This window comes from Mesorhizobium sp. CA8, from assembly GCF_020164955.1.
Taxonomy (GTDB): domain Bacteria; phylum Pseudomonadota; class Alphaproteobacteria; order Rhizobiales; family Rhizobiaceae; genus Mesorhizobium.
This window is the reverse complement of sequence record NZ_JAIUHG010000027.1, coordinates 1-98,023: the sequence shown is the minus strand read 5'-3', so window position 1 is coordinate 98,023 and position 98,023 is coordinate 1. Positions and strand designations below refer to the sequence as shown.

82 protein-coding genes, 1 tRNA gene and 4 pseudogenes are annotated in these 98,023 nt (G+C 64.6%); 46 read left to right on the top strand and 41 right to left on the bottom strand.

Annotated features, from left to right (window positions below; genetic code table 11):
• Positions 1-75: 75 nt before the first annotated feature.
• From LB553_RS24890 to uxaC, 8 genes are all read right to left on the bottom strand, one after another.
• Positions 76-408, bottom strand: coding sequence for a cupin domain-containing protein (locus LB553_RS24890; protein WP_224517070.1), 333 nt, complete (start codon positions 406-408; stop codon positions 76-78).
• A 64-nt stretch (positions 409-472) separates the two neighbouring features.
• A complete protein-coding gene (kduD, locus tag LB553_RS24885) occupies positions 473-1,240 on the bottom strand; it encodes a 2-dehydro-3-deoxy-D-gluconate 5-dehydrogenase KduD (protein ID WP_224517067.1) in 768 nt (255 codons plus the stop codon).
• The gene (gene kduI, locus LB553_RS24880; RefSeq protein ID WP_224517066.1) at positions 1,237-2,088 is read right to left on the bottom strand and encodes a 5-dehydro-4-deoxy-D-glucuronate isomerase; all 852 of its coding nucleotides are present in this window, start codon (positions 2,086-2,088) and stop codon (positions 1,237-1,239) included. The genes kduD and kduI overlap by 4 nt, the downstream gene beginning before the upstream one ends.
• A 20-nt stretch (positions 2,089-2,108) precedes the next feature.
• The gene (locus tag LB553_RS24875) at positions 2,109-2,882 is read right to left on the bottom strand and encodes a FadR/GntR family transcriptional regulator (protein ID WP_140723430.1); all 774 of its coding nucleotides are present in this window, start codon (positions 2,880-2,882) and stop codon (positions 2,109-2,111) included.
• An 11-nt stretch (positions 2,883-2,893) separates the two neighbouring features.
• The gene (locus tag LB553_RS24870) at positions 2,894-4,174 is read right to left on the bottom strand and encodes a TRAP transporter large permease (protein WP_140684173.1); all 1,281 of its coding nucleotides are present in this window, start codon (positions 4,172-4,174) and stop codon (positions 2,894-2,896) included.
• Between the two features lie 3 nt (positions 4,175-4,177).
• Entirely contained in the window at positions 4,178-4,768 is a 591-nt protein-coding gene (locus LB553_RS24865; protein WP_224517064.1) for a TRAP transporter small permease, read from the bottom strand.
• Positions 4,765-5,742 (bottom strand): TRAP transporter substrate-binding protein, encoded by a 978-nt coding sequence (locus tag LB553_RS24860; RefSeq protein ID WP_224517062.1) that lies wholly within the window; start codon positions 5,740-5,742, stop codon positions 4,765-4,767. Before LB553_RS24860 ends, LB553_RS24865 begins: the two co-directional genes overlap by 4 nt.
• Before the next feature lie 36 nt (positions 5,743-5,778).
• Positions 5,779-7,182, bottom strand: coding sequence for a glucuronate isomerase (uxaC, locus tag LB553_RS24855; protein WP_224517060.1), 1,404 nt, complete (start codon positions 7,180-7,182; stop codon positions 5,779-5,781).
• A 165-nt stretch (positions 7,183-7,347) separates the two neighbouring features.
• Between uxaC and LB553_RS24850 the strand changes: the two genes are divergently transcribed.
• On the top strand, positions 7,348-8,862 hold the full coding sequence (locus LB553_RS24850; RefSeq protein ID WP_224517058.1) for a mannitol dehydrogenase family protein: 1,515 nt from the start codon (positions 7,348-7,350) through the stop codon (positions 8,860-8,862).
• A 121-nt stretch (positions 8,863-8,983) separates the two neighbouring features.
• Here the strand turns inward: LB553_RS24850 and LB553_RS24845 are convergent, their stop codons facing one another.
• The 8 genes from LB553_RS24845 to LB553_RS24810 all read right to left on the bottom strand — a co-directional run bounded on the left by LB553_RS24845 (position 8,984) and on the right by LB553_RS24810 (position 17,795).
• Complete coding sequence (locus LB553_RS24845) at positions 8,984-9,391, bottom strand: F0F1 ATP synthase subunit epsilon (RefSeq protein WP_095769727.1); 408 nt, start codon at positions 9,389-9,391, stop codon at positions 8,984-8,986.
• Between the two features lie 100 nt (positions 9,392-9,491).
• Positions 9,492-11,069 carry a F0F1 ATP synthase subunit beta gene (atpD, locus tag LB553_RS24840; protein ID WP_224517056.1) on the bottom strand — a complete coding sequence of 526 codons (1,578 nt, stop codon included), beginning with the start codon at positions 11,067-11,069 and terminating at the stop codon, positions 9,492-9,494.
• Between the two features lie 68 nt (positions 11,070-11,137).
• Positions 11,138-12,025, bottom strand: a complete 888-nt coding sequence (locus tag LB553_RS24835) for a F0F1 ATP synthase subunit gamma (RefSeq protein WP_224517055.1) — start codon at positions 12,023-12,025, stop codon at positions 11,138-11,140.
• A 29-nt stretch (positions 12,026-12,054) separates the two neighbouring features.
• A complete protein-coding gene (gene atpA, locus LB553_RS24830; RefSeq protein ID WP_224517053.1) occupies positions 12,055-13,584 on the bottom strand; it encodes a F0F1 ATP synthase subunit alpha in 1,530 nt (509 codons plus the stop codon).
• Complete coding sequence (locus tag LB553_RS24825; RefSeq protein ID WP_224517051.1) at positions 13,584-14,144, bottom strand: F0F1 ATP synthase subunit delta; 561 nt, start codon at positions 14,142-14,144, stop codon at positions 13,584-13,586. Before LB553_RS24825 ends, atpA begins: the two co-directional genes overlap by 1 nt.
• Positions 14,145-14,391: 247 nt before the next feature.
• Positions 14,392-14,787, bottom strand: a complete 396-nt coding sequence (locus tag LB553_RS24820) for a DUF4345 family protein (RefSeq protein ID WP_224517049.1) — start codon at positions 14,785-14,787, stop codon at positions 14,392-14,394.
• A gap of 95 nt (positions 14,788-14,882) precedes the next feature.
• Entirely contained in the window at positions 14,883-15,578 is a 696-nt protein-coding gene (locus LB553_RS24815; protein WP_224517047.1) for an aspartate/glutamate racemase family protein, read from the bottom strand.
• 33 nt (positions 15,579-15,611) lie between these two features.
• Positions 15,612-17,795, bottom strand: a complete 2,184-nt coding sequence (locus tag LB553_RS24810) for a primosomal protein N' (RefSeq protein WP_224517045.1) — start codon at positions 17,793-17,795, stop codon at positions 15,612-15,614.
• A gap of 90 nt (positions 17,796-17,885) precedes the next feature.
• Between LB553_RS24810 and fsa the strand changes: the two genes are divergently transcribed.
• The gene (gene fsa, locus LB553_RS24805) at positions 17,886-18,542 is read left to right on the top strand and encodes a fructose-6-phosphate aldolase (RefSeq protein ID WP_224517043.1); all 657 of its coding nucleotides are present in this window, start codon (positions 17,886-17,888) and stop codon (positions 18,540-18,542) included.
• 389 nt (positions 18,543-18,931) lie between these two features.
• Here fsa and lptE read toward each other — a convergent pair whose 3' ends face one another.
• Both lptE and leuS read right to left on the bottom strand, forming a co-directional pair.
• Complete coding sequence (gene lptE, locus LB553_RS24800; RefSeq protein WP_224517041.1) at positions 18,932-19,513, bottom strand: LPS assembly lipoprotein LptE; 582 nt, start codon at positions 19,511-19,513, stop codon at positions 18,932-18,934.
• Positions 19,500-22,127 carry a leucine--tRNA ligase gene (leuS, locus tag LB553_RS24795; protein WP_224517039.1) on the bottom strand — a complete coding sequence of 876 codons (2,628 nt, stop codon included), beginning with the start codon at positions 22,125-22,127 and terminating at the stop codon, positions 19,500-19,502. The genes lptE and leuS overlap by 14 nt, the downstream gene beginning before the upstream one ends.
• A gap of 289 nt (positions 22,128-22,416) precedes the next feature.
• Between leuS and LB553_RS24790 the strand changes: the two genes are divergently transcribed.
• Both LB553_RS24790 and LB553_RS24785 read left to right on the top strand, forming a co-directional pair.
• Positions 22,417-23,079 (top strand): YggS family pyridoxal phosphate-dependent enzyme, encoded by a 663-nt coding sequence (locus LB553_RS24790; protein ID WP_224517036.1) that lies wholly within the window; start codon positions 22,417-22,419, stop codon positions 23,077-23,079.
• A gap of 136 nt (positions 23,080-23,215) precedes the next feature.
• Positions 23,216-24,265 (top strand): aldo/keto reductase, encoded by a 1,050-nt coding sequence (locus LB553_RS24785; protein WP_224517034.1) that lies wholly within the window; start codon positions 23,216-23,218, stop codon positions 24,263-24,265.
• Positions 24,266-24,323: 58 nt separating this feature from the next.
• On the opposite strand, the pseudogene LB553_RS24780 reads toward LB553_RS24785, so the two are convergent.
• Positions 24,324-25,227: pseudogene (locus tag LB553_RS24780) on the bottom strand (LysR family transcriptional regulator).
• Between the two features lie 120 nt (positions 25,228-25,347).
• Here LB553_RS24780 and LB553_RS24775 point away from each other — a divergent pair.
• On the top strand, positions 25,348-26,535 hold the full coding sequence (locus LB553_RS24775) for an MFS transporter (RefSeq protein WP_224517032.1): 1,188 nt from the start codon (positions 25,348-25,350) through the stop codon (positions 26,533-26,535).
• 37 nt (positions 26,536-26,572) lie between these two features.
• Entirely contained in the window at positions 26,573-27,607 is a 1,035-nt protein-coding gene (locus LB553_RS24770) for an aldo/keto reductase (protein ID WP_224517030.1), read from the top strand.
• 176 nt (positions 27,608-27,783) lie between these two features.
• Here the strand turns inward: LB553_RS24770 and LB553_RS24765 are convergent, their stop codons facing one another.
• The gene (locus LB553_RS24765; RefSeq protein WP_224517029.1) at positions 27,784-28,056 is read right to left on the bottom strand and encodes an usg protein; all 273 of its coding nucleotides are present in this window, start codon (positions 28,054-28,056) and stop codon (positions 27,784-27,786) included.
• 302 nt (positions 28,057-28,358) lie between these two features.
• Here LB553_RS24765 and acs point away from each other — a divergent pair, with 302 nt between their 5' ends.
• Positions 28,359-30,314 (top strand): acetate--CoA ligase, encoded by a 1,956-nt coding sequence (gene acs, locus LB553_RS24760; protein WP_224517027.1) that lies wholly within the window; start codon positions 28,359-28,361, stop codon positions 30,312-30,314.
• Positions 30,314-31,078: an MOSC domain-containing protein gene (locus LB553_RS24755; RefSeq protein WP_224517025.1), complete on the top strand. Its 765-nt coding sequence runs from the start codon at positions 30,314-30,316 to the stop codon at positions 31,076-31,078. Before acs ends, LB553_RS24755 begins: the two co-directional genes overlap by 1 nt.
• Positions 31,079-31,090: 12 nt before the next feature.
• Here LB553_RS24755 and LB553_RS24750 read toward each other — a convergent pair.
• From LB553_RS24750 to LB553_RS24740, 3 genes and pseudogenes are all read right to left on the bottom strand, one after another.
• Positions 31,091-32,358: pseudogene (locus tag LB553_RS24750) on the bottom strand (class I SAM-dependent methyltransferase).
• 664 nt (positions 32,359-33,022) lie between these two features.
• On the bottom strand, positions 33,023-34,132 hold the full coding sequence (locus LB553_RS24745; protein ID WP_318011526.1) for a TadE/TadG family type IV pilus assembly protein: 1,110 nt from the start codon (positions 34,130-34,132) through the stop codon (positions 33,023-33,025).
• A 371-nt stretch (positions 34,133-34,503) separates the two neighbouring features.
• Positions 34,504-35,373: a transglutaminase-like domain-containing protein gene (locus LB553_RS24740; protein WP_224517023.1), complete on the bottom strand. Its 870-nt coding sequence runs from the start codon at positions 35,371-35,373 to the stop codon at positions 34,504-34,506.
• 171 nt (positions 35,374-35,544) lie between these two features.
• Here LB553_RS24740 and LB553_RS24735 point away from each other — a divergent pair, with 171 nt between their 5' ends.
• Positions 35,545-36,210 (top strand): HAD-IA family hydrolase, encoded by a 666-nt coding sequence (locus LB553_RS24735; RefSeq protein ID WP_224517021.1) that lies wholly within the window; start codon positions 35,545-35,547, stop codon positions 36,208-36,210.
• Here the strand turns inward: LB553_RS24735 and LB553_RS24730 are convergent.
• Entirely contained in the window at positions 36,207-36,428 is a 222-nt protein-coding gene (locus LB553_RS24730; RefSeq protein ID WP_224517019.1) for a DUF1674 domain-containing protein, read from the bottom strand. The two genes, LB553_RS24735 and LB553_RS24730, sit on opposite strands and share 4 nt — an antisense overlap.
• A gap of 104 nt (positions 36,429-36,532) precedes the next feature.
• Here LB553_RS24730 and htpX point away from each other — a divergent pair, with 104 nt between their 5' ends.
• From htpX to purH, 4 genes are all read left to right on the top strand, one after another.
• Positions 36,533-37,567 (top strand): zinc metalloprotease HtpX, encoded by a 1,035-nt coding sequence (htpX, locus tag LB553_RS24725; protein WP_224517018.1) that lies wholly within the window; start codon positions 36,533-36,535, stop codon positions 37,565-37,567.
• Positions 37,558-38,937, top strand: a complete 1,380-nt coding sequence (locus tag LB553_RS24720; protein WP_263484215.1) for an RsmB/NOP family class I SAM-dependent RNA methyltransferase — start codon at positions 37,558-37,560, stop codon at positions 38,935-38,937. Before htpX ends, LB553_RS24720 begins: the two co-directional genes overlap by 10 nt.
• A gap of 125 nt (positions 38,938-39,062) precedes the next feature.
• Positions 39,063-40,808 carry a heparinase II/III family protein gene (locus tag LB553_RS24715; protein WP_412033377.1) on the top strand — a complete coding sequence of 582 codons (1,746 nt, stop codon included), beginning with the start codon at positions 39,063-39,065 and terminating at the stop codon, positions 40,806-40,808.
• A 113-nt stretch (positions 40,809-40,921) separates the two neighbouring features.
• A complete protein-coding gene (gene purH, locus LB553_RS24710; protein WP_224517012.1) occupies positions 40,922-42,538 on the top strand; it encodes a bifunctional phosphoribosylaminoimidazolecarboxamide formyltransferase/IMP cyclohydrolase in 1,617 nt (538 codons plus the stop codon).
• Positions 42,539-42,776: 238 nt separating this feature from the next.
• Here purH and LB553_RS24705 read toward each other — a convergent pair whose 3' ends face one another.
• Together LB553_RS24705 and LB553_RS24700 are read right to left on the bottom strand one after the other, a co-directional pair.
• Positions 42,777-44,165: an MFS transporter gene (locus tag LB553_RS24705; RefSeq protein ID WP_224517010.1), complete on the bottom strand. Its 1,389-nt coding sequence runs from the start codon at positions 44,163-44,165 to the stop codon at positions 42,777-42,779.
• A 417-nt stretch (positions 44,166-44,582) separates the two neighbouring features.
• Positions 44,583-49,349 carry an NAD-glutamate dehydrogenase gene (locus LB553_RS24700; RefSeq protein ID WP_224517009.1) on the bottom strand — a complete coding sequence of 1,589 codons (4,767 nt, stop codon included), beginning with the start codon at positions 49,347-49,349 and terminating at the stop codon, positions 44,583-44,585.
• A gap of 128 nt (positions 49,350-49,477) precedes the next feature.
• Between LB553_RS24700 and LB553_RS24695 the strand changes: the two genes are divergently transcribed.
• On the top strand, positions 49,478-50,041 hold the full coding sequence (locus tag LB553_RS24695; protein ID WP_224517007.1) for a peroxidase-related enzyme: 564 nt from the start codon (positions 49,478-49,480) through the stop codon (positions 50,039-50,041).
• A gap of 241 nt (positions 50,042-50,282) precedes the next feature.
• The gene (locus LB553_RS24690; RefSeq protein WP_224517005.1) at positions 50,283-50,606 is read left to right on the top strand and encodes a hypothetical protein; all 324 of its coding nucleotides are present in this window, start codon (positions 50,283-50,285) and stop codon (positions 50,604-50,606) included.
• A gap of 10 nt (positions 50,607-50,616) precedes the next feature.
• Here LB553_RS24690 and LB553_RS24685 read toward each other — a convergent pair whose 3' ends face one another.
• Complete coding sequence (locus LB553_RS24685) at positions 50,617-51,228, bottom strand: LysE family translocator (RefSeq protein WP_224517003.1); 612 nt, start codon at positions 51,226-51,228, stop codon at positions 50,617-50,619.
• Positions 51,229-51,876: 648 nt separating this feature from the next.
• Between LB553_RS24685 and LB553_RS24680 the strand changes: the two genes are divergently transcribed.
• Entirely contained in the window at positions 51,877-52,473 is a 597-nt protein-coding gene (locus tag LB553_RS24680) for a DUF1062 domain-containing protein (RefSeq protein WP_224517001.1), read from the top strand.
• A gap of 17 nt (positions 52,474-52,490) precedes the next feature.
• Here the strand turns inward: LB553_RS24680 and typA are convergent, their stop codons facing one another.
• The gene (gene typA / locus LB553_RS24675) at positions 52,491-54,320 is read right to left on the bottom strand and encodes a translational GTPase TypA (RefSeq protein ID WP_224516998.1); all 1,830 of its coding nucleotides are present in this window, start codon (positions 54,318-54,320) and stop codon (positions 52,491-52,493) included.
• Positions 54,321-54,515: 195 nt separating this feature from the next.
• Between typA and LB553_RS24670 the strand changes: the two genes are divergently transcribed.
• Entirely contained in the window at positions 54,516-54,803 is a 288-nt protein-coding gene (locus LB553_RS24670; RefSeq protein ID WP_224516996.1) for a hypothetical protein, read from the top strand.
• A 226-nt stretch (positions 54,804-55,029) separates the two neighbouring features.
• Here the strand turns inward: LB553_RS24670 and LB553_RS24665 are convergent, their stop codons facing one another.
• Positions 55,030-56,604 (bottom strand): alkaline phosphatase D family protein, encoded by a 1,575-nt coding sequence (locus LB553_RS24665; RefSeq protein WP_224516994.1) that lies wholly within the window; start codon positions 56,602-56,604, stop codon positions 55,030-55,032.
• A gap of 266 nt (positions 56,605-56,870) precedes the next feature.
• Positions 56,871-58,154, bottom strand: a complete 1,284-nt coding sequence (locus tag LB553_RS24660; RefSeq protein ID WP_224516993.1) for an MFS transporter — start codon at positions 58,152-58,154, stop codon at positions 56,871-56,873.
• 78 nt (positions 58,155-58,232) lie between these two features.
• Between LB553_RS24660 and LB553_RS24655 the strand changes: the two genes are divergently transcribed.
• The 7 genes and pseudogenes from LB553_RS24655 to LB553_RS24625 all read left to right on the top strand — a co-directional run bounded on the left by LB553_RS24655 (position 58,233) and on the right by LB553_RS24625 (position 66,681).
• Positions 58,233-58,841: a TetR/AcrR family transcriptional regulator gene (locus tag LB553_RS24655; protein WP_224516991.1), complete on the top strand. Its 609-nt coding sequence runs from the start codon at positions 58,233-58,235 to the stop codon at positions 58,839-58,841.
• A gap of 45 nt (positions 58,842-58,886) precedes the next feature.
• Positions 58,887-59,476: pseudogene (locus LB553_RS24650) on the top strand (hypothetical protein).
• 103 nt (positions 59,477-59,579) lie between these two features.
• Positions 59,580-61,655, top strand: a complete 2,076-nt coding sequence (locus LB553_RS24645; RefSeq protein WP_224516989.1) for a 3-hydroxyacyl-CoA dehydrogenase NAD-binding domain-containing protein — start codon at positions 59,580-59,582, stop codon at positions 61,653-61,655.
• A 320-nt stretch (positions 61,656-61,975) separates the two neighbouring features.
• Positions 61,976-63,001, top strand: a complete 1,026-nt coding sequence (locus tag LB553_RS24640; protein WP_224516987.1) for a BMP family protein — start codon at positions 61,976-61,978, stop codon at positions 62,999-63,001.
• A 193-nt stretch (positions 63,002-63,194) separates the two neighbouring features.
• Positions 63,195-64,445 (top strand): annotated as a pseudogene (locus tag LB553_RS24635) (ABC transporter ATP-binding protein); the annotation flags it as partial.
• Positions 64,446-64,684: 239 nt separating this feature from the next.
• The gene (locus LB553_RS24630) at positions 64,685-65,740 is read left to right on the top strand and encodes an ABC transporter permease (RefSeq protein ID WP_224516983.1); all 1,056 of its coding nucleotides are present in this window, start codon (positions 64,685-64,687) and stop codon (positions 65,738-65,740) included.
• Positions 65,737-66,681, top strand: coding sequence for an ABC transporter permease (locus LB553_RS24625; protein WP_224516981.1), 945 nt, complete (start codon positions 65,737-65,739; stop codon positions 66,679-66,681). Before LB553_RS24630 ends, LB553_RS24625 begins: the two co-directional genes overlap by 4 nt.
• Positions 66,682-66,739: 58 nt before the next feature.
• Here LB553_RS24625 and LB553_RS24620 read toward each other — a convergent pair whose 3' ends face one another.
• Positions 66,740-67,507, bottom strand: a complete 768-nt coding sequence (locus tag LB553_RS24620; RefSeq protein WP_224516979.1) for an SDR family NAD(P)-dependent oxidoreductase — start codon at positions 67,505-67,507, stop codon at positions 66,740-66,742.
• A 297-nt stretch (positions 67,508-67,804) separates the two neighbouring features.
• On the opposite strand from LB553_RS24620, the gene LB553_RS24615 reads away from it, so the two are divergent.
• Together LB553_RS24615 and LB553_RS24610 are read left to right on the top strand one after the other, a co-directional pair.
• Complete coding sequence (locus tag LB553_RS24615; RefSeq protein ID WP_224516977.1) at positions 67,805-67,954, top strand: hypothetical protein; 150 nt, start codon at positions 67,805-67,807, stop codon at positions 67,952-67,954.
• A gap of 364 nt (positions 67,955-68,318) precedes the next feature.
• On the top strand, positions 68,319-69,257 hold the full coding sequence (locus LB553_RS24610) for an LLM class flavin-dependent oxidoreductase (RefSeq protein WP_224516976.1): 939 nt from the start codon (positions 68,319-68,321) through the stop codon (positions 69,255-69,257).
• Between the two features lie 82 nt (positions 69,258-69,339).
• Here LB553_RS24610 and LB553_RS24605 read toward each other — a convergent pair whose 3' ends face one another.
• The 3 genes from LB553_RS24605 to LB553_RS24595 form a co-directional block, all read right to left on the bottom strand.
• Positions 69,340-70,254 (bottom strand): sigma-70 family RNA polymerase sigma factor, encoded by a 915-nt coding sequence (locus LB553_RS24605; RefSeq protein ID WP_224516974.1) that lies wholly within the window; start codon positions 70,252-70,254, stop codon positions 69,340-69,342.
• An 8-nt stretch (positions 70,255-70,262) separates the two neighbouring features.
• On the bottom strand, positions 70,263-70,577 hold the full coding sequence (locus LB553_RS24600) for an antibiotic biosynthesis monooxygenase family protein (protein WP_224516972.1): 315 nt from the start codon (positions 70,575-70,577) through the stop codon (positions 70,263-70,265).
• 124 nt (positions 70,578-70,701) lie between these two features.
• A complete protein-coding gene (locus tag LB553_RS24595; RefSeq protein ID WP_224516970.1) occupies positions 70,702-71,376 on the bottom strand; it encodes a cysteine hydrolase family protein in 675 nt (224 codons plus the stop codon).
• A 279-nt stretch (positions 71,377-71,655) separates the two neighbouring features.
• On the opposite strand from LB553_RS24595, the gene exbB reads away from it, so the two are divergent.
• From exbB to LB553_RS24535, 12 genes are all read left to right on the top strand, one after another.
• A complete protein-coding gene (exbB, locus tag LB553_RS24590) occupies positions 71,656-72,588 on the top strand; it encodes a tonB-system energizer ExbB (protein WP_224516968.1) in 933 nt (310 codons plus the stop codon).
• 5 nt (positions 72,589-72,593) lie between these two features.
• A complete protein-coding gene (gene exbD, locus LB553_RS24585; RefSeq protein ID WP_224516966.1) occupies positions 72,594-73,100 on the top strand; it encodes a TonB system transport protein ExbD in 507 nt (168 codons plus the stop codon).
• The gene (locus LB553_RS24580) at positions 73,097-74,083 is read left to right on the top strand and encodes an energy transducer TonB (protein WP_224516964.1); all 987 of its coding nucleotides are present in this window, start codon (positions 73,097-73,099) and stop codon (positions 74,081-74,083) included. Before exbD ends, LB553_RS24580 begins: the two co-directional genes overlap by 4 nt.
• A gap of 160 nt (positions 74,084-74,243) precedes the next feature.
• A complete protein-coding gene (locus LB553_RS24575; RefSeq protein ID WP_224516963.1) occupies positions 74,244-75,338 on the top strand; it encodes a transporter substrate-binding protein in 1,095 nt (364 codons plus the stop codon).
• Entirely contained in the window at positions 75,335-75,937 is a 603-nt protein-coding gene (locus tag LB553_RS24570) for an ANTAR domain-containing response regulator (protein WP_224516961.1), read from the top strand. Before LB553_RS24575 ends, LB553_RS24570 begins: the two co-directional genes overlap by 4 nt.
• Before the next feature lie 19 nt (positions 75,938-75,956).
• Complete coding sequence (locus LB553_RS24565) at positions 75,957-76,823, top strand: ABC transporter permease (RefSeq protein WP_224517074.1); 867 nt, start codon at positions 75,957-75,959, stop codon at positions 76,821-76,823.
• A gap of 13 nt (positions 76,824-76,836) precedes the next feature.
• A complete protein-coding gene (locus LB553_RS24560; protein ID WP_224516959.1) occupies positions 76,837-77,757 on the top strand; it encodes an ABC transporter permease in 921 nt (306 codons plus the stop codon).
• A 33-nt stretch (positions 77,758-77,790) separates the two neighbouring features.
• Positions 77,791-79,434: an ABC transporter substrate-binding protein gene (locus LB553_RS24555; RefSeq protein ID WP_224516957.1), complete on the top strand. Its 1,644-nt coding sequence runs from the start codon at positions 77,791-77,793 to the stop codon at positions 79,432-79,434.
• Positions 79,424-80,368, top strand: coding sequence for an acetamidase/formamidase family protein (locus tag LB553_RS24550; protein WP_224516955.1), 945 nt, complete (start codon positions 79,424-79,426; stop codon positions 80,366-80,368). Before LB553_RS24555 ends, LB553_RS24550 begins: the two co-directional genes overlap by 11 nt.
• Positions 80,365-82,185 (top strand): ABC transporter ATP-binding protein, encoded by a 1,821-nt coding sequence (locus tag LB553_RS24545; RefSeq protein WP_224516954.1) that lies wholly within the window; start codon positions 80,365-80,367, stop codon positions 82,183-82,185. The genes LB553_RS24550 and LB553_RS24545 overlap by 4 nt, the downstream gene beginning before the upstream one ends.
• Before the next feature lie 88 nt (positions 82,186-82,273).
• On the top strand, positions 82,274-83,668 hold the full coding sequence (locus tag LB553_RS24540; protein ID WP_224516952.1) for a multicopper oxidase family protein: 1,395 nt from the start codon (positions 82,274-82,276) through the stop codon (positions 83,666-83,668).
• Positions 83,669-83,774: 106 nt separating this feature from the next.
• Positions 83,775-84,269, top strand: a complete 495-nt coding sequence (locus tag LB553_RS24535) for a hypothetical protein (protein ID WP_224516950.1) — start codon at positions 83,775-83,777, stop codon at positions 84,267-84,269.
• A 124-nt stretch (positions 84,270-84,393) separates the two neighbouring features.
• Here the strand turns inward: LB553_RS24535 and LB553_RS24530 are convergent, their stop codons facing one another.
• Together LB553_RS24530 and LB553_RS24520 are read right to left on the bottom strand one after the other, a co-directional pair.
• The gene (locus LB553_RS24530; RefSeq protein WP_224516949.1) at positions 84,394-84,573 is read right to left on the bottom strand and encodes a hypothetical protein; all 180 of its coding nucleotides are present in this window, start codon (positions 84,571-84,573) and stop codon (positions 84,394-84,396) included.
• 762 nt (positions 84,574-85,335) lie between these two features.
• Positions 85,336-85,911, bottom strand: a complete 576-nt coding sequence (locus LB553_RS24520; protein WP_224517076.1) for a hypothetical protein — start codon at positions 85,909-85,911, stop codon at positions 85,336-85,338.
• On the opposite strand from LB553_RS24520, the gene LB553_RS24515 reads away from it, so the two are divergent.
• A complete protein-coding gene (locus tag LB553_RS24515; protein WP_224517072.1) occupies positions 85,849-87,903 on the top strand; it encodes an AsmA family protein in 2,055 nt (684 codons plus the stop codon). The two genes, LB553_RS24520 and LB553_RS24515, sit on opposite strands and share 63 nt — an antisense overlap.
• Before the next feature lie 211 nt (positions 87,904-88,114).
• Positions 88,115-88,450 (top strand): hypothetical protein, encoded by a 336-nt coding sequence (locus LB553_RS24510; RefSeq protein WP_224516947.1) that lies wholly within the window; start codon positions 88,115-88,117, stop codon positions 88,448-88,450.
• Positions 88,451-88,653: 203 nt separating this feature from the next.
• On the opposite strand, the gene LB553_RS24505 is transcribed toward LB553_RS24510, so the two are convergent.
• A complete protein-coding gene (locus LB553_RS24505) occupies positions 88,654-89,097 on the bottom strand; it encodes a hypothetical protein (RefSeq protein WP_224516945.1) in 444 nt (147 codons plus the stop codon).
• Between the two features lie 179 nt (positions 89,098-89,276).
• Positions 89,277-89,352, bottom strand: a tRNA-Ala gene (locus LB553_RS24500).
• Between the two features lie 171 nt (positions 89,353-89,523).
• Between LB553_RS24500 and LB553_RS24495 the strand changes: the two genes are divergently transcribed.
• Entirely contained in the window at positions 89,524-89,823 is a 300-nt protein-coding gene (locus tag LB553_RS24495) for a YggT family protein (protein ID WP_095770068.1), read from the top strand.
• On the top strand, positions 89,823-90,134 hold the full coding sequence (locus LB553_RS24490; RefSeq protein WP_224516943.1) for a DUF167 family protein: 312 nt from the start codon (positions 89,823-89,825) through the stop codon (positions 90,132-90,134). The genes LB553_RS24495 and LB553_RS24490 overlap by 1 nt, the downstream gene beginning before the upstream one ends.
• 3 nt (positions 90,135-90,137) lie before the next feature.
• Here LB553_RS24490 and LB553_RS24485 read toward each other — a convergent pair whose 3' ends face one another.
• From LB553_RS24485 to LB553_RS24475, 3 genes are read right to left on the bottom strand one after another with little or no spacing between them, the layout of a single operon-like run.
• Positions 90,138-91,019 (bottom strand): MurR/RpiR family transcriptional regulator, encoded by an 882-nt coding sequence (locus LB553_RS24485; protein ID WP_224516941.1) that lies wholly within the window; start codon positions 91,017-91,019, stop codon positions 90,138-90,140.
• 9 nt (positions 91,020-91,028) lie between these two features.
• Positions 91,029-92,096 (bottom strand): ABC transporter ATP-binding protein, encoded by a 1,068-nt coding sequence (locus tag LB553_RS24480; protein WP_224516939.1) that lies wholly within the window; start codon positions 92,094-92,096, stop codon positions 91,029-91,031.
• 2 nt (positions 92,097-92,098) lie between these two features.
• On the bottom strand, positions 92,099-92,869 hold the full coding sequence (locus LB553_RS24475) for an SDR family NAD(P)-dependent oxidoreductase (protein ID WP_224516938.1): 771 nt from the start codon (positions 92,867-92,869) through the stop codon (positions 92,099-92,101).
• Positions 92,870-93,042: 173 nt separating this feature from the next.
• Between LB553_RS24475 and LB553_RS24470 the strand changes: the two genes are divergently transcribed.
• From LB553_RS24470 to LB553_RS24455, 4 genes are all read left to right on the top strand, one after another.
• Positions 93,043-94,275, top strand: coding sequence for an ABC transporter substrate-binding protein (locus LB553_RS24470; protein ID WP_224516936.1), 1,233 nt, complete (start codon positions 93,043-93,045; stop codon positions 94,273-94,275).
• 415 nt (positions 94,276-94,690) lie between these two features.
• Complete coding sequence (locus LB553_RS24465; protein WP_224516934.1) at positions 94,691-95,560, top strand: carbohydrate ABC transporter permease; 870 nt, start codon at positions 94,691-94,693, stop codon at positions 95,558-95,560.
• Positions 95,557-96,381, top strand: a complete 825-nt coding sequence (locus tag LB553_RS24460; RefSeq protein ID WP_224516933.1) for a carbohydrate ABC transporter permease — start codon at positions 95,557-95,559, stop codon at positions 96,379-96,381. Before LB553_RS24465 ends, LB553_RS24460 begins: the two co-directional genes overlap by 4 nt.
• An 81-nt stretch (positions 96,382-96,462) precedes the next feature.
• Complete coding sequence (locus LB553_RS24455) at positions 96,463-97,938, top strand: M81 family metallopeptidase (RefSeq protein WP_224516930.1); 1,476 nt, start codon at positions 96,463-96,465, stop codon at positions 97,936-97,938.
• Positions 97,939-98,023: the final 85 nt, after the last annotated feature.

Here is a 98,023-nt window from a genome sequence, read left to right as displayed (position 1 = left end):
CCGATCCGACTGCATGGCAAACCTGCCAAGCAGGCGAGCCTTCTTGCCTTCAATCTTGACAGGGAACATGAGAGACTAGCCCAGGAAATCGGCCCGGCAAGGCGCAAAACTGTCGACCAGCCGCCCGGCCTCCAGCGCCTTGACGCCATGCACGAGATTGGACGGCACGATGAAGCTGCTTCCCGTTTCGAGGATCTCCGACCGGCCGTCGATGGTGACCTCGAAGCGACCCTCGGCGACATAGCTTGCCTGGACATGCGGATGCGAGTGCAGCGCCCCGACGCCGCCCTTGTCGAATGCGAACTCGACCATCATCAATTCATCGGTGTGCACCAGCACGCGCCGCCTGTTGCCGTCCGGCGTCGGCTCCCAGGCTTTTTCGCCCGCATGGGAAAAGATATCGGTCATCGCTCAGCTTCCGTTCGGCTTGTAAAGCAGGAAAGGCGCGGCGCGGTTTTCCGGCGGGAGACGGTCACCGCGCCAGCCAGCCGCCATCGACCGGCACCACCGCGCCATGCATATAATCCGACGCCCGCGCCAGCAGGAACACGGCCGCGTCGCCTATATCGTCGGGCCGGCCCCAGCGCGCTGCCGGGATGCGCCCGAGTATGGCGGCACTGCGGTCCGGGTCGGCGCGCAAGGCTTCGGTGTTGTTGGTCTCGACATAGCCCGGCGCGATGCCGTTGACGTTGATGCCTTTGGCCGCCCATTCGCAGGCGAGCAGCCTTGTGAGGCCGAGCACGCCATGCTTCGAGGCCGTATAGGAAGCGACGCGGATGCCGCCCTGGAAACTCAGCACCGAGGCGATGTTGACGATCTTGCCGCGCCGTCCGGGCTCCGCCAGCATGCGCCTGGCAAAGCTCTGGCAGAGCCGGAAGACCGTCTTCAGATTGACGTCCATCACCTCGTCCCAGTCGGCTTCGCTCAGGTCGACCGCATCGGCGCGCCGGATGATGCCGGCATTGTTGACGAGGCCGTCGAGCGGGCCGCTCTCGCTCCAGACCCGGTCGAGCATGGCGGCCGCCTCGGCAGGATCGCCAATATCCGCCTTCGCCGCTTCGAAGCTGCCGCCCGCGGCCGCGACTTTCCCGGCGGTGTCATCCATCGCCGAACGGCCGACGCCGACCACCAGCCCGCCGGCGCGCGCGATCGCCACGGCGATGCCTTGCCCGATGCCGGTGTTGGCGCCCGTTACCAGGATGCGCTTGCCCGTGAGGCTGAAGGCGGAAAGATCGCTCACCGTAATTGATCCATCGCCACCTGGTCGACATCGGTATAGTCGACATTGTCGCCGGCCATCGCCCAGATGAAGGCGTAGTTGGACGTGCCGGCGCCCGAATGGATCGACCAGCCCGGCGACAGCACCGCCTCCTCGCTGCGCATGACGATGTGGCGCGTCTCGTCCGGTTCGCCCATGAAGTGGAAGACGCGCTGCCCTTCCGGCAGATCGAAATAGAGATAGGCTTCCATGCGCCGGTCATGCACATGGCAGGGCATGGTGTTCCACACCGAGCCTGGCGCGAGTTGCGTGATGCCGACGACGAGTTGGCAGGTCTTGACGCCGTCGGCGTGGATGAACTGGAAGATCGAGCGTTCGTTGCTGGTCGCCTGGCTGCCGAGGTCGAGCCGCCTGGCGTCGCCGATGCGGATCGACTGGCTGGGACAGGTCCGATGCGCCGGTGCGCTAAGCAGGTAGAATTTTGCCGGCCTGTCGGGCTCCGCCGAGGCGAACGACACCTGCTCGGTGCCCATGCCGAGATAGACCATGTCGCGCGCCGCCAATTCGTAAGGGAGGCCGTCGGCTGTGACGGTGCCGGCACCGCCGATGTTGACGGCGATCAGTTCGCGGCGGTCGAGGAAAGCCTTGGTTCCGGTCGGCTTGATCGCCTCAAGCGGCAGGATCTTGTCGATAGGCATGGCGCCGCCGACGATCATGCGGTCGTAATGCGTGTATGTCAGGCTGACAAGGTCCGGCTGGAAAAGCCCCTCGACGTGGAAATGGTGGCGCAGCTCGTCGGTCCCCATGTGCGCGGCGGCGACAGGATCGATGGCGAAGCGCGAGGAAAATTCGGTCTGTTTCTGGTCCATTTCCAGGCCTTGTCTGACGGTCACTCGGTCGATGCGGCTTTTAGCGAATTGGCATAATAGGCCTGTCTGGCCTGCAGCCGCTCGCGGTAGCGCTGCTGGCTGCGGGTCAGATGCGTGCGCATCGCCTCGCGCGCCGCCTCGGCATCGCCCGCCGAGATCGCATTGAGGATGACGAGGTGCTCGCGCTGCAGGCCGCGCTGGTACTCGTCCGACTGGACGAGCTCTGTCGACCAGGGCGAGGTCACGTCGCAGGGAATGGCGCGGCGTCCCAGCACATCGAGCATCTCGACATAGAACGGGTTGTTGGTGGCGCTGGCGATCGCGCGGTGGAAGGCGAGGTCGGCCGGGCCGGTCGGCTGGCTGGCGAGCAGCAGCCGCTCGAACTCGAAGAAGGCCTCCTGGATCGCGGCCTCCTGGGCGGCGTTGCGGCGGATGGCGGCCAGGCCCGCCGATTCGATCTCGATTGCGAGGCGGACCTCGAGCACGTTGAGCGCGACCGAATCCTTGGCTCCCATGTCGGCGGCCAGAACGCCGAAGCTCGTCGAGATGTGCTCGCTGACGAAGACGCCGGCGCCTTGCCGCGCTTCGACCAGGCCATCGGCGGCAAGCTTGGCCAGCGCCTCGCGGATGACCGTGCGGCTGACGCCGAAAGTCTCCGTCAGCTGGCCTTCGGTTGGCAGCTTCTGTCCGGGCGGAATCTCGCCCGCCAAGAGCTGCTTGCGGATCGCCGCGACCACGGTCTCCGACAGTTTCGGCTTCCGTTCGACCCTGAGGTCGGCAACTGTTTGAGACACGTGGTGCCCTCCTAGTGAAACAGGCTCGGCAGCCACAATGAGATTTCCGGTATGTAGGTGACAAGCATCAGCACCATGAAGGCCGCTCCATAGAACGGCCAGATCGAGCGCATTGCCGTCCAGATGGGGATGCGGCCGATGGCGCAACTGACGAACAGCACCGCGCCGACCGGCGGCGTGCAGAGGCCGATGCCGAGATTGAGGATCAGGATGACGCCGAAATGCACGGGATCGACGCCATAGGCCATCACCACCGGCAGGAAGATGGGCGTGGTGATGATGATGAGCGGCGACATATCCATGAATGTGCCGAGGATGAGCAGGACGACATTGATCAGGAGCAGTATGACCAGCTTGTTGTCGGACACGGACTGCAAAAACGCGACAAGCGCTGCCGGAACCCGGAGATAGGCCAGCAGCCAGCCGAAGGCCGCGGCGCAGCCGATGATCATCAGCACCATCGCTGTCGTGCGCACCGCGGCCGTGGTCGCGGTGACGAAATCGTTCCAGCTCATCGACCGGTAGATGATCAACGTCACCAGGAAAGCATAGACGATGGCAATGCAGGAGCTTTCGGTGGCGGTGAAGATGCCGGAGCGGACGCCGCCAAAGATGATGCCGATCAGGATCAGCCCGGGAATGGCGGCGACAAGCAGCTGCAAGGCTCGGCCGAAACCCGCAAAAGGTTCCGTCGGATAGCCGCGCCGGCTTGCCACCAGATAGGCGGTGACCATCAGCGACAGGGCCAGCAGCAGCCCCGGCAGAACGCCGGCGGTGAAAAGATCCGCGATCGAGATGCGGCCGCCGGCCGAGATCGAATAGATGATCATGTTATGCGACGGCGGGATCAGCAGCGCGATGATGGCGCCGACGGAAGTGATGTTGACGGCATAGTCGACCCCGTAGCCGCGCGCCTTCATCTGCGGGATCATCAGCCCGCCGACCGCTGAGGCATCGGCCACCGCCGAACCGGAAATTCCGCCGAACATGGTCGACGCGGCAATGTTGACTTGTCCCAGACCGCCGCGCAGATGGCCGACCAGGGACCCGGCCAATGCCACCAGGCGGGCGGCGATGCCGCCGCGAACCATAAGGTCACCGGCGAAGATGAAGAAAGGGATGGCCATCAGCGAAAAGACGCTGACGCCGGAATTGAGCCGCTGGAACACGACGACGGGTGGCAGGCCGATCGTGAGGATCGTCGCGAAGCTGGCGACGCCGAGGCAGAACGCGATCGGCGTGCCGATAACCAGCAGGAAGACGAAAGTGCCGAAAAGCACGATCAGCGCCATGGTTCAGAGCTCCTCGCCGGTCGCGTAAATGTCGGCATCGACCGGCAGCCCGGCAAAGCGCCCCGCCAGCCGCTCGAGCGAAAACAGGCAGACCAGCCCGCCCCCCAAGATGACCGGCAGGAAGCTGACGCCGCCGGGCAAGGCGAGCGATGGCATCACGGTGTTCCAGGTCAGCCTGGCGAGCTGCACGCCATACACGATCATGCCGGCGCCGAAGGCCAGCACGACGAGATCGGAAATGCTGCGCAGCACCGCCTTGGCCGAGGCAGGCAAGACATAGAGCAGCACGTCGAAGCCGAGATGCGTGCGCTCGCGCACGCCGACGGCGGCGCCCAAGAAGATGAACCAGCCCATCAGCAGCACGGAGGAGGACTCGGTCCAGCTCGGCGAGCGGTTCAGCATGTAGCGCGAGAAGACCTGCCAGAAGATGATGACGGTCATCAGCGTCAGCCCGGTGCCGCTGACCCATAAGGCCAATCGCGCAAGCCCAGAAAGGGCCCGTTCCACCCGCAGCCAGAACCCTTTCGGACCTGCCCGGCTGGCTGGTAGCGCGGAAGCCTCCGTGCCACCGGGCCCGTTGCCCCTCCCGTTCATTTCGTCGCCTGGATACGGGCGGCGAGGTCCTTAAGCTCGGGCGTCGACAGATATTTGTCGTAGACCGGCTTCATGGCGTCGATCAGCGGCTGCTTGTCGATCTCGCTGATCTTGACGCCGGCCTTCTCGACGATGTCGCGCGACTTCTTCTCCTGCGCGTCCCACAGCTCGCGCATCTTGACGACGCTGTCCTTGGCCGCCTGGCGCACGATCGCCTGGTCTTCCGGCGCCAGCTCGTCCCAGCTTGCCTTCGACATCACCAGCACCTCCGGCACGATCTGGTGCTGGTCCAGCGTGTAATGCTTAGCGACCTCGTAATGCTTGGCGGATTCGAAGCTCGGCCAGTTATTCTCGGCGCCGTCGATGACGCCGGTCTGCAGCGCCGAATAGACCTCGCCATAGGCCATCGGCGTGGCGTTGGCGCCGAGCGCGTTCACCATGTCGACAAAGACGTCCGACTGGATGACGCGGAACTTCATGCCCTTCATGTCTGCCATCGAGGTGATGTCCTTCTTGGTATTGTAGAAGGAGCGCGCGCCCGAATCGTAGAAGGCGAGACCGACAAGGTCATGCGCCTCGAACGCCTTCAGGATCTGGTCGCCGATCGGCCCGTCCATGACATGGCGCATATGCTCGACCGAGCGGAAGATGTAGGGCAACGACGGCACAGCGGTTTCCGGCACGATGCCGTTGAACGGCCCCATGGAGACGCGATCGAGGTCGATGACGCCGGCTTGGGTTTGTTCGATCGTATCCTTTTCCTCGCCGAGCTGCGCCGAATGATAGACCTCGATCGAATAGCGCCCGTTGGTGCGCTGCTTGATCAGCTCGCCCATATATTTGACCGCCTCGACCGTCGGATAGCCGTCCGGATGGGTGTCCGAAGAGCGCAGGACGGTTTCGGCCTGCGCGGCGCCGATCATCAAGGACCCGATGGCGAATGTCGCCGCCAGCAATCTCGAAATACGCAACATGTTTTTCCTCCCTTCAAAAATCACGGATGCCCCGGCTCAGAGCCGGTAGGCCTTCTTGGCAAGCGAGTAGGCAAGCTCCCGCGCCAACTCATGCGCCTCCTCCTCCCGGAGGCGATGCTCGGCGACCAGCCGCGCCAGGAAGGCGCAGTCGACACGCCGCGCGACGTCGTGGCGCGCCGGGATCGACGGGAAGGCGCGCGTGTCGTCATTGAAGCCGACGGTGTTGTAGAAGCCCGCCGTCTCGGTGGTCATCTCGCGGAAGCGGCGCATCCCTTCCGGGCTGTCGTGGAACCACCAGGCCGGCCCGAGCTTGAGCGCCGGATAGACGCCGGCGAGCGGCGCCAACTCGCGCGCGTAGCTCGTCTCGTCCAGCGTGAACAGGATGATCGTGAGGTCGCGCTCCAGCCCGACGCAGTCGAGCAGCGGTTTCAGCGCCGTCACATAATCGGTCCGCGTCGGGATATCGAAGCCCTTGTCGCGGCCGAATTTCTGGAAAACGGAAGGCGAATGATTGCGCCATGATCCAGGATGGATCTGCATCGCCAGGCCGTCGTCGCGGCTCATCTTGGCCATCTCGGTCAGCATCTGGGCTCGGAACAGTTTTCGCTCGCGCTCATCCTCGGAGCCGCGCCGGATGCGGTTGAACAGCTCCTGCGCCGCCGCGTCGGAGAGATTGGCGGTCTCGGCCGTCGGATGGCCGTGATCGGACGAGGTCGCGCCGAATTCCTTGAAATAGGCGCGGCGCTTTCGATGCGCATCGAGATAGCCGGACCAGCTGCCGGTGTCGCATCCGGTGATCTCGCCGAGCCTATCCAGATTGCCCGCGAAGCCTTCGAAATCGGGATCGACCACGGCGTCCGGCCGATACGCGGTGACGACGCGGCCCTTCCAGCCGCAGTCGCGGATCGTCCGGTGCCATTTGAGGTCGTCGAGCGCGCCTTCGGTGGTCGCGATCACTTCGATGTTGAAGCGTTCGAACAGCGCGCGCGGCTGATAGTCGTCGCGTTGCAGCAGCGCGGCGATCGTGTCGTAGATGCGGTCGGCGCTGGCTGCGGTAAGCGGCTCCCCGATGCCGAACAGATGCTCGAACACATGGTCGAGCCAGAGCCGTGTGGGCGTGCCGCGGAAGAGATAATAATGCTCGGCGAAGCGCCGCCAGATGGCCCGGCCGTCGGTTTCGACGGGTGTGCCGTCGAGCGTCGGGACGCCGAGTTCCTCCACCCGCACGCCCTGGCTGAACAGCATGCGGAAAATGTAGTGGTCCGGCACGATCAAGAGCTGCGCCGGATCGGGAAACGGTTCGTCGAGCGCGTACCAGCGCGGGTCGGTGTGGCCGTGCGGACTGACGATCGGCAGGTCCTTCACACCGGCGTAAAGGGCGCGCGCCAATGATCGCGTTTCCGGCGCGAACAGCAGGTCCGGATCGGTCAATGCGGCCACGCGGCTCCTCCCAAGCTTCGCTATTGGTAGATCGGTCGGAGATAATGTCAACATACAAATACTAGGTAGTTGTATGATGACTTCCGAAAGGCACGCGGCCATTGTGCACGGTGACAGCGGGTGTTACGTCGCTGCCGTCGTTTTCCCGATCGGAGACCAGCTTCCATGAACGGCCGTCTGTCCAACGCCACCCTTGCGGAGCTGCCGGCCGAAGTTCTGTTGCCTCGCTATGACCGGCGCGCCGTCGCGCCCGGCATCGTCCACCTTGGCGTCGGCGCCTTTCATCGTGCCCACCAGGCCGCCTATGTCGATGCCTGCCTGGCGGACGGCGAGAGCGATTGGGGCATCATCGGCGTCTCGCTGCGCAGCCCTGACACGCGCGATGCGCTCAAGCCGCAGGACGGGCTCTACACGCTGGCAATCCGCGACAGCGCCGGCGAACAGCTGCAGGTCATCGGCTCAATCCAATCCTTGCTCGTCGCTCCGGAGGACCCGGGCGCGGTGCTCGCTGCGCTCACCGATCCGCGCATCCGCATCGTCACGCTCACCATCACCGAGAAGGCCTATCTGAGAGCAGCCGACGGCACGCTCGACAGCGCGCACCCCGATATTGTCCACGACCTCGCCAACCCCGGATCGCCGAAGACGGCGCATGGATTTCTCGCCGAGTCGCTCGCACGCCGACGCGCCGCCGGCACGCCTGCCTTCACCGTCCTCTGCTGCGACAACCTGCCGGCCAACGGCGCCACCCTGCATCGGCTGTTGATCGAGTTCGCGAAATTGCGCGACGCCCAAACAGGCTCTGGCGACCAGCCGTTAGCGGGCCATGTCGCCGACGAAGTGGCCTTCCCGTCTTCTATGGTCGATCGCATCGTGCCGGCGACGACGGATACCGATCGCGCCCGCATCGCCGACGAACTCGGCCTCGAGGACGCGTGGCCGGTGATGACGGAACCGTTCCAGCAATGGGTGATCGAGGACCGCTTTCCCGCTGGACGGCCGGCCTGGGAGAAATTCGGCGTCGCCATGGTCGAGGATGTCGGCCCCTTCGAGGACATGAAGCTGCGGCTGCTCAACGGAGCCCATTCGGGCATCGCCTATCTCGGCCTGCTCAGCGGCCACGCCACCGTGGATCGCGCCTTTGCCGATCCCTCGATCCGGCAATTCGTGGACTGGCTCTGGGCCGAGGCCATTCCAACGCTGCCGCAGGACGCCGGGCTCGACACAAGCGCCTACACGGCCGAGCTTGCCGCGCGCTTTTCCAACACCGCGCTTGCCCACCGCACCGCGCAGATCGCCAATGACGGCAGCCAGAAGCTGCCGCAGCGCATTGTCGCCTCCGCCCTTGCCAGGCTGGAAGCCGGGCTGCTTCCTGAATATCTGTCGCTGGTTGTCGCCGCCTGGATCGCCGCCTGCGCCGCGCGCGGCGGTACTTTGCCTGGGCGCCATTTCACCGATCCGCTCGATGCGGCGCTCAGCGACCTGTTCGACCGCAATTTGCCGACGGCAGATATTACGGCGGCCGTGTTCGACCTCGCAGGCTTTGCCAAAGGCCATCCAGAACGACAGAAATTGATCGAATTTGTCGCCACCCATCTTGTCCATTTCAAGCAGGGCGGTCCGAAGCTGGCTCTTGCCGCGCTCGGCATCGGCAAGGAGACGCCCAGGCTGGCCGAATAGCTATTCGCCCGCCTACCCGCCAGGGATTGCACCCATGCAGCGCGAAACTGTCTCGCAAACAGCAAAAAACTAAAAAAGCGGGGCTAGCCCCGCTTTGTAAAACGCTTATCAGCAGCTGAAATCAGGCCGGCAGCAGCGCGCCTTCGAGCGTGGTGAGTTGGCTGAGGAACTGCTCCGCCTTGCTGCGGCTCTCGTCATCCTTGGCGTCGGCCGCGTCTTCCTTGGCCTCCTGGATGCGGCGGGCGAGATCAGCGCGGTCGATGTCGTTCACATGCGTCGCCGATTCGGCAAGAAGCGTGCAGCCGGAAGGCAGGATGTCGGCGAAACCGCCGAACACGACGAAGCGCTCTTCCTTGCCGCCCGCGGTCTTTATCGTGACGACGCCGGGCTTGATGGTCGTCATGACCGGCGCGTGCTGCGCCATCACCGTCATCTCGCCTTCGGCGCCCGGGATGACGACCGACTCGACCTGCTCGGAAACGAGCAGCCGCTCCGGCGAGACCAGTTCGAACTTGAAAGCTTCAGCCATGTTCAATTTAGCGAGTAGGGAATAGCGAGTAGCGAGTAGTGAAGAAACTCGCCAAACCCGTTGCTCCCTATTCGCTACTCCCTATTCGCTATTCGCTTTCTTATGCCGCTTCAGCCGCCAGGCGCTGCGCCTTCTCGACCGCCTCGTCGATGCCGCCGACCATGTAGAAGGCGGCTTCCGGCAGGTGGTCGTAGTCGCCGGCGCAAAGGCCCTTGAAGCCCTTGATGGTGTCGGCGAGGTCGACCAGCTTGCCCGGCGATCCGGTGAACACTTCGGCGACGAAGAACGGCTGCGACAGGAAGCGCTCGATCTTGCGGGCGCGGGCAACCGTCTGCTTGTCCTCTTCCGAAAGCTCGTCCATGCCAAGAATCGCGATGATATCCTGCAGCGACTTGTAGCGCTGCAGGATCGACTGCACCTGGCGGGCAACCTGGTAGTGCTCTTCGCCGACGACCATCGGGTCGAGCATGCGCGAGGTTGAGTCCAGCGGATCGACGGCCGGATAGATGCCCTTTTCCGAGATCGCGCGGTTGAGCACGGTCGTGGCGTCGAGGTGGGCGAAGGACGTCGCCGGCGCCGGGTCGGTCAAGTCGTCGGCCGGAACGTAGATCGCCTGCACCGAGGTGATCGAGCCCTTGGTCGTGGTCGTGATGCGCTCCTGCAGCGCGCCCATGTCGGTCGCCAGCGTCGGCTGATAGCCCACGGCGGAAGGAATGCGGCCGAGCAGAGCCGACACTTCCGAGCCCGCCTGCGTGAAGCGGAAGATGTTGTCGACGAAGAACAGCACGTCCTGGCCCTGGTCGCGGAAATATTCGGCGACGGTGAGGCCGGTCAGGCCGACGCGGGCGCGCGCGCCCGGCGGTTCGTTCATCTGGCCGTAGACGAGCGCGGCCTTCGAACCTTGGCCGCCGCCCTTCTTGTTGACGCCCGATTCGATGAACTCGTGATAGAGGTCGTTGCCTTCGCGGGTGCGCTCGCCGACACCGGCGAACACCGAGAAGCCGCCATGCGCCTTGGCGACGTTGTTGATCAGCTCCTGAATCAGCACGGTCTTGCCGACGCCGGCGCCGCCGAACAGGCCGATCTTGCCGCCGCGGGCATAAGGCGCGAGCAGGTCGAGAACCTTGATGCCAGTGACCAGGATCTGGGCTTCCGTCGACTGGTCGACATAGGCCGGAGCGGGCTGGTGGATGGCGCGCATTTCGACGCCATCGACCGGGCCTTCCTCGTCGACCGGCTCGCCGATGACGTTGATGATGCGGCCGAGCATGCCAGGACCGACGGGAACCGAGATCGGCGCGCCGGTGTCAAAGACGTCCTGGCCGCGGACGAGACCTTCGGTCGAGTCCATGGCGATGCAGCGCACGGTGTTCTCGCCGAGATGCTGGGCGACCTCGAGCACCAGGCGGTTGCCGACATTGTCGGTTTCCAGCGCGTTCAGAATGGCCGGCAGGTGATCTTCGAACTGCACGTCAACGACGGCGCCGATGACCTGGCGGACCTTGCCGGCGGCGCCGACCCGCTTGGCCGCAACGCTGGCTGCGGAAGCCGCGGCCTTGGCCGGAGCGGCCGCCTTCTTCGCCGGAGCGGCGGTCTTCGCGGCTGCTGCCGGGGCCTTTGCCGCCTTCGGGGCCGGTGCTTCCTTGGCCGCGGTCTTCGGGGTAGCTGCTTTCGCCATCGTCTTTGCCCTTTTCGTCTATCCGTTGTTCACGCCGCTGCGAGGTCTCGGACCCCGCCCGCGCGTGCCTAGAGCGCCTCGGCGCCCGAAATGATCTCGATCAGTTCCTTGGTGATCTGCGCCTGCCGCTGGCGGTTGTAGGTGATCGACAGCTTGTTGATCATGTCGCCGGCATTGCGCGTCGCATTGTCCATCGCGCTCATCTTGGCGCCCATCTCGCCGGCCGCATTTTCCAGCAGCGCGCGGAAGATCTGCACCGCGATGTTGCGCGGGATGAGGTCGGAGAGGATCTCGCCCGGCTCCGGCTCGTACTCGTAGACGGCATTGCCGCCACTGGTCGCCTCGGGAGCGGTCGACCCGGCGGCTCCTGCCGGGATGATCTGCTGCGCCGTCGGGATCTGGCTGATCACCGACCTGAACTGCGAATAGAAAAGCGTGCAGATGTCGAAGCCGCCCTCGTTGAAGAGATGGATGACCTTGCGCGCGATCGCGTCGGCATTGACGAAGCCGAGCGTCTTGACTTCGCGCAGGTCGACACGCTCCAGGATCATCGAAGCATAGTCGCGGCGCAGGATGTCATAGCCCTTCTTGCCGACGCAGATGATCTTCACCTGCTTGCCGTCGGCCAGCAGCCGGCGGATGTGGTCGCGGGCGAGACGCGCGATCTGCGAGTTGAAGCCGCCGCACAGGCCGCGCTCGGCGGTGCAGACGATGAGCAGATGCACATCGTCCCGGCCGGTGCCCGTCATCAGCGCCGGGGCATCGCCGCCGCCGCCGATCGCCTGGGTGATGTTGGCCAGGACCGCGCCCATGCGCTCGGAATAGGGTCTGGCTGCTTCCGCAGCTTCCTGCGCGCGACGCAGCTTCGCCGCGGCGACCATCTGCATCGCCTTGGTGATCTTCTGCGTCGCCTTGACCGAGGCGATACGGTTACGAAGGTCTTTTAACGAAGCCATGCTTCAAACCTGATCCCGTCCAGCTTCGTTCAAGCGAAGGTCTTGGCGAAGGCGTCGATCTCGGCCTTGAGCTTGGCGCGCAAATCGTCCGACAGCGCCTTCTCCTTGCGGATAGCATCGAGCACATCCTTGCCGGCCGAGCGCATATGGCTGAGCAGCCCATGCTCGAACTTGCCGACCTGGCCGAGCGGCAGCTTGTCGAGATAGCCGTTGACGCCGGCGAAGATCACCGCGACCTGTTCCTCGACCTTTAGCGGCGAGAATTGCGGCTGCTTGAGCAGCTCCGTCAGGCGCGAACCGCGATTGAGCAGACGCTGCGTTGCCGCGTCGAGGTCGGAGCCGAACTGCGCGAAGGCAGCCATTTCGCGATACTGCGCGAGCTCGCCCTTGATAGAGCCGGCGACCTGCTTCATCGCCTTGATCTGCGCCGAGGAGCCGACGCGCGACACCGACAGGCCGACGTTCACCGCCGGGCGGATGCCCTGGAAGAACAGGTTGGTTTCGAGGAAGATCTGGCCGTCGGTGATCGAGATCACGTTGGTCGGGATGTAGGCCGACACGTCGTTGGCCTGCGTCTCGATGATCGGCAGCGCGGTCAGCGACCCGTTGCCGTTGTCGTCATTGAGCTTGGCGGCGCGCTCGAGCAGGCGCGAGTGCAGGTAGAAGACGTCGCCCGGATAGGCTTCGCGGCCCGGCGGGCGGCGCAGCAGGAGCGACATCTGGCGGTACGCGACGGCCTGCTTCGACAGATCGTCATAGCTGATCAGCGCATGCATGCCGTTGTCGCGGAAATATTCGCCCATGGTGCAGGCGGTGAACGGCGCCAGGAACTGCATCGGCGCCGGATCGGACGCGGTGGCGGCGACGATGATCGAATATTCGAGCGCGCCGCGCTCTTCCAGCACCTTGACGAACTGCGCGACGGTCGAGCGCTTCTGGCCGACGGCGACGTAGACGCAGTAGAGCTTTTCCTTTTCGGGGCCGTTGTCGTGCACCGACTTCTGGTTCAGCATCGTGTCGAGGATAATGGCGGTCTTGCCGGTCTGGCGGTCGCCGATGACCAGCTCGCGCTGGCCGCGGCCGACCGGGATCAGCGCGTCGATGGCCTTGAGGCCGGTCGACATCGGCTCATGCACCGACTTGCGCGGGATGATGCCGGGCGCCTTGACGTCGACACGCTTGCGTTCGGTTGCCTTGATCGGGCCCTTGCCATCGATCGGATTGCCCAGCGCGTCGACGACGCGGCCGAGCAAGCCCATGCCGACAGGCGCGTCGACGATGGCGCCGGTGCGCTTGACGGTGTCGCCTTCCTTGATGTCGCGGTCGTTGCCGAAGATGACGACGCCGACATTATCGGCTTCGAGGTTCAGTGCCATACCGCGGATGCCGCCCGGGAATTCGACCATCTCGCCGGCCTGGACATTGTCGAGGCCGTATACGCGGGCGATGCCGTCACCGACGGACAGAACCTGACCGACTTCGGAGACCTCGGCCTCCTTGCCGAAATTCTTGATCTGGTCTTTCAGAATTGCGGAAATTTCCGCGGCGCGGATGTCCATCAGCCGACCTCTTTCAGTGCAAGCTTGAGCGAATTGAGTTTGGTTTTGAGCGACGTATCGATCTGGCGCGAGCCCATCTTGACGATCAGGCCGCCGAGCAGCGACGGATCGACGGTCATGGCGATGGCCACATCCTTGCCGGCGATGCTCTTCAGCGTCGCCTTGAGTTCAGCCTGCTGCGCATCCGTCAGCGCATGCGCCGAGGTGACCTCGGCGGATGCCTCGCCGCGATGGTCGGCTGCAATCTGGCGGAACGCCTTGATCATGCCGGGCACCGCGAACAGGCGGCGGTTCTTGGCCACGACGCGCAGGAAATTGCCCACCAGGCCAGTGATATTGGCCTTGTCGGCGATGGCGGCGATGGCCTTTGCCTGGTCCTCGCTGGAAAACACCGGGCTGTTGATCAGCCGCGAGAGATCGTCGCTGTCGTTGAGCATTGCCTCGAAGCTGGCAAGGTCGGCCTCGACCTGGGCGACCGAATTGTCCTGCAGCGCGAGCTCGAACAGCGAGCCGGCATAGCGCTCTGCGACAGCTGAGATTGGCGATGACGATTGGGCCACGGACCGTCTTTTCTCTTGTCTGACAGGCCGCAGATTGTTGGCGCGAGCGAAAACTCTGGCTAAATCTTTGACCTTACTGCGATTTTTCCAAGCACGGAGGTGCGGCTTCCGCTATCCCCGGTCGAAAGTCGATTGCCGTCTAGCACAGGCTTTTTAAGACCGCAATGCATCGTCCGGCATGGTTTTCAGGCACTTTTGTCGCATCACGCCGATAAGGCCAAGCTCAAGCGCCGGATTAGTCGCGGATTCACGGCACCAAGCCGAAAGCAAAGGCTAGCGGCAGCGCCGCCAGCGCCAATTCAACCACGATCGAAATCCAGTTGAAAGGGGTGTTGGCGCCATCCGACATCATCGACAAAAGCCGGCCGAAGGCGGTGAACAGCCAGGAGAACCCCAGCGCCATGTAGAGCAGCGGCTGCGCCAAGAGAATGCAGCACAGGCTGACGCCGAGGTAGAAGCCCGACATGCGGCCGCGTCCCTCGGCGATCGCCGCCGCTTTCTCCGGCCTCGGCTGCAGGCGCAGCACGCGAAACGCAAGCCCGGGCGCCAGGAACAGGAACAGGCCGAGGGCCAAGGTCAAGATGGCGCTCGACCAGGCCAGCCATTCGCCCTGGCTCGCCGGCCACGGAAACGCGAACTCCATAAATCCCCCTCTTATTTCTTGTTCTGAAACACCGGCATTCTAGCGAGGGAATGAAAGCGCGCCAGAGGACGGCGGGCACATTAGAAGTGGCGCAATCAGGCGAGCGCGAAATCGACCGCGGCCGCGGCATGGATGCGTGTCGTGTCGAAAACCGGAACGTCGAAATCCCCCTGGCCGATCAGCATGGTGATCTCGGTGCAGCCCATGATGACGCCATCCACCTGGTCGGTGCGCCGCATCCGGCCGATCTCGTCGAGATAGGCGGATTTCGATTCGGATTTGACGATGCCCTGGCAGAGCTCGTCATAGATCACCTTGTGCACCATGTTGCGGCCGGCCTGGTCCGGCACCACGGGTTCCAGGCCGTATTTGCCGGCGAGACGGCCCTTGTAGAAATCCTGCTCCATGGTGAAGCGCGTTGCCAGCAGCGCCGGCCGCTTCACTCCGGCATCGAGGACAGCCTGCGCCGTGGCGTCGGCGATATGGATGAGCGGGATCGATATGGCCGCCTGCACCGTGTCGGCAAGCTTGTGCATGGTGTTGGTGCAGATCACCAGGCCCTCGGCGCCGCCCGCCTCCAGCTTGCGCGCGGCTTCCACCAGAAGAACGCCGGCACCTTCCCAGTCGCTGGCATGCTGCCGTTCTGCAATCTCGGCGAAATCGAACGACCACAACAGCAGCTTGGCCGAGTGCAGCCCGCCCAGCCGCTCGCGCACGATCTCGTTGAGCAGGCGGTAATAGATGGCGGTCGATTCCCAACTCATGCCGCCGATCAGGCCGAGGGTTTTCATAAGCGACCACTCCGTTGGGGCTGTTTCTCCCGCTTATAGGAAGCTCTGCGGATCGATGTCGACCTGCACCCTGACCGAGCCGCGCAGCTTCGGCCCTTCCGCCAGCATGGCCCGGATAAAACCCTGCATGTCGGCGCGGCGTTCGCCTTGCACCAGCAGGCGGAAACGATGGCGGCCGCCGATCAGCGACAAGGGCGCCTCGGCCGGACCGAGCACGAAGAGGTCGGAAGCTTGCGGCGCCGCGCGCCGCAAGCCCCGCGCATGGCTTTCGGCCTCGCCCCTGGTCGCGGCACTCACGATGATGCCGGCCAATCGGCCAAACGGCGGCAGCGCCGCGCGTTCGCGCTCGGCGATCTCGCGCTCGTAAAAGGCTTCCGAATCGCCCGAGACGATGGCGCGCATCACCGGATGATCCGGCTGGTAAGTCTGCAGCAGGCCGAGGCTCTTCTTGCCGGTGCGGCCGGCGCGGCCCGTCACCTGGCTGAGCAGTTGGAATGTGCGCTCGGCGGCGCGCGGATCGCCATTGGCCAATCCCAGATCCGCATCGACCACACCGACCAGCGTCATGCCGGGAAAATTATGCCCCTTGGCGACCAGTTGCGTGCCGATGACGATGTCGGCCTCGCCATTGGCGACGGCTTCCAGCTCGAGCCGCAGCCTGCGCACGCCGCCCAAAAGGTCTGATGAGAGCACGATGGTGCGGGCATCGGGAAAATGCCCCACCACCTCCTCGGCAATGCGCTCGACGCCTGGGCCGCAGGCCACCAGATGGTCGAGCGTGCCGCATTCCGGGCAGGCTTCCGGCCGCCGCTCGTTGTGGCCGCAGTGATGGCAGACGAGCTGGCCGCGAAAGCGATGCTCGACCAGCCAGGCCGAGCAGACCGGGCAGCCGAAGCGGTGGCCGCAGACGCGGCAGAGTGTCAGCGGCGCATAACCGCGCCGGTTGAGGAAAAGCAGCGACTGCTCGTTTTTCTCCAGCGTCCGCCGCATCTGCTCCAAAAGCACCGGCGACAAGAAGCCGCCCCGCGCCGGCGGCGCGCGTCGCATGTCAATCGATTTCAGGTCGGGGAGCGCCGCCTCGGCAAAACGAGCCGACAGCACCGCGCGATGATAGCGGCCCTGGCTGGCATTGACCCGGCTTTCCACCGAGGGCGTGGCCGAGGCGAGCACGACCGGGAAGCCGCCGATATGGCCGCGCACCACCGCCATGTCGCGCGCATTATAGAAGACGCGGTCTTCCTGCTTGTAGGCGGGATCGTGCTCCTCGTCGACGACGATCAGGCCGAGTTCCTTGAACGGCAGGAACAGCGCCGACCGCGCGCCGGCGACGACGCGCACGCCGCCCTCGGCCACCTGACGCCAGACGCGTTCGCGCATCCGGGGCGGCAGGTCGGAATGCCACTCCGCCGGCTTGGCGCCGAACCGGTCCTGGAAACGTTCGAGGAAGGCATGCGTCAGCGCGATTTCCGGCAACAGGATGAGCACCTGCCTGCCCTTGTCTAGCGCCGCCGCAATCGCCTCGAAATAGACTTCCGTCTTGCCGGATCCGGTGACGCCGTCGAGCAGCGTGACGTTGAAGACATCGGCAGCGACAGCGGCGCGCAGCTTCTCCGCCGCCGCTTTCTGGTCAGGCATCAATTCCGGCACGGCATGAGAAGGGTCGGGCGCCGCCACCACCGGCCGCGGCGGGATCATCACCGTCTCGAACACGCCCTGTGCCCGCAACCCGTCGATGACCGTCGAGGACACGCCCGCGGCATGCGCCAGCCCCGAGCGCGTCCAGGCAAGGCCGCCCTCCGCGGTTTCGAGCACGCGCCGCCGCGCGTCAGTCAGCCGGTCGGGCTCGGCAAGCGTGCGCTGCAATCCTTCGATCCATGGCTCCGGATCGAACGCCTCCGGCGCGCGCAGCAGCATGCGGGCGACCATGCCGGGGGCAGAGAGCGTGTATTGCGCAATCCAGTCGACGAAGCGGCGCATCGCCTTGTCGATCGGCGGGCAGTCGAACACCTCCTCGATCGGCCGCAATTTCTTCGCATCGACGGTTTCGACCGCGCCATCCCAGACGATGCCGGCCACCTGCCGCGGCCCGAGCGGCACGCGCACGATCGAGCCCGGCACCACGCGCATGCCGGGCGGCACGGCATAGGTGTAGGGCCGTTCGGAGGGCATCGGCACCAGCACGGGCGCGGCTGCGATAAAGGGCGAATCTTCGATCATCGGGCGTGACCTTGCCCCGACTTTGCTCTAGATCAAAGGGGACCCTCGCATGTGCCTGGCGGGCGCCAGGCGATCCCCAAGGAGACCGCCATGAAGTTTTTTGTCGACACCGCTGACATCAAGGAAATTAAGGAACTCAACGATCTGGGGCTGCTGGACGGCGTCACCACCAACCCCTCGCTGATTCTGAAATCGGGCGGCAAGATTTCCGAAGTCACCAAGCAGATCTGCGACATCGTCGAAGGCCCGGTCTCGGCCGAGGTCGTGGCCACCGAATACAAGGACATGATGGCCGAGGCCGAGGTGTTGGCCAAGATCGCGCCGAACGTGGCCATCAAGGTGCCGCTGACGCTGGACGGCCTGAAGGCCTGCAAGACCATCCGCACCGAAATGAACCGCATGGTCAACGTGACGCTCTGCTTCTCGGCCAACCAGGCGCTGCTCGCCGCCAAGGCCGGCGCCTCCTTCATCTCGCCCTTCGTCGGACGCATCGACGACACCGGCTCGGACGGCATGGAGTTGATCTCGGAAATCCGCACCATCTACGACAATTACGATTTCAAGACCGAGATCCTGACTGCTTCGGTGCGCACGGTGAACCACGTCAAGCAAGCCGCGCTGATCGGCGCCGATATCGTCACCGCGCCGCCGGCGACGCTGAAGGCGCTGGTCAATCACCCGCTGACCGACAAAGGCCTCGCCGCCTTTCTCGCCGACTGGGCCAAAACCGGCCAGAAGATCGGCTGAGACCGGAGCAGTTCCAGGAAAAGTGTGTAACGATTTTCCGTCTGGGAATTGCGCAAGGCAAAAAGCAACTGAGTAGCAAAGGAGGCCGGGCAACCGGCCTTTTTTCGTGGCAAAGTGCCTATGCCTTGCCAGGTCACCTGCCTCGGCGATTGGCCGGAACGCCCATCGCGATCGTCATCCACGGGCGGAGCAAGGAGCGAAGCGACGCGCGCAGACCCGAGGATCCATTCCGTGACATACGAGCGTCGCAACGGTGCAGAATTCTGCTCCGCCGCACCTTCAGGCCGAGGTAACGGAATGGATCCTAGGATCTGCGCGACGCCACTTCGCGGCTGCTCCGCCCTAGGATGACGAAGTTCGGAAGGCTTCAGCCAATCTCGGGCGAGGAACTAGGCCTTTTTGCCGTGCTTGGCCAGATCCTGCGCAATCGACAGCCGCAGCAGGTCGGCCAACTCGCGCGCAGCGCGGTTCTCGGCGTCGATCTGCGCACGATAGGCCGCGAATTCCTGGCGCGGCCGGTCGAAGGACGAGGGTATCGAACGCTTGCCGACAGCAATCACCGTATTGGTCGCGGTGTCCCTGAGCACGTAATTCGCGGTCAGCGTGACCGTGCCGGCCGTCGGCTCGTCTTCCTGGGTCTGCACCTGCACGATGGCCGCCGATTCGACGAGCTCGGTGACGCCGAGATCGAGCGTGTAGGCCGGCGAGGCCGGCTCACCCGAGCCCTGCCCGAAGGCGAAGATCAGATTGTTGCGCACTTGCTGCGCGTAGCGGGTGTTGACCGGCTTGATCGAGATCGATGCGAGCTCCGCGGATGCGCTGAGCTGCGATCCGGGTGACAGCGGCTGGCTGGAATAGAGCGGCCGCACGGTGCAGGCCGAAACCAGCGCAAGCGCGGCGGCCATGCCGCAGACCGCCAGGCGGCCGCGCAGGCGGACCGGTTGTGACTTCACCGGATCAGGCAACGACATTGACGATCCTCTGCGGGACGATGATCACCTTGCGCGGAGCCTTACCTTCCAGTGCTTTTTGCACGAAGTCGAGAGCCAGCACCGCTTTTTCGACGGCACCTTGATCCGCGTCGCGGGCAATTGTCAAATCCCCGCGCTTCTTGCCGTTGACCTGCACCGGCAGCACGATCTCGTTGTCGACGACCAGCGCCGGATCGTAGACCGGCCAGGGCCGCTCGGCGACCATCTCCGTGCCGCCCAGCGCCTGCCAGCACTCTTCCGCCAGATGCGGCATCATCGGCGCGATCACATGCACCAGGATTTCCACCGCCTCACGGCAGGCGCCCTTTAGCTCCGCATCGGCCTTGCCCTCGGCGACGTCATTGAGCGGCGTGGCCAAGGCATTGGCCAGTTCGTAGATGCGAGCAATGGCGCGGTTGAAGCCGAGCCGTTCAATGTCTTCGCCGATCGCCTTCAGGATCTTGTGCGTGGCCTTGGAAACCACGCCCGCCTCGCCATCCTTCGCCGCCGCGGGCTTGACGCCGGGCAGAGATTCGGCCGCGATCTGCACCAGGCGCCAGATGCGCTGCACGAAGCGGTGCGCGCCGGCCGCACCCTCGTCGGTCCACTCGACGTCGCGCTCCGGCGGCGAGTCCGACAGCATGAACCAGCGCGCCGTGTCGGCGCCGTAGCCGTCGGTGATCTCTTCCGGGCTCACCGTGTTCTTCTTCGATTTCGACATCTTCTCCAGCGCGCCGATCGTCGCCTCCTCGCCGGTCGCGATCTCGACGGCACGGCGCTTGCCGCCCACATCCTCGAGCCTGACCTCGCCCGGCGACAGCCAACGTCCGTTGTTGGACGGGCCGCCGACGCGGTAGGTCTCGTGCACCACCATGCCCTGCGTGAACAGCCCCTTGAACGGCTCGGCCAGATTGAGGTGACCGGTCTCGCGCATGGCGCGGGTGAAGAAGCGCGAATAGAGCAGGTGCAGGATCGCGTGCTCGATGCCGCCGATATACTGGTCGACCGCCAGCCATTCGTCGGCCGCCTTCGGCTCGGTCGGCTCATTGGCCCATGGCGCGGTAAAGCGCGCGAAATACCACGACGAATCGACGAAGGTATCCATCGTGTCGGTCTCGCGCCGCGCATCGCGGCCGCATTGCGGGCATTTCACATGCCGCCAGGTTGGATGACGGTCGAGCGGGTTGCCCGGGCGGTCGAACTCGATGTCGTCGGGCAGCTTGACCGGCAGCTCGGCCTTCGGCACCGGCACGACGCCGCAGGCCTCGCAATGGATCATCGGGATCGGGCAGCCCCAGTAGCGCTGGCGCGAAATGCCCCAGTCGCGCAGGCGAAAATTCACCTTGCGCTCCGCCATCGGCCGGCCGCCGATGCTTTTCTGCTCCAGGAGCTTGGCCACTTCATCGAACGCCCTCTCGGGCTTCATGCCGTCGAGGAAGCGCGAATTGATCATCACCCCTTCGTCGACATAGGCTTCCTCGATGATCTGGAAGGTCTTCGCGTCGGCACCTTCCGGCATAACCACCGGGATCACCGGCAGGCCGTATTTGTTGGCGAAGTCGAGGTCGCGCTGGTCGCCCGACGGGCAGCCGAAAATGGCGCCGGTGCCGTATTCCATCAGCACGAAATTGGCGACATAGACCGGCAGCGTCCAATTCTCGTCGAACGGATGGACGACGCGGATGCCGGTGTCGAAACCCTTCTTCTCGGCCGTCTCGAGCGCCGCCACCGAGGTGCCCATGTGACGGACTTCGTCGATGAACTTCGCCAGCTCGACATTATCCTCGGCGGCCTTTCTCGCCAGCGGATGGTCGGCGGCGACCGCCATGAAGGAGGCGCCGAAGATGGTGTCGGGCCGGGTCGTGTAGACTTCCAGTTCGTTCGTGTCGCCAATCGGTGCCGCCAGCGGCCAGCGGATCAGCAGCCCTTCGGAGCGGCCGATCCAATTGTGCTGCATCAGCTTGACCTTTTCCGGCCACTCTTCGAGCCCGTTGAGCGAGTCCAGCAGGTCCTGCGCGAAGTCGGTGATCTTGAAGAACCACTGCGTCAGCTCGCGCTGCTCGACCAGCGCGCCCGAGCGCCAGCCGCGGCCGTCGATGACCTGCTCGTTGGCGAGCACGGTCATGTCCTCCGGGTCCCAGTTGACCTTGGAGGATTTGCGCGTCACCAGCCCCTTCTGGACGAAGTCGAGGAACAGCATCTGCTGCCGGTGGTAATAGTCGACGTCGCAGGTCGCGAACTCGCGCGCCCAGTCGAGCGACAGGCCCATCATCTTGAGCTGCTCGCGCATGACCGCGATGTTCTCGTAGGTCCAGTCCTTGGGATGGACCTTGTTCTGCATGGCGGCGTTTTCGGCCGGCATGCCGAACGCGTCCCAGCCCATCGGATGCAGCACGTTGAAACCCTTGGCACGTTTGTAGCGCGCCACCACGTCGCCCATCGTGTAGTTGCGGGTGTGGCCGATATGGATCTTGCCCGACGGATAGGGGAACATCTCGAGCACGTAGTATTTCGGCTTCGGGTCGTCGTTGCGGGCCTCGAACAGCTTCTTTTCGGCCCAGGCCTTCTGCCATTTGGGCTCTGACGTGCGCGGATTGTATCGTTCGGTTGCCATCGGATGTTTTTCACTTAAAAGCAGGTGCGCGGTGCTGGATTAAGGCGTGTTGATATTCAGGTCAGGACGAGCCGAAAATGGCGGTTCCGAGAACCGGAGCGGAGCGTACTTAAAGTACGTGAGCACCGGAAGCGCAGGAAACCGGCATTTGCAGGCCGGCATCACCTGAATATCGACACGCCTAGGCCGGCAGCCGAGACAATGTCGTCGCGGTGTTCACCATGGATTGCCGGACCCGTCAACTGCGGCGAGCCGGACCGGCCATGAAAACTATAGGCAGGATACTGGCATGACGAACGCCGTAGAGCGGCTTCAGGCGGTCAAGGCGAAGATCGCGAATGCCGAGCGCGAGGCGAAGCGCGCGCCAGGCGCCGTCACGCTTGTGGCGGTGTCGAAGACCTTCGCGGCCGAGGACATCCGCCCAGTCATCGAGGCGGGCCAGCGCGTCTTCGGCGAGAACCGCGTGCAGGAAGCCCAGGGCAAATGGCCGGCGCTGAAAGCGGCGTTCGCCGATGTCGAGCTGCATCTGATCGGACCGCTGCAGTCCAACAAAGCCAAGGAAGCCGTCGCACTTTTCCATGTCATCGAGACGGTCGACCGAGAGAAGATCGCCGCCGAGCTTTCAAAAGAAATGGCCCGGCAGGGCCGGGCGCCGAAACTCTATGTCCAGGTCAACACCGGCTCGGAGCCGCAAAAGGCCGGCATCGAGCCGCGCGAGGCGGTCGCCTTCGTCAAACGCTGCCGCGACGTGCATGGTCTCGCCATCGAAGGCCTGATGTGCATCCCGCCGGCCGATGAAAATCCCGGCCCGCATTTCGCGCTTCTGGAAAAGCTCGCCCGCGAGGCGGGCGTCGCGAAACTTTCGATGGGCATGTCCGGCGACTACGAAATCGCCATCGCCTTCGGCGCGACCAGTGTCCGGGTGGGCTCGGCGATCTTCGGCAGCCGGTGAGCGCCTGGATCACGCTCGTAACGATCTCGTTACCGGCCGGCCAATCGGACGATAACGCTGGCACGGGCGCTTGAAACGAAACGGGCCGTTCCTATTTACCCGGTGCACATTCACTCCTTTCTCGGGGAATCTCACCATGCGTTATAATCAGCTCGGCAATACCGGCCTGTTCGTTTCCGAACTCTGCCTCGGCACCATGACTTTCGGCGCCGCCGGCGAGAATGCCCAATGGGGCCTGATCGCCAGCCTCGACCAGAAAGGCGTCAACGAGATCGTCGCCCGCTCGATCGCCGCCGGCGTCAATTTCTTCGACACCGCGGACGTCTATTCCTTCGGCCAGTCCGAGCAGCTGCTGGGACAGTCGCTCAAGGATCTCGGCGTGAAACGTTCGGACGTCATCATCGCCACCAAGGTGCATGGCGCCATGGGCAACGGGCCGAACGAGCGCGGCTCCTCGCGCGGCCACATCATGGATTCGGTCGACGGCAGCCTTAAGCGGCTGCAGCTCGATCATATCGATCTATACCAGCTGCACGGCACCGACACGGTCACGCCGATCGACGAGACGCTGCGCGCGCTCGACGATCTCGTCGCCAGCGGCAGGGTTCGTTACGTTGGCGTCTCCAACTGGCAGGCCTGGCGTATCGCCAAGGCGCTGGGCATCGCCGAGCGCAAGGGCTTTCCCCGCTTCGAGACCATCCAGTCCTATTACTCGATCGCCGGCCGCGATCTGGAGCGCGAGATCGTGCCGCTGATCAACGAGGAAAAGCTCGGCCTGATGGTCTGGTCGCCGATGGCCGGCGGGCTGCTTTCCGGCAAATACGGCCCCGGCGCGCCCGGCAATGGCGAAGGCCGCCGCGCTTCCTTCAACTTCCCGCCGGTCAATGAGGACCGCGCCTGGGCCGCGGTTGCGGTCATGCGCGAGGTCGCCAGGAAGCACGACGTCAGCGTGGCCACGGTGGCGTTGGGTTATGTACTGGCCAAACCTTTTGTCATGAGTGTCCTCATCGGCGCCAGCCGCATGGACCAGCTCGAGCAGAACCTCGCCGCGACCGGCTTGAAGCTCGACGCCGACGACCTCGCCAGGCTCGACGAGGTGAGCGCGCTGCCTGCCGAGTATCCCGGCTGGATGCTGGAGCGGCAAGGCGCCGGCCGGCGTCCCGCGCCGTTCGTGCCGAAGGCGTAATTCCGTTCGCGCAGACAGGTCAGAGCCGCGTGCCATTGGCGCGCGGCTCTTTCTTCATTCAGAGACGAACGGTCTCCGCGAGGAAGTCGAGGAAGGCTCGGACGCGGGCAGGCAGATGCTTGCCCTGGCCGACATAGACGGCATGCGTCGGCTCCTCGTCGCCGGGATTGAACTCTTCCAGCAACGGCACGAGCAGCCCGGCGCAAATATCGGGTTCGACATGCCAGCGCGCCAGCCGGGCTATGCCGGCTCCTGCCAGCGTCGTTAGCCGCATCGCTTCGCCGTCGGTCAGCGACATGTTTCCGACAATCGGCATGATGATCGATTTGCCTGTCGCATCGACAAGGGGCCAGCCCTCGATGTGCCTGGCGAAGCCGAAGGCCAGCATGTTGTGGCGAGCGAGATCGGACAATGCGCGTGGCGTGCCGCGTGCTTCAAGATAGGCAGGCGACGCGACCAGGACCATCCGGCTCTGGCCAAGCTTGCGCGCAACCAGGCGTGACTCGCGCAGCGGCCCGGCACGGATAGCGACATCGGCGCGCTCTTCCAGAAGGTCGATGACACTGTCGGTCAGCACGGCTTCGACGAAAATCTCGGGATAATTCTCCAGGAAGCGCGGCAAGAGCGGCATCAGCCGGTGCTGGCCGAACGGCACATAGGAGTTGACCCTGAGCCTGCCGCGCGGTGCGGCGCCCGCCGCCGCTTCGCGCTCGGCCGCATCGAGATCGGCAAGGATGCGCAGGCCGCTGTCATGAAAGGCAGCACCTTCCGGCGTCAGTTGCAGCTTGCGCGTCGAGCGGCTGATCAGGCGCGCCAAGCCGCGCCTCCAGCCGCGCGATCAGCTTGCTCACCGCCGACGGTGTCATGCGCAACGCCCGCGCCGCGGCCGAGAAGCTGCCCGCCTCGACCACGCGGACGAACACTTCGATCTCGCCGGAGCGGTTGATGTCGGGTCTCGCCATTCGTGAATCTATTTCACAGAGAATATGCCGGACGCAAGGCTGGTTCACAGCTTGGCGGATTACGATGTTGCGTGTCGGGGGCGGACTGAGCGTCCCTTCCTGATCAACCGGACCGCAGCCATGCCTCTTGCTCTTTATGCCCTCACCGCCGGCGCCTTCGGCCTCGGCGTCACCGAATTCGTCATCATGGGCCTGCTACTCGATGTCAGCGCCGATCTCGGCGTCTCGATTTCGGCCGCGGGCCTGCTCATCTCCGGCTATGCGCTGGGCGTCGTCATCGGCGCGCCGCTGCTTGGTGCCGTGACCGGGCACCTGCCGCGCAAGACCTTGCTGCTTGCCCTGATGGTGGTCTTCACCGTCGGCAACCTCGCCTGCGCGCTGGCGCCCGACTATTGGACGCTGATGGCGGCCCGTGTGCTCACCGCCTTCGCCCATGCCTCCTTCTTCGGCGTCGGCTCCGTCGTCGCGACCGGCCTTGTCCCGCCCAACCGGAAGGCCTCGGCCATTGCGCTGATGTTCACCGGTCTCACCGTCGCCAACATCCTCGGCGTGCCCTTCGGCACCTGGCTCGGCCAGGCCTATGGCTGGCGTTCGAGCTTCCTGGCCGTCACGCTGGTCGGCGTCATCGCCTTTGCCGTGATCGCGCTGCTGGTGCCGCGCGACGAGCCCGCCGCCACGGAGGAAGAGGAGACCGCCGAAGGCACGCTCGCCGTGCTCGGCCGCCGGCCGGTGCTGCTCGGCCTGTTGACCACGGTGCTGAGCTGGGTCGGCGTCTTTGCGGCCTTCACCTATCTGGCGCCCATCCTCACCCGCGTCACCGGCTTTTCCGAGGGAGCCGTGTCGCCGATCCTGCTGGTCTTCGGCGGTGGCCTGGTGGCGGGCAATCTGCTTGGCGGGCGCCTTGCCGACCGCCATCTGGTGCCGACGGTCGTCGGCACACTGCTCGCGCTGTCGGCGGTGCTGTTCGTCATGACCGCCGCGATCCATCAGCCGGTCACCGCTATCGTCGCCGTCGGCCTGCTGGGTGCCGCCGCCTTTGCCACCGTCGCGCCACTGCAGATGTGGGTGCTGGAGAAGGCCAAGGGCGCAGGTCAGGGCCTGGCCTCCTCCTTCAACATCGCCGCTTTCAATCTCGGCAACGCCATAGGCGCCTGGCTCGGCGGCTTCGTCATCGACCATGGCCCCGGCCTCGGCGCCGTGCCCCTCGTTGCCGGCCTCGTGCCGCTCGCCGCGCTCGGTGTGGTGCTCATGGCGCTGCGCCTCGAACGCGGCCAGGCGATCGGCAAGCCGGTCACGGCGCAGTGCTGAGCGCTGATCCCTTCGACATCCAATCAGGAGAAAAAAGATGGACTATCGACCTCTCGGCGCCTCCGGCCTGAAAGTGCCCGCCCTTTCCTTCGGCGCCGGAACTTTTGGTGGCTCCGGCCCGCTGTTCGGCCATTGGGGCAACAGCGACGCGAAGGAAGCGCGCCGCCTAGTCGACATCTGCCTGGAGGCGGGCGTCAATCTCTTCGACACGGCCGATGTCTATTCGAACGGCGCTTCGGAAGAGGTGCTGGGCGAGGCCATCAAGGGCCGGCGCGATGCGGTGCTGATCTCGACCAAGACGTCCCTGCCGAAGGGCGACGGCCCAGGCGACTGGGGCTCGTCGCGCTCACGCCTGATCCGCTCCGTCAATGCGGCGCTGAAGCGCCTCGGCACCGACTATATCGACCTGCTGCAGCTCCATGCCTTCGATGCCTCGACGCCGCTCGAGGAGGTGCTGTCGACGCTGGATCAGCTCGTGCGCTCCGGCAAGCTGCGCTATGTCGGCGTCTCCAACTTCTCCGGCTGGCAGGTGATGAAGTCGCTCGGCCTGGCGGAAAAGCACGGCTACCCGCGCTATGTCGCGCATCAGGTCTATTATTCGCTGGTCGGCCGCGACTATGAATGGGAGCTGATGCCGCTCGGCCTCGACCAGGGTGTCGGCGCGCTGGTGTGGAGCCCGCTCGGCTGGGGCCGCCTCACCGGCAAGATCCGCCGCGGCCAGCCCTTGCCGGAAATGAGCCGGCTGCACGGCACCGCCGATTTCGGCCCGCCGGTCGACAACGAGCACCTCTTCAAGGTGGTCGACGCGCTGGAGGCGGTCGCCGCCGAGACCGGCAAGACCGTGCCGCAAATCGCCATCAACTGGCTCCTGCAGCGGCCGACCGTGTCATCGGTGATCATCGGCGCGCGCAACGAGGAGCAGCTCCGCCAGAACCTCGGCGCCGTCGGCTGGGCGTTGACGCCGGAGCAGATCAAGGCGCTCGATGAAGCGAGCGCGGTGACGGCGCCTTATCCATACTTCCCCTATCGCCGCCAGGAAGGTTTCGCCCGGCTGAACCCGCCGGCGGTGTGAAGCCGGCGCTGCCTAGTCGCCCCCCTCGAGGAGGAGATGTCTCCAAAGGCGACAGAGGGGGTCGTCTCACGTAGAGCGCCAACCTCCTCCGACCCTGCAAAGGTGCCGGCGCTCCACGCGGCAACCCCCTCTGGCCGCTTTGCGGCCATCTTCCCCTCAAGGGGAGAATGCGCCGCTTAATGCACCCGAAACTCCCCATCCACCTTCCGCCACTCGTTCGGCGCGATCAGCCTGTGATGCGTATAGGTGACCGAATGCAGCGGGCCCTCGAGCTTGGTCTTCCAGAACTCGATGAAGCGGATCAGCACGGGGAATTCCGGAGCTAGGTCATAGTCCTGCCAGACATAGCTTTGCAGCAGGTGCGGGTGATCGGGGTAGTGATAAAGGATCTTAGCCGTAGTCAGCCCGTATCCCCTGAGCATCAGATCCATTTCGGAATTGTCGCGCATTGCGTTTCCTTGGTTGATTCTCCTTCCTCCCAACGCTGAATTGTGCCCACGGTTGCTTAACTGTCTATCGATTTCTTCGCGGCTCTTCAAAATTTTTGTCGTTAAAACAGGTGGTTAGCAGCCGCGAAGCGAGAGTGCTGATAGCTGGCCCAATTGCCGGTGCGTCATCCCGCCGCGCGAATCCAACGTCTAATATTGCCGTCACGGCGGAACTGTTAATAATGCCCGCGAATTCGCGGCCGCTTCGCCGCGATGCTGTCGGCGTTTCAAGCCGGCGGAACGGTCCTGGAGGAAAGCTGAAAATGTCCGATGTCCATGTCCACCGCGTCCAGCCCGCGTGGAAGAAGAACGCGCTGATCGACAACGACACCTATCTCAAATGGTACGCCGACAGCGTGAAGAACCCGGACAAGTTCTGGGGCAAGCACGGCAAGCGGATCGACTGGTTCAAGCCCTTCACCAAGGTCAAGAACACCTCCTTCGACGGCAAGGTCTCGATCAAGTGGTTCGAGGACGGCCAGACCAACGTCTCCTACAATTGCATCGACCGGCATTTGAAGAAGCGCGGCGACCAGACCGCCATCATCTGGGAGGGCGACAACCCTTACGACGATCGCAAGATCACCTACAACGAGCTCTATGCCCATGTCTGCCGCTTCGCCAATGTCTTGAAGAAGCATGGCGTTAAGAAGGGCGACCGCGTCACCCTCTATATGCCGATGATCCCGGAAGCGGCCTATGCGATGCTCGCCTGCACGCGTATCGGCGCCATCCACTCGGTCGTGTTCGGCGGCTTCTCGCCGGATGCACTGGCCGGCCGCATCGACGACTGCAAATCGACCATTATCGTCACCGCCGACGAGGGCCTGCGCGGGGGCAAGCCGATCCCGCTCAAGGACAACACCGACAAGGCGATCGAGATTGCCGCCAGGGCCGGCACCAAGATGGAAAAAGTCGTGGTAGTGCGCCGCACCGGCGGCAAAACCGGCTGGGTGCCGGGACGCGACGTCTGGTACCACGAGGAGGCGCAGACCGTTAAGGCCGACTGCAAGCCGGAGAAGATGAAGGCCGAAGACCCGCTGTTCATCCTTTACACTTCCGGCTCGACCGGCAAGCCGAAGGGCGTGCTGCACACCACCGCCGGCTATCTCGTCTATGTCTCGATGACGCACCAATATGTCTTCGATTACCATGACGGCGACATCTACTGGTGCACGGCCGATGTCGGCTGGGTCACCGGCCACAGCTATATCGTCTACGGGCCTTTGGCCAACGGTGCCACGACGCTGATGTTCGAAGGCGTGCCGAACTATCCCTCGCAGTCGCGCTTCTGGGAAGTGATCGACAAGCACCAGGTCAACATCTTCTACACCGCGCCGACGGCGCTGCGCGCGCTGATGGGCGCCGGCGACAGCCATGTGAAGAAGACCTCGCGCAAGTCGCTGCGCGTGCTCGGCACGGTCGGCGAGCCGATCAATCCGGAAGCCTGGGAGTGGTATTACAACGTCGTCGGCAACGCCAAGGTACCGATCGTCGACACCTGGTGGCAGACCGAGACCGGCGGCATCATGATCACGCCGCTGCCCGGCGCCACCGACCTCAAGGCCGGCTCTGCCACGCGGCCCTTCTTCGGCGTCCAGCCGCAGCTGGTCGACGGCGACGGCAAGGTCCTGGAGGGCGCCACCGACGGCAATCTCTGCATCGCCGATTCCTGGCCGGGCCAGATGCGCACCGTCTATGGTGACCACGACCGTTTCGTGCAGACCTATTTCTCGACCTACAAGGGCAAATACTTCACCGGCGACGGCTGCCGCCGCGACGAGGACGGCTATTACTGGATCACCGGCCGGGTCGACGACGTCATCAACGTTTCCGGCCACCGCATGGGAACGGCCGAGGTGGAATCGGCGCTGGTCAGCCATGACAAGGTGTCGGAAGCCGCCGTCGTCGGCTACCCGCACGACATCAAGGGCCAGGGCATCTATTGCTATGTCACGCTGATGGCCGGCACTCCATCGAGCGAGGAATTGCGCAAGGAGCTGATCGCACATGTCCGCAAGGAGATCGGCGCCATCGCCACGCCCGACAAGATCCAGTTCGCGCCCGGCCTGCCGAAAACCCGTTCGGGCAAGATCATGCGGCGCATCCTGCGCAAAATCGCCGAGGACGATTTCGGCGCGCTCGGCGACACCTCGACGCTCGCCGATCCGGCCGTGGTCGACGACCTCGTCGCCAACCGCCAGAACAAGAAGGGCTGATGGCAGGCGAGGCAATCCTCGGCACCGTCAGCCAGCTCTGGCGCTATCCGGCGAGCTCGCTCGCCGGCGAGCGGCGTGATGCCATCTCCGTCGGGCTGAAGACCGTCGATGGCGACCGGCTGTTCGGACTGGTCGACGCCTCCGGCGAGATCGCCAGGCCCGACCGCGAAGCCAGATGGCACAAGGTGCCGCTGATCCGCACCCGGTTGAGCGAGGCTCCGATGAACAAGGAATGGCGGCTCGAACTGGCGGTGCCCGGCGGCGAATGGCTGCCGGCGCCGGATCCTGAAAGCGACCGCGCGGTATCGGCCTTTCTTGGCTTCGAGGCCTCGATCCGGCCGTTCGGCGCGCAGAACGCACCGCCCAGCTACGCCGGCCCGCTGACCGAGGCGCGCTATGCCAAGGCGCCGATCCATCTGCTCACCACCGCCTCACTGGCCAGGCTGAAGGCGCTGCACCCCGAGGGCGCGCCCGATCCGCGCCGCTTCCGCCCCAATATCGTCGTCGACATGCCGCCGGTCGAAGGCGCTTTTCCCGAAACGGAATGGATCGGCAAGAAACTCGCGGTCGGCGATCTGCTGCTCACCGTCTCCGAACCCTGCCGCCGCTGCGGCTTCACCATCATCGCCCAGGACGGCTTCGACACCGACCCCGGCATCCTGCGCAATTTGGTCCGCCATAACGCTCACAATCTTGGCGTATACTGCACGGTCGACCGGCCCGCACGGATCGAGATCGGCGCGCCGATGCGCTTGATGGACTGAAGCGGGTCGGGTCTACCGGTACAAATCCGCCCGTGTCGGCGGCAGGCCGCTCGGGCCGCGGGCGCGCTTGGTGGCGACAGTCTGGAAAATCTGCGCCGAGGCGCGCTCGAAGGTGATCGAGCAACCCGTCAGATAGAGCAGCCACAGCCGCGCCTTGGGCTCGCCGACCTCGGCGACCGCCTCATCGAAGCGCGCGTGCAGACGCTCCGCCCACAGGCGGCAGGTTTGCGCGTAATGCTCGCGCAGGTTCTCCACGTCATAGACGAGGAATCCGTGCGCCTCGAGATTGCCGAGCGTCATGCCGATCGTGTCGAGCCGCCACCGGGAAAGATGTATTTGATCAGGGCCTTGTATTCCGGCCCCTTGCGCAACGTCTTGCGGAGGTCGCCCTTGCTGCGCCTGGTGATGGCGTGATGCAGATAGATCCCGCCGGGCTTGAGCAGGCGATTGACGGCCGAGAAGTAGGCGTCGTGATTGGCGAGCCCCAGATGCTCGAACATGCCGATCGACGAGATCTTGTCGAACGTGCCTGAGAGTTCGGCATAGGATTTTATCTCGATGGTGATGCGATCCTCCAGCCCCTCGGCGCGAATGCGTTCGCGGGCAAGATCGGTCTGGGCTTGCGACAGCGAGACGCCATGGCCGAAGACGCCGTAGTTCTTCGCCGCATGGATGAGCATCGCACCCCAGCCGCAGCCGATGTCGAGCAGCTTTTCGCCGGGCTTCAGCCTGAGCTTGCGGCAGATGTGGTCGAGCTTGTCGACTTGCGCCTGGTCGATCCCATTGGCGAAATCGTGGAAATAGCCGCAACTATAGACCATGCGCTCGTCGAGGAAGAGCCGGTAGAAATCATTCGAAATGTCGTAATGGTGCTGGATCGCCTCCTTGTTCGATCCGCTGACGAAAGGCTTACGGCCGGAAAGGTCGCTGCGCGCCGTCATCTGCTTACGCGAAAACAACACCATGGGCAGGTCGCGCAGGATCGCCAGCTTGGGCAGGGATTTGAACTTCGTCTTGAGCTTGCCTTGCGAAGGCAGGGCATAAAAATCGAACAGCGTGCCTTCTTCGATATCGACCGTTTTGGAAATCCACATCTCCACCAGCGTCGAGAAGGTCGGCCGGCGAACCAGCTGCCAGACGATATCCTGATCGTTGATGGCAAGCACCGGACCGCCGGCGGGTCCGATCCGCTCGCCCGTCCACAGCCGGACCGCAAAACCCGGCTTCAGCGTTTCGACGACCTTGCGTACGATCCGCGCGGCTCTGTCGGCGGCGTCCATGCCCACCTCCCGATATATCGCCCCCAAAGCCGCACTGTCGTCCACCGGCCTGTGGACCGCAATCCCGATCTGTTGCGCAAAAGCACCGCAAGAGCAGTTTCCCGGCTCGTGGCACGACCATTCCGTTGCGTCATCTTGTCTTTTGCCGCGGCGCACCCCATCATCTGAGTGTGTTCAACGAACTGAAAGGAGGTGATCCGATGTCGAGTGATTTCGTTTTCCACAACGTGAGCTCCGCGGATTGCACTTCCGGGAAGCAGTCTTCCCGTTAAGGCGCGAGACGCGCGGCAGGTAGCCCGTGGGGCTGCCGCCAGGAGCCGCGTCATGGACGGAAACACGGAAGGCCGCCGGCTTCGTCAAGAAGCGGCGGCCTTTTCCGTTTGGGGTCGGCTTTCAATGGGCGGGATGGCCGCCGTTATCTGGTTACCGTCAGCTTGCCGATGTTGCGCACGATATCCTGGAAGGCCTGGTCAAGCTCGGTGCCGCTGGCCGCCTGATAGAAATGCTTGGCATTGCCGGTATCGGGGCTGCGCATGATTGCAGCGTCGACTTGGCGTTTTTCTCCGTGAGGGCGAAGCCGATTGTGAATATTTCGATGCCATGGTCGCGCATCGCCGCGCAGAGTGTCGTGGCCGCGGTTCGCGTCTGCACCTTGCCGGCGTCGTTATAGACCTGATCGGGGCTGTTGGCGTCGAAATAGGACAGGTTGAATTCGCCGTCGGTCATCAGGATCACGTATTTCGCCACCCTCTTCGGATCCATCTTGGCTGGCCGTTGCGAGGCCTTCATCACGCTGCCCCAGTTCTCCGAAAGCATGTACCAGGCCCATTGCACGCCGATATGACCGGCGGTGCCGCCGGAGGCATCGAGGTCCTTGATAACGTTGTTCAGAGCCGACGCATCCGTGGTCAGCGGCTGTATTGTCGCGACGGGGCAGGCTCGCGTGTGTGTCTGCTTGGCAAAGTCGGACAAATAGAGATCGCGGTTGACCATGCTCACGTCGGGACCAGCATCCGAATATTGATAGGCGCCCTTGCGCTCGGTTGCGCAGTTCCGGTCGCGTCGATGCCGAGACGTATTTCGGGTCGTCGTCGCCCGGCGCCTGCTTGCGCTCGCTGGCCTTGGTCTCGACAAAGACCGTGCTTGCAGCGAGCGAGCCGACATTGACCGAGTTGGCATAAGGCACGATCGCCACCCGCACCCGCGGATTGGCGGCGTTCTGGCCGGTGAGGAAGGAGTTGACGGCATTGCCGGCCGCTGTCCTGAGGTCCTTGATCTTCTGGCCCGCCATCGAACCGGTGACGTCGAGCATCATCGCCACCTCGATGGTCTTGTCGGAATAAAGCGCCGTGGTCGAGGCGGTCACGCGCCGCATGTTGCTGGTGCTGAACAGCGGGAAAAAGAGGCCGACATCGACATGCGCATCCGCCCGTACCGTATTGGCCGTCCTGTTGACCGTGAGCTTGTCGAGCACGACCTGGTTGGCCTGCAGTGTGCCGGCCGTGCTGTTGGCGTCGAGAAACGCCTGCACGGTTTTGTTGGCATCGGTTTCCGTAATGACGCCGAGGGTGAGATCGTGGGCCGTCGAGGTCACAGCCGCGTCGACGACGCCCTGCAAGCTCGATCTCGCATCGTAGAGTTGCGAGATATTGACCGCGAATCCCACCCCCAGCGCGAGGACAGATGCGGCAGCTCCGAACAGAACCGCCAAATTGCCTTCGCGATTCCGGGTAAAGCCGTCCACCCCACGAACGACACCTCTGAACTGCCGCATCCCATCCGCCTCCATCGTCTGCGGCTTCGCGCCGCTCGGCAGAGGCGTTGCAGGAATTCGGCCATACCCGGCCGGCAGTCGCCGAAAGGCGCTTAACAGGCAGTTAACCAATTGTTTTTGCTGGCTTTCGGCGAAGTTAAAGGTGAATGCGAAGTAAATGAAAATGCACTGGAGAGGCGACCTTCATGAAGCGCTTACCATAATCTCGAGGGCTGTCGCGGTCGTTCTCTCTTCGGCACAATCGAACTGTGCCGAAGCGGGCCAGCGGCTGCCGTGAGCCGTGATGGAACAGGGCGCGGCCGGAGAGTCTTGGGGCGAGGAAAGCGCAACAGCCATTCTCGGGCCGGCATCACCTGAACATCAACCGACCTCTATGCCAGCATCTGCGCGCTGGCCGTCCGATCGACGCCGTGATGCGGCGGATTGAAGAGATGGCCCTCCTGCTCATAGGTCCAGACCTTGAACAGGGTGAGTCGGTGCGGGCCGAAACTGTGCAGCAGTGGCACGTCGGTGGCGTCGCGGCCGCGCGCGATGACGACGCGGCCGATGCGGGGCCGGTTGTGACGCGGATCGAACGTGTACCATTTGCCGTCGAGGTAGACTTCCATCCAGGCCGAGAAATCCATCGGCGCCGGGTCGACCGGCACGCCGATATCGCCGAGATAGCCGTTCACATAGCGCGCCGGAATGTTCATGCATCGGCAAAGCGAGATCGCCAGATGCGCGAAATCGCGGCATACCCCGACACGCTCCTCATGCGCCTGGGCCGCCGTGCGTGTGGCGCGCGCATAGCCGTAGCCGAAGGAAAGCCGGCTGTTGACATAATCGACGATCGCCTGGACGCGCGCCCAGCCGGGCGGCAGCTGGCCGAAAAGCTGCCAGGCGGTGTCGCTGAGATGGTCGGTCTCGCAATAGCGGCTGCCGAGCAGATAGACCAGCACATCGTCCGGCAGTTCCGTGACCGGCGTTTCGTGCGCCAGCGTGTTCACCTCGTCGGTCTCGCCGCTGTCCTCGACCGCCGCGTCGTAGAGGATGCGGAAGTTGCCTGCCGGCGCCGTGAAACGACGGCAGATATTGCCGTGGCGGTCGCGATAGGTCCGGGTCGGCACCGAGGGCGAGGTCAGAACCCGCGTCTGCCGTTTGATGTCGGCATGGCGTTCGGGATGAATGTCGAGAAGCGATATGATCGGCGTCACCGCCGCGCATTCGATGGCGATTTCATAGCCGAGCCGGATCAGCATCGCATGCCCCCTTGGTGATTTTGGAAAGACTGCCCGTTCAACGCTGCGAACCGGAGCTTGTTCCCGTGCCGGGATGAAATGGCGGCGTCTCGCCTTCTCAGCTCGTGCCGGCCGGTCTAGACTGGGGTTCGCGTTTCGCCCCTTCCCGAAAACGATTCTCCAGGACATCCGATGTTTGCAGCCAGAAAATTCGCCGCCTTCCTGTTCGACATGGACGGCACGGTGCTCAACTCGATCGCCGCGGCGGAACGGGTGTGGGCGAAATGGGCGGAGCATCACGGGCTCGATGTCCCGGCCTTCCTGCCGACGATCCATGGCAGGCGCGCGCGAGAGACGATCGCCGCGCTGCAACTTCCGGGGGTCGATCCGGTTGCGGAGGCGGATTTGCTGCTCAAGGCCGAAGCCGACGATCTCGAAGGCATCGTCCCTATCCCCGGCGCCGTCGCGTTCCTGGAATCGCTGCCACCGGAGCGCTGGGCGATCGTCACCTCGGCGCCGCGCGAACTGGCGCTGCTGCGCATCAAGGCGGCCGGCATTCCGGTCCCGGCCATGATGGTCACGGCCGAAGACGTCACCCACGGCAAGCCGGCGCCGGACTGCTTCCTGCTGGCGGCAAGCCGTCTCGGCGTCGAGGCGCGCGACTGCCTGGTCTTCGAGGATGCGCCGGCGGGCATCGCGGCGGGCGAGGCTTCCGGCGCGTTGGTGATGGTGATCGGCGCCACGCATGTCCACCCCCTCGTCACGCCACATCCGGCAATCCTTTCCTATGACGAACTCGGCATCGCGGTGGACGTCAGTGGCTGGATCGCGCTCGCGCCCGAGCGCGCGGTCGCTTAGAAGTCGGTGGCGAGCCCCTTCACCTCCCAGTCGCCGTAGCGGCCGGGCTCCTTGCCGCCGCGGCCGCCGATTTCCTTCGGCAATTGCGCTTCCGCCGCCCGGTAGTTCCGGCGACGCGCTTCGGCTTCGGCCAATGCGCGCTGCGCCGCTGGGGTCAGCGTTTTTTGCAGCTCTTTGGTCGTTGCAACTGCTTCGGTTTTGCTGGGTTCTTCGGTCATGCGATACTCCCGCCGATTGAAACGAAGACCGGCGCCTCCCATCATATAGCCATGATACGAGAAGGATCGACCCTTATTCGCCACAACGTCAGACGGATGAAACGATGAACACGCTTCGCACCGCCATGCTTCTTGCCGCCATGACGGCGCTGTTCATGGGCGTCGGCTATCTGATCGGCGGCTCGGGTGGCATGATCATCGCGCTTTTGATCGCCGCCGGCACCAATCTGTTCAGCTATTGGAACGCCGACAAGATGGTGCTGTCGATGAACCACGCCGTAGAGGTCGACGAGAAGAATGCGCCCGAATATTACGCGATCGTCCAGGCGCTGGCCAAGCAGGCCGGCCTGCCGATGCCGAAGACCTATCTGATCGACAACCCGCAGCCCAACGCCTTCGCCACCGGCCGCAATCCCGAAAATGCTGCCGTTGCGGCGTCCACCGGCCTGCTCGAGCGGCTCTCGCATGAAGAAGTCGCGGCGGTGATGGCGCATGAGCTTGCCCATGTGCAGCATCGCGACACGCTGACCATGACGATCGTGGCGACGCTTGCCGGCGCCATCTCGATGCTCGGCAATTTCGCCTTCTTCTTCGGCGGCAGCCGGGAGAACAACAATCCGTTCGGCTTTGTCGGCGTGCTGGTGGCCATGCTGGTCGCGCCTCTTGCCGCCATGATCGTGCAGATGGCGGTGAGCCGCACCCGCGAATACGAGGCCGACCGGCGCGGCGCCGAAATCTGCGGCCACCCGCTATGGCTGGCCTCGGCGCTCAACAAGATCGCGCGCGGCGCCGAACAGATCCCCAATGAGGATGCCGAGCGCAATCCGGCGATGGCGCATCTTTTCATCATCAACCCCCTGCATGGCGAGCGCATGGACAATCTGTTCTCGACCCATCCGAGCACGGAGAACCGCATTGCGGCGCTGCAGGAGATGGCGCGCGCGATGGCCGGCGCCGCGCCGGCTAGTCGGCGCGCGGCTTCTCCGCCACCCATCCAGCCCGAGGAGCCATCAGCGGGGCCATGGGGTAAGCCGGCAGACCCGGTCTCGGAGGCCGAACCGCCGCCGCCAAAGCCCAATCCCTGGGGCCGCAACCCGACCGGACCGCGCAATGTCCGCTCGAAGGGGCCCTGGTCGTGACGCCGCCGAGGCGCGGACATTCAGCCTATCCGGAACGCAATGCCGGTGACGAGATAGCCGGCCTTGCCGCGCGCAAGGCAGCGGCGCGGCTGCTTGCCGCCGTCATCGACGCACGCACGCCGCTGGACGGGTTGAGCGACAACGAGCACGGCCATCCGCAATACAAGGCGCTGGACAGCCGCGACCGCGCGCTGGTGCGCGCCATCCTGGTGACCGCGCTGCGCCACCGCATGACCATTGCCGGGTTGCTGTCGAAGCGCCTGGAAAAGCCGCTGCCGCCCAACGCCACGGCGCTCTCGCATATCCTCCATGTCGCCGCCGCGCAGATCCTGTTCCTCGATGTTCCCGACAGCGCCGCCGTCGACCTTGCCGTAACCCACGCCAAGTCCGATCCGCGAACGCTGCGCTTTTCAGGCCTCGTCAACGGTGTGCTGCGCTCGCTGGCCCGCGCCAAGGAGGCCGAGCTTGCCCCGGCGCTTGCCGCCACCAACGAGGCGCCGCAATGGTTTTCGGAGCGGCTGACTGCCGCCTGCGGAGCGGACAAGGCGCGCGCCATCCTTGCCGCGCATCGCCACGAGGCGGCGGTCGATTTCACGGTCAAGGCCGACCCCACGCTCTGGGCCGAGCGGCTGGGCGGTATCGTGCTGCCGACCGGCACGGTGCGTGTCGAAAAACTCGCCGCCAATGTCGCCGACCTTCCCGGTTTCACAGACGGCGCCTGGTGGGTGCAGGATGCCGCCGCAAGCCTTCCGGCTCGCCTGTTCGGCGACATCAGGGGCCAGCGCGTTGCCGATCTGTGCGCCGCGCCCGGCGGCAAGACGGCGCAGCTTATCCTGGCCGGCGCGCAGGTCACCGCTGTCGACGCCTCGAAGAACCGGCTGGCGCGGCTCAAGCAGAATCTCGACCGTCTCGGTCTGACGGCCGATCTCGTCCAGGCCGACCTCCTGGATTACCGGCCGGGGCACTTGTTCGACGCCGTGCTGCTCGATGCGCCCTGCTCCTCGACCGGCACGGTGCGCCGCCACCCCGACGTGCCCTGGACCAAGACCATGGCGGATGTCGAAAAGCTCGCCGATCTCCAGCGCCGGCTGCTTGCGCATGCTGTCGGCCTCGTCAGGTCCGGAGGACGGATCGTGTTCTCCAACTGCTCGCTCGACCCGATCGAGGGGGAGGAGCTTTGTCGCGCCTTCCTCGCCGGCAAGCCCGGCGTCGCCGCCGATCCGATCCGGACCGGCGAATTTGCCGGCCTCGATCCATTCCTGACGTCGGATGGGACATTGCGCACCACGCCGGCCGATCTCGCGCTGGAATCGCCCGGGATTTCAGGCCTGGACGGCTTCTTTGCCGCGCGGATGAGACGGACCGATTGAAGGTTATCTAATAAAACTTGCTGACTTTTTTAGGGACGGCACGGGCAAGGCGGCGTTAAGCGGTTCACTTCGACGAAATCCGCCTTCGCATAAGTTCTTGAATCGCATAAGCTTGTGCTTGGGTTATGGGGACATCAGGAGGGCTATTGGCACTTGTTGCCGGCAGCACGACGCGTCTTTGGACGCTTGTCGCGAGGGAGTTCTGGCGCAAAACGCGCCAGCGCCTCCGCGCCGGGCCGATCTATCGCTGGCGCTATTCCGGCCGCACGCCCGAACGCGTCCTGATCGCCCCGCCTGACCTGCGGCTTGCCGATCCGCAGATCGCGCTGGAGATCTATTACGGCCGCTACCCGCTGTCCGGCCATCTGGTCGAGACTGGCGGCAGGTCGCCCTTCCAGGTCGACGTGCCCAATCGCGGCTGGCAGAAATCGCTGCACGGCTTTCGCTGGCTGCGCCACATGCGCGCCACCGGCACCGAGCTTGCCGCGGCCAATGCCAGGGCGCTCGTGACCGACTGGATCGCCATGCACGGCAACCAGATTTCGGGCATCGCCTGGGAGCCCGGAACGACGGCCAAGCGCGTCATCGCCTGGCTGCAGCATTCCACGGTGGTGCTGCAAGGCGCCGAATTTCCCTTCTATCGCGCCTTCCTCAAATCGCTCGCCGTGCAGATCCGTTACCTGCGTTCGATGGCACGCGAAATGCCGGATGGCGAAGGCAGGCTGCGCGCCCGTATCGCGCTCGCCTTCGCGGCGCTATCGCTGCCGGCGCCGGCCTCGGCGCTGCGCGCCGCGACGCGCAATCTGGCCGAGGAGCTCGACCGCCAGATCCTGCCTGATGGCGGCCACATCTCGCGCAACCCGATGGCGGTGCTGGAACTGCTGGCCGATCTCCTGCCGCTGCGCCAGACCTATGCCAACCAGGCCGAGGCGCCGCCGTCGGCGCTGATCGGCGCCATCGACCGCATGCTGCCGGCGCTGCGTTTCTTCCGTCACCAGAACGGCAGCCTCGCCCGCTTCAACGGCATGGGCGCTACCATCCACGACCGCATCGCCACCATCATGCGCCATGACGACACGGCGGGCGCACCGCTGCTGCATGCGCCGCATTCCGGCTACGAGCGTCTGTCGATGGGTGGTGTGACGGTGATCGCCGACACCGGCCTGCCGCCGCCGGTCGAGGTCTCCAACGCAGCACATGCCGGCTGTCTCGCCTTCGAACTCTCCTCCGGCCGCCACCACTTCATCGTCAATGCCGGCATCGACACCTACGGCGCCCCGGAATTCCGCCCGCTCGCCCGCGCCACCGCCGCGCATTCGACTGCCACTATCAACGACACCTCCTCAGCGCGCTTCAGCCACTCGCTGCGCGTCAGCGATCTTTTGGGTTCGCCGCTGATCGGCGGCCCGCAGCATGTGCCCTGCAAACGCCTCGACCAGAAGGGCGTGCACGGCTTCGTCGCCCGCCATGACGGCTATGTCCAGCAATTCGGCTTCCTGCATGAGCGCGAGCTGAAGCTGACCACGAACGGCAACGTGCTCGCCGGCCGCGACCGTTTCCTGCGCCCGGGCAATGCGGCGATCCGCAACAACGGCCGCGACTTCGTCACGGTGCGTTTTCATGTCCACCCCGATATCGGCCTGCTGCAGGACGACCACGACCGGCTCACTCTTGCCGCCGCCCAGGGCGACAGCTGGGTCTTCACTTGTGCCGAGGTGGCGCCGGAGGTCGAGGAATCGATCTACTTCGCCGGATTGGGCGGCCCACGCCGCAGCCGGCAGATCGTGCTCGCCTTCAAGGCCTCGGAAATTGCCGAGGTCCACTGGCAACTGACCCGCACCGATATCGCCGGCCATCCCGAGAACAACTGAATTTCGGACAAACCCAGCTGCGTGCTTGATTTCCGAGACTCACTTGATTTCCGGGCCTCATATGCTAGGGCCGGCCAGCATCCCCTTCCAACAGCTCTGAAAGGCCGCCCGTCATGGCCGTGCCCACAAAAAACATTCCGGCGCCCGACCTCGTTCCGGTGCGCCGCGCGCTGCTTTCCGTCTTCGACAAGACCGGCCTGATCGACTTCGCCAGGGCGCTCGCCGCGGCCGGCGTCGAGCTGGTTTCGACGGGCGGCACGGCAAAGGCCCTCGCCGGGGCGGGCCTGGTGGTCCGCGACGTCTCCGAGCTCACCGGCTTTCCCGAGATCATGGATGGGCGGGTGAAGACCTTGCATCCGTCGGTGCATGGCGCGCTGCTCGGCATCCGCGACGATCCTGACCATGCCAAGGCCATGCACGACCACAACATCGAGCCGATCGACCTCGTCGTCTGCAATCTCTATCCGTTCGAGGAGGTCCGCCGCTCCGGCGCCGGCTATGCCTCGATCGTCGAGAACATCGACATCGGCGGCCCGGCGATGATCCGCGCCTCGGCCAAGAACCACGCCTATGTCGCCATCGTCACCGACCCGGTCGACTATGCCTCCGTCGTCAACGCGCTGGAGATGAATCTCGGCTCGCTCTCGCTCGACTTCCGCAAGATGCTGGCGGCGAAGGCCTTCGCCCGCACCGCCACCTATGATGCGGCGATCTCCGGCTGGTTCGCCGAGGCGCTGGAGATCGAGCACCCGACATGGCGCGCGTTCGGTGGCCGGCTCGACCAGGTGATGCGCTATGGCGAGAACCCGCATCAGGGCGCAGGCTTCTACCTGTCGGGCGACAGGCGGCCGGGCGTGGCAACGGCAACGCAGTTGCAGGGCAAACAGCTCTCCTACAACAACATCAACGACACCGACGCCGCTTTCGAGTTGGTCGGCGAGTTCGATCCGGCGCGCTCGGCGGCGGTCGCCATCATCAAGCATGCCAACCCCTGCGGCGTTGCCGAGGGCTCATCGCTGAAGGCGGCCTACGCCAAGGCGTTGGCCTGCGACCCGGTCTCGGCCTTCGGCGGCATCGTCGCCATGAACCGCATCCTCGATGCCGAGGCGGCGGAGGAAATCGTCAAGACCTTCACCGAGGTCATCATCGCGCCCGACGCCACCGACGAGGCCGCCGCGATCGTCGCTGCGAAGAAGAATTTGCGCCTGCTGGTCACCGGCGGCCTGCCCGATCCGCGCGCCGCCGGCACGACGGTGAAATCCGTCGCCGGCGGGCTGCTGGTGCAAGGCCGCGACAATGTCGTGGTCGACGACCTCGAGCTGAAAGTGGTGACGAAGCGCGCGCCGACACCGGCTGAGATGGCCGACCTCAAATTCGCCTTCCGTGTCGCCAAGCACGTCAAGTCCAACGCCATCGTCTATGCGAAGGACGGGGCGACGGTCGGCATCGGCGCCGGCCAGATGAGCCGCGTCGATTCCTCGCGCATCGCCGCCCGCAAGGCGCTGGACGCAGCTGAAGCTGCGGGCCTCGCCGAGCCGCTGACCAAAGGTTCGGTCGTCGCCTCGGACGCCTTCTTCCCCTTCGCCGATGGGCTATTGTCGGCCATCGAGGCCGGCGCCACCGCGGTGTTCCAGCCCGGCGGCTCGATGCGCGACGACGACGTAATCGCCGCCGCCGACGAGCACGGCATCGCCATGGTGTTCACCGAGGTAAGACATTTCAGGCATTGATGCTCGAGGCGGAGATGCTTCAAGAATTCGCTCCGCTGAGTCGATTGGTGCGTTTCGAGAACCGGAGCGGAGCGGACATTCGGGTCCGTGAGCACCGGAAGCGCAGAAAACCGCGGCAAGTGGCTAGAGCAATTCCAGGAAAAGTGTGAGCGGTTTTCCGTCCGGAATTGCGTAAAAACAAAGAGATAGAGCGGTTCGCCGTTTCCGTGAAACGGTGAAGCGCTCTAGCGGAGTAGAATTATCGAAGCATCTCCTTCGGCTTATCCGCCGGATAGGGTATCCCCGCCAGGATCGCCATGCCGATGCCCAGGAACAGGATGATCGCCGCCATACCGAGCCGTGGTGAATCGCTCATGGTGGTAATGGTCGCCACCATGAATGGCGCCAGGAAGCTGGTTGCCCGGCCGGCCAGCGCATAGATGCCGAAATAGCGGCCGGACTCGGCGGCGGTCACGCTGCGCGCCATATAGGATCGCGACGAAGCCTGCACGGGACCGAAGGCAAGCCCGATCAGCAGGCCGTAGAGGATATAGGCTTTCTCGGCCGCGGTACCGAACAGGCCGCCGGAATCGGCGGTCGACAGCGCGATCAGGCCGAGCAGCGTGAAGCCAGGCCCGGTCGAGACGACGCCGATCGTGGCGACCGACAGCATCACCAGCGCGATCATCACCACGGCCTTGGAGCCGAGCGCGGTATCGAGCCGCGCCGCGATCCAACAGCCGAAGATGGCGACGACGTTGAGGATGATGCCGAACATGCCGATCTCGGTGATCGACCAGTGGAACATGCCGGCTGCGAACGTGCCGCCGAGCGCGAGCAGCGCATTGACGCCGTCCTGATAGACCATGCGGGCCAGGAGGAAGCGCAGGATGCCGCTGCGTTGGCGCACTTCGGCAAGCGTCGACTTCAACTCGGACAGACCCTCGCGCACCGCCGGACCGATCGGGATTCCTTTGATGGCGTCGGGCGTGAAGAAGAACATCGGCAGGATGAACAGGAAATACCAGCCGGCCGACATCGGCCCGGTGAAGCGCGCGTCTTCGCCGAGTTTCGGATCGAGCCCGAACAGCGGGTCGAGGCCGATGAGCGTCTTGCCCGTTTCGAGATTGCCGGCCAGGAACAGCACCACGAAGATCAGCGCCACCATGCCGCCGAGATAGCCGAGCCCCCAGGCGACGTTGGAAATCCGGCCGATCTCTTCCTTCGGCACCAGCCGCGGCATCATGGAATCGTTGAACACGGTCGAGAATTCGGCCGCCACCGAGGCCAGCGAGAACAACAGCACGACCAGGAACAGGTTCGAACCCGGTGCCGCGAACCACAACAGGCTGAGGCTGACGATCTTCATCGTCGCGAAAAACGCGATCCACGGCTTGCGCGGCCCGGTCTGGTCGGCGATCGAGCCGAGCACCGGCGACAGCACCGCGATGACCAGTCCGGCGGCGGCAATGCCGTAGCCCCAGGCGGCCTGCCCGGCGGTCGGGTCGCTCGCCATGCGCGAGACGAAATAGGGCCCGAAGATGAAGGTGGTGACGACGGTGAAGAAAGGCTGCGCCGCCCAGTCGAAGAACATCCAGCCCCAGATGCCGCGCCCCGATGACCGCTGCACTGTCTCTACTGCCGCCATGCTGATTCCCCTGGCATCGCTCGCGTCGGGCGCATGTCTGCATGTTTTCAAGCAGCGATGCAAATGAACAAGCATGGGGCCAATTCCCCGCCCCACGAGTGGGCTACGCTATGCAGACATCTTCTGTGACTGGCGCGACTGATCAGGCCGAGGCTTGATTGCCACGTGGTTCCCCAATCCGTCGCTGCTTCGCAGCGCCACGTTTCCCCCCTCCGGAGGGAAAGGAAGGGAGCCTTGCTGGACGAGTGACGGCAAAAAGCTTGGCGCCTTTCCTCTCCCCCGTCGATCGGGGGAGAGGTGGCTCGGCGAAGCCGAGACGGAGTGGGGGTCGACCAGTGCAGCATAGGCAATACATGCGCCAAGCTGCCATGCACCTATCGCCAAAGGCCAGCCGCTTTGGCAGGGGCGCGAGGAACTTCACATCCCCGTCAGGTCGCTCATCAGGCCGGATGCCACCGACAGCCGCGACACGGTGATGTCGCCGCCTTCGGTCAGCGCCTGCAGCCGTTCGCGGATGCGGGCGACGCGCTCGCCGCCGGCTTCGAGCCAGGCCGCGACCGGATCCGCCGCCGTGCCGTAACCGGTGAGCGCCGCTACCGCGATGCCGCGACGCGCCACGCCGATCGTGTCGGTCGCGCGCGACAGCGCCAGCTGGTCGTAATAATCCGCCGGCATGATCGAACGCGCGGCTTCCTCGACGCGTGGGATGCGGAAGGCGTCGCTGACGGCGAAGAAGGCCTTGGCCGCGCTGACGATGTCGGCACTGGCGGTGCGTGCGGTGAGCGCGACATCCGGGATCAACTCGGCCACCTCGGTCAGAGCGAGCTGCCCGGCGAGCTTTTCCGGCGCGCCGCCCTTGAACAGGCCGTGCCGCCGCTCCTCGATGCGCTCGCGCGAGAAGGCCGGCAGCAGCGAGAGAAGCTTCGGTTCAAGCGCCTTGCGGGCTTCCTGCAATTCGGCGATGCGCTGCCCGAGCGGCGCGGAGCCCGCTTCGTTCTTCAGATACCAGCCGCTGGTCATGAAGATGAGCCGGCTAACCGCCTGATAGAGATCGAGCTGGACCTGGCCGTCAATCTGGTTGTCGAGCGCGTCGATTTCCTTGTAGAGCGCCGGCAGCGTGAAGCCGTCGCGGACCACGGCGAAGGTGCGCACGACATCGGCAGCCGTGCGGCCGGTCGATTCCTGCAGCCGGTTGACGAAGGACGGGCCGCCGCGATTGACCAGGTCGTTGGCGACGACGCGCGCGATGATCTCGCGGCGCAGCCTGTGGTCGTGGATCTCGCCGGCAAATTTCTTGGCCATGCGTTCCGGGAAATAGCCCATCAGGTCGCGGTCGAAATGCTGATCGTCCGGCACGTCGCTGGCGACGATGTCGGAAAACAGCACGATCTTGGCATAGGCGAGCAGCACGCCGAGCTCGGCCCTGGTCAGCGGCTCGCCGCGCGCCTCCCGTTCGGCGAGCGCCGCCGGCGAAGGCAGCGTCTCGACCGCGCGGTCGAGCAGGCCGCGCGCTTCCAGCGCCGTCATGAAGCGCGCCTGGTGCGCTATGTCGGCGAGCCCGCGCTTGCGCGCCAGCGATAGTGCCAGCGTCTGCTGGTAGTTGTTGGCGAGCACCAGCGCGCTGACCTCGTCGGTCATTTCGGCGAGCAGCTTGTTGCGCGCCGGCCTGGTCAGCGATCCTTTGCGCATGGCTGACGCCAGCGCGATCTTAATGTTGACCTCGACGTCGGAACAGTTGACGCCGCCCGAATTGTCGATGGCGTCGGAGTTGCAGCGGCCGCCATTCATGCCGAACTCGATGCGCGCCCGCTGCGTGACGCCAAGATTGGCGCCCTCGCCGATGACCTTCGCCCGGACATCGAGCGCGGTGACGCGGATGGCATCATTGGCGCGGTCGCCGACATCCTGATTGCTTTCGCCGGAAGCCCGCACATAGGTGCCGATGCCGCCGAACCACAGAAGATCGACCGGCGCCTTGAGGATGGCGTTCATGATCTCGACCGGCGTCGCCGTGGTCTTGGACAACCCGATCGCGGCGGCCGCCGCTTGCGGCAGCGTGATCGATTTCTGGTTGCGCGAGACGATGATGCCGCCTTGCGACAGCTTCGACTTGTTATAGTCCTGCCAGGACGAGCGCGGCAGCGCAAACATGCGCTGGCGTTCGGCCATCGAGGCGGCCATGTCCGGATCGGGATCGATGAAGATGTCGCGATGGTCGAAGGCGGCGATCAGCCTCGTGGCCGGAGACAACAGCATGCCGTTGCCGAACACGTCGCCCGACATGTCACCGACGCCGACGACGGTGAAGGGCGAGGTCTGGATGTCGCGATTCATCTCGCGGAAATGCCGCTTCACCGCTTCCCAGGCGCCCTTGGCGGTGATGCCCATCTTCTTATGGTCGTAGCCGGCCGAGCCGCCGCTGGCGAAGGCGTCGTCCAGCCAGAAGTGATGCTTCTCGGAAATCGCGTTGGCGATGTCGGAAAAGGTCGCCGTGCCCTTGTCGGCGGCAACGACGAAATAGGGATCGTCCTGGTCGCGCCGCACCACGCCCGCCGGCGGGATGACGCCGTCGACGCCGATATTGTCGGTGATCGAAAGCAGGCTGGAGACGAAGTTCTTGTAGGCCGAGGTGCCGGCTTCGAAGATGGCGTCGCGCCCGGCGCTCATCGGCAGCTTCTTCGGATAGAAGCCGCCCTTGGCGCCGACCGGCACGATAACCGCGTTCTTGACCTGCTGCGCCTTGACCAACCCAAGCACCTCGGTGCGGTAGTCCTGGGCGCGATCCGACCAGCGCAGGCCGCCGCGCGCCACCGGGCCGAAGCGCAGATGCACGCCCTCGACCTCGGAGCCGTAGACGAAGATCTCGCGCCATGGCCGCGGCGCCGGCAGGCCTTCGATCGCCTGCGAGTCGAGCTTGATCGCCAGCGACTGCCCTTTCGCTTTCGTATCGGCTACGAAATGATTGGTGCGCAGCGAGGCTTCTACGAGGTTGAGATAGCGGCGGATGATGGTGTCGTCGTCGATATTGGGCACCTCCTCCAGCGCATCCTTGATCTTGGCCTTGAGGTGCTTGGCCGCGACCACGCCGTCGCCTTCCGCCGTCGGTCCGAGCCGGGCGACGAACAGCGCGTGCAGGCCGCGCGCGATCTCCGGGTAGCGGTTGAGCGCGGCGGCGATGAAATCCTGGCTCTGCGGAATGCCGGCCTGCTGCAGGTAGCGGCCATAGGCGCGCAGGATGGTGATCTCGCCGGACCACAGGCCGGCCGTCTGCGCCAGGCCGTTATAGCCGTCATTGTCGACATCGCCGCGCCAGACCGACAGGAAGGCGTCCTCGAACAGCGCGCCGCCATCCGTAAGATCGATCGGCTTCCCGTAGCTGTTCTCCAGCTCCATGTCGTGGATGAAGACCTTGCCGGAACCGGCGTCGGCGACCTCGAAAGTGCGCTCGCTGATGACGCGGAAGCCGATATTTTCCAGCACCGGCACGCGCCGAGACAGCGCCACCGGGCTGCCGAAATGGTAGATCTTCAAAGCCGCCTGATGCGGCTTCTGGTCGGCATGGCGATAATAATCGATGGCGATCGGATTGTCGGCGCTGATCTTCGCGATGCGCCCGGCATCGGCCAGCGCCACCGCGGCCGAGAAGCTATCGCGATAACTCTCTGGAAAACGCGCCGCGATCGCCTTTAAGCCTGGATCGCTGCCGGCCGCCTCCGCGGCTTCGGACAAGGCGTCCTCCCAGGTGCGCACGATGTCGCGGATCGCCGCCTCGATCGTCGACTGCTCGACCTTCGGTGTCTTGCCGCCGGAACGGCCGATGATGAAATGCACCCGCGCCAGTCCGCCTTCCGGGAAGGCCGGGTAATAGGCCGACAGCCGGCCCTCGAACACGGTTTTCAGATAGGTGCCGACCTTCTCGCGCACGACGCTGTCATAGCGGTCGCGCGGCACGAAGACGATGACCGAGACGAAGCGATCGAACTGATCGACGCGCACCAGCGCCCGCACCCGCGGCCGCTCGATGAGCCCAAGAATGGCGCTGGCATGCTTGCGCAGGATGGGAACGGAGACCTGGAACAGCTCGTCGCGCGGATAGCTTTCCAGGATGTTGATCAGCGCCTTGCCGGAATGATCGTGCGGATCGAAGCCGGATTTCGAAATGACGGCCTCGGCCTTCGAGCGCAGATAGGGGATCTTCATCACCGAGCGCGTGTAGGCGGTGGAGGTGAACAGGCCGACGATGCGCAACTCGCCCGCCAGCGCGCCTTTCGCCGTGTAGGTCTTGATGCCGATGTAATCGAGATAGGTGCGGCGATGCACCGACGACTTGGCGTTGGCCTTGGTGACGATCAGCGGCTCCGGCCCGTGCAGGAAGGCGCGAATTTCGGGCGTCGTCGTCACCGCCTCGGTGCCGCGCCTCAGCACCAGCACGTCGGGATCGGACAGGATGCCGAGGCCGGGCTTCTCGGCGCGCTCAAGATTACCGCTCTCCTCGCCGCCGATATACTTGAACTCGCGCATGCCGAGGAAGGTGAAATTGTCGTCGCGCAGCCATTCGAGAAAGGCGATCGCCTCGGCGACGCTCTTCTTGTCGAGCGGCACCGCCATATAGCGGAATTCGGAAATCGCCTGGTCGAGACGGGCAAGCATGCGCTTCCAGTCGACGACGGCGGCGCGGACCTGGGAAAGCACCTTGCGCAGCCGCTCGGCGAGGTTTTTCGCCTGGTCGGCGGTCAGCCGCGGAATATGCACATGGACGACGCTCAGCCGGTCGTCATCCTCCTTGCCGCCTTCGCCAAGCACCTCGACCACACCGGTCTTGCCGTGGCGGACGGTGACGATCGGATGGGTGACCAGGGTCGGCTCACCGCTTGTCTCGGTGATCTCGCCGAGGATGGAATCGAACAGGAACGGCATGTTGTCGTTGACGACGGTTATGACCGTGACCGGCCGGCCGTCGCAGGCAACGCCTGAATCGGCTTCGACGGCGACGACGCTGTCGCCTTTCCTGTGGCTGGAGACCGCTCGGCCGGCGAGCTCGCCGGCGCGCTCCAGGTCGGTCACGTCATAGGCCGCGATGTCCTCGGCAGGCGCCCGCGCCAGCAGATAGTCGGAAAGCCTTGCGGGTTTCTCCTCCGCTTTCGCGGCGGCTTTCTTCCTCGGCTTGGATTTCACGCTGGCCATGACGCTTAGTCCCTCCCGCTATATGCTTTTGCGACTATGGTAGCCAGATGAGCGCTGTTTGGCGACAAAGGTTTGACGACGCTTTAAAAAATTCGAACCGACGCCATCGACTCGCGAGGAGAAACCAGATGACCGGCAAAATCACCGCGCTTGACCTTGTCCAGGCGGAACTCAGCGAGGCGACGAAAGCCTATTTCGACAAATGTCGGGAGAAGCTCGGCCTCGTGCCCAACGTGCTTCTCGCCTACGCCTTCGACGAGAAGAAGCTGCGCGCCTTCACCGATATGTATAACGACCTGATGCTGGGCGAGTCCGGCTTGTCGAAGCTGGAGCGCGAGATGATCGCCGTGGTCGTCTCCTCGATCAATCACTGCTTCTACTGCCTGACCGCGCATGGCGCGGCGGTGCGTCAGCTGTCGGGTGAGCCGGCGCTTGGCGAGATGATGGTGATGAATTTCCGGGCCGCCGATCTGTCGGACCGCCAGCGCGCCATGCTCGAATTCGCCGTTAAGCTGACCGAAGAGCCGGCCAGGATCGTCGAAGCCGACCGTGCCGCCTTGCGCCAGGCCGGCTTCTCCGACCGCGACATCTGGGACATCGCCTCGACCGCCGCCTTCTTCAACATGTCGAACCGGGTGGCCGCCGCAGTCGATATGCGGCCGAACCCCGAATATCACGCCATGGCAAGATAGAGGCCGCGGACTTTACATTAGCGATCTCGAATTTTTCATTGCCCGCGGCGCTGTTTGGTCCGATGATCAGGACTGCGGCACAAGCCGCATATCAACGATTGCAGCATCGCTGCATATCGGATTGCGGCAAAGCCGCACATCAACGATCGCAGCACCGCTGCATATCGGATCGCAGCACCGCTGCATATCGCAAGCGGCGTTGCCGCATGCCGGTTCGACGCCGCCGACAAGGGAGGTGAACATGGCGAAATTTCTTTATGTCTATCACGGCTCCGGCAAGATGCCGACCGATGACGCCGAACGCAAAGCGGCTATGGATGCCTGGACCGGCTGGTACGACAGACTCGGCTCGGCCGTGGTCGACGGCGGCAATCCGGTCGGCATGTCGAAGACGGTGCTGCCCAGCGGCAAGATCGAGAACAATGGCGGCAGCAATCCGACTGCCGGCTACACAATCGTTGAAGCCAGGGACATCGACGATGCCGTCGCCAAAGCCAAGGACTGCCCGATCCTGATGGACCCTGGCTTCAGCGTCGAGGTCGCGCCGATCATTGAAATGATGTGAGGCCGGCGCTCTATCGCGCGGCGATTGCCGCGGCCGCGCCCGCCATCGTCGTGGCGCTGATGCGGTTGGCGATCTTCATGGCGCGCTTGCTCTTCAAGAGCCGGCGCGCCTGCGAAGCGGCCAGCACCCAGGCAAGGTCGATGACCACCAGCACGATAGCCATGGTCAGCGTCAGCTCGACCCAGCCGACAACGCTGACCGAGGCAAGATCGACGATGGTCGGCAGCAGCGCCAGATAAAACATCATGATCTTGGGGTTGCCGAGCGTCACCGCCATGCCGGCAAAGAACAGTTTCACGGGCGAGTCCTCGCGCGGCATCTCGCCTTCATTGGCCTCGACCGGCGCCGTCCACATCTTGAAAGCGAGATAAGCAAGGTAGGCGACACCCACCCATTTCACGACGACGAAGGCGTAATGAAAGGTCTGCGCCACGACGGCGAGCCCGAACACCGCCAGCGACAGCCAGATGGCCTCGCCGATCCACATCGCCAGCAGGAAGGGGAAGACGTCGCGGAACCCCTTCGAGATCACCCGCGCCACCAGTGCTGCGATCGACGGGCCAGGCGATCCGGCGGCGACGAACAGTGCAGCGGCGAAGATCAGCAGCGAGGCGAGATGCATGGCGAACCTCTTGGACTGGGATTGGCTGCCATACTAACCAGCGGAAGCAGCATTGGCAAAGATGGTCAATCGCTGATGCCGGCGCCGCCCGCATCTAGCCGCGGCATGCTTTCGTGGAAAGGGCAGGGCAATCGCACACGGTGCTCCCCCTCTCCGTCTCGGCTAGGCCGAGCCACCTCTCCCCCACGAGGAACCCAAGCTTTCCCAGGTCGCGACATTGGCGGTTGGCGTTTCCTCGCCCCCCATGAAATGGGGGAGAGGTGTCCGCGCAGCGGACGGAGAGGGGGCAGCGCCAGCGCCCGAGAACTGGCGTTGAGCCGAGTCCGGCCGAGGGCACTTGCCCCTTCGTCGCCCTCCCGCTAGAAGACCCATCCCGACACCCATTTTCGAGCATCGCTTTGCCTCAGTAACCGCCGGTCTCGCCAACTCCTCTGAGTGCACCGCAGGCCCAGTCATTGGCGCCTGCTCCATTTCACGTGTTCTTCAGGCGGCGGTTCGAGACCGGTTTGGCATTGCTGAGCCGCCGTCGCGTGCAATCCGCGCCGACGCCTGACCTTCAACACACAGTCTTCGCCACGCCGTGGCCCATGAGGGGCATCTCGGACATCGCCGGCCTGACGGACTTCCCGACGGGAAGGGCCTACCGGCATGTCTACCCTATGTATCCGCTGGACGATTGCGCCCGCAATCGCGCCTCGACCTCTCATCAATTGCAATCGCTGCGGCGGCCTCAAGCCTTATCAGTGCTGCGGGAAATTCCGCGTCAATGCCAATGGCAAGCGCATTGACGTCTGGCTGATCTATCGCTGCGTCGACTGCGACAATTCCTGGAATTTCGCCATCCTGGAACGGCGAAACCGCCGCGACATCGAGCCGGCGCTGCTCGCCGCGCTTGAAAGCAACGATCCAGACCTTGTCCGCCGCCACGCCTTCGATGGCGCGATGCTGCGCGGCCGGGCTGGCCGGATCGAGGAATCTCCCGGCGTCACGGCCCGAAAGGAGCTTCTGGACGGCGAGCCGGGACGCGCGACCGCGCTCGAGCTCGAGCTTCGGCTCGAGGGCACGACGCCTTTGCGGCTGGACCGCCTGCTTGCCGGCGAGCTCGGCCTCTCGCGGTCAAGGCTTCAGGCTCTGGATAACCGAAGGCGGCTGACCTTCGAACCGGACGGCGCTAAGGCGTTGCGGAAACCGCTTCGCAACGGCTTGGCCGTGCGCATCGATCTGGCCGACCGCTCCCTCTTTTGAGCCCTTGGCTGAAAACCTTACGCCGCGCCCATCACCTTGGACGCCTTCTCGAAGCGCTTGCGCTCGTTCGGGTCGAGATAGAGCTTGCGCAGACGGATGGTCTTCGGCGTCACCTCGACCAGCTCGTCGTCCTGAATCCAGGCAAGCGCCCGCTCCAGCGTCATGCGGATCGGCGGGGTCAGCTTCACCGCTTCGTCCTTGCCGGCGGCTCGGATGTTGGTGAGCTTCTTGCCCTTGAGCACGTTCACTTCGAGGTCGTTGTCACGGCTGTGGATGCCGATGATCATGCCCTGATAGACCTTGACACCCGGATCGATGATCATCGGGCCGCGGTCTTCGAGGTTCCACATGGCGTAAGCGACCGACTCGCCCTGCTCGTTGGAGATCAGCACGCCATTGGTGCGGCCGGGCAGCTCGCCCTTATAGGGCTCATAGGCGAAGAACAGGCGGTTCATCACGGCGGTGCCGCGCGTGTCGGTCAACAGCTCCGACTGGTAGCCGATCAGGCCGCGTGTGGGGGCGTGGAAGACCAGGCGCTGGCGGTTGCCGCCGGACGGGCGCAGCTCGACCATCTCGGCCTTTCGCTCCGACATCTTCTGCACGACGACGCCGGCATGCTCCTCGTCGACGTCGATGACGACTTCCTCGACGGGCTCCAGCAGCTGGCCGTCGTCGCCCTTCTGCATGACGACGCGCGGACGCGACACGGCGAGCTCAAAACCTTCGCGGCGCATCGTCTCGATCAGCACCGCGAGCTGCAATTCGCCGCGGCCGGAGACGAAGAAGGAATCCTTTTCGGCCGATTCCTCGATCTTCAACGCGACATTGCCCTCGGCCTCGCGCAGCAGGCGGTCGCGGATGACGCGGCTGGTCACCTTGTCGCCCTCGGTGCCGGCAAGCGGCGAGTCATTGACCAGGAAGGACATGGTCACGGTCGGCGGGTCGATCGGCTGCGCATGCAGCGGCTCGCTCACCGCCGGATCGCAGAAGGTGTCGGCCACCGTGCCCTTCGACAGGCCGGCGATGGCCACGATGTCGCCCGCCTGGGCTTCCTCGATCGGCTGGCGCTCGAGGCCGCGGAAGGCGAGGATCTTCGAGATGCGGCCTGTCTCGATCTGCGTGCCGTCATGGTGCAGCACCTTGACAGCCTGGTTGGCCTTCAGCGTGCCGGACTCGATGCGGCCGGTGATGATGCGGCCGAGGAACGGGTTGGCCTCGAGGATGGTGCCGATCATGCGGAACGGGCCGGGATGCACCGTCGGCGCCGGCACGTGCTTGACGACGAGATCGAATAGCGGGGCGAGACCCTGGTCTTTCGGGCCTTCCGGATTTTCAGAGACCCAGCCGTCGCGGCCCGAACCGTAGAGGATCGGGAAATCGAGCTGCTCGTCGGTGGCGTCGAGCGCGGCGAAGAGGTCGAACACCTCGTTGACCACCTCGATATGACGGGCGTCCGGACGGTCGATCTTGTTGATGACGACGATGGGGCGCAGGCCGACCTTGAGCGCCTTGCCGACGACGAATTTGGTCTGCGGCATCGGGCCTTCGGCGGCGTCGACGAGCACGATCGCCGAATCCACCATCGACAGGATGCGCTCGACCTCGCCGCCGAAATCGGCGTGTCCGGGCGTGTCGACGATGTTGATGCGGGTGCCGTGCCAGTCGACCGAGGTCGCCTTGGCCAGGATGGTGATGCCGCGCTCTTTTTCGAGGTCGTTGGAATCCATGGCGCGCTCGGCGACGCGCTGGTTGTCGCGGAAGGCGCCGGACTGTTTCAGGAGTTGGTCGACAAGCGTGGTTTTGCCATGGTCGACGTGCGCGATGATCGCGATATTGCGGAGGTTCATGTGTCTGGTCTCGGGAATGTTGCAGGCAGCAGGCCCAAAAGCGCCGCCTTTTTCGGTTGCGCGGCTCATACAAGGTTTTTCGCAATTGCGAAAGGGGAGGCCGGACCCCAAATACATGGTCACTGATTCTTAAACGTCTTGGTGTGAAATGATTCCGTTAACCAAGGCGGAACCTTTGAGGGGCCGGGCAGTTCGATGTTCATGACCGATCAGATGTCCAGATTGCGTCCGGTTTTCGCGTGGGCAGCGCTTGGCGTGCTCGTCGCGGCGGGCGCGGCGCAGTCGGCGGCAGCCCTCAGGGAAGCCGACCCGATAGCGCCGCCCGACGCCAGGACCGCGCAGCAGATGTTCGCCGACGCCCCCGACGGCGTCGACCCGATCGTCACCGGCCCGGTCAGCGCCGCGTTCAAGCAGCGCCAGAAGGATGCCAACTGCGACACCGCAGTCTGGCCGAAAATTCCCACGGCTTGCTATCCGGATTGACACCCTTCACGGCATTCCGAGTTCAGTTCTGGACTGCCACGGCGCTTTGACGTCGCGGCATTAGATCGAGCGGCTGCTGGGCTCAGGGTGTGTTGAGATTCAGGTTAGGCCGAGCCGAGAACGGTGGTTTCCGAGAACCGGAGCGGAGCGTACTTAAAGTACGTGAGCACCGGAAGCGCAGGAAACCATTGTTCGCAGGCCGGCATCACCTGAATATCAACGCAGCCTAAGCCGACCGCACCGGATCGAGCGTAACCTTGTAAAGCTCGTTGTCGTCGCGATCCATCAGCCGCACCGTGAGCTGCTCCGTCGCGCCTGAAATATCCACCAGACCGAAGAACTGCAGGCCGGCCGACGGCGGCAGGTTCTGGCCCTGTTCGGCGGTCGGCGCCTTGATGAACTTCAGCTCCGGCCCAAAAGTCATGTCGAGATCGTTGGGGCCGAAGGTGCCGGCGTGGATCGGGCCGGAGACGAATTCCCAGAACGGATTGAAATCCTGGAACTGCGCCCTGTCGGGATTGTAGTAATGCGCCGCGGTGTAGTGGACGTCGGCGGTGAGCCACACCGTGTTGGTGATGCCGGCATTCTTGATGAAGCGAAGCACATCGGCGAATTCGAGCTCGCGGCCTTTCGGCGCGCCATTGTCGCCGTTGGCGACAGCCTCGGCACCGGCCTTCTTCGCCGCGTCGTTCCAGACGACCAGGCCAAGCGGCATGTCGGCGGCGATGACCTTCCACGTTGCCTTGGAATTTGCCAGCTCCCGCTTCAGCCACTTGGACTGCTCCTCGCCGATCATGCGCGACTTCGGCGTCAGCGTCTCTTCCATGTCGGGGCCGTTCGGGCCGCGATAGGAGCGCATGTCGAGGAAGAACACGTCGAGCAGCGGCCCATGCGAGACCTTGCGGTAGACGCGGCTCGGCTCCGACGGCTCGTAGCGGATGGTCGTCATCTCATGGAAGGCGCGCGCGGCCCTGGCCGCCAGCACATGGATCGACTTTTCCTTGTAGCGGTCGTCGGCGGTCAGGTCCTTCGAGTCCGACCAGTTGTTGAGCACCTCATGGTCGTCCCACTGGTAGAAGGTCGGGCAGATCGCCGAGAGGGCAAGCACATGCTTGTCCATCATGTTGTATTTCCACTGGTCGCGGTACTCGTCCAGCGTCTCGGCGACCTTCCGCTTGCCGTCGATCATGACGACGTTCTTCCACTTGCCGCCGCCGGGCAGGTCGACTTCATCCTTCAAGGCGCCGTCGGCATAGATCGTGTCGCCGGAATGCAGGAAGAAATCCGGCGTGTGCTTGGCGATGGTCGAATAGGTCTTCATGCCGGTCTCGTCGATGCCCCAGCCCTGGCCGGCGGTGTCGCCCGCCCAGGCGAAGCGCACATCGCGCTTCGAGGACGGCGCCGTGCGGAAGCGGCCGACGATCGGCTCGGACACGGCATTGATGTCGGAAAGATCGGCAGCAGTCATGCGGTAGAAGATGTCCTGGTCGGAGGCGAGATCGGTGAGCAGCCGCTTCGCCGTGTAGTCGCTGGCCGGCAAGGTATCGAGCGCGGCCAGCCTTGTGGCATTGGCGAAGCTTTCGGTGGTCGAGACTTCATACATCACGCGCGCCGGGCGATCGGTGCGGGTCCACACCATGCCCGACGTGGCGTCGACGTCGCCGGACTGGACGCCATGCGTGAAGGCCGGGCGCTGATTGGCGCGGGAATAATAAGGCAGCGCAAGACCGGAGGCGCCGACAAGGCCAAAGGCGCTGGCCGAGGTGACGAAAGCGCGGCGGGTCAGTAAGATCTTGTTCATGGCTGTCTCCGGATGGGGCTTTGAACGGGACCGCCAAGCTCTCGCCTGAATGTTTCAGGCGTGTCTCGGAACCATGAAGTTTTGATAACAGTGAACAGGATATCTTCTCCCCCTCGAGGGGAGATGTCGCCAAAGGCGACAGAGGGGTCGCCTGGCGTGGAGCGGCAACGCGCTCGGTGACACAGACATCGTCGGTGATCTATGTGAGACGACCCCTCTGACCGCTTCGCGGCCATCTTCCCCTCAAGGAGGGAGATTAGCGGTGCTCAAGCCACCTGCGGCTCCGGCTCGAACGCCGGCCTGTCGGTGTTGATCAAGAGCGAGATACACGCCGCCGCGATGCCCGTCATGCCGGCGATCAGAAAGGCCAGCTCGTAATCGCCCTGCAGCTCGCGCATCGTCCCGCCGAAGGCGGCGGCGGCCGCGGCGCCGATCTGGTGTCCGGCGACGATCCAGCCGAACACGATCGGCCCGCTGCGGTCGCCGAAAGCCTCATTGGCCAGCCGCAGCGTCGGCGGCACGGTGGCGATCCAGTCGAGCCCGTAGAGCACGGCGAAGATGATCAGGCTGGTCGCGGAGAAGCCGGAATAGGGCAGGTAGATCAGCGACAGCCCACGCACGGCGTAATAGACGCCGAGGAGCTTGCGCGGATCGAAACGGTCGGTGAGCCAGCCGGACAGCGTGGTGCCGATCAGGTCGAAAATGCCCATCATCGACAACAGCCCGGCTGCCTGCACCTCGCCAATGCCCATATCGCCGCAGAAGGCGATGAGATGCGTGCCGACGAGACCATTGGTGGTGAAGCCGCAGACGAAGAAGGTGGCAAACAGATACCAGAAGACCCGTGTGCCCGCCGCGCGGCGCAGCGTGTTCAGCGTATGCGCCAGGAAATTGCCCTGCGATGCCGGCGACACCGGCGGCACGTCATTCGCATCGGCGCCGTAGCGAACCTGGCCGATCGAAGCCGGGCGTTCCGGCACCAGCAGGAGGACGAATGGGATCAGCGCGGCGGTGGCCAGCGCCACGGCGGTCGCGACAGGCTTCCAGCCGCCGCTTTGCGCCAGCGAGGCGATCACCGGCAGGAACACCAGCATGCCGGTGGCGCTGGAGGCCGACATCAGGCCCATCATCAGGCCGCGATTGGTCTTGAACCAGCGATTGACGATGGTGGCGCCCAGCACGCTCGCCACCGCGCCCGAACCGACGCCGGAAAACACGCCCCAGGTGAGGAAAAGATGCCAGGGCTCAGTCATGAACAGGCTGAGCGCGGTCGATCCCGACATCACCAGCAGCGCGCCAAGCAGCGTACGGCGCAGCCCGATGCGTTCCATCAGCGCGGCGGCGAACGGTCCGGTCAAGCCGTAAAGCAGGATGCCGACGCTGGCGGCCCAGGACGTCACGTCGCGACGCCAGCCGAAGCTTTCCTCCAGCGGCACCATCATCACCGACGGCGCAGAGCGAAGCCCGGCGGCGATCAGCAGGCACAGGAAAATGACGGCAACGACAACGAAGGCGTAGCGCTGGCCAAACGGACGGGACTGGATTATCATGTTACTGACCGGTACGTTGCAATGGAGTTAGGCCATACATACGTACCGGTCAGTAACATTGTCAAGCGAGTTGTTTGAATGCCATCCGACAATAAAATTGAAGCGTCCGTGAGCGATAGCCCTGCTCCCAGAGCGGCGGACAAGATCCTGGACGTGGCGCGCGACCTTTTTTATCGCGAAGGCATCAGGGCGATCGGCGTCGACGAGATCGTCAAGCGCGCCGGCGTGACCAAGCCGAGCCTGTACCGCAGCTTCCCCTCCAAGGACGAGCTTGCCGCCTCTTATCTGCGCAAATACGACCTCGAATTCTGGGAGCGCTTCGACGAAGCCGTCGACGCGCATCCGGGCGACCCGCGCGCCCAGATCATCGCTTTTCTGACCCGCGTCGGCAAACGCACGCAAAAGCCCGATTATCGCGGCTGCGGCATGACCAACGCTGCGGTGGAATATCCCGAGCGCGGCCATCCCGCGCGGGTGGTGAGCGAGAATAACAAAATGGAACTGCGCCGGCGCCTGCGCGCCATGGCCGCCGCGATGGGTGCCGCCGATCCCGACACGCTGGGCGATGGCCTGCTGCTGCTCATCGAGGGCGCCTATATCAGCGGCCAGCTGTTTGGCGTTGGCGGACCGGCGGCGGCGGTCGCCCGCAACGCCGATCTCTTGATCGAAGCCAGCTTGAAGAAATAACAGGCCGCGTTACGCTTCCGGCAACTCGAAATGGAGTTGCCAGTAATGCGTGCTCTTCTGATCCCGCTTGCCCTCGCCGGCTTCTGCCAGGCGGCCCAGGCCGGCGCCATCTCCAGCGCCTATACCGATCTCGACTGGAAGAAGGACTGCGTGACCTATGCGCAGGCCGCGGAAGGGGAGGGCGACTGGGCGAGCCTCGCCTGCTTGGGCTACCGCGGCTACCCGGTGCTGATCGGCTACGACGATGCGCGGGAATCTGTCTATTACGGCTTTCCGTCCGAGGACATGACCGCGGTCTGGGAGAGCTTCACCGCCTTCAACGGCTCCGGCCCGAAGGTGGAATGGCGCATCGAGACCAATGGCGACGTCGCCATCCCCTTCGCCGCCATCCACCGTCGCTCGGTCAGCAATCCCGAGGACGAGAAGAAATCGACCGAGGTGCTCGTCGTCGCCAAGGTGGCGCAGCCGGAAGAACACCGAGGCTGCACGATCGGCCTGGTCTTAGCCACCGGCAATGCGCAGGCCAATGACAGGCGCGCAAGCTCGCCGACGAGAAGGCGAAAACCTTCACCTGCGGCAAGGACAAGCGCGAAGTGATCGGCGACGTGCCGGCCTTCGGGAGAGTTGATAACTAGCGGAGCCTAGCCAAACATTAGGCCAGCGCCGGATCGGGTTTCCATCGGCCGACTTGCCAAGTAAACCCGTGTTCCGATTGCAGCCGGTCTTGGGAGGTTCCGCTTGTCCAGCTCTGTTAGCGTTGCGAACGAGAACGGCGTGGCGGTGGTCACCATCGACAATCCGCCGGTTAATGCGCTGAGTTTTCATGTCCGCAGGCCGCTTTACGAGGCGCTCACCGCTTTGCGCGACGATCCGGCTGCCAGGGCTATCGTTATCGCCTGCGCCGGACGCACCTTTGTCGCCGGCGCCGACATCACCGAATTCGGCAAGCCGGTCGAGCTGCCGGAACTGCGTGCCATCATCGCCCTGCTGGAAACCATCGCCAAACCGACGGTCGCCGCCATCCACGGCACGGCGCTGGGCGGCGGGCTGGAGCTGGCGCTCGGCTGCCATTTTCGCGTCGCGGACGCCGGCGCCAAGCTAGGCCTGCCGGAGGTAAAGCTTGGCCTGTTGCCGGGCGGCGGCGGGACCGTGCGTTTGCCACGCTTGGTCGGCGCCGCGAAAGCGCTCGGCATGGTCGTCTCGGGCACGCCGGTCTCGGCCGGTGAGGCAAAGGCCGCCGGTCTTGCCGATGCGGTTGTCGAGGGCGATCTATTGACAGAGGCGGTTCGTTTCGCCCGCGAAATGGCTGATCGAGGCGGGCCGTTCGTGCCGGTGCGTGACCGCAATGACCGCCTTGCCGGGACCGATCTCGCATCCTTCGACAGCCTAGCCGCCGATCTGGCCAAAAAAGCCCGCGGACTGGACGCGCCGCTGGCCTGCGCCGAAGCCGTGCGCAACGCGATCATCTTGCCGTTCGACGCAGCCCTTGCGGCCGAGCGGCAACTTTTCCTGAAGCTCGTTTCCAGCGATCAGTCGCGGGCGCAGCGGCATTTGTTTTTCGCCGAGCGCGAGGCCGCAAAGATACCGGGCAAGGACCTGCAGAAGCGCCGGATTGAACGCGTCGGCATCGTCGGCGCCGGCATGATGGGCGGCGGCATCGCGATGGCCTTTGCCAATGGCGGTCTCCCGGTGACTTTGCTCGAGACCAGCGAGGAGGCGCTGCGGCGCGGCCTGGCGACGATCGAGAAGAACTATACCTTCTCCGTCAGCCGCGGCTCGTTGAGCGAAGAGGCGAAGCGGAAGCGGCTCGGACTCTTCAAGGGCAGCACCGACTATGCCGACCTCGCCGATTGCGATTTGATCATCGAGGCCGTGTTCGAGGACATGGCGGTCAAGAAGGAGGTGTTCGGCAAAGTCGACGCCATCGCCAGGCCCGGCGCCATCCTCGCCACCAACACCTCCTATCTCGACGTGGACGAAATCGCCGCCTCGACCTCGCGTCCGGGGGACGTGCTCGGCATGCATTTCTTTTCGCCGGCAAACGTCATGAAGCTCCTGGAGATCGTGCGCGCCGAGAGGACCGCGCCCGAAGTGCTGGCGACAGTTGCCGAACTAGCGCGGCGCATCGGCAAGGTGGCGGTGGTCGTCGGCGTCTGCCACGGTTTCGTCGGCAACCGCATGCTGTCGGCGCGGGGCGCCGAGAACGAGGCGCTGTTGCTGGAAGGCGCGACGCCAAGCCAGGTCGATAAGGCCTTCACCGGTTTCGGCTGGCCGATGGGGCCGTTCCAGATGGGCGACCTCGCCGGCCTCGATATCGGCTGGCGCAACCGCAAGGCGCGCGGCCAGGCGGCGGTGATTGCCGATACACTGTGCGAGCAGGGCCATTTCGGCCAGAAGACCGGGCGCGGCTGGTATCGTTACGAGACCGGCTCGCGTGAGCCGATTGCCGATCCGGGCGTCGAGGCGCTGGTCCGGGCCAAGGCGGCGGAGCTTGGAATTGCGCGGCGCGAGATCGGCGCCGACGAGATCATCGAGCGCACGCTCTGTCCGCTGGTCAACGAGGGCGCCAGGATCCTCGAGGAAGGCATCGCCGCGCGCGCGTCCGATATCGATGTCGTCTGGGTCAATGGCTACGGCTTCCCGATCGGCAAGGGCGGGCCGATGTTCTGGGCCGGGCTTGAAGGTGCGGCGAAGATCGTCGAGCGGCTGGAACACTGGCACCGGCAGACCGGCCGGCCGATCTTCGAGCCGGCGCCGGCGTTGAGGCGGTTTGCCGAGACGGGATCGTGGGAAGGTGCGGGCGGCGCCCCATAACTTCGTCATTCCAGGGCGAAGCGAAGCGTAGACCCTGGAATCCATGCCGTTCCATCAGACAAAGAATGCAACGGTGCAGAACGAGCGATGGCACAGCCGTCGATTATTCTGCACCGTCGCCGCGCTCAGACGTCGCGGCATGGATCCTCGGGCCTGCGCTGCGTCGCTACGATCCTTGCTCCGCCCGTGGATGACGAACGCGGAGGCGACACACCAAATTTGACCATGTGGACAAATCTCAGGCGCCGTTCCATAGTCCTGGGTGTCTGACATTTTGAAACGGCCGGCTCGACACGGCTGTCGAACAGAGGGGCACTTCAATGGAAAACGAACGTAGCAAAACGCAACGCGCCGGCCTGTCGCGGCGCAGCGTGCTCGAACTCGGCGCGCTCGGCCTCGCGGCCACCGTGCTGCCCGGCGCGGCCTTCGCCAAGGACAAGAAGCTGAAGGTGGCGGCGATTTTCGCCACGCCGATCGAGGAGCCGTGGGACAACCAGATCCATGTCGCCCTGCAGAAGGCCGAGAAGGAGCTGGGCATCGAATACAAATGGTCGGAAAAGGTGCAGACCGCCGACTTCAGCCGCGTGATGCGCGAATATGCGCAGGGCGGCTACCAGCTGGTGCTGGGCGACGCCTTCGCCGCCGAGCGCGAGTCGCGCCGCACGGCCAAGCAATTCCCGAAGACGGCGTGGCTGTTCGGCTCCGGCGCCGGTCCGGCCGAGCCCAATTTCGGCGTCTTCGACAACTGGATCCACGAGCCCGCCTATCTCTCCGGCATGATTGCCGGAAAAATGTCGAAATCGGGCACGGTGGGCGCCGTCGCGGCGATGGGCATTCCGGAAGTCAACCGGCTGGTCAACGCTTTCTTTGCCGGCGCCAAGGAGGTCAACCCCAACGTCAAGAAGAAGGTCGCCTTCATCGGCTCCTTCTTCGATCCGCCCAAGGCCAAGGAAGCGGCCGTGGCGCAGATCGATGCCGGCGTCGACGTCATCTATGCCGAGCGCTTCGGCGTCATCGAAGCGGCCGTGGAGAAGAAGATTTTTGCCATCTCCAACATGTCCGACCAATCCAGCCTCGGGCCGGATACGGTCATCACTGGCCCGGTGTGGGACATGTACCCGACGGTCGAACAGGCGATCAAGCTGGTCAAGGCCGGCGTCTTCACCGCGCAGGACTATGGCGATTTCTCGCGCATGGCCAAGGGCGGCTCGTATCTGGCGCCCTACCACAAATTCGACAAGACGCTGCCCGCCGACGTCAAGGACCTGGTCGAGAAGAAGAAGGCCGAGATCCTCGAAGGCAATTTCCGCGTCGACGTCGACGAGAACACGCCGGTTTCGGATTGACGCCGGCGTTCCCCTCCCCCTTGAGGGGAGGGTGGCCCGCAAGGTCGGGAGGGGTCGCCCACGACGCACTCCATCCTTTTTATCAACGTCGAGGCGGTTGAGGCGACCCCTCCCGCCTCGCTTCGCTCGGCACCCTCCCCTTAAGGGGAGGGATACCAGCGCAGGAGCACCCTTGTCCGCCCCACTTATCGAAATGCGCGGCATCACCAAGAGCTTTGGCGCCGTCAAGGCGAACGAGGCCGTCGACCTCAGCGTGGCCCCTGGCGAAATCCTCGGTCTTTTGGGCGAGAACGGCGCCGGCAAGACGACGCTGATGAACGTGCTGTTCGGCGCCTATGCTCCGGACGCCGGCGAGATCCTGGTCGAGGGCAGGCCGGTTGCCATCCACAACTCCGCCGATGCATTGGCCGCCGGCATCGGCATGGTGCACCAGCATTTTCACTTAGCGCCGCGCTTGACGGTGCTGGAGAACCTCCTGATCGGCATTCCCGGCAAGTCCGGCCGCGTCGACCGTGCTCGCGGGCTTGCCCGCCTGGACGAAATCAGCCGGCAATATGGGCTGAGCCTCGATCCGAACTTGCCGGTGTCGGCGCTGTCGGTCGGTGAGCAGCAGCGATTGGAGATCATCAAGGCGCTGTTTCGCGGCGCCAGGCTTTTGATCCTCGACGAGCCGACGGCGGTGCTGGCGCCGAGCGAAGTCGACGGCCTTTTCGCCGCTCTGCGCTCCATGGCGGCGCAAGGGCTCGGCATCATCTTCATCTCCCACAAGCTCAACGAAGTCAGGGCCCTCACCCACCGCTGCGTCGTCCTGCGCCACGGCAAGGTCGCCGGCCGCGTCGAGCATCCGGCAAGCACCACATCGGCGGAAATGGCCAAGCTGATGTGCGGCCACGAAATCGTGCCGCCGGTCAAACAGTCTTCGACGCCCGGCGCTTCCGTGCTGACGCTCGACCGCATATCCACTTCCGCTCATGCCGGCACGCCGCTGCGCGACGTCTCGCTTTTCGTCCGCGCGGGCGAGATCCTGGGCATCGCCGGCGTTTCCGGCAACGGCCAGCGCGCGCTGGCCGATGTCATTTCCGGCATGCTGCCGCCCAAGGCCGGAGCGATGACGATAGCCGGCAAAGCGGTTGCGCAATTTTCGCCGCGCGAGCTGCAGACGCTCGGCCTCGGCCGCATCCCGGAAGACCGGATGACGACCGGCCTGGTCACCAATTTGCCTTTAGCCGACTCCATGGTGCTGCCGCGCATCGGCACCGAGGCCTTCAGCCGCAAGGGCTTGCTCAACCCGGCCGCGATCCGCGCCTTCGCCGAGCAACAGATCAAGGCCTATGATATCCGCTGCCCCGGGCCGATGGTGCGCGCCGGTGCGCTGTCCGGGGGCAATCTGCAAAAGGCGCTTCTTGCGCGCGAGCTCGCTTTCGACCCCAAGGTGCTGATCGTCTCGCAGCCCACGCGCGGCCTCGACATCGGCGCCGCCCGCTTCATCCACGAAAAATTCCTCGCCATGCGCGCCAAGGGTTGCGGCATCATCATCATCGGCGAGGACCTCGAGGAATTGCTGATGCTCTCGGATCGCATCGCGGTGATGTATGAGGGCCGCATCGCCGGCACGCTTCCCAGCGCTGACGCCACCGTTGCAAGGCTCGGCCTGATGATGACCGGCGCGGAGGGCCACGCCTGATGTTTCGCCTCGAAGGCCGTACGTCGACACCGGCCTGGTTCAATCTCGCGCTGCCGCTGGTCGCCATCGCCGCGACGCTAATCCTGTGCAGTGGCCTGATCGCGATTGCCGGCGCCGGCGTCGTTGAAGCCTATGGCGTCATGATTTCGGCCTCGCTCGGCGACAGCTATGCAATCACCGAGACGCTGGTGCGAGCCGCCCCGATGATCTTCACCGGCCTGGCGGTGGCGATCGCCTTCCGCGCAAAATTCTGGAACATCGGCGCCGAGGGCCAGCTGCTCGCCGGCGCGGTGGCAAGCTGCTTCGTCGGCGCCATCCCGATGCCGGGCTATCTCGCCATGCTGCTGATGGCGCTTGTAGGCGCGGCTGCGGGCGCTCTCGTCGCGCTGGTGCCGGCGACATTGCGCGTCAAATTCAAGGTCGACGATGTGGTCAGCTCGCTGCTGCTCAACTCGGTCATCTATTACGCGCTGATGGCACTGATCGAAGGACCGTGGAAGGACACCTTCTCCGGCTACCCAATCTCCCCGCCGATCGAGGACTCGGCCAATTTCCCGGTGCTGATCGAGGGCACAAGGCTACATCTCGGCGTGGTCGTGGCGCTGATCGCGGCACCCCTTTGCTGGTTCCTGATCGCGCGCACCACGCTCGGCTTCAGGATCCGCGTCACCGGCGAAAATCCGGAAGCCGCCCGCTATGGCGGCATCAATGTGCAGCGCGTGCTGCTTTCTACCGCGCTGCTCTCCGGCGCGCTGGCCGGGCTTGCCGGCGTCGGCGAGGTCGGCGGCGTGCATTTCCAGGTGATGAGCGACATCTCGCCGGGTTACGGCTATTCCGGCATCGTCGTCGCCATGCTCGCCAGGCTCAACCCGCTCGGCGTGGTGCCGGCGGCGATCTTCCTGGCCGCGGTCATGACCGGCGCCGAGGCGATGTCGCGCGCGACCGGCGTGCCGGCTTTCTTAAGCGACGTCATCCAGGGCACGGCGCTGCTGGCCATGCTGGTGGCGCTGCTCTTCACCGCCTACCGCATCCGCCGCGTGGGAGCGCAAACATGAGCGCGGTGTTCGAGCAGATCTTCCAGGTCGGCTTTCTCGCCGCCATCATCCGCATCGCCACGCCGCTCGCTTTCGCCACGCTTGGCGAAATGTTTTCCGAGCGGGCAGGCGTGCTCAATCTCGGCATCGAAGGCATCATGCTGCTGTCGGCGATGGCCGGCTTCACCGCGGCCAGCCTCAGCGGCAGCCTGTGGCTTGGCGTGCTGGTGGCCGTGCTGGTCGGGGCGCTGATGGGCGCGCTGCATGCGCTGTTCACTGTGGCGCTGGGGCTTAGCCAACATGTCTGCGGCATCGGCGTGACCTTGTTCTGCTCGGGCCTCGCCTATTTCCTCTACCGGCTGATCTTCGGCCAGCAATCGGTGCCGCCGAGCATCGGCGGCTTCAAGCCGGTGCCGATCCCGCTGCTTTCGGATGTCCCGATCCTCGGCCCGGCCGTGTTCAACCAGTTCACGCTGGTTTATCTGGCGATCATCGCCATCCCGCTCGCCGCCTTCGTGCTCTACCGCACGCCATGGGGGCTGTCGGTGCGCATGGTCGGCGAGAATCCGCGCGCGGCGGACTCGGCCGGCGTCAGTGTGATTGCCACGCGGTTCCAGGCGGTGATCCTCGGCGGCGCGCTGATGGGTCTTGCCGGCGCCTTCCTCACCATGGCGCAGTTCAACGCCTTCACCTTCGGCGTCGTATCCGGACGCGGCTGGGTGGCGATTGCGCTGGTCGTGTTCGGCCGCTGGGATCCCTGGCGCTCGGCGGGCGCGGCGCTGCTCTTCGCCTTCGTCGACGCGCTGCAGCTCAGGATGCAGGCGAGCGGCCTCGGCCACATCCCCTACGAAGCCTTCCTGATGCTGCCCTTCATCTTCACCATTGTCGCCATGGCCTTCATGTCGCGCAACGCGGTCGCGCCTTCGGCGCTGCTGAAGCCGTTTCGAAGGGAAGAGCGGTAGACGAGGAACGCCCCTTCCTCTCCCCCCGTCGATCGGGGGAGAGGAAGGGTGCCAAGCCTCAGATCGCGGTAAAGGCGTTATCCACAAACAGATGCGCGCCGTTGACGAAGCTCGATTCGTCGCTCGCCAGGAACAATGCGGCCTTGGCGACTTCTTCCGGCTCGCCGATGCGGCCTTGCTGCGCGGCCATGGCCGCGTCCGAGACGTCGACGCCGAGCTTGCCGAGATCGGCCACTTCACGCAACCCGTGCGGCGTGCGGATGAAGCCCGGGCAGACGGCGTTGCAGCGGATGTTGCGGTCGCGGAACTCCACCGCGATCGCCCGCGCGAACATGTGGCAGGCGCCCTTGGTCGTGTCGTAGAGCACTTCGTTCGGCGTCGCCGCCACCGCCGAGATCGACGAGGTGCAGACGATCGAGCCGCCGCCGGCGGCGATCATGCCCGGCAGCACCGCGCGGGTCATTAGGAACATCGAGCGAACGTTGACTGCATGCAGCCAGTCCCACTCCTGCAGCGTCGTCTCCAGGAACGGCTTGATGACGATGGTGCCGGCATGGTTGAACAGCACCGTGACCGGGCCGAGCTTCGCCGTCGCCGCCTTCACCGCCGCCTCGACCTGCGCCTCATCCGAAACGTCGGCGACGAAATGCTCCGCGACTTGGCCCCGTGCCCGGATCGCCGCCGCGGTCTTGCCGGCCGCCTCGCCATTGCGGTCGATGATCGCCACCTTGGCGCCTTCGGCGGCAAACAGCTCCGAAGCCGCCCCGCCCATGCCTGTCGCACCGCCCGAAACGATCGCGACCTTGCCCGCCAGCCTTCCACCCATTCTTTTCTCTCCTCAGTGCCGCCGATATCGGCTCACACGATGCTATCCGCCATACGCGAGGCGGCCAAGACCGTTCGAGCGATTGGATTATTGTGCGTGCGAGCGCCCAAAAGCGCCGATTTTCAAGCCGTTTGGCCGGATCGCCTGGTTTCTGAAATCGGGTACGCCGCATTTGCAGCGAGTACGAAAAACCACAAATTGCCCGTTTTCAAAAATGCTGTTCCAGAAATTGCGCGAAAATAGCAATCGACAAAGTCTAGTAACTTAATAGATTAATGGTCCGACGGAGGATCGACTATGTCCTACTTTCAGAACGCCCAGCGCAAAAGCCAGAGGCTTGCCGCCGACCAGAGCTGGAGGCCCGCCTATGGCGGCACGTTCGCCTACATCGTCTTTGCGCTTGCCTTCGTGTTCACTGGCGCCGTCATTTTCGGGATCATCCCCTGACTGAGCCGGGGCCAGAGGCCCCGCCGTTCCAAAATTTGAGTTGAGTAATCGGAGCTGAAGACCGGCGCGATGACGAGATGGATTTGACTCGGGGTTCGGAGCGGGGCGGCCCAACGTGATGGAGGAGATGGCAATGCCGATCGAGTTCACGCATGTTCCAGGCAAGCCTGCGTCGTCTTTGCGCTTGCCTTCGTGTTCACTGGCGCCGTCGTTTTCGGGATCATCCCCTGACTGAGCCGGGGCCAGAGGCCCCGCCGTTCCAAAATTTGAGTTGAGTAATCGGAGCTGAAGACCGGCGCGATGACGAGATGGATTTGACTCGGGGTTCGGAGCGGGGCGGCCCAACGTGATGGAGGAGATGGCAATGCCGATCGAGTTCACGCATGTTCCAGGCAAGCCTGCCAATGGCAGCTTCTTCTATGATTTTGCTGAGACGGCGACCAAATTGTCGCTGATCGAGGATTCCGGTTTCCGCAAGCTGGTGGTGGACGATCCGGCCGGACTGCTTACCAATATGGACATCGCCGCCCAGACGCTCGACCGCACCGGCTCGCTCGAAGTCGTGCTGACGCACTGGGCCGGCGTTATCGACCCGACAGTGGCGGCAAGGCAGCTCGCAGCGCTCGACCGTCGAGGCGGCGGCCGCCTGTCGCTTCGCATGTTGAGCGAGCCGCTGGACGACAGCGATGCCGAGGCGCGGCCGGTCGGCCACGGCGTCGTGTGGCAGCGCATCGACGAATATCTGGTGCTGCTGAAGCGCCTGTGGTCGAATGACAGGCCGTTCGACCACGAAGGCGCCTTCTACAGCGTCCGGAGCGGCTTCGTGCCGCGCAAGGGTCCGCATGGCGCCGATCTCGTCATCCGGCTCGGTGGCCAGTCGGGCACCGCGCTGAAGGTCGCCGGCAAGCATGCCGACGTCTTCGAGCTGGCCGTCGGTTCGCCCGACGAGGTGAGGCAATTGATGGAGCGCGCGCGCAGCGCCGCCGCCGAGCACGGCCGCGGCGGCAGGCTGCGCTTCGCGCTGCCGGTCCGCATTCACCCGGACGGCTGGACGGGAACCCCGGATCACAAGACGGTCGAGATCGCCGGACCGCCGGCGCGGCTGGCTTTGGCGCTTTTGCCCTATGCCGCGCTGGGCATCGAGGAATTCATGATCGGCGGCATCGATCGTCCGGGCGAGATCGCCCGTATCGGGCGCGAGACGATCACGATGGTCGCGAATTCGCTGGCGCGCCGCGAAGCCGAGGTTCCGCAGCCGGGTATGCTTGCGCCCCGTCTCTTCCCAGGGATCCACGCAGGCTGAGCAGGTCGGATCCGGCGGCAATCCGCTTGCGGGTCGGTGATTTCCAGGAATGTCTGTTCGACGTTTCCCCTATGGCCGGCCCCTATGGTTGGGATGAGTAGTCCAGGCCGTCCATCACATAATCCGCAAACAGGAAGTCGCGGATGCCGGCAATCCGGCCGTTCTCCCAATCGATGAGGATGAAGTAGCGCGGCGGTCCGTCCGGACGTTCCGGGCTGGTGACCAGGATGGCCGGCCGGCCTTCGACAAGCCCGGTCGTGAAATGCCAATGCGTCTCGTCGGCATAGCGGCCGAAATAGTTGCCGACATATTCCTTGCCGTCGGCACGCAGGCGGTTGACCAGCTCCAGCTTGACGTCCTCGGCCAGCAGGCCGCGCAAGGCATCGAAGTCCCTGGCGTTGAAGGCCGCCACATAGTCGCCGAGACGCCGCATGTCCTGCCGGTCGAGCGCCGGGCGGGGCGACGCCATGCGCGGCGCGGCGGCCAGCTTGCGCAGGCTCTCGCGGCCCCGCTGCAGCGCGCCCTTGATCGCCGTATCGGAGGTTTCGAGGATTTCGCCTATCTCCTCCAGGCTGTGTCCGAGCACATCCTTTAGCACGACCGCGCACCGTTGCGCCGGCGGCAATTGCATCAGCTCGGCAAGGCTCGCCTCGGCGGCAATGCGCGCATCCAACGCCGAATTCTCGTCGGCGATCGTGTCGAGCTCGACCTCGCTTTCGCGACCCCGCAAGCGGGCCCGCTTGCGCAGGAAATCAAGGGCCGCGTTGTGCGCGATGCGAAACAGCCAGGGTTCGGTCTTGTCGGGCATGTCGCCATTCCTGATCGCCACGAAGCCTTTGGCCAAGGCTTCCTGGACGATGTCTTCGCCGTCGATGACCGATCCGACCATGCGCGAAGCGTAGCGGTGCAGTTTGGCTCTCAGCGAAGCGGCCTCGCGCTCGAAGGCGCGAAGCCTGGTCTGGGTCGCCGCGACTAACTGATCCTGCGAACCGGTCACGCAGCCTCCTAGTTTTCCACCCCGCCCGCGTGGGAATAGCTCATGTGACCCATCATGCTCTCGCCGGCGGCCAACTCAACGATGCTCTTCATGTACTCGCCGAAGCGCGGATCGCTGCGGAAGGCAGCGATATCCTCCGCCGAACGCCATTGCGAGATGTTGGCGACCTTGCTGCCGTCGCCGCCGACGACCACGGACGAAGACAGCGAGCCCGGCTGCTTGCTGAAGAAGTTTCTCGTGCCCTCGGCAAGCGTCTTGGCGAGTTCCTGCTGCTTGCCCGGCTTGGCGGTGAAGACGTTGATCAAGGTTACTGTGGTCGACATGGCTCAGCTCCGTTTGTCCTGAGGCGGAGACCGTCTTGGCTCTCGCACCCGTTACGACCCTCAAGACGAAGCCCGAACCGAAAAACGGAACGGTAGGGCCAAAATTTCGATGAACCCAAAACCGTCAGCGCGCCGCGCCCGCGAGCTGCCGCAACGCGGCAATGACGGCCTCCGAGTCCGCCAGCGCGCCGAAGACGCCGTCCTCGACCGTCACCATATGCAGCGCCGCTTCATGCGCATACCGGTCACCGCTGGCGCAGGCGTCCGAAATCGTCAGGCACTGGAAGTTGCGGTCGCAGGCCTCGCGCAACGTGGTGTGCACGCAGACATCCGTCGTGCAGCCAGCGAACATCAGATGCGTGATCCCGCGCGCCCGCAAGACGAGCTCCAGATCCGTATAGGTGAAAGCGCTGTTGCAGGTCTTGTCGACGATGATGTCCTGCGGCGCCACGTCGATGTCGGCGACGATCTGGAACCCCGGGCCGGAGCGCAGCAGGACATCGGTGCCGTCGAGCTCCGCCCGCCTGCGGCGCCATTTCTCGTAAGGCGTCATATCGGCCATGTCGGCGCGGTAGCCTTGCCTGGTGTGGATGATGGTGATGCCGGCGGCGCGCGCCGCGGCAATCAGCCGGTTGACCGCCGGCAGGATGGCTCTCAGCGGCGATGGATCATAGCCTTTCCTGGCGAAGTAACCGGTCGGCGACAGGAAATCCTCCTGCAGGTCGATTACCAGCAGCGCCGTATGCTGCGGCTCCAGCTTGCCGTCATAGGGGAAGTCGAAGGGTACCGCCTTGATCATCGGCCGCCTGCCTTGGAGCAATTCCAGGAAAAGTACCTAGCGGTTTTCCGTCCGGAATTGCGCAAAAGAAATAAAACTTATTGCGCCATGCGCATCGTGCCCGGCAACTGCCCTGCGGTCCAGGCCCGCTGCCGAGATGAGCATCGGCACATCGGAATTGCTAAGCAGCATAATTATAGTTGACTCACAAACTCATGTTTCATAGTCAACCCGCATGGCTCGCCCTGCACCTGTCTCTGTGGCGGCCGCCGCATTGCAATGATGAAGCGAGGACGAGCCTTGTCCCGAAACAGTCTCCTGGCGGCGTTGGCCGCGTCGCTCATTCTTTCGGCTGGTGTCGCCGCGGCGCAGGAACGATCGGCGACGCCTGCGCCAGTCGAGCAGGCGCCGGCCCCTCCAATCCTACAGAGGCCCACGGCACCGACGCCCGCTCCGACGTCGGTGGAATTGGGCCTCCAGCCAGCTGCGAACGGCGTAGCCGGCGAAGAGCCGTCCATCTCGCTGACGCTGCCGCATGACCTGTCGCCCTGGGGCATGTTCATGAATGCCGACATCGTCGTGAAGGCGGTGATGGTCGGCCTGGCCTTCGCTTCCCTCGTCACCTGGACGATCTGCCTCGCCAAGTCGCTGGAGATCTTTGGCGGCAAGCTGCGGGCCCGCCGCGCCGCCGATGCGATCGGCAATGCCGCGACGCTGATGCAGGCCGGTCGGGAACTTGGCCACAGCGGCGGCCCGGGCGCGCTGCTAGTGCGGGTGGCGGAAGAAGAACGGGCGCTTTCGGCCGGCGCGCTCGACCATGCTTCCGGCGACGGCCTGAAGGAACGCGTCGCCTCCAGGCTTGCGCGCATCGAGGCGGCGGCGTCCCGGCGCATGTCGCGCGGCACCGGCCTGCTCGCCACCATCGGCTCGACGGCGCCCTTCGTCGGCCTGTTCGGCACCGTATGGGGCATCATGAACGCCTTCATCGGCATCTCGCAAGCGCAGACCACTAACCTGGCCGTGGTGGCGCCCGGCATCGCCGAGGCGCTGCTTGCGACCGCGATGGGCCTTGTCGCGGCCATTCCGGCGGTCGTCATCTACAACGTCTTCGCGCGCTCGATAGCCGGCTACAGGCAGATCCTCGCCGACGCTTCCGCCGGCGTCGAGCGGCTGGTGAGCCGCGACCTCGATTTCCGCACGGTACCGCCGGCAACGGCGATCGCAGCGGAGTAGCGGCGATGGTTGCGCGCATTCGCGAGACCTCCGGCGACGCTCTCGAGGAAAGCCACGACATCAACGTCACGCCGTTCATCGACGTCATCCTGGTGCTGCTGATCATCTTCATGGTCGCCGCACCTCTCGCCACCGTCGACGTCGATGTCGACCTGCCCGGATCGACGGCGACCCCGGCGCCGCGGCCCGAGACGCCGCTGTTCCTGACGCTGAAAAGCGACCTCACGCTGGCGATCGGCAATGACAGCGTGCCGCGCCCGACCTTTGCCGCGGTGCTCGACAGCCGCACCAAGGGCGACAAGCGGACCCGCATCTTCCTGCGCGCCGACAAGACCGTGGGCTATGGCGACCTGATGGAGGTGATGAACCTTTTGCGCGCCGCCGGCTATCTCAAGGTCGCGCTGGTGGGGCTCGAAACTATGTCGGGCAGTGCTGGCGGACCGGCCGCGTCTGGAACTCCGGCAACTGGTGCAAACTCGGCGCCGGCCCCGGGTGGCGGTTCGGCGCCATGACGGTCGCCGCCCTTTCCCGCATTTCCCAGCCGCGCTTCGGTGTGCGCGAAGCCAGTCTATGGACGAGCGCGGCCGCGATCGTTCTGGCCGCGCATGTGGCGGTTGCCTATGCGGTGCAGAATTCGAGTTTCGCCGACCTGCAGGATGGCGGCTTGCCGCCGGCGCTGGCGGTCGAGATGGCGCCGCTGGTCGTCGCGCCCGCCGCGCCGGAAGAGACGGCGATGCTGGGCGCGGTAACGCCGGAGCCGCCCGATGCGGCGGAGGAGACTGAAAAGCCCCTCGACGTGAAACCGGTGACCGATCCGGCGCCCGTGGTGGAACAGACCGAGCCGGTCGCTGGCCAGCCATCCGACGCCGACGACACGCAAGAAGCCGAGCAGGCCGCGCCGGCTGCAATTGCTGCCCTGAGCGAGCAGCCGCCGCTGGATGAGCCCGTGCCCGACCCCGTCGAGGCGATCGCGCCGGACGTCGTCATTCCGCTGCCGCAACCGAAACCCGTGCAAGCAGAGGTGAAGGCGCAAAAGCCGGTCGAGCCCAAGAAGAAGGCCGAGAAGAAACCGGTCGAAAAGCCGAAAGAACGGGTGAAAAAGGAAAAGGCGCCACCGCCAAAGGTGACGATCACCGCCAGCATCGACGCCAAGGCGGCGGCGAAGGCGGCAGCACCGCGGTCCTCGAATGCGGCGCCGCGCTCGAGCGTCGGCCCGTCGCGCTGGAATTCCAGTCTTGCGGCGTGGATCAGGCGGCACACCCGCTATCCGAGCGCGGCGCGCTCCAGGCGGGCCGAGGGGACGCCGAGCGTGACCTTCACGGTCGACACCTCCGGCAGGGTGGTCTCGGCCCGGCTAGCGCGATCCTCGGGCGACGGCGATCTCGACCGGGCGGCGCTCGGCGCGCTGCAGGGCGCCTCGGTGCCGACGCCGCCGGCGGAGCTCGGTGCCCGTGTCACCCGCACTGCGCCCTTCGTCTTCAGCCTGCGCAATTGAACGGCCCGCGGCGGGCCCAACTTTCAGGCTTGACTGGTGGACGGTACGGAATAGGGTAACCCACGAAAATACCGGCTTTGGTCGCCGGGCGGCAAGAATGCCTCGTATGCCTCGCCCGTCCGGCGCTGGCTGCGAGGCTTTTTCATTTCTGGGGCCTTGCTTGAAGCGACGTATCGAGATCGGCATCCTCTATTCCCGGTCAGGCAGCTATCAGCTCGTCTCCGACGCCTGCCGGCTGGGCGCAATGCGGGCGATCGCCGAGATCAACGCCGACCGCGCGCAAAGCATCGAGCTCGTTCCGGTCGAACGCGATCCGCAAAGCAACGCCGACCGCTACGCGACGTTCTGCGAGGACATCTTCCGCACCAGCAGCGCCCGCCATGTCGTCGGCTGCATCACTTCCTGGAGCCGCAAGGAGACAATTCCCGTGCTGGAGAAGGCAGGCGGCATGCTCTGGTATGCTTGCCCGTATGAAGGCTTCGAGGCCAACGAGCATGTCGTCTACATGCATGCCTGCCCGAACCAGCATCTGGTGCCGTTAATGGCTCATGTCGCGCCGCGTTTCGGCGCCAACGGCTTCCTGCTCGGCTCGAACTACATATGGGGCTGGGAGATGAACCGCGTCGCGCGTGACCTGATCGCCGACGCCGGCGGCAAGGTGCTCGGGGAACGCTATCTGCGCATCGGCGAGACCGACGTTTCGCGCCTGATCCACGAAATCCGCGTCACGCGGCCGGATTTTATCCTCAACAACCTGATCGGCACCTCGTCCTATGCCTTTCTCGCCGCCTATCGCGAGCTGGGACGCGAGGATGCGGCCTTCGAGCCTGACGCCTGCCCGGTGATCTCGTGCAATCTCACCGAAGCCGAACTGTCGGCGATCGGCGAAACGGGCAAGGGCCATTTGTCGGCGGGGCCCTATTTCGCGTCGCGTCCGGCCGCCTTCGCCTCATCCTTCGAGGCCTCCGCCTATGCCTCGGTGGAGGTGATGGCGGACGTGCTTTCCGGCAACCCGGACGCCGGCCCGGCGGAATTCTCGAAAGCCTTCGCCGAACGCCGCTTCGCGACCCGCCTGGGGTCGATCGCCATAGATCCAAACACCCAACACGCGACGCTGCCGGTGATCATCGGGCGTATTGCCGACGGCTTCTTCGAGGTGGTGAGCCGCGAGGAAGAGGTGGCGCCCGATCCCTATCTTTCGCGCTACGATCCGGCCAAGACCTTCGGCCGTCCGCGGCTCAGGGTGGTGTCGTGAGCCGCGTGGCGCGCATCCCCAATCTTGGCGGCGCCAAGGCCTTCGTGCTGCATCGTCCGCATATGACGGTGCAGGCGATCACCAGGCAATTGTCGGCGATCGGCCTCGAAGCGGTCGAATGCTGGCCGCATCTGCCGGCGGAGGCGCTGGCGGCGGATTTCGTCTTCTTCGACGCCGACCTCGGCTTCGACGAGCAGTTTCCCTGGAAGCCCGGCGAGGCGCCGATGCCGCTGGTGGCGCTGATCGGCTCGGAAGCGCCGGGCCGCATCGAATGGGCGCTGTCGCACAAGGCCGATGCGCAATTGCTGAAACCGGTGGGCACCGCCGGCGTCTATAGCGCGCTGCTCATCGCCAGGCAGAGTTTCGAAGCGCGCAAGCGGCTCGCCGATGAGATCGAGTCGCTGCGCCAGCGGGTCGGCGAACGCCAGACCATCGTGCGCGCGGTCGCGGCTCTGTCGAAAGGTGGCGACGACGAGCGGGCCTACGCGCAGCTCAGATCGCTGGCGATGAGCTGGCAAATCAGCGTCGAGGAAGCGGCGCGGCGCATCGTGGCGATGACGCAAGCGGAGGACGGCGATGACCAATCCCATCGCGCCTGACCTTCCGGCGGCGGGCCGGATGCCGGCAAAGCCGCGCGCCGGCGTCTGGCGCCGGCTGCTCAAGCGGCCGCTGGCGCTGCTCGGGCTCCTCATCATCGCCATCGTCGTCGCCGGCGCCGTCCTCGCGCCCTGGCTGACCGGCTACGATCCCAACGAGCAGATGTTCGACGGCCTGACGCTCGAAGGCTCGCCTCTGCCGCCCAACGCCAAGTTCTGGCTGGGCACCGACCTGCTCGGGCGCGACCTGTTGACCCGCATCCTGTTCGGCGCCCGCACCTCGCTGATCATCGGCATCGTCGCCAATGGCGTGGCGCTTTTGATCGGCACGCTGGTCGGCGTCACGGCGGGTTATTTCCGCGGCTGGATCGGCAGCGCGCTGATGCGCTTCACCGACCTGATGATGGCCTTCCCGGCACTTCTGCTCGCCATCTGCCTGGCCGCGGTGTTCGAGCCGAGCCTGTGGATCGTCGCCATGGTGATCGCGCTGGTCAACTGGGTGCAGACCGCGCGCGTCATCTACACCGAAACCTCGTCGCTGTCCGAGCGCGAATTCATCGATGCCGAGCGCACGATAGGCGCGAGCGCGCCGCGCATACTGCTGCGCCACATCCTGCCGCATCTCCTGCCGACGATCATCGTCTGGGGCACGCTGGGTATCTCGACGACAGTGCTGCTCGAAGCCACGCTCAGCTATCTCGGCATCGGCGTGCAGCCACCGACCGCGTCGTGGGGCAACATCATCTTCGAGAACCAGACCTATTTCCAGGCGGCGCCCTGGCTGGTGTTCTTCCCCGGCGCCGCGATCCTGGCGCTGGCGCTGGCCTTCAACCTGATCGGCGACGCGCTGCGCGACATCCTCGACCCGACGCAGAGAGGGCGGGAATAATGGGAGGCCGGTCATGATCGCCTATGTCGGCCGCCGGCTCATCCAGTCGCTGCTCATCCTGCTCGGCGTCTCGCTGATCACCTTCGCGCTGCTCTATCTTTTGCCCGCCGATCCGGTGCGCCAGATCGCCGGCCGCAGCGCCACGCCGGAAACGGTGGAGAACATCCGCCGTCAGCTCGGCCTCGACCAGCCCTTCATCGTCCAATACTGGCATTATCTCACAAGGCTGCTCGGCGGCGATCTCGGCCGCTCCTACATCCAGCGCTCGGAAGTCACTGAGCTCATCGTTTCGCGGCTGCCGGCGAGCCTGCTTCTGATGGTCGGCGCCATCCTGTGCGAGCTGGCGATCGGCCTCACCATGGGGCTGATCGCTGCCGTCAAGCGTGGAAGTGCAACCGACCAGACCTTGATGGTCGCCTCCTTCGTCGGCGTCTCGGCGCCGCAATTCGTCGTTGGCCTGCTCTTGCTCTACGTCTTCGCCGTCAGGCTCGGCTGGTTTCCGATCGGCGGTTACGGCAGCTGGCGCCATCTCGTGCTGCCATCGCTGACCATGGGCATTCTCGGGGCCGGCTGGTACGCGCGCATGATGCGCTCGTCGATGATCGACGTGCTGCGCCAGGACTATATGCGCACTGCCCGCGCCAAGGGGCTGGCGCGCGGCGCCATCCTGTTTCGCCATGCGCTGCCCAACGCCATCCTGCCGGTCGTCGCCATGATCGGCATCGACATCGGCATCTTCATGGGCGGCATTGTGGTGGTCGAAAGTGTGTTCGGCTGGCCGGGCATCGGCCAGCTCGCATGGCAGGCCATCCAGCGCGTCGACATCCCGATCATCATGGGGGTCACCCTGGTCTCGGCCTTCGCCATCGTGCTCGGCAATCTGCTGGCCGACATCATCGCGCCCTTCATCGACCCCCGCATCAAACTGAGATGACAACGACAACAACCAAAGAAAGGGAACACTGACATGAGACGATTTCTGGCATCCACAGTGGCGGCCTCGGCGCTTGCGCTGATGCTCGGCATGGCCAGCGCGCGCGCCGACGACACGGTCGACCCGACCATCAAGCAGGGCGGCGCCATCACCATCACCTACAAGGATGATGTCGCGACCCTCGACCCGGCGATCGGCTACGACTGGCAAAACTGGTCGATGATCAAGAGCCTGTTCGACGGGCTGATGGACTATGAGCCGGGCACCACCAAGCTCAAGCCCGACCTCGCCGAAAGCTACGAGATCTCGCCGGACGGCAAGACCTTCACCTTCAAACTGCGCCACGGCGTCAAGTTCCATAACGGCCGCGAGATGACCGCCGACGACGTCAAATACTCACTCGACCGCGTCACCAACCCGAAGACCCAGAGCCCGGGCGCCGGCTTCTTCGGCTCCATCAAGGGCCATGACGATGTCGCCGCCGGCAAGGCCGACAGCCTCTCCGGCGTCACCGTGGTCGATCCCTACACGATCAAGTTCGAGCTGACCCGGCCGGACGCCACCTTCCTGCATGTCATGGCGATCAACTTCTCGCATGTCGTGCCGAAGGAGGAGGTCGAGAAATACGGCGCCGACTTCGGCAAGCATCCAGTCGGCACCGGCGCCTTCAAGCTCGCCGAATGGACGCTCGGCCAGCGCATCGTTTTCGAGCGCAATCCCGACTACTGGCACAAGGGCCTGCCGCATCTCGACAAGATCACCTTCGAGATCGGCCAGGAGCCGATCGTGGCCCTGCTGCGCTTGCAGAAGGGCGAGATCGACGTACCCGGCGACGGCATTCCGCCGGCCAAGTTCCAGGAAGTGATGAACGATCCTGAACAGAAGGCGCGCGTCGTGGTGGGCGGGCAGTTGCACACCGGCTACATCACCATGAACACCACAATGGCGCCCTTCGACAATGTGAAGGTGCGCCAAGCCGTGAACATGGCGATCAACAAGGACCGCATCGTCCAGATGATCAACAACCGCGCGGTGCCGGCAAACCAGCCGCTGCCGCCCTCGATGCCCGGCTACGACAAGGCGTTCAAGGGGTATCCGTATGATGTCGCCAAGGCCAAGGCGCTGCTGGCCGAGGCCGGCCACCCGGATGGCTTCGAGACCCAGCTCTTCGCCATGAACACCGATCCCAATCCGCGCATCGCCCAGGCGATCCAGCAGGATTTGGCGGCCATCGGCATCAAGGCCAGCATCCAGTCGCTCGCCCAGGCCAACGTCATTGCCGCCGGCGGCGACAAGGCCGGCGCGCCGATGATCTGGTCGGGCGGCATGGCCTGGATCGCCGACTTCCCGGATCCGTCCAACTTCTACGGGCCGATCCTAGGCTGCGCCGGCGCGGTGCCCGGCGGCTGGAACTGGTCATGGTACTGCAACAAGGACCTCGACGCCAAGGCGGCCGAGGCCGACTCCGTCGTCGATCCGGCCAAGTCCGGGGAACGCGAAAAGATGTGGAGCGCGATCTACGACAAGATCATGGAGGACGCGCCCTGGGCTCCGGTCTTCAATGAGCAACGCTTCACGCTGAAATCAGCCCGCATGGGCGGCGCCGACAATCTCTATGTCGACCCGGTCCATATCCCGATCAACTACGACAATGTGTATGTGAAAGATGTGCAGTAACTGCGACTACACCATCCACGGGCGCCATCACCATTTCGGCTGGGACAATTCCTTCGTCCCGGCCGAACGGGTGGCGCCCGGCTCGACGATCGAGTTCCAGTGCCTGGACTCGTCCGGCGGGCAGCTCAAGGCAGACAGCACCGTCAACGACATCGCCAAGCTCGACTTCGACCACATCAACCCGGTGACCGGGCCGATCTTCGTCGATGGCGCCGAGCCCGGCGATGCGCTGAAGGTGACGATCGAGATGTTTAAACCGTCCGGCTTCGGCTGGACGGCGAACATTCCGGGCTTCGGCCTGCTCGCCGATGACTTCAAGGAACCGGCGCTCAACATCTGGAAATACGACGCCGCCTCGCTCGAGCCCGCCTTGTTCGGCAGACAAGGCCGCTTGCCGCTGAAGCCGTTCGCCGGCACGATCGGCAACGCGCCGGGCGAGAACGGCCATCATTCGGTGGTGCCGCCGCGGCGCGTCGGCGGCAATCTCGACATCCGCGATCTTGCCGCCGGCACCACGCTCTATCTGCCGGTGGAAGTGCCTGGCGCGCTGTTCTCGGTCGGCGACACGCATGCCGCGCAGGGCGACGGCGAGGTGTGCGGCACGGCGATCGAAAGCCCGATGGACGTCGTGCTGAAGCTCGACCTGGTGAAGGACGCGCGGCTGAAGACGCCGCGCTTCACCACGCCCGGCCCCGTGACGCGCCACCTCGACGCCAAGGGCTATGAGGTGACGACCGGCATCGGGCCCGACCTGATGACCGGGGCCAAAGAGGCCGTCAGCCAGATGATCGACCTGCTTGCCGGCCGCTATAAACTCGACCCGGTCGAGGCCTATATGCTGGTCTCGGTCTGCGGCGATCTCAGGATCAGCGAGATCGTCGACATGCCGAACTGGGTGGTGTCGTTCTACTTCCCGCGCTGCGTCTTCGAATGAGCGCAGGCGCGGTCGACGAACACGCTGACGCCGCCGCCAAGGTGGTCGCGGGGCCGGTGCTCGAAATCGCCGGTCTCTCCGTCGGCGTGCGCGGCGAGGATCGCGAGCGCGAGGTGGTGTCCGGACTGTCGCTGTCGCTCAGGCGCGGCGAGACGCTGTGCATCGCCGGCGAGTCCGGTTCCGGCAAGTCGATGACGGCGTTGGCGATCATGCAGCTCCTGCCGCAGCCGGCCGGCCGCATTGCTTCGGGGAAGATCCGGCTCTTTGACAAGGATGGCAGTGCCGTCGAGTTGACGGCGCTCGACGAGCGCCGCATGCGCGACATTCGCGGCGACCGCATCGCCATGATCTTCCAGGAGCCGATGACCTCGCTCAATCCGGTGCTGTCGATCGGCCGCCAGCTCACCGAATCGATCGAGACGCATACCGGTCTTTCCCATGGCGAGGCGCAACGGCGCGCCGTCGAGGGGCTGAAGGCGGTTCGCATCTCCGAAGCCGAAAGCCGGCTGAAGCAGTTTCCGCATGAATTGTCGGGCGGCATGCGCCAGCGGGTGATGATTGCCATGGCGCTGGCGCTCGAGCCCGACGTGCTGATCGCCGACGAGCCGACGACGGCGCTGGACGTCACCGTGCAGGGCGAGGTTCTGGAGCTGCTGCGCGACCTGCAGCGCCAGCACGGCACCAGCGTCATCCTGATCACCCACGACATGGGCGTCGTCGCCGAAATGGCCGATCGCGTTATCGTCATGCGCAATGGCCGCATGGTCGAGGAAGGGGCCACCGCCGATATTTTCGCCAGGCCCCAGGCGGCCTACACGCAAGAGCTCCTCGCGGCGGTTCCGCGCATCGGCTCGGGCGTCGGACGGCGCAATCCGGGCGAGCCCCGCGATCCGGCAACGCAGGACAAGGTGGCGGTGGTGAGCGACCTCCATGTCCACTTCGACCTGCGCGGCGGCTTCTTCGGCCGCGTCAACCGGCGGGTGCACGCCGTCGAGGGCGTCAGCTTCTCGATCGCGCCCGGCGAGACGCTGGCGCTGGTCGGCGAATCCGGCTGCGGCAAGTCCACCACCGCCAAGGCGCTTGCCGGCCTCGTGCCCTATGCCGGCGGGGTGACGATCGGTGGCCGGGAGCTCTCCGGACTTGGCGGCGACGAACGCAAGGCGGTGCGGCGAGACGTGCAGATGGTTTTCCAGGACCCATACGCCTCGCTCGACCCGCGCATGCGCGTCGGCGATCTGGTGGCCGAGCCGCTGCTCATCCATGGCATTGGCTCAAGGCAGGAGCGCCGCGAACGCGTGGCCGCCCTGTTCGAGCGGGTCGGCCTGTCGGCAGGGCAGATGGAGCTCTATCCGCATGAATTTTCGGGCGGCCAGCGCCAGCGCATCTGCATCGCCCGGGCGCTGGCGCTGAGACCGAAGCTGATCATCGCCGACGAGAGCGTGTCGGCGCTCGATGTCTCGGTGCAGGCGCGCGTGCTCGACCTTTTGAAGGAGCTGCAACGCGAATTCGGCGTCGCCTATCTCTTCATCTCGCACGACATGGCGGTGGTCGAGAACATCTCCGACCGCGTCGCCGTCATGTATCTCGGCCAGATCGTCGAGATCGGCAGCCGCGATCAGGTCTTTTCCAATCCGCGCCATCCCTACACGCGGCGGCTCATCGAGGCGGTGCCGATTCCCGATCCGTCACGGCGCCGGACACGCTTTGCCCGCCTCGACCGCGAAATTCCAAGCGCGACGCGCCGGATTGGCGAGAGCGTGCCGAAACTGCTGCTCAAGGATTTCGGCGGCGGACATCTCGCCGCGGTCGCGGATTGACAGGCACCCGGAGCGGCGATCTGTCCGTTTCGGAAACTGCGCGAATGATGATAAAGCCTGACAGTTACTCATCTATTTCGGGATTCCAATGTCGGCCCTCACACGCCGCAAACTCCTGCAGGGCGCCGCGGCGGCCGGCGCGGCCGGTATCGGCCTCTCCGCGGCCGGCAAGTTTGCCGGCTGGGCGGCCCCGAAGCCCGTGCCGCTGATCCTGAAAACGGCCACCATCGAGGCGCGGCTGATGGAGGGTGCGCCGACGAAGAATGTGCTGACCTATGGTGAAGCAGGTCCGCCGCCGGTCGTCAGGATGAGGAAGAGTGAGCCGTTTTCCGCACGCCTGATCAACGGCATCGATGATCCGACGACCATCCACTGGCATGGCATCCGCGTTCCCAACAAGATGGATGGCGTGCCGTTCCTGGTGCAGCCCTATGTCTATCAGGGCGACCGTTTCGACTATGCCTTCACGCCGCCCGACGCCGGCACGTTCTGGTACCACCCGCATTGCAACACGCTGATCCAGATGGGCCGCGGCCTGACCGGCGTGATCGTGGTCGAGAACCCGAACGATCCGGTCTTCGATGTCGAGATGGTCGTCAACCTGCGCGACTGGCGGCTCGGCGACGACGGCCAGTTCATCGAACCGTTCCGGCCGCGCGACGCGGCCAGGACCGGTACTTTCGGCACGGTGCGCACCGCCAATTGGCAGGGCCAGCCGCAATTCGACGCGCCGGCCGGCGGGCTGGTGCGGCTGCGCGCCGCCATCACTGATGTCACCCGCATCTATGCCTTTCGCGTCGACGGCGCCGAAGCTGCGGTCATCGCGCTCGACGGCAATCCGGTGCCGCAGCGGTTTACGCCGGATGCCTTGCAGCTGGGGCCCGGCCAGCGGCTGGAGCTTGCCATCCGCATGCCCGACGAGGAGGGCGCGATCGTCAGCCTGCGCGACGTCAGAGGCACCAAGCCGAAAATCCTGGCGACGCTGCGTTCGGTCGGCAGATCGCTGAAGCACGATCTGCGCGATCTCGGCCCGCTCGAAGCCAATCCGGTGGCGGAGGCGGATTTTGCCGGCGCCAAACGTATTCCGCTGGCGCTGAGCGCCACGGCTGAAAACGTCGTGGCCGACGGCATTTGCGGCTCGCTCGGCTACAGTTTCTGGGCGATCAACAAGGTGCCGTGGCCCGGCGACACGCCCGACCCGACGGCGCCGCTCGCCGAACTGAAGCTCGGCCAGAGCTACATCATCGACATGGCGAACCTGACCCCGCACGCGCACCCCATCCATTTGCACGGCATGAGCTTCAAGGTGCTGTCGTCCTCGACCAGGGCAGTGCAGCCGCTTATCTCCGACACCTATCTGATCCAGCCCGACGAGAAGGTGCAGCTGGGCTTCGTCGCCGACAATCCCGGCGACTGGCTGCTGCATTGCCACATCATCGAGCACCAGAAGACCGGCATGACGAGCTACTTCCGGGTGGTATAAGCGCATTGGCGCGGAAATGCGCCGGCATTCCGCGGGTTGACGCGTTTGACCGATTGCCTAGGTAGGCAGGAGGGCGCTGGGGCGGCACACAACTCCGACCGACAGCATGACATCCTTGCATATTCGAAAACTTGCCTTTGTTGCGGCAGGTATCTCCATCCTGTCGTCCTGCGTCATCCCCGACGATACGTCGAGCATCGCCAAGGTCGACGCCACCACGGCTGCTGCCCGCAAGGAGATGGTCGGTCTCAGCGAGGCCGATGTCCGCATGTGCGCCGGCTTTCCGACCGCGACGGCCGACGTGGGTTCATCCGGCCAGATCTGGACCTACCAGCGCACAGTGCAACGCGGCAACCTCAGTATCGCGGTGCCGACAATGGCCGTGGGCGCGATCCCGGCGGTTGGAGGGTCGGTCAACGTCGCTCCCGGCGGCTACTGCAACACGCAGATCCGCATGATCGGCGGTCGTGTCGCCGAGGTTGCCTATGCCGGCGACAACAATCTGCCGAACAGCGTCGATGCGCTCTGCGTCAGCACGATAGACGCATGTGTGGTCTATGCGCGCCAACGCAATCACAAAGCAACACCAGTCTCCCGGTGAGTGGGACCAGAGCAATTCCACGAAAACTGTGAGCGGTTTTCCGTCCGGAATTGCGTAAAAACAAAGAGATAGAGCGTTTCACCGTCTCCGCGAAACGGTGAAACGCTCTATGACTCCACCTGTGTCAGCGTCCTCCGGGGCGAACGGCGCCGGGTTCCTTTTCGGAGGCGTCGGGCGAAACATGCCGGCCCATGTCCCTGCGGGTTTCGGGCGGCGGGACATCCATCAGGTTTCTGACCTTGGCATTGTTGTGCGCGTGGATGATGGCGCGGCTGAAATGGAGCAGGGTTCCGAGCACTGACATTGGCACTTCCTCCATTGAAATGGCTGATATGTCGGCGGCGGGTGCCGGAAAATGCGCCTGGTCTGTTTCACGGGAATGGCTCGGAAACCGGCTGATCGTTTCCAAACCCTCTGGTCCGGGAACACTTGCCTGCGAATGGCTTCGATCGCGATGCCTTGGGCGAAAGAGCCGACGGGTCCGTGGAAGCAGTGCGAAATTCGTCCGGCGCGAAGTCCGTGGTTCGGCAGGATTCAGTCGGGCGCCAGAAGCATGTATGTTTAAGGATACTGATTCTTCCGATCATTTTGGCGGGTCGATGTGAGAAAAATCGTCGCTGCACTCACCGTAGCTGTTGTTCTTTCCGCCGGGCTGCTCTTCCTTGTGCCCGCTCTTGTTTCAATCGACTGGGTTCGTGCCGAATTGAGCCGGCAACTGTCATCCGCAACCGGAATGACAATTCGGCTGGACGGACCTGTCAGATTATCGCTGCTACCCAAGCTGGCGGTGGTCGCGGACGATATCTCGCTTTCGACCGGCACAGGCGACATCGCGATATCCGCTCCGCGGTTCTCGACTTCGATAACGCTGTCGTCCCTATGGTCGAAAAAGCTTGAGATACAGTCCGTCGCGCTGGCGGATCCGATAATCGCGCTCAAAGCTTCGGCAAACGCGACGTCACCTCCGGATCCGAAGGATGTTCAGGCCGATCCGTTCGCGGCGATTGTCGATACGCTCGAGCGGCTGGCGATCAATCAACTGACGATAACGAATGGCGCCCTTACCTCAGGCGCGTCGACCGGCAATGCCGCTAAGGTGACGGCAATTGACGCCTATCTGAGGGTTCCGGACCTCGACCGGGAGGTCTCGTTTTCGTTGGCCGGCACCAGCGGCGGCCGCCGCGTTGAAATGAGCGGAAGCCTTTCCGCCTTGAGGCCGATCCTGAAACGGCTGCCGGCCCAGATCGCCATCGAGGCGCGACTCGACCCGGCGCCGGTTGCCAAATTCTCTTCCTTGCAGGCGAGTGGAGAGATCCAGCTCAACGGCAACGGCAGTTATCAGATCAAGGGCGGAAAGTTCGATGTCGGCGACCAGAGCTTCCAGATGGACGCGCTCTTTCAGCCCGGGGCGCGGCATCGCTTCTTCGCCGACCTGGCGGCAAAGCGCGTCGATATCGACGCCTTGAGCGATATTGGAAAGGGTGGTTCCAGCGCGGGCAAGGTTTCGGCCGGCTCCGGCGAGCCCGACCTCGCGATGCTCTCTGCGTTCGACGCCGAAATCAGCGTCGCCATCGATGAATTGGTCGGCGGCAAGATACGGGCTTCCGATGTCCAGCTCGCCGCGACGCTGCGCGACGGACATCTCGAGGCAAAGCTGGAGCACTTCGGCCTCGATGCGGGAAGCGTCACCGCGAAAGCCTCGATGAATGTCGGTGAAACGCCGCCGACCATACGGGGCAATATTGCCAGTTCAGGGCTGGACATCGGCTCTATAGCGAAGCTGGCCGGACAATCCGTGCCGTTGTCCGGAAAGCTGACCGCCGATATGGGGTTCGCTTTTCGCGGACTCACCGCGGAGCGCATACGCAGCAGCGTCAATCTGCAGGGAACGGTCGGAATTCGGGAAGGCAAGCTCCCGCTTGCAGCACTTGCCGATGCCCGAACGGCCGACGACTTCACCGGGCTCAATCTTGACGCGAAGGTTCACGATGTCGGCAAGCCGGTCGATTTGACGGGCAAGCTCGTCTGGCGGGGACAGGCCGTGACGTTCAAGTCCCAACTCGCACCTGCATCCTTTCTGGCCAGCGGCTCCGTTGCCGATGCGTCCGGGCCGATCAGCCTTTCGGTTTCCTCCAAATACCTCGAAGGCAGCATAAGCGGCACTGCCGGGGGTGACGGCACGTTCAAGGGCCAGATTTCAGTCACATCGGCGTCGGTCGGCAAGCTCATGCAATGGCTGGGGCAGAGCGCTTCCCACGGTCTGCGGGACTTTGCCTTCAAAGGTGACGTGGACGCCGGGCCAGGACAGCTTTTCTTTCAGAAAGCCTCTGTTGCCTTGAACGGGATCAAGGCGTCGGGCCAGGGCTCGATGAAATTTGGGGAGCCTCTCAACATCCGGACGTCGCTCAAATTCGCCAAGCTTGACTTCGCGGCTTTCGCCGGCGGCGGCGAGGCTGCCACGGGAGGAACGCAGAAGCCGAACGGCGCCACCGACGCGCCAATCGATCTCTCCTTCCTCAGGGGACTTGATGCCAAGGTGGATATCCAGGCCGACAAGCTCGGCTACGGAAAGGTCTTCGCCGGGCCGGTGGCGACCACTCTGGTGATCGCCGATGGCAAGGCGCACCTGAACGTGCCGCAAAGTCCCTTCTACGGCGGCACGATTGCCGCGGAAATGACAGCCGACGGCTCCAACGACGCCGCTTCCCTGACGCTGAACACTGCGATCGCCGGTGCGGCCGCGGCTCCCTTGCTCCATGATGCTGCGGATTTCGACCGCATCGAAGGAACGCTCAATGCGACGGTCGCGGTTTCAGGCTCGGGAAAGACCACGAAATCGCTTGCCCGCTCCCTCGGCGGAAAGGCGGCGGCAAAATTCGGCGACGGCGCCTTCCGCGGCATCGACATAGCAGAGGTCTACAACAATCTGGTCGGGCTGCTTTCCAGCGGATTCAAGCAGGATCAGACCAAGAAGACCTCGTTCACGGAACTCGGCGCCTCTTTTGCCATCGAGAACGGCGTCGCGCAGACGACGGACATCAGCCTGCTGGGTCCGCTGGTACGAATGGATGGCTCGGGCAAGATAGACTTCGCCGACCAGACGCTCGACATCCGTCTCAACCCCCGCGTCGTTGCCGCGCTAGCCGGGCAGGGAGGCGACATTGCCGTTAAGGGCATCGGGGTGCCGATCGTGGTCCAAGGCCCGCTGTTTGCGCCTCGGGCCTATCCGGACCTGAGCGCGTTGGCCAAAGACCCGCAGGGCGCGCTGGATATGTTGGGCCGCCTTGGGCTGCCAACCGGGAAGCTGAATCTCGACAAGCTGATCCCGGGCCAAACGGGCTCGAACGGCGACGGTTCCGGCAAGGGAGCGGCGGATCTGATCGGCGATCTTCTGCGCAACGCCGCACCCCGGCCCAAAGCCCTGCCCGCGGCTCCGGAACCCGCCGTGGCGCCAGACACCGGCAATACGGATAATGCGCCGCCGTCAGGTTCGAACGCCGGCGGCGAGGCCGAAGCAGAGGTCACCGCGCCGGCGGCCGAACCCGCTTCCGCCGACCCGCAGGCCGCCCCTGCTTCGCCTGAAGCGCCAAAGAAAGGGGAAATCGACACGCTTCTCGATCAGCTGGCGAATTAGCGTTATGGGATGCGTCGGGTCGCCAAGGATTGCGTGAAGGACACCGGCGGCTCCGTGGACTTCAAGCCTGAAGGCGGGTTTGGGCATACCGGCGCAATACATGATCTAACGCTCATATGTGCGGCCGCAAATCAAAGTGATCTCGGCCGCAGCAAATCGTCCCCAATCAGGACGTTCTTCCGGCCTTAATCTGCACAGATTGGAGAGGCCGATGAAATTGTCTGTTCTTGCCCTTGCCGGCACCATGCTGGCGGTGATGCCAGCGGTCCACGCGGCGCCGATGATTGGCATGCCGGCCAGGAATGGCCTGGTCCAGCAGGCGCGTGCCACATGCGCCTACCTGACCGAGGACGGCTACTGCGTGCGGCCGCACAAGAAGCACAAATACTGGAAGCGCCACCACTACGACCGTCCTGCATACCGCACCTATGAGCCTCAGCCGCCGGACGAGTATTCCTGGCGCTATCAGCGTGCGCGGCCGATCATCCGGGTCGTTCCCGACGACCCGCCGTCGGACGAAGACAATTGGGATGATTGGGACGATTGAGGTGAGCCGCCCTTCTTTGGCAAGCGGGATGCCTGCAGGCCCGTGTTGATTCAAAGTGGGAACACACCCCCGCCCTTGGCAGGCTCGGCGGAGAGGTAAAACTCGCCGCCTGGCCCTGCCCGGCGCGATCTTGTCGCTGACATTGCGCGCCCGGGCAACGCCTGAACCGGCCCGTGCGGGAATAGCGGATTGAGTTGGGACTCCTACCTCTTCAGCGCGATGCTCATGCCGCTAAGGTCGGCGTTGACCTGCAGGCCGACCTGCCGGCCGGTGAGCTCGAGCTGGGCGCCCTTGTCATTGGTCATGACGATCACCTGGGCGCCTCTGCCAAGCGCGCCGCCACCGCCGGCCGCGCCGTAGACGCCCGTCACATCGCTGGCGCGTCGGATGTGGCGCACCCTGCCCTGAAAATAGGTCTTGGATGCGCCGAAGGCGAGGCCGCCCGAGATGCCGCCGATCGAGATCGGATAGCGTTTGCCATGGAAGCTCAGCGTGCCTTCCCCGCCGGAACCGCCGATGAAGAAGGCAGCCTTGTAGACGGAGAAGCGGATCGTGCCGCTGTCGGCATGCGCGGCGCTGGCAATGCTGACGCCAGCGGCAGCAATGGCCGCAACCGCGACTGAACGGAACCTGGACGAAATCTTCATGATGGAGAACTCCTCAAGCATCGCCGCTTACCCAGCTGGCCGGGGACTATCAGCTTCAAAAGTATAGCTGAACCCTCTTGCCCCTCCATTGGTTCCAAGCATGCGACCCGAAATCCGGCGGTCACAAAATGCTGAGCGAGGAAGGCAAAAGCCGATGAGAAGCACGTGCGTGTGCTGGCTGGTGGAGCTGAGGGGGATCGAACCCCTGACCTCATCATTGCGAACGATGCGCTCTCCCAGCTGAGCTACAGCCCCGTTCCAGCGGATGGGCTTGTATCGGTCGCGGCCGTTTCGTGTCAAGGCGAAAGACCGGGCCGGCACAAGCGCCGTGGCCAAGCCCACGGGCCTTGCCCGCTCGCCAAGCCCGCGGGCCTTGCCCGCTCGCCAAGCAATGGCTACATGTCGGCGACAATTTTGGAGACCGGCATGATCGCCCTTATTCAGACCATCGTCATGGCGCTTGATATCTACTGGTGGATCATCATCGCCTCGGCGATCTTTTCCTGGCTCTACGCCTTCAATGTCGTCAACTCGCGCAACCAGTTCGTCGGCAGCGTCGGCAATATGCTCTATCGGCTGACCGATCCGGCGCTGCGCCCGATCCGCCGCTTCATGCCCGATCTCGGCGGCATCGACATTTCGCCGATCATCCTGCTTCTGATCATCTTCTTCATCCGGCAGTTTCTGGTCACCACCGTCTGGTCCTGGGTCGTGGCCGGCGGCTGATGAGCCCGCCGTTTCGGCTGCGTGAGAACGGCATCGACCTCTTCGTGCGGCTGACGCCGAAAGCGGCGCTCGATCGGATTGATGGCGTCGAGACCGCCGCCGACGGGCGCAATCATCTCAAGGCGCGCGTGCGCGCCGTGCCGGAGAACGGCGCCGCCAATCAAGCGCTGGAACGGATGCTGGCCAAGGCGATGGATGTGCCAGTGTCGGCCGTTTCGGTGGTCGCCGGCGGCACGTCGCGGCTGAAGACGTTGCGGATTGTCGGTGAGCCGACCGCGCTGGCAAAGAGCGTCGAGGCTCTTTCCAAATAGCCTTCAATCCCCCAGCGGCAGCTTCGGATCATCGACCTTCAGCGTGTTCACGCTTTGCTTGATGCGGCGCAGATTCTCCAGCACTTTCGGCCCGCGCGATTCCGCCACCGTGGTGGCGATCATGTCGAGGATGGCGAGCAGCGCATAGCGCGACGAGGTCGGCTTGTAGATGTTGCCGTCCTCGACGGACTGCAAAAGGATGACCGTGTCGGCGACCTTGGCCAGGGCCGACTCCGGCGCGGTGATGGCGACGGTGGCGGCGCCATATTGCTGGGCAACCTCGACGGCTTCGATCACCGAGCGCGCATAGCCCGAGACGGAGAAGGCAAGCAGCGTCGTTTCGGGCGTCGCCACCGCGGCATACATGCGCTGCAGCTGGCCGTCGGTCTGGGCGAGGGCCGACAGGCCGAGCCGGAACAGCCGGTTCTGCATCTCGGTCGCCATCATCGAGGAGATGCCGCCTGAGCCGATGCACAGCACATTGCCCGAACCGGCGATGCGGGCGGCAACATCCATCAGCGTCGTCATGTCGAGGTTTTCGCTGGCGCGCTGGATGGCGGCGATGGCCGCCTCGGTGATTGCCGAGGCGATGCGCTGCTCGCGCGCGTCGCGGCTGAGCGGCTCCGGCGACAGATACTGGCCGCCGATGGCGATCGCCTGCGCCAGGTAGAACTTGAAATCGCGCAGGCCCTCGCAGCCGAGATTGCGGCAGAAGCGGGTGACGGTCGGCTCGCTGACACCGACGCGCGCCGCGATCTCCGAGATGGCGGCCTTGGAGGCGAAGTCGAGGTCAGAAAGCACCAGCTCGGCCAGCCGGCGGTCCGACTTGGTGCCGTCCTGCGACATCAATTGCAGGCGGGTGATGATGTCGGCCGGGGTCTTCATCTCATCATCTCACAGCGGCAGGCCCGTCGCCTTATCGAAGAGGTGGATGTTGCGCGGATCGACGCTCACCGGCAGCCGGTCGCCCGGCTTCACCTGCAGCCGGTCGCGGAACACTGCGCGCACCGTGTCGCCGCCGACGGAGCCATAGACATGCGTTTCCGAGCCGGTCGGCTCGACGACATCGACCTTAATGGCGAGGGCATCGCCGCCGGCGCCGACCACGAAATGCTCGGGCCTGATGCCGGCCTCGACCGTGTCGCTGCCGGACGTAGCCTTGTCCGGGAGCGCCAGACGGCCGCCGCCTGTCGTTTCAAACCAGGACTTGGCTCCGGCGGTCTTCAGCGCGCCGGAGACGAAGCTCATCGAGGGCGAGCCGATGAAGCTGGCGACGAATTTGTTGGCCGGCCGGTCGTAGAGCTCCAGCGGCTGCCCGACCTGCTGAATGCGGCCGCGGTCCATCACCACGATGCGGTCGGCCATGGTCATCGCCTCGATCTGGTCGTGGGTGACATAGACGATGGTCGGTTTCAGCCGCTGGTGCAGCGCCTTGATCTCGGTGCGCATCTGCACGCGCAGCTGCGCGTCGAGATTGGAAAGCGGCTCGTCGAACAGGAAGACCGAAGGCTCGCGCACGATGGCGCGGCCCATGGCGACGCGCTGGCGCTGGCCGCCGGACAATTGCCTGGGATAGCGGTCGAGATAGGAGAAGAGGTTGAGCACGCCCGAGGCCTTCTTGACCTTGTCATCGATCGCGGCGCGGTTCTCACCGCGGATTTTCGGGCCGAAGCCGATATTCTCCGAAGCCTTCAGATGTGGAAACAGCGCGTAGGACTGGAACACCATAGCGATGTTGCGCTTCTGCGGCGGCAGGTCGTTGGCGCGCGTGCCGCCGATGACGAGATCGCCGGAGGTGATCGTCTCCAGCCCGGCCAGCATGCGCAGCAAGGTCGACTTGCCGCAGCCGGAGGGGCCGACCAGCACGACGAACTCACCGGTCCGGATGTCGAGATTGATATCTTCGAGGATCTTGTGCTGGCCGAAGGATTTCGACAGGTTGCGGAACTGGACGTCGGTCATGGTCACGCTCCCAGTATGTCGTCGATGAAAGGCAGGTAACCGGCTGTCAGCCCGGCATCCACGGGCACCACGGCACCTGTTATGCCGGAAGCGCGGTCGGAGGCAAGGAAAGCGACGGCTTCCGCTACCTCCGAAGCGTCGACGATGCGGCCAAGCGGATAGAGCCGCTTGAGCCGGCCGAGGATCTCGGGATCCTTGGCCAGACGATGGTCCCAGGCGGCGGTGCGGATCGAGCCCGGACAGACGACATTGGCGCGCACGCCGCTGCGGCCAAGCTCGACGGCGATCGACTTGGCATAGGCGTTGATGCCGGCCTTGGCAGCGGCATAGGCCGGATTGCCGAAATGCGCGATGGCGTTGACCGAGGAGATGAACACGACGCTGCCCGCGCCGCGCTTGGACATCGCCTTGATCAGCGGATCGGCGAAGGTCATCACGCCGGTCAAATTGAGGTCGAGCTCCTCTTCGATCTTGTCCGCCGTCAGCACCTTCAAGGTCTCGGCGCGCGTCCAGCCGGCATTGTTGATCAGGATGTCGGGAACGCCGTCTTTGTCGAGCAGTGCCGGGATTGCCGCTTCGATCGAGGCCCGGTCGAGCAGGTTGAAGACGTGGCGAGAGGCGATATGCGGCCCGGCCAGCGCTTCTACCGACTGGTCGCAGCCGACGATGCGCGCGCCGCGCTCGGCCATGAGCTCAACGATCGCCGAACCGAGGCCGCCGCCGGCGCCCGTGACGACAACGGTTTTGCCCTCGAAATCGGCCTTCGATACCACGATACGCGCTCCTCCGCCGTGCCAGACAACGGCGGAACGCTATCCAACAAAATGTAATTTAGCAACATGATAAACCGCTTGCATTGGGCATAACCCTCGATAATGTAGGAAAGTAACATAAATCCTGTGCCTCTTAAGGCCAGGCGCGAATGCACATCATGGGAGGAAATCAGATGAGCCTTGCGAAATGGACTGTCGGCCTGTTGGCCGGAATGAGCATGCTGGCTTTTGCCGCACCCGCCGATGCCGGCGAGGTGCGCGTCACCGTCGCCGAGTACAGCGCCAAGACCGGCCCCTATTTCGAAGCGGTGAAGAAGGAATTCGAGGCGGCCAATCCCGGCATCACCATCAAATACGAAGTGGTGCCGTGGGACGTGCTCCTGCAGAAACTCACCACCGACATCACCGCCGGCACCAATGCCGACCTTTCGATCATCGGAACGCGCTGGCTGATCGACTTCGTCCAGCAGGATGTCGCCGAGCCGCTCGACAGCTACATCACGCCCGAGTTCAAGGACCGCTTCATCGACACCTTCCTGCAGCCCTCGATCATGGACGGCCACACCTACGGCCTGCCGATCGCTGCCTCGGCGCGCGCCATGTATTACAACAAGGAGCTGTTCGAGAAGGCCGGCATCGCCAAGCCGCCGGGCACCTGGACCGAGCTGCAGGAGGACGCGCGCAAGATCAAGGCTCAAGGCGCCTTCGGCTACGGCCTGCAGGGCAAGGAGATCGAGACCGACGTCTATTACTACTACGCGATGTGGTCCTTCGGCACCGAGATCCTCAACAAGGACGGCACCTCCGGCTTGAGCACGCCCGGCGCGCTCGAGGCCGCCAAGCTCTACAAGTCGATGATCGACGAGGGGCTGACGGAACCTGGCGTGACCTCCAACAATCGCGAGGACGTGCAGAACCTGTTCAAGCAGGGCAAGGTCGGCATGATGATCACCGCGCCCTTCCTCTCCAACCAGATCAAGGAAGAAGCGCCGAAGCTGAAATACGGCGTCGCCGCCATCCCCGCCGGACCGACCGGCGCGCGCGGCACCTATGGCGTCACCGACTCCATCATCATGTTCAAGAACTCCAAGAACAAGGACGAGGCCTGGAAGCTGCTCGACTTCCTGTTCACCAAGGAGCAGCGCGCCAAGTTCACGCAAGGCGAGGGCTTCCTGCCGGTGAACAAGGAGGAGGCCAAGATGGACTATTACGTCAACAACGCCGACCTCGCCGCCTTCACCGCGCTTCTGCCCGACGCCCGCTTCGCGCCAGTTATCCCGGGCTGGGAAGAAATCGCCCAGATCACGTCGGACGCCATGCAGAAAATCTATCTCGGCAGCGCCAAACCGGAAGACGCCCTGAAGGAGGCAGCGGACAAGGCGAACGCCGTTCTGAAGAAGAAATAAGGGCGTATCTCCCTGCGCCCGTGGCGCGCTCCACCCGTCGGAGCGCGCCACACTTTCCCTGCCTCCTTCCTCTCCCTCCGGAGGGGGGAGAGGTGGCTCGGCGAAGCCGAGACGGAGTGGGGGAACCACCTGGCCACCGCCGCGAGCGGACTTACGAAAGACACTCCGCGCAAGCATCGCCTCGCCTTGCGCCAGGGATCGACCCCCCACTCCGTCGAGCTGCGCTCGACACCTCTCCCCCGATCGACGGGGGAGAGGAAGGGCTCTCTTCCGCACCCGCCGCGGAGGACGGGCGCACAGGTGAGGAACAGCGCCACCACTTGCAAGGAATCCGGAAGCGACGTCCTGAGAAGAAGGAGGCAAGTCAATCTGTTAAGCCAGCCTCATCCATCCGCAACGCGACACAAACCAGCCGATGCAAAATCGTTTCCTGCCCTATCTGCTGACCTTGCCCAGCCTGTTCCTGGCGGCGGTGGTGATTTTCTGGCCGGTCTGGGACCTGATCCAGATCTCGACGCATGACGTCAACCGCTTCGGTCAGCTTCGCGAGTTCAGCGGCCTGGCCAATTTCGCGGCGCTCGCCGCCGATCCCGATTTTGTCGCCGCGCTCTGGCGCACAGCGCTGTGGACGGTGCTCGTGGTCGGCGGCGCGCTGCTTTTGTCGATCCCGGTGGCAATCATCCTCAACACGGACTTCTACGGCCGCGGCCTCGCCCGTGTCGTCATCATGCTGCCCTGGGCAGTGTCGCTGACCATGACGGCGGTGGTCTGGCGCTGGGCCCTCAACGGCGAAAGCGGCATGCTGAATTCGGCGCTGATGAAGCTCGGCCTGATCAGCCAGAACATCCAGTGGCTGGCCAGCGCCGAGACCGCCTTCCCGATGCAGGTGCTGATCGGCATATTGGTGACGGTGCCGTTCACCACAACGATCTTCCTCGGCGGCCTGTCCTCGATCCCCGACGATCTCTATGAGGCGGCGGCACTCGAAGGCGCGACGCCCTTGCAGCAGTTCCGCGAGATCACCTTTCCGCTGCTAAAACCCTTCATCAACATCGCGATCGTGCTCAACACCATCTATGTCTTCAACTCTTTCCCGATCATCTGGGTGATGACTCAAGGGGGGCCGGCGAACTCGACCGACATATTGGTCACGCATCTCTACAAGCTGGCCTTTCGCATCGGCAAGCTGGGCGAGGCTTCCGCCGTGTCGCTGGTGATCTTCGCGATCCTGCTCGTCTTCACCATGATCTATGTCCGGCTCGCCATGCGGGAGCAGCGCGCATGAACGGCAAGTTGAAACGCACCATCATCGCCTGGCTGCTGCTTGCACCGTTGGTCGCGGTGACGATCTTCCCCTTCGCCGTGATGTTCCTCACCGCGGTCAAACCCCGCACCGAAGTGCTGACGCCCACCTGGTGGCCGAGCGAATTCCGCTGGTCGAATTTCGCCGACATGTGGGTGGCGACCGGTTTTGGCCAGGCGCTCGTCAACTCGCTCTATGTCTCGGCGCTGGCGACCATCGGCGCGATCCTGATCTCGGTGCCGGCGGCTTATGCGATGTCGCGCTTCCGCTTCGGCGGCTATGGCGCCTTCCGCCAGTTCCTTTTGATCTCGCAGATGATCTCGCCGATCGTGCTGGTGCTCGGCCTGTTCCGGCTGATGGCCGCCTGGGGCCTGGTCGAGAGCACCACCGCGCTCGGCTTCATCTACATGGCTTTCAATGTCGCCTTTACGGTCTGGATGCTGCAGAGCTATTTCGACACCATCCCGCGCGACCTCGAGGAGGCGGCCTGGACGGAAGGTGCCGGCCGCTGGCTCACCCTGCGCAAAGTGTTCCTGCCGCTTTGCCTGCCGGCGATCGCGGTGACGGCGATCTTCACCTTCATCAATGCCTGGAACGAGTTCGTCGTGGCGCTCACCATGCTGCGCAGCCAGGAAAGCTACACGCTGCCGATCCAGGTTTTCTCGCTGGTCGCCGGCCGCTATACGATCGAATGGCACCATGTCATGGCGGCCACGCTGCTGGCGACGCTGCCGGTGGCGATCCTCTTCATCTGGCTGCAGCGCTATCTCGTCCGCGGATTGGCGCTCGGCGCGGTCAAATAGCAATCCCGGCAATTCCAGGAAAGTGTGCAGCGGTTTTCCGTCCGGAATTGCGAAGAACCAAAAGTCCAGTACGGAGCATTCATGCGCATCTTCACCGCCTCGCTGGCGACGGAAACCAACACCTTCTCGCCGGTGCCGACAGATCGGGCTTCCTTCGAGATGGCCTTCTATGCCGGCCCCGGAAAACATCCGGAGACGCCGACGCTCTGCTCCTCGCCGATCGTGGCGTTGCGCAAGCGCGCCGCGAAGGAAGGGTTGACCGTCATCGAAGGCACCGCCACCTGGGCCGAACCCGGCGGCCTGGTGCAACGGCAGACCTATGAGACGCTGCGCGACGAGATCCTTGGCCAGCTAAGGGAGGCACTGCCGGTCGATGCCGTCATCTTCGGCCTGCATGGTGCCATGGTGGCGCAAGGCTATGACGATTGCGAAGGCGATCTCCTGGAGCGCGTGCGCGCCATCGTCGGCCCGAAAGTGGTGATTGCCTCCGAGTTCGATCCGCACAGCCATTTGACCCCGAAACGCGTCGCGGCTTGCGACATCATGGCCTACTTCCTCGAATTTCCGCACACCGATTTCTACGAGCGCGGCGAGCATGTGGTCGAGCTCGGCCTCGCCGCGGCGCGCGGGGAGATCAAGCCTGTGATCTCGACCTTCGACTGCCGCATGATCCAGGTGCTGCCGACCAGCCGCGAGCCGATGCGCTCCTTCGTCGACAGGATCAAGGCGCTGCATGGTAAGGACGGCGTGCTGTCGGTCTCGGTCATTCACGGCTTCATGGCGGCCGACGTGCCGGAGATGGGCACGCGCATCCTGGTCGTCACCGACAATGACAAGGAAAAGGGCGACAAGCTCGCCGAAACGCTCGGGCGCGAGCTCTACGCCTTACGTGAGAAGACCGCCATGACGATGCTTTCCGCCTCGGTCGGCATCGAGCGGGCCTTAGCCGTGCGCACCGAGCGCCAGGACAAGCCGGTCGTGATCGCCGACATCTGGGACAATCCGGGCGGCGGCGTGCCGGGCGACGGCACCATCGTGCTGCGAGAGCTGCTTTCGCGTGGCGTGACCAAGGTTGGCGTAGCGACGATTTGGGACCCGATCGCCGTGACCTTCTGCCATGCGGCCGGCGAAGGCGCGGTCATCGACCTGCGCTTCGGCGGCAAAGCCGGCCCTCAGGCCGGCGAGCCGATCGATGCCCGCGTCAGGGTGCTGAAGACAACCAACGAAGGCTGGCAGAGCTTCGGGCCAAGCCGGGTGACGCTGGGGCCGTCGGCGGTGGTGCGCATCGAAGGCACCGAGGTCGACGTCATCTTGAACACCAACCGCACCCAGACTTTCGAGCCGGATATCTTTTCCAACATCGGCATCGATCCGCTGTCGAAGGATGTCCTCCTGATCAAGTCGACGAATCATTTCTACGCCGGCTTCGCGCCGATCGCCGCCGAGATCATCTATGTGGCTGCGCCGAGTTCTTATCCGAGCAGTCCGGCGGTGACGGACTACAGAAAGCTCAACCGGCCGATCTGGCCGCGGGTGGCGGATCCTTGGCGCGGATGATCTCCCCGTTGAGGGCATAGGCGCTAAGATAGGTATTGCGGCGCGGAATCGGTTGTGATTCTACGCTGGAGATGACACACGAATC

Coding starts and splice junctions, on each gene's coding strand:
- LB553_RS24890 (WP_224517070.1), bottom strand. CDS start 408: ATGACCGATATCTTTTCCCATGCGGGCGAAAAAGCCTGGGAGCCGACG.
- kduI (WP_224517066.1), bottom strand. CDS start 2,088: ATGGACCAGAAACAGACCGAATTTTCCTCGCGCTTCGCCATCGATCCT.
- LB553_RS24870 (WP_140684173.1), bottom strand. CDS start 4,174: ATGGCGCTGATCGTGCTTTTCGGCACTTTCGTCTTCCTGCTGGTTATC.
- LB553_RS24865 (WP_224517064.1), bottom strand. CDS start 4,768: ATGAACGGGAGGGGCAACGGGCCCGGTGGCACGGAGGCTTCCGCGCTA.
- LB553_RS24860 (WP_224517062.1), bottom strand. CDS start 5,742: ATGTTGCGTATTTCGAGATTGCTGGCGGCGACATTCGCCATCGGGTCC.
- LB553_RS24850 (WP_224517058.1), top strand. CDS start 7,348: ATGAACGGCCGTCTGTCCAACGCCACCCTTGCGGAGCTGCCGGCCGAA.
- LB553_RS24845 (WP_095769727.1), bottom strand. CDS start 9,391: ATGGCTGAAGCTTTCAAGTTCGAACTGGTCTCGCCGGAGCGGCTGCTC.
- atpD (WP_224517056.1), bottom strand. CDS start 11,069: ATGGCGAAAGCAGCTACCCCGAAGACCGCGGCCAAGGAAGCACCGGCC.
- LB553_RS24835 (WP_224517055.1), bottom strand. CDS start 12,025: ATGGCTTCGTTAAAAGACCTTCGTAACCGTATCGCCTCGGTCAAGGCG.
- atpA (WP_224517053.1), bottom strand. CDS start 13,584: ATGGACATCCGCGCCGCGGAAATTTCCGCAATTCTGAAAGACCAGATC.
- LB553_RS24820 (WP_224517049.1), bottom strand. CDS start 14,787: ATGGAGTTCGCGTTTCCGTGGCCGGCGAGCCAGGGCGAATGGCTGGCC.
- LB553_RS24815 (WP_224517047.1), bottom strand. CDS start 15,578: ATGAAAACCCTCGGCCTGATCGGCGGCATGAGTTGGGAATCGACCGCC.
- LB553_RS24810 (WP_224517045.1), bottom strand. CDS start 17,795: ATGATCGAAGATTCGCCCTTTATCGCAGCCGCGCCCGTGCTGGTGCCG.
- fsa (WP_224517043.1), top strand. CDS start 17,886: ATGAAGTTTTTTGTCGACACCGCTGACATCAAGGAAATTAAGGAACTC.
- lptE (WP_224517041.1), bottom strand. CDS start 19,513: ATGTCGTTGCCTGATCCGGTGAAGTCACAACCGGTCCGCCTGCGCGGC.
- leuS (WP_224517039.1), bottom strand. CDS start 22,127: ATGGCAACCGAACGATACAATCCGCGCACGTCAGAGCCCAAATGGCAG.
- LB553_RS24790 (WP_224517036.1), top strand. CDS start 22,417: ATGACGAACGCCGTAGAGCGGCTTCAGGCGGTCAAGGCGAAGATCGCG.
- LB553_RS24785 (WP_224517034.1), top strand. CDS start 23,216: ATGCGTTATAATCAGCTCGGCAATACCGGCCTGTTCGTTTCCGAACTC.
- LB553_RS24775 (WP_224517032.1), top strand. CDS start 25,348: ATGCCTCTTGCTCTTTATGCCCTCACCGCCGGCGCCTTCGGCCTCGGC.
- LB553_RS24770 (WP_224517030.1), top strand. CDS start 26,573: ATGGACTATCGACCTCTCGGCGCCTCCGGCCTGAAAGTGCCCGCCCTT.
- LB553_RS24765 (WP_224517029.1), bottom strand. CDS start 28,056: ATGCGCGACAATTCCGAAATGGATCTGATGCTCAGGGGATACGGGCTG.
- acs (WP_224517027.1), top strand. CDS start 28,359: ATGTCCGATGTCCATGTCCACCGCGTCCAGCCCGCGTGGAAGAAGAAC.
- LB553_RS24755 (WP_224517025.1), top strand. CDS start 30,314: ATGGCAGGCGAGGCAATCCTCGGCACCGTCAGCCAGCTCTGGCGCTAT.
- LB553_RS24745 (WP_318011526.1), bottom strand. CDS start 34,132: ATGCGGCAGTTCAGAGGTGTCGTTCGTGGGGTGGACGGCTTTACCCGG.
- LB553_RS24740 (WP_224517023.1), bottom strand. CDS start 35,373: ATGCTGATCCGGCTCGGCTATGAAATCGCCATCGAATGCGCGGCGGTG.
- LB553_RS24735 (WP_224517021.1), top strand. CDS start 35,545: ATGTTTGCAGCCAGAAAATTCGCCGCCTTCCTGTTCGACATGGACGGC.
- LB553_RS24730 (WP_224517019.1), bottom strand. CDS start 36,428: ATGACCGAAGAACCCAGCAAAACCGAAGCAGTTGCAACGACCAAAGAG.
- htpX (WP_224517018.1), top strand. CDS start 36,533: ATGAACACGCTTCGCACCGCCATGCTTCTTGCCGCCATGACGGCGCTG.
- LB553_RS24715 (WP_412033377.1), top strand. CDS start 39,063: ATGGGGACATCAGGAGGGCTATTGGCACTTGTTGCCGGCAGCACGACG.
- purH (WP_224517012.1), top strand. CDS start 40,922: ATGGCCGTGCCCACAAAAAACATTCCGGCGCCCGACCTCGTTCCGGTG.
- LB553_RS24705 (WP_224517010.1), bottom strand. CDS start 44,165: ATGGCGGCAGTAGAGACAGTGCAGCGGTCATCGGGGCGCGGCATCTGG.
- LB553_RS24700 (WP_224517009.1), bottom strand. CDS start 49,349: ATGGCCAGCGTGAAATCCAAGCCGAGGAAGAAAGCCGCCGCGAAAGCG.
- LB553_RS24695 (WP_224517007.1), top strand. CDS start 49,478: ATGACCGGCAAAATCACCGCGCTTGACCTTGTCCAGGCGGAACTCAGC.
- LB553_RS24690 (WP_224517005.1), top strand. CDS start 50,283: ATGGCGAAATTTCTTTATGTCTATCACGGCTCCGGCAAGATGCCGACC.
- LB553_RS24685 (WP_224517003.1), bottom strand. CDS start 51,228: ATGCATCTCGCCTCGCTGCTGATCTTCGCCGCTGCACTGTTCGTCGCC.
- LB553_RS24680 (WP_224517001.1), top strand. CDS start 51,877: ATGTCTACCCTATGTATCCGCTGGACGATTGCGCCCGCAATCGCGCCT.
- typA (WP_224516998.1), bottom strand. CDS start 54,320: ATGAACCTCCGCAATATCGCGATCATCGCGCACGTCGACCATGGCAAA.
- LB553_RS24670 (WP_224516996.1), top strand. CDS start 54,516: ATGTTCATGACCGATCAGATGTCCAGATTGCGTCCGGTTTTCGCGTGG.
- LB553_RS24665 (WP_224516994.1), bottom strand. CDS start 56,604: ATGAACAAGATCTTACTGACCCGCCGCGCTTTCGTCACCTCGGCCAGC.
- LB553_RS24660 (WP_224516993.1), bottom strand. CDS start 58,154: ATGATAATCCAGTCCCGTCCGTTTGGCCAGCGCTACGCCTTCGTTGTC.
- LB553_RS24655 (WP_224516991.1), top strand. CDS start 58,233: ATGCCATCCGACAATAAAATTGAAGCGTCCGTGAGCGATAGCCCTGCT.
- LB553_RS24640 (WP_224516987.1), top strand. CDS start 61,976: ATGGAAAACGAACGTAGCAAAACGCAACGCGCCGGCCTGTCGCGGCGC.
- LB553_RS24630 (WP_224516983.1), top strand. CDS start 64,685: ATGTTTCGCCTCGAAGGCCGTACGTCGACACCGGCCTGGTTCAATCTC.
- LB553_RS24625 (WP_224516981.1), top strand. CDS start 65,737: ATGAGCGCGGTGTTCGAGCAGATCTTCCAGGTCGGCTTTCTCGCCGCC.
- LB553_RS24620 (WP_224516979.1), bottom strand. CDS start 67,507: ATGGGTGGAAGGCTGGCGGGCAAGGTCGCGATCGTTTCGGGCGGTGCG.
- LB553_RS24615 (WP_224516977.1), top strand. CDS start 67,805: ATGTCCTACTTTCAGAACGCCCAGCGCAAAAGCCAGAGGCTTGCCGCC.
- LB553_RS24610 (WP_224516976.1), top strand. CDS start 68,319: ATGCCGATCGAGTTCACGCATGTTCCAGGCAAGCCTGCCAATGGCAGC.
- LB553_RS24600 (WP_224516972.1), bottom strand. CDS start 70,577: ATGTCGACCACAGTAACCTTGATCAACGTCTTCACCGCCAAGCCGGGC.
- LB553_RS24595 (WP_224516970.1), bottom strand. CDS start 71,376: ATGATCAAGGCGGTACCCTTCGACTTCCCCTATGACGGCAAGCTGGAG.
- exbD (WP_224516966.1), top strand. CDS start 72,594: ATGGTTGCGCGCATTCGCGAGACCTCCGGCGACGCTCTCGAGGAAAGC.
- LB553_RS24580 (WP_224516964.1), top strand. CDS start 73,097: ATGACGGTCGCCGCCCTTTCCCGCATTTCCCAGCCGCGCTTCGGTGTG.
- LB553_RS24565 (WP_224517074.1), top strand. CDS start 75,957: ATGCCGGCAAAGCCGCGCGCCGGCGTCTGGCGCCGGCTGCTCAAGCGG.
- LB553_RS24560 (WP_224516959.1), top strand. CDS start 76,837: ATGATCGCCTATGTCGGCCGCCGGCTCATCCAGTCGCTGCTCATCCTG.
- LB553_RS24555 (WP_224516957.1), top strand. CDS start 77,791: ATGAGACGATTTCTGGCATCCACAGTGGCGGCCTCGGCGCTTGCGCTG.
- LB553_RS24550 (WP_224516955.1), top strand. CDS start 79,424: ATGTGCAGTAACTGCGACTACACCATCCACGGGCGCCATCACCATTTC.
- LB553_RS24545 (WP_224516954.1), top strand. CDS start 80,365: ATGAGCGCAGGCGCGGTCGACGAACACGCTGACGCCGCCGCCAAGGTG.
- LB553_RS24540 (WP_224516952.1), top strand. CDS start 82,274: ATGTCGGCCCTCACACGCCGCAAACTCCTGCAGGGCGCCGCGGCGGCC.
- LB553_RS24535 (WP_224516950.1), top strand. CDS start 83,775: ATGACATCCTTGCATATTCGAAAACTTGCCTTTGTTGCGGCAGGTATC.
- LB553_RS24530 (WP_224516949.1), bottom strand. CDS start 84,573: ATGTCAGTGCTCGGAACCCTGCTCCATTTCAGCCGCGCCATCATCCAC.
- LB553_RS24520 (WP_224517076.1), bottom strand. CDS start 85,911: ATGTCCGTCGCGCAGCGTCGCGGCGAGCTGGACATCGGAAGCCCGTAT.
- LB553_RS24510 (WP_224516947.1), top strand. CDS start 88,115: ATGAAATTGTCTGTTCTTGCCCTTGCCGGCACCATGCTGGCGGTGATG.
- LB553_RS24505 (WP_224516945.1), bottom strand. CDS start 89,097: ATGAAGATTTCGTCCAGGTTCCGTTCAGTCGCGGTTGCGGCCATTGCT.
- LB553_RS24495 (WP_095770068.1), top strand. CDS start 89,524: ATGATCGCCCTTATTCAGACCATCGTCATGGCGCTTGATATCTACTGG.
- LB553_RS24490 (WP_224516943.1), top strand. CDS start 89,823: ATGAGCCCGCCGTTTCGGCTGCGTGAGAACGGCATCGACCTCTTCGTG.
- LB553_RS24485 (WP_224516941.1), bottom strand. CDS start 91,019: ATGAAGACCCCGGCCGACATCATCACCCGCCTGCAATTGATGTCGCAG.
- LB553_RS24480 (WP_224516939.1), bottom strand. CDS start 92,096: ATGACCGACGTCCAGTTCCGCAACCTGTCGAAATCCTTCGGCCAGCAC.
- LB553_RS24470 (WP_224516936.1), top strand. CDS start 93,043: ATGAGCCTTGCGAAATGGACTGTCGGCCTGTTGGCCGGAATGAGCATG.
- LB553_RS24465 (WP_224516934.1), top strand. CDS start 94,691: ATGCAAAATCGTTTCCTGCCCTATCTGCTGACCTTGCCCAGCCTGTTC.
- LB553_RS24460 (WP_224516933.1), top strand. CDS start 95,557: ATGAACGGCAAGTTGAAACGCACCATCATCGCCTGGCTGCTGCTTGCA.
- LB553_RS24455 (WP_224516930.1), top strand. CDS start 96,463: ATGCGCATCTTCACCGCCTCGCTGGCGACGGAAACCAACACCTTCTCG.